The organism is Flavonifractor sp. An82 (assembly GCF_002159265.1).
Classification (GTDB): Bacteria; Bacillota; Clostridia; order Oscillospirales; family Oscillospiraceae; genus Flavonifractor.
Genome location: NZ_NFHG01000017.1, coordinates 1 through 80,988, shown reverse-complemented (window position 1 = coordinate 80,988; position 80,988 = coordinate 1). Strand labels below are relative to the sequence as shown.

The window sequence follows — 80,988 nt, the reverse complement described above, 5'->3', positions numbered from 1 at the left end:
AGCTGGGGGGGATTCTTGGGCGGGGCGGCCTCCGCTGCCTGCACGAAAAAGCCCCGCTTGGGCTGGGACTGGAGGTAGCCCTCCGCCAGCAGCTGGTTGTAAGCCCCCTCCACCGTCACCACGCTGATCTTCAGATGGGCGGCCAGGGTGCGCTTGGAGGGCAGCCGCTCCCCGGCGGCCAGCCGTCCGGCTTCGATCTCGCCCCGAATGTGGCGGTAGAGCTGCTCATACAGGGGCATGGGGGAATTGCTGTCCAGAATGGGTGTAAGCATAAAAGACCTCCCTCTGACCTGATCTTTCTTTTGATCCAGTATAGCGGAAATAAGGTCAGAGCACAAGAGGCACCGAAGTCCATCGAAAGGGGTCCCACGATAAAAAATATAGCGGCCGGGGCTTCCGTATGAAAGGGCCCGCCGGGGACATACTGAACACAGACAAAGAGAAGGAGGCACAGTCCATGCAGGGAAAGGTCGAGATCTGCGGCGTCAACACGGCGAAGCTGAAGGTACTGAAAAATGAGGAGACCATGGAGCTGCTCCGGCGGGTCAAGCAGGGGGATATGGAGGCCCGGGAGCAGCTCATCGCGGGCAACCTGCGGCTGGTGCTGTCGGTGATCCAAAAATTTTCGGGGCGGGGAGAAAATGCCGATGATCTGTTCCAGGTGGGATGTATCGGCCTCATCAAGGCCATTGACAACTTCAACACCGATCTGGACGTGCGTTTTTCCACATACGGCGTGCCGACCATATAACACCTGGGGAAAAAAGAGCATACCGGCAATTTCAGATACCGGAATCTTGATTACAATGTGCATTGGTGGTAAAATAGGAAAAAACCGCAGGGTGCGGACCGTAAGGAGGAGCGGGAAGTATGAATACCACCATGTCCAAGCTGAGCATCGCCGTGCGCAAGCCGGTGATCAAGATCGTGACCAAGCCCACGCCGGTGACCTACATTGGTCCGGGCCGGGCCAAAGAGGCGGGGCGGCTGCTGCGGATGATGGGCAGCCGGAAGGCGCTGGTGATCACCGACTCCTTCCTCCACCAGTCCGGTCAGCTGGATGGCCTGCTGGAGAGCATCCGGGCGGCCGACGTGGAATATGACGTATTCGACGGAGTGCAGCCCGATCCCACCTTTGCCATTGTGGCCAGCGCCAAGCAGGCCTGCGCTGGCTGTGACGCGGTGGTGGCAGTAGGCGGCGGCTCCGTGATGGATACCGCCAAGGCGGTGGCTGCCGCCGTGGCCAACCACACCAGTGCTGAGTCCCTGGCCGGCATGCTGAAGGTGCGCCGCCGTCCCCTGCCCTTCATCGCGGTGCCCACCACCGCCGGTACCGGCAGCGAGACCACCGTGGCTGCCATCATCTCGGACACTGCCACCCACAGCAAGAAGCAGCTGCTGGACCCCAAGCTGGTACCCATGTTCGCCATTCTGGACCCGGAGCTGACGGTGGGCCTGCCCAAGCACACCACCGCCCACACCGCCCTGGATGCTCTGACCCACGCCCTGGAGGCCTATGTGGCGGGTTACGCCGATGAGGAGACCGACCGGCAGGCCCGTATGGCGGTCCGGCTGATCTTCCAGTACCTGCCCAAGGTACAGGAAAATCCGGCGGACCTGGAGGGGCGGGAAGCGCTGCTCATGGCCTCCTTCTTTGCCGGCATGGCCTTTACCCGCACCTATGTGGGCTATGTCCACGCCTTTGCCCACACCATCGGCGGCAAGTTCGGCGTGCCTCACGGACTGGCCAACGCGGTGCTGCTGCCCCACATCATGCGCTACTACCTGCCGGTGAGCTACAAGCGGTTTGCCGAGCTGGCCAAGATGCTCAACATCGGCATGCCGGGGGACACCGACCAGGTCCGGGCCACCCGGTTCGTGAAGGTACTCTACCAGCTCAACCGCCAACTGGACATTCCCACCCGGTTTGAGAAGTTCCCCGCCTCCGCCATCGAGGAGGTCATCGACATGGCCTTCCAGGAGTGCCACGGTACCTATCCGGTACCCCGGTATTTCACCCGGGAGCATGCCCGCAAGCTGATGGAAGCGGTGTGTGCCAAGGAAGAGGCCTGAATTCAGGCAATCAAGCCCGCCCCGGCTGCGGGGCGGGCTTTTCTATGATGCATGAAGGAGGAATCCGGATGCCATACCAGATCACACAGGACTGTATCGGCTGTACCCTGTGCGCCAAAAACTGCCCAGTGGGGGCCATCTCCGGAGCGGTGAAGCAGGTACATACCATCGACCCCGTCCGCTGCACTCAGTGCGGGGTGTGCGGCCGGGTGTGCCCTCGGGGGGCCATTGAGGGTCCCCTGCCCGGCCTGCGCAGTCAGAAGGTCCCGAAGGAGCAGTGGCTCAAGCCTCATATCGACACCGGCCTGTGCACTGCCTGCTCCATGTGTGTGCTCGCCTGCGGCTTTCACTGCCTGTCTATCAGCCTTCCAAAGGAGAAGGGGGACCTGGAGGTGTTTGCCCAACTGAGTGAGCCGGACAAGTGCGTAGGCTGCGGCCTGTGCGCCAAGGCTTGCGGTATCGGGGCCATTACCATGGAAGGAGGAGATGCGGTATGATCCTGCCGGTCTATGCCCAGGTGGACCTGACCAACGGCCGATGGCGGAAGTGTACCATCTCCGCCAGACTGTTTGAGCAATATCTGGGGGGCAAGGCGCTGGGAGCCAGGCTGCTCACCGACCTGACCCCGGCGGGACTGGACCCCCTCAGCCCGGAAGCGGTGCTCATCGTCAACACCGGTCCCATGAACGACACCGGCGCTCCCAGCTCCAGCCGGTTCAATATGACCTTCAAAAACGTCCTCACCGGAGGCATTGCTTCCTCCAACTGCGGCGGGCCCTTCGGCATGCTGCTGAAGAAGGCGGGCTTTGACGGAATCATCCTGTGCGGAAAGGCGCCTGAGCTGAGCATGGTGGTGGTGGAGGACGGTAAGATCCGCATCGAAGCCTGCCCCCAGCTCCAGGGCCTGGACACCGAACGCACCCAGGAGGAACTGCCCGAGCGGTATGGCAAGCTGGTCATCGGTCCCGCCGGAGAGAACGGGGTGCGCTTTGCCTGTGCCGCCAGCGGCGAGCGGGTGGCTGGGCGCTGCGGCGCCGGGGCCGTCATGGGCAGCAAGAACCTGAAAGCCGTCATTGCTTTCGGCACCCGGGAGGTGGTGAAGGCCGACCCCGAGGGCTTCGAGGCCCACACCCGCAAGTGGGTGAAGCTGCTGAAAAAGCACCCCATGACCGGGGACAGCTTGCCCCGGTACGGCTCAGCGGGCTTGGTGAGCAAGGCCAACGCCTCCGGTGTGCTGCCCACCCGCAACTTCACTCGGGGCCGGTACGAGCACTACGAGGACGTCAGCGGCGAGACCCTGGCGGACACCAGGCTGACCCGCAACAGCGGCTGCGTCAGCTGCCCTATCCGCTGTGAGCGGCGGGTGAAGGTGGGGGGCAAGGAGGTCAAGGGCCCGGAGTACGAGACCCTGGGCCTCTTTGGACCCAATGTGGAAAACAACGACCTGGACCTCATCAACGAGCTGAATTACAAATGTGACTTGCTGGGTATGGACACCATCTCCCTGGCGGGCACTATCGCCTTCGCCATGGAGCTCCAGAAGAAGGGCATGGGAGACTTTGGTCTGAAGCCGGACCAGCCGGAAGATCTGCTGCGGGTAGTGGAGGACGTGGCCTATGGCCGCGGTCCCGCCGGAGAGCTGGGGGCGGGCAGCAAGATCCTGAGCCAGAAGTACGGCGGCGCCGACTTTGCCATCCACGCCAAGGGCCTGGAGCTGGCCTCCTACGAGCCCCGAAAGAGTGTGGGCATGGGCCTGGGCTATGCCACCGCTAACCGGGGTGGCTGCCACCTGAACGGGGGCTATCTGGCCCTTCTGGAGTCGGTGGGTGTTATCAGCATGGATGCCCAGACCCCCAAGGGCAAGCCGGAGCTGACGGTGTTTTTCCAGAATGGTATGGAGGCGGCCTCCGCCGCCGGATTCTGCCTGTTCACCATGCAGGCCATGATCCCCGGCATCCTCTTCCACTTCGGCCCGGCCAGCTTTGCCTGCCGGGCGGCGGGCAAGGGCATGCTGGCTGCCCGGCCCCTGCTGGGCCAGATCTGGAAGGTCATGCCTTGGGCCATGCCCATCAACTGCATGCTGGTGCCCCACAGCAAGTCCATCGCTCTGGCCACAGGCCTGCCCATGACCATCGGCAAATTCTTCACCGTAGGCGAGCGCAGCTACAATGTGGAGCGGCTCTACAACCTGCGGGAGGGCCTGACGGCGGCGGACGACGCCCTGCCCGGGCGGCTCACCAAGACCCCGCAGGACCCGGACCGGCCGGACACGGTGGTACCCCTGGACCAGATGCTGCCGGTATACTACAAAGTCCGGGGCTGGGACGCCAACGGCGTGCCCACCGCCAAGCGGCTGAAACACCTGGGTATCCCCCTGCCCAAGGAGGGTTAACATGGCCATGGTGCGCTATCACGGCAGGCTGGCGGAGCTGACCGGCTGCCGGGAGGAGAGCCTGGAGGGCACCAACGTGACCAGGGTGCTGGATCAGATCAAAAAGCGCCACGGGAGCGAGGCGGCCCGGCTGGCCAAGCGGAGCCACATCATTGTGGATAAACGGTCCGCCGGGGCGGAGAAGGGCTTCCGTACCCCGGTGGGGACGGACAGCATGGTGGAATTCATTCCCGTGTGCGGCGGCGGATAGGAGGGCACTGTGGAGCTGGAGCGATACAGACGGCAGATGAACATCCCGGAGATCGGAGAAGGGGGCCAGCGAAAGCTGGCCGCGTCCTCCGTGCTGGTGGTGGGAGCGGGCGGCCTGGGCGGCCCCCTGCTCTACGCCCTGGCAGGGGCCGGGGTAGGGCGGCTGGTGGTGGCCGACGGCGACATTATTTCCCTCAGTAACCTGAACCGGCAGTTCCTCTTTGCACAGGACGATCTGGGCCGCCCCAAGGCGGAAGCGGCCGCCCGGCGGCTGTCTGCCTTCAACCCGGAAATTACAGTGGAGGGGAAACAACTCCAACTGGAGGAACAAAATGCATCGGAGCTGCTGGCGGGCTGTCAGCTGGCGGTGGCGGCGGTGGACAATCTGCCTGCCCGGCTGGCCCTCAATACCGCCTGCGCCAAAGGGAAGATCCCCCTGGTCAACGGCGGGGTGGAGGGCTGGTATGGCTCGGTGCAGGCAGTGGAGTTTGGGAAAACCCCCTGCCTGGCCTGCTGCTATGCCGGGACGGCCCCCGAAGAGGGGGGACAGGCTCTGGGAGCGGTCACCGGAGCGGTGGCCTCCCTGATGGCTTCCGTTACGATCCAAATGCTGCTGGGGCACAACCCTATCCCGGGGGAGCTGCTGTTTTATGACGGCAAGGGGATGACCCTGGACAAGGTGCCGGTGGAGCGCAGTCCGGGCTGCCCTGTCTGTGGAAAAGGTGAAAAAGGACTGGGAATCGGATGAGCCGGTTCCCGGTCCTTTTTGTCTGTTTTTCCTGGAAAGTGGGCACACTGAACCGGGAGGCGATATCATGGAAGTGCGGCGCTACGTCAACGGAAAGCCGGTATCCGGCAAGGACCTGCCCCGGCAGCAGGTGGACAATCCGGTGCTGGTCCGGCTGCTGCGGCAGGCCCGATCCAGGGGACAGAGACGGTGATTCCAGGAAAAGGAATTGCGGCGGGTGGAGGTGTTCCGGTAGAATGGAGCCTATGACAGAGCATCAGGAGAAAAGAACATGACCCAACTTGCGGAAAAGCAGCCCCTGCGGGCCCTCTATATCCGGGTATCCACCGAGGCCCAGGCGGAGGAGGGCTACTCCATCCAGGCCCAGACCGAGCGGCTGGAGGCCTACTGCAAGGCCATGGGATGGGACAACTACCGCTTTTACACCGACGGCGGCTACAGCGGCAGCAATTTGGACCGGCCGGAGATGACAAGGCTCATTGCCGACGCCAAAGGCGGGCAGGTGTCCACGGTGGTGGTCTTCAAGCTGGACCGTCTGTCCAGAAGTCAGAAGGATACCCTCTACCTCATCGAGGATGTATTTCTGCCCAACGGAGTGGACTTTATATCTCTCAACGAGAGCATCGACACCTCCACCCCCTATGGCCGGGCTATGATCGGCATTTTGTCCGCCTTTGCCCAGCTGGAGCGGGAAAACATCTACCTGCGTACCCGCATGGGCATGGTGGAGCGGGTGCGGCAGGGCTACTGGATGGGGGGCGGCGGGGTGCCCTTCGGCTATGACTACGACCAGACCGCCGGTATTCTGGTGCCCAACGCCGACGCGCCCAGAGTGCGGCAGATGTATGACCTCTATCTGAAGGGGTGGTCCGCCCAGCGGATCGCCGACCGGATGGGGCTGAAGTACGACAAGCTGGTGACCCAGATCCTTACCCGCAAGAGCAACATCGGCATCATCACCTACAAGGGGGAGGAGTACAAGGGCCTCCACCAGCCCATTGTACCGGAGGAGCTGTTCTGGCTGGTTCAGGATCGGATGAAGGAACGGGCAACGAAGAACCGCACCGCCGCCGGAGGGCGGCACCTGCTCACCGGGCTGGTATACTGCGGCGCCTGCGGGGCGCGCATGCGGTATATCCGCTGGGGAAAAAACGGCTACAAGCTGCGCTGCTACGGCCGAGACCCCTCCAAGCCCCACATGAAGAAGGGGGACAACTGCCAGGCCGAGGCGGTGTGGGCGGAGGATCTGGAGGCACAGGTGCTGAAGGATCTGTTCCGGGTGTCCGCCCGGTTGGAGGAGGGGGAGGATCTGCCCCCTGATCCTCTGGTCCAACTGGAAGGTGAGATGGACAGGCTGGAGAGCAAGCTGCGGCGGCTCTACCAGCTCTTTGCCGAGGGAGAGGACCCGGTGCTGGTGGAGGAGGTGCGGGGGGTGCGGCAGCAGCTGGAGCTGCTGCGGAAGGAGCACGCCGCGGAGGAGGCCACCCGCCGCCGGGCCGCCCGGCTGGAGGATCTGCGGGAGCAGGCCGCCTCCATCCGGGAGGCCTGGCCCTGTCTGACCCAGGAGGAGCGGCAGGCAGTGATTCGGGACTGCGTGGAACGTATCGTGGTGGACGGCCCAAAGGTGGAGATCTACTACACCTTTTTGCAGCAGGGGGCGGATTGACGGCCGGTTTTCCCCAATTATATCATCATGCCGATGATCGTTGGGGAAATACGCCGCTATCTCCGGGACAATTCCTCGCTCCGGGTGTCCCGGTCCATGCGGGACACCGCTTACCGGGTGCTCCAGGCCAAGGAGAAATTCATGAACGAGCACCAGCGGGAGCCCAGCATCGAGGAGATCGCCAAGATCCTGGAGCTGAAGCGGGAGGAGGTAGTCTTTGCCTTGGACGCCATCGTGGACCCGGTATCCCTCTATGAGCCGGTGTATGAGCACGGCGGGGACACCATCTGCGTTATGGATCAGGTGAAGGACTCCAAAAATACCGACGAGAGCTGGCTGGAGCATATCGCCCTGAAGGAGGCTATGGAACGGCTCACCGACCGGGAAAAGCGGATTTTGCGGATGCGCTTTTTTGAGGGCAAGACCCAGATGGAGGTGTCCGCCGAGGTGGGGATCTCCCAGGCACAGGTCTCTAGACTGGAAAAAAGTGCAATAAATCGGATTAAAAAGGATCTCTAAAGAACGGATTGCGCATCTGAAACGGCCATGATACAATGAAGGGGACAAAACGACGGAAAGGAGTTCTGATCCCCATGAGCTTTACGCTTCCGCAGTATCATGCCCCTGATTTTGACCAGCCCCTGTTCCGGAATGCTCCTAACGTGACCTTTTCCCCCGCGCCCCGGGCCGGTGTGGCCCCGGAGGGCTACCATGCCACCAGTATCTTCCCGGAATACTTCAAGGTGGACGGCGTCTGGCTACTGGCCGAGGAGAGCCGCATGGACTGTGTGGCTGTCCTGCGGGAGGGCAAAATCGCCGTGGTGGAATTCCGCAACCTGAAGGAAGGGGAGCCGGTGGTGGTGGGCCGTACCGAGGACGCCTCCCAGGGCATCTACATCCACGCCGACGGCTTTGAGAGTGACAAGGGGGAGCAGGAGACCTTCTCCTTCCGCCAGGGGCGCTCCCGGGAGACCGCCTACTCCATGGATTACGACTCCATTTATGAGCTGCTCCGCCACGAGAAGGATCACGGCCGTATCTTGTGGGTCATGGGACCTGCCTGCGCCTTTGACCACGACGCCCGGGACGCCTTTGCCGCCCTGGTACGGGGAGGCTATGTCCACGGCCTGCTGGCGGGCAATGCCCTGGCTACTCACGATCTGGAGGCGGGGTATCTCCGCACCGCCCTGGGTCAGGATATCTACACCCAGAAGAGCATGCCCAACGGCCACTACAATCATATCGATACCATCAACGCCGTTCGGCTGGCGGGCTCCACCGCTGCCTTTGTCCACTCCGGCAAGGTGAAGGACGGCATTATCTACGAGTGCGTCAACCATGATGTGCCCTTTGTGCTGGTGGGCTCCGTCCGGGACGACGGCCCCCTGCCCGAGGTATACGGCAATGTATATGAGGGCCAGGATGCCATGCGGGCCCTGGTGAAGGACGCCACCACCGTGATCTGCATGGCCTCCACCCTCCATACGGTGGCCACCGGCAACATGACCCCCTCCTACCGGGTGGTGGACGGAGTGGTGCGCCCGGTGTATTTCTACTCGGTGGATATCTCCGAGTTTGCGGTGAACAAGCTGCGTGACCGGGGCAGCCTGTCGGTGCGCACTATTGTCACCAATGTGCAGGATTTTGTGGTCAACGTCCGCAAAGGTGTGCTGTAACAGGTAGAAAAGTGACCTCCTTCGGATTTTGTGATCCGAAGGCGGCAGAAAAATATTTTGGGGATTGACGGGCAATCCGGTCATGCTTTATCCTGTTTGATGGGACAGGGGTATTACCACCAGCCGCACAGACCGACTGCCCCATCCCACTTACCGGCGCGGCGGAACCAGGAGATAACCACATGGAGATACAGAACAGAAACCGACGGGACCCGTCTGTACCCCCTAAGAGAACGCGCAGACGGCGGAAGCAGGGCCGGCAGCTGCTGCTGGCGTACGCTATCCGCGGCCTGCTGTTGCTGGGAGTGGCGCTGTGCGTTGCTCTGGCGGTTTGGGGCATACACATTCTGACTGCTTCGTCCTCTTCCACGGAAGGGAGTGGAGCGGATACAATGGATATCGGCGGAGCAGAAACGCAGACCGGCGGGGAGCCGGCACTGGTGGAGCAATCCGTCCAGCCCCGGGGTCTTACGGTGGTGCTGGACCCGGGCCACGGCGGCGGACAGCCGGGGTGCGTGATCGGAGAACTGGAGGAGAAGGACATCGCCATGTCCATCACCAAGCAGCTGAAGGAAGAACTGGAACAGCTGGGCTTTGACGTGGTACTGACCCGCAGCACCGACGCGGATGTGGGCCTGTCGGAGCGGGCCAGGATCGCCAATGAGGCGGAAGGGGACTGCTTTGTTAGCATCCACTGCAACTCCTATGAGGACGACTCCATCTCCGGCCTGGAGTGCTACTATTTCCGGTCGGAGGAGGGAGAAAAACTGGCGGAGCTCATCTCCCAAGCCACAGCTGCCGGTGACATTGATACCCGGGAAATCAAAGAGGGCAACTTCCAGGTGCTGCGGGAGGCCGATATGCCCTCTGTGCTGATTGAAGTGGGTTATATGACCAATCCCCAGGAGCTGGCCAATCTGGCTTCTCAGCCATACCAGGAAAACCTGGCCCATGCCATTGCCAACGGGATCGTGGAGATGATGGAGGGCCAGCCTACATAAAAAGCAGAGAGCGCCTTTTCAAAGGTGCGGGGCTGTGATACAATCGGCCTGTAAAGGACCAAATAGAAACCGAAAGATAGGAAAGGGGCATGAGTCTATGATCGTGACTACCACAAACTCGGTGGAGGGGCGTACCATCCGTACCTATCAGGGGATCGTGTTCGGCGAAGTGGTCTCCGGTGTGGATTTTTTCCGGGACTTCGGTGCGGGCCTGCGCAATTTCTTTGGCGGACGGAGCGCCGGCTATGAGGAAGAGCTCCAAAAGGCCCGGGAAGAGGCGATCCAGGAGATGTGCCAGCGGGCAGCCAAGCTGGGCGCCGATGCTGTCATCGGCGTGGATGTGGACTATGAGGTGCTGGGTACCAATAACGGTATGCTGATGGTCAGCGTTTCCGGCACGGCGGTACAGCTGAACTGAAACAGACAGAGATTGTGACAGAAGGGAAGTAGGAGCACGTGGAAGCAATTTGCATACGGCCTATGGAGCCCAACCAGGCGGAGGAGGTCTCCGCCCTCATCGGACAGGTGCTGATGGAGGTCAACATCCGGGACTACCCCAGAGAGGCTCTGGAGGAATTTGCGGACTATTACAGCCCGGAGCGGGTGGCGTCTATTCCGGAGAACGGGGGCCACAGCTATGTGGCTATGCTGGGTGAAGAGCTTCTGGCCTGCGGCTCGGTGGTGCCGGTGGAGGACCACCCGGACGAGGCCATGATCCAGGCCCTTTTTGTCCGTCCCGACTGGGAGGGCAAGGGTGTGGGCAGACAGCTGGTGCAGACCCTGGAGGCCGATCCCATGTTCTGCGCTGCCCGCCGGGTCATCGTTTCCGCGTCCCTCACCTCCCATGAATTTTACCTCAAGCTGGGCTACCGGTATGAGAACAACGTCAAGGTGTGCGAGGACCACGACCACTACTGGATGGAAAAATTCAACTGATACATAAATAGCCCGCCTCCGGCATTGAGCCGGAGGCGGGCTATTAGTTTGTCAAAAGATGCTCTGGGAGGGGGCGTTGCTGCTCAGGTGCCGAAACGGATCACTTGGCTATTTGCATCAACGGTTGCCGGAACCCCGAAAGGAATGATGCACCTGGGCTGTGCGTGTCCAATGTTGACATTGCACAAGATAGGCAGTCTTGGATTATTGATCACATCTGTCAGTATTTGTTTATATTCCTGAGTGTATGTTTCATCCATCGGCTTGCCCATCAGAATCCCTGAGATCACATGAAAAATGCCGGCTTCTTTGAGCGCTTCTATGGCTTTTCTGTATTTTGACGGAGACATTTTTTCTTCGCTGGATTCCAATAGAAGTATCTTGCCAGCCCATTCCTCAGGTTTGGGGAACAGTTCATACTTTTGACACAGCAGCGGCATATCCGCATAACGGCCTGGGTTAAACATATCATACATGGAATCAATACAACCGCCAAGGATCTCACCGGTAAAGACAGGGTTGCCTTGCAGTAATTCAAAGCCATGATCGGGGTGGGATTTCAGCGGTGTACCAATTTGATCGATACCGAAGGAGTTTCTCTCTTCATACCAGACGGGGCTGGGCCGGATTTCTTTGATGGTGCCGGTGGCAATCAATTCTTCAAAGTGCTTTTTTGTATAGGGAAGCATATCCTTACCCAGCTCACAGAGATCCGCAAGAAATGACTGGCCATAAAATGTGCGGATACCAACTTTGTGAAGCATGAAGTGGTTGATCGTCGTATCGGAAAAACCAAGAAAGACTTTGTCGGAGACCCCATTTGCCAGTTCACTATGTTCAAACAGGTATGGCAGCAGTCGGTAGGTATCATCCCCGCCGATGGCGCAGAGGATCATATCGATCTCCTTGTCCTGAAAAGCTTGTATCAAATCGGCCGCTCGCTCATCAGGGTGGTTTTTGACATATTCGATTCCCTTCAGGGCGTGCGGCATAAATCGAACGGTCAGCCCAAAGTTTTTTAGCCTTTGTATACCAATCTCAACTTCGTGCCTTACAAAGTCTTCTCCGATTGTTCCGGCAGATAGACTGACGATGGCGATATTCTTTATCATAATCGTTTCCCTCTGCAAGTTTCAAAGGAATGCTTCAAATTGAGAAGCGGAGATCATAGCAATAAGCAAAGCCCGGCATCCTTCTGGATGCCGGGCTTTGCTGGAACATCGCAACACTATAGATGCCTGCTAAAAATAATGTAATAATGTATGGTCATATATTTATTCGATCAAGTCACTTTTTCCCAAATTGCATTTACTACAAAGTGTTTGCAAATTTCCTATGACCGTTTCTCCACCTTTAGACCAGGGAATAATGTGGTCAACGTGAAGTTCGACTTCTGAATCTTTTGCTGGAGATGCTCCACAGACACAGCATTTAAAATTATCACGTTTCATCACCAGGAACCGAATTCGAAGGTTAATGTCTCGTTTAGTTTTGTGCTTTATAATAGACAGAGGAGTGTCCTGAGGGACTAAATCTTTTTTGGGGATAAGCGGATCGTCCTCTACACTCTGGTCTGTTTTACTCTCCATTGCCTGAATATCATTTTGTTCATCATTAATCCATACGACAAAGGCTTCAAGTGCATTTCGCCAACCGCCGAACCGGCGACTAAAAGTATTAAGTGCATATTTTGAGTATCCGTTTTTTATATCACTTACTGTTGGCTGCCGTCCTAAAGTAATCCACATGCGTTCTATTTCTTCAAGAAGGGAAACAGTTTCAATGCGTTTTTCCGAAATTTGCTTATAAGGTTGAAGTCCCGCTTTATCTAATGCATCGTTCCATGATTTAAAGCGTTTAAAAACAGTTGAACTACTATATTTTGCAAGGTCATTATACTCCCTGCTGCTAAAAGACTCTTTGCCCAAAATCTTTGAAACACGAATAATATCATCTAATAAATCTCTATTTGAAATCGAAGTATACAAATGAGAACTACTTGCGGCAGCCAATTGGAACTGATTTGATTCCAGTTTACATAATTTGAGAACTTTGAGCCAACTGCCAAAACGTCTACAAATTGTTTCTACGCCATATTGACCGTTTTGTGTATATTCCTTTTTAGTTAAATTCGCCTTGTTTAAGGCCTTTGCTACACGAGCAACATCATTTAATAAATCTTTATCAGAGATATTATGGTGGTATTCGTTTAGTTTAAATTCCATAATATGCCTTTCTTTGCACTATAGTGTTGCAACATTTTGATTGACTTTCGTGTGGCGCTCACTTAAGATTATTTTTTATTGTAATATAAGTTTATACAAATTACAAGAAACAAGTAAACTGTAATGCTTGTTGCTTTTCGGAAAGTATCGTCTAAATCTCTGCCCAACATAAAAATATTGTTTTTGCATTTGAAGAATTTTGAAAAACAAATCAGGGGCTACAAAAAGTGGAAAGTCCCTTACTACAAGGCTTTCCACATACGATGAGCCCCGCTTTTCAATAAAACAGTTCGAAAAGCGGGGCTCATTCATTATGGTGCCGGTGACCGGACTCGAACCGGTACGCTGTCGCCAGCGGTGGATTTTGAGTCCACTACGTCTACCAATTCCATCACACCGGCAGATGCCTGAAGTCGGGCTGAAAGGTATTATACACGACTTGCGGGCGGTTGACAAGCCCTCTTGCTCCAATAAATTCGGAAAACGGCATACCATTTCCCTGAGAGATGTGTTATGATAACAATATTGAAAACTCCCATGGAGGGCGAAGCAACATGAAAAAATTCAGACTGCTCCTGGCAGTGGGGATGCTCCTGCTGCTGACGGGCTGTTTTTCACAATCGGTGGAGGAGCTGTACGCTCCGCCCAGAGCGCCGGACGACTACCTGAAGCTGGACAACAAGATCAACGAAGTGCTTAGCGCCGGGGGCGAGTACGCCGCTCCCCTTACCGGAGAGTATACTCAGAAGGTGCAGCTCCAGGATCTGGACGGCGACGGCAAACAGGAAGCAATCGCCTTTTTCCGGGTGGCATCGTCGGAGCGGCCTCTGAAGATCTATATTTACCGCCAGACCGGCGATGACTACAAGGTGGCCGCCATCATTGAAGGCGAAGGCTCGGCCATCAATTATGTGGCCTACGAGAACCTGGACAACAGCCCCAGCAAAGAGATCATTGTCAGCTGGCAGATGATGAGCGATCAGAACCACTCCCTGGCGGCCTACTCCATCCACAACGACCAGGTTCTGGAGCTGATGCGCACCAGCTATACCAGTTTCCAGGTTTGCGACCTGGATCAGGACAGCCAGGATGAGATCGTGGTGGTCCAGACCGGCGCTACCGAGGAGAGCAACCGGGTGGAGTTTTATAACTACCGAGATGGGATGATGGGACTGGATTCCAGCGCACCGTTGTCCCGCAATGTGACCGGTCTGCCCGACGGCGGTGTGAAAACGGGCTACCTGCAGGAGAATATCCCGGCGGTCTTTGTCAGCTCCACTTACGGCCACAGCGGCACATCCCAGAACTATACGGATACAGCCTACAGTGAATCGGGCCACATCACCGATATCTTTACCTGGAAGGACGGAAGACTGCAGAACATCACCCTGAACCCGGAGACGGGGGAGAGTGACAGCACCATTCGCTGGTACACCGCCGTAGCGGCCAAGGACATCAACAACGACGGGATCCTGGAACTGCCGGATCCCTACGCGCTGCCAGACCCCAGCAGCACCAGCATTGCGGTCAACTTCTGGGCTATCCGCTGGCGGCAGTATGACATCAACGGTCAGTCCCATCTGGTGTTTACCACCTACTATAACGACCGGGACGGCTGGTATTTCATTCTGCCCGATGCCTGGGACGGGAAGATCACCGTTTCCCGCAACGACGTAGCCGGCGGCGGCGAGCGGGCGGTCATCTTCTCCTATTGGGAGGGAGACGCCAGTGAGGACCCGGCGCCCTTCCTGGTCATTTACACCCTCAGCGGAGACAACCGGTATATGCGGGCCAACATGTCGGGCCGCTTCCGCCTGCTGGAGGGATACGATGACAGCGATACCATCTATGCGGCCCGCTTTATCCAGATGGACTGGGACTGCGGCTTGGACGAGAGCGGCGTCAAGTCACATTTTGCTTTGATTACCAATGATTGGTCCTGACGGACCTGAGAGAAGGAGGGAACGGGATGAAAAAGGTACTCGTGCTGGAGGACGAGGCCAACATCCGCAGTTTTGTGGTGATTAACCTGAAACGGGCCGGCTATGAGGCCATTGAAGCGGAGACCGGCGAGGAGGCCCTGGCCCAGCTCAAGCGCAACCCGGATATCAAGGTGGCCCTGCTGGACATCATGCTGCCCGATATGGACGGCTTTGAGGTCTGCCGACGGATTCGGGCCGGAGACAACAAGATCGGCATCATCATGCTCACCGCCCGCACCCAGGAGATGGACAAGGTCACCGGCCTGATGACCGGCGCGGACGACTATGTGACCAAGCCCTTCTCACCGGCGGAGCTGACGGCCCGTATCGACGCCCTCTACCGGCGTACCGGCGGAGCGGAGGCGGTGGACACCGGCGAGATCAGCCAGCCTCCCTTCCTGCTCAACACCCGCAACCGGACTTTGGAAAAGAATGGACAGCGGGTCAAGCTGACACAGGTGGAGTATTCCATCATGAAGCTGTTTATGGACAACCCGGGCAAGGCCCTGTCCCGGGAGGAGATCCTGGATTCCGTGTGGGGCCGGGATTACTTTGGCGAGCTGAAGATCGTGGACGTGAATATCCGCCGCCTGCGGATCAAAATCGAGGACGATCCGACGAACCCCACGTTTATTACCACGGTGTGGGGCTATGGCTATAAGTGGGGGTTCTAACTTTTATTCTTCCACCAGGTGGTGAATAATCGACTTATGAAAAAAATCAAAGGCATCCGCGGTATTCGAAAACGGTGGATGGTAAACTCCATCAGTGTGGTGCTGTTTATTGTGCTGCTGGCGGTGACCGCCTTTTCCGCCGCCATGGGCAGCTACTATTATTCCACCCTGAGCGAGTCCCTCTCACAGAAGGCGGAGAGCGCGGTGCGCAGCTTCAACTACTACCGGACCACCGGCGACTCCTACTATGAGTATGCCCGTACCCTGGTGGGCGGCGATCAGTCCAGTGACCAGCTGGAGGTGGAGTTTCTGGATGCCGGCGGAAAAATCCGCTACTCCAGCTCCGACCTGACCGCCTTCCGCTCCCCCGGTACGCCGGACATTGAGCGGGCCCTGAGTCTGGGACGGACCGAGGTGTGGTCGGGCTCCGATCCCAGCACCGGAGAGCACATCATGGCGGCCTCCAGTCCTCTCATCATCAACGGTGAGGTGGTGGGCGCCATGCGCTATGTGACCTCCCTGCGCAATGTGGACTGGCAGATCGTCATTGTGGTGGCTATCTCCCTGGGTGTGGGGCTGGTCATCCTGGCTTTCGTTTACTTCTCCAACCTGTATTTTGTCCGCTCCATCGTGGAGCCGGTGTCCGGTATCACCGACACCGCCAAGCGCATTGCCGCCGGTTCCTACGGCGTGCAGATCGAAAAGCAGTTTGACGATGAGATTGGTGACCTCACCGACGCCATCAACGACATGTCCCTAAAAATCAACCAGAGCGAGAAAATGAAGAACGAATTTATTTCCTCGGTGTCCCATGAGCTGCGTACTCCCCTGACCGCCATCAACGGCTGGGCTGAGACCATTATGAACGGCGAGGTGCGGGACAGCTCCGACGTGAAAAAGGGTATGGGCATCATCGTGTCCGAGGCCCGGCGGCTCACCAACATGGTGGAGGAGCTGCTGGAGTTCTCCCGGATCCAGGATGGCCGGTTTACCCTGTCGGTGGAGCCCATGGACATCAAGGCTGAGCTGGAGGACGCGGTATATACCTACCGGGAGTTCTTCCGCCGGGAGGGTATCGAGCTCAACCACTTTGACTGTGAGGAGGAATTCCCGCCCATTGCCGGCGACCCGGAGCGGCTGCGGCAGGTATTCTGCAACCTGTTGGACAACGCCGCCAAGCACGGCGGCTCCGGCAAGCGGATCGACACCGCCATCCGCCGGGAGGAGGATCAGGCGGTCATCACCATCCGGGACTATGGCCCCGGTATCCCTGAGGAGGAGCTGCCCCACGTGAAATACAAGTTCTACAAAGGCTCTTCCAAGGCCCGAGGTTCCGGCATCGGTCTTGCCGTCTGCGATGAGATCGTCAGCCGCCATGAGGGTGTGCTGGAGATCGGCAACGCCGAGGGGGGCGGTTGTATCGTCACCGTCCGCCTGCCCATCCAGCCCCAGTGATGGGAGTTTGGAAGACCAAACATTTGTTCTAAAAAAGAGACCCGCGCCCCTTGCAATCGGGGTGCGGGTCTGATACAATATATAGGCTAAATCCCATTTTAACAGCAAGGAGAACAGTGACTCAATGTCAAATGAGACAAAACGTGCCTGCGCCACGCCGTATAAGACCATGATCGGCGGCCAGGCCCTCATCGAGGGCATCATGATGCTGGGCCCCGAGAAGAAGGCGGTGGTGGTCCGTAAGCCCGACGGGGAGCTGGCCGAGCAGGTGGAAGAGCGGGTGCTCATCAAGGACAAGCACCCGCTGCTTGGGGTGCCCTTCATTCGGGGTGTGTTCAACTTCTGCTCCTCTATGGCAAACGGCGTCAAGGCCCTGATGTATTCCGCCTCCTTTATGCCTGAGGAGGAAGGAGAGCCGGAGGAGCCCTCCAAGTTCGAGCAGTGGCTGGACAAGCACCTGGGCAGCGAGAAGGCGGCCTCTGCACTGGTAACGGTGGCGGTAGCCCTGGGCATCCTCTTTTCGGTAGGGCTCTTTATCCTGTTGCCCACCGCGCTGGTGGGGGTGCTGGGACAGTTTGTCCCCCTGGCCATGTGGCTGCGCAACCTGCTGGAGGGCGTGGTGAAGGTGGTCATTTTTGTAGGCTATCTGATCCTGTGCTCCCACATGAAGGATATCCACCGGGTGTTCCAGTACCACGGCGCGGAGCACAAGACCATTTTCTGCTATGAGCACGGCCTGCCCCTGACGGTGGAGAACGTGCGCAAACAGCCCCGGCACCATCCCCGCTGCGGCACCAGTTTCCTCTTTGTGGTCATCGTGGTGAGCATCCTTCTGTCCAGCGTGGTCTTTTCCTTTGTGGAGGTGACCAACACCTTCCTGCGCATGGGCCTGCACCTGCTGATGCTGCCGGTGATCGTCAGTCTGACCTATGAATTTAACCGCCTGGTGGGCCGCTACGATAACTGGTTCACCCGACTGGTCTCCGCTCCTGGCATGTGGCTCCAGAACTGGACCACCTTTGAGCCGGACGACTCCATGATCGAGGTGGGCATCCGGGCCTTTACCCTGGTGCTGCCTCAGGAGCAGGGCAAAGATCAGTGGTAACACGCAAAGAGGCGTTTTGAGAGAGAAACAAGAGAGACGAGGAGTGGTTTCAGTATGGCGACCACCTACAACAACCTCTACCTGGACGTGCGTCATTGCCTGCGGGAAGCAGGCATTGAAGGCGCCCAGCTGGAGGCGCGGGAGCTGGTGTGCGCCGCCGCCGGCAAAAGCCGGGAGCAGTACTACCGAGACATGGCGCTCTATGCCTCCGACGCAGTGGAGGAGAAGCTGAAAAGCCTGGTGGAACGGCGCCTGGCCGGAGAACCGGTGGCCTATATCATCGGGGAATGGGAATTCTACGGCCTCACCCTGGCAGTGAATCGGGATGTGCTTATCCCCCGGATGGACACCGAGCTGTTGGCCGAGCGGGCCATCCTGCTGGCCCGGGCCGCCGGAGAGGGCGCCCGGGTGCTGGACCTGTGTGCCGGCAGCGGCTGTGTGGGTCTGGCGGTGGCCTCCAACGTACCCGACTGCCGGGTGGTGCTGGCCGACCTCAGCGAGGCGGCCCTCAAGACCTGCAAGCAAAACATCCGCCGGTGTGACCTGAATGCCCGGGTGACTTGCTTCCAGGCCGACGCCCTTCAGCCCCCTGACGGGGCCCTGTGGGACTTTGACGTGATCGCCTGCAATCCACCCTACATTCCCACCGGGGACATTGCCGGGCTGGACAAGTCCGTTCGGGACTATGAGCCCCGCTCCGCCCTGGACGGAGGCGCAGACGGACTGGACTTCTACCGGGCCATTGCCAGCCAGTGGGCTCCGGCCCTGCGGCTGGGCGGCTCCCTCCTCTTTGAGGTGGGCATGGGCCAGGCCGCCGATGTGGAGCGGCTGCTGACGGAGCACGGTTTTTCCGACGTCCATTCCAGCCAGGACACCCAGGGCATCTGGCGTGTGGTGGAAGGCGTTATGAATGGGTAAGGGCGGGACCGCTGGGCCCGCCGTGAAAGGATGAGAGATACACATGGCAGACAAGAAGAAAGCTGTGGTGGAGAGCGCCGCTCCCGCCTCTGATAAGAAAAAAGCCCTGGAGACCGCTATGGCCCAGATTGAGAAGACCTATGGCAAGGGCTCCATCATGCGTCTGGGCGACAACGCCGACATTGTGGTGGAGGCCATCCCCACCGGCTCCCTGTCCCTGGATCTGGCCCTGGGCATCGGCGGCGTTCCCAAGGGCCGTATCATTGAGATCTATGGTCCCGAGTCCTCCGGTAAGACCACCCTGGCCCTCCACATTGTGGCCGAGGCCCAGAAGCGGGGCGGCGAGGTGGCCTTCATCGACGCCGAGCACGCTCTGGACCCCTACTATGCCCGGGCTCTGGGTGTGGACATCGACTCCATGCTCATCTCCCAGCCGGATACCGGCGAGCAGGGCCTGGAGATCTGTGAGGCCCTGGTCCGCTCCGGCGCCATCGACGTGGTGGTAGTGGACTCTGTAGCTGCCCTGACCCCCCGGGCCGAGATCGAGGGCGACATGGGCGATTCCCACGTGGGCCTGCTGGCCCGCCTCATGAGCCAGGCCCTGCGGAAGCTGGCCGGCTCCATCGCAAAAACCAACTGCGTGGTCATCTTCATCAACCAGTTGCGTGAAAAGGTGGGCGTCATGTACGGCAACCCGGAGGTCACCACCGGCGGCCGTGCCCTGAAGTTCTACGCCTCCGTCCGCATGGACGTGCGCCGGGTGGAGTCCCTGAAGAACGGCTCCGAGATCATCGGCAACCGCACCCGGGTGAAGGTGGTCAAGAACAAGGTGTCCCCCCCCTTCAAGGAGGCGGAGTTCGATATCATGTACGGCGAGGGCATCTCCAAGGTGGGCGAGATCCTGGATCTGGCCACCAAGCTGGACCTGGTGCAGAAGTCGGGCTCCTGGTTCGCCATGGGGGAGACCCGTCTGGGTCAGGGCCGTGACGCCGCCAAGCAGTACCTGAAGGACAATCCGGAGGTGTGCGACCGACTGGAAGCCGACATCCGGAAAAACTCCTACAAGCTGATGAGCAGCCAGGCCCGTGCTGCCGCCCGTGCCGCCGGCCGTGCGGTGGATGTGTCCGCCGAGGATTTTGAGGATGCGGATCAGTAAGCTGGCCCCCTCCCAGCGGGTGGCAGGCCGCTGGCTGTGCCACCTGGAGGACGGGACCATCCTGCGCATTACAGAAAACGAGATTGTCTCCTTCGGCCTGTGTTCCGGTCTGGAGCTGACGCAGGAGCAGCGGGCGGCGGTGGAGCGGGCGGCCAAGGTTGCCGCCGTGCGGGATAAGGCCATGGACCTGCTCTCCGCCCGTCCCCTGTCCCGGAAGGAGCTGGTGGACAAGCTGACCGCCCGGCCCCGCAGCAAGGACAAGGAGCCCCTGACCGACCGGGAGACCGCTGAGGCGGCCGCCGACCGGCTGGAGGAGCTGGGCTATCTCAACGACGAATCCTATGCCCGTACGGTGGCCGACCACTATGCCGCCAAGGGCTGGGGCCCCTCCCGCATCCGGGAGGAGCTCTACCGCCGGGGGGTGCCCCGGGAATACTGGGACGGGGCGCTGGAGGAACTGGATGCCCCGGACGACGCCATCGATGCCTTTTTGCAGAAGAAACTCCGTGGGGCGGATCTCACCGACCCCAAGACCTACCAGCGCGCGGCCAACGCGCTGGCCCGCCGGGGCTTCCGGTGGGAGGACATTAAGGACGGCCTGCGCCGGTACGGCGGGGCCATGGAGGAGGAATTCTGATGGACACCCGCGAGGCCCTGATGACCCGCCGCAGCATCCGCCGCTACAAGGCTGACCCCATTCCAGAGAACGATCTGAAGGAGATCCTGGAGGCCGGGCTGGCCGCACCCTCCGCCATCAACCTGCAGCACTGGTACTTTGTGGCCGTCCAGAGCCCTGAAGCTCTGGAAGAGGTGCGGCAGATCATGGGCGGGGTGGTGGAGAAGTTCACCCCGGTACTGGAACAGCGCTTTGCCCGTAATCCGGAGCAGGTGGGGATCACCAATAAGTTCCTGTCTACCCTGGGTGGCGCGCCGGTGTGCGTGCTGGTGTTCCTGCTGAAGTCGGACTATCCTGATCGGGACGGCGCCATGCAGAGTGTGTCCGCCGCCATTGAAAACGTGCTGCTGGCCGCCTGGGACAAGGGCATCGGCTCATGCTGGCTGTCCGCGCCCCAGCGGATGGGCTTCGGGCCCGCCTTCCAGCAGCGCTTCGCCCCCGACAAGGGAGAGTTTGTGGCTGCGATTACCCTGGGCTATCCTGACCAGCAGCCCAAGATGCCGCCCCGCCGGGATGGCAGATATACCATCGTGTAAGGAGGCAGTCTCTTGAAGATTGCATTTGTTTCTCTTGGCTGTGCCAAGAATCTGGTGAATACCGAGCAGATGATGGCCCTGGTGAAAGCCGCCGGCCATACCGTCACCGGCGACCCGGAGGGGGCGGACGTGGCGGTGCTCAACACCTGCGGTTTTATTGACTCCGCCAAGAGCGAGGCCATTCAGAACATTCTGGAACTGGCTGCCCTGAAGGAGCAGGGCAAGCTGGGCAAGCTGCTGGTGGCAGGGTGCCTGACCCAGCGCTACCGGGATGAGATCCTGGAGGAGCTGCCTGAGATTGACGGCATTCTGGGTACCGGCAGCTATACCGATGTGGTGCCCGCCATTAACGCCATGATGGAGGGTGACACCCCCACTTATTTCGGAGACATCGATCACACTATCGAGGACGGCGAACGGATGGTGTCCACGCCTTCCTACACCGCCTTCCTGAAGATCGCTGAGGGGTGCGACAACCGGTGCGCCTACTGCGTGATCCCCTCCCTGCGGGGCCGGTATCGCAGCCGCACCATGGAGTCCCTGCTGGCTGAGGCCAAAAAGCTGGCCGACGACGGGGTGCGGGAGCTCATCGTCATCGCCCAGGACATCACCCGGTACGGCACTGACCTGTACCACAAGCGGATGCTGCCCGAGTTGCTCACCGAGCTGTGCAAGCTGCCCTTCCACTGGGTGCGGCTCCACTATCTGTACCCCGACGAACTGGATGACGCCCTCATCGACGTCATCGCCCGGGAGCACAAGATCCTCAAGTATATCGACATACCCCTTCAGCATATCAATGACCGGATCCTGAAGGCCATGAACCGCCGCTCCACCAAGGCGGAGATCATCGCTCTGCTGCAGAAGCTGCGGGACCGGCTGCCTGGCCTGGTGCTGCGCACCTCCCTGATCTGCGGCCTGCCCGGTGAGACCGAGGAGGAATTTGAGGAGCTGTGCGACTTCCTGCGGGAGAGCGGCATCGAGCGGGCGGGCATCTTCCAGTTCTCCCCCGAGGAGGGCACTCCCGCCGCTGTTATGCCTGACCAGGTGGACCCGGATACCGCCAAGCGGCGGGTGGAGCTGCTGGTGGAGCTCCAGAGCCGGGTGATGGACGCCTGGAACGAGAGCCGTCTGGGGGAAACCCTGGAGGTGCTGTGCGAGGGCTTTGACCCGGATATGGGCTGCTACGCCGGACGTTCCTACGCCGATTCTCCCGACGTGGACGGAAAGGTTTTCTTCACCGCCGCCGGCATGGTGCCTGCGGGGACTTTTGTGAATGTGCGTATTACCGGCACCAGCGATGGTGACCTGACCGGGGAAATAGAGGAGTGACGTATTTTGAATACCGCCAATAAGCTGACTTTGCTTCGGGTGCTGCTCATTCCCGTCTTTCTGGTGGTGCTCTACCTCCAGTTTCCCTTCCACATGTACTACGCGCTGGCCATCTTCATTCTGGCCAGCGTCACCGACTTTGTGGACGGCTACATTGCCCGGCACTACAATCAGATCACGGATTTTGGAAAGTTTATGGACCCCCTGGCTGACAAGATGCTGGTCATGGCCGCCCTGCTGTGGTTCGTGGAGATGAATCGCTTCCCCGCCTGGGCCCTGCTCATTGTGGTGGTGAGAGAGTTTGCCGTCACCGGCCTGCGGCTCATTGCCGTGGAGCGTGGGCGGGTCATTGCTGCCGCCTGGTCGGGCAAGATCAAGACCGCTTCCACCATGGTGTGTATCTGCTTCATGCTGGTGTTCCACAACCTGACGCTGGATGTGGTGTGCGTGGCACTCATTCTGGCTACCACCATCTACTCCGGCATTGAGTACTTTGTGAAGAACAAGGACGTTATTGACTGGAGCAAGCTGTAATGCTGGACTTTACACAGACTTTGGAGGAGGAACGTCCTCTGATCCATCCCACCTGTGTGGTGAAAAACTGCACCTTCGGCCGCTATGTGGAGCTGGGGGACCACTGTGTGGTGGAGGAGACCTATGTGGGGGATTACACCTACCTGTTCGGTTCCAACGATGTGATCTATACGGAGATCGGCAAGTTCAACTCCATCGCCACCGGTGTGCGCATCAACCCGGTGCAGCACCCGGCCAAGACCCGGGCGGCCGCCCACCACTTCACCTACCGCTGCGCTCACTATGGCCTGGGGCCGGACGACGAGGGCCTGCTCCAGTGGCGGCGGGACAACCACCATGTGGTCACCGGCAACGACGTGTGGATCGGCCACAACGCCGTGATCATGGCCGGCGTCACCCTGGGGGACGGCGCGGTAGTGGGAGCAGGCGCTGTGGTCACCCATGATGTGGCCCCCTATGAGATCGTGGGGGGCGTGCCTGCCCGCCACATTGGCTGGCGGTACGATGAGAATACCATCGCCGCGCTTATGCGCATCCAGTGGTGGGACTGGAGCCACCAGCTGCTGAAGGAGCGGCTGCGGGACTTTGACGACGTGTCTGACTTCTGCCGCAAATATGATCCCAAGGACTGAAAAAGGGCGCGCTGCACAGCAGCGCGCCCTTTTGGACTGATATGGTTATAAAATGTAAGCCAGAAGAAGGTTGAGGAAAAATGCGATGCAGTTCCAGGCAAGAAGGCCCAGAACCACCGCCCCCACCGCCCGGCCAAAGGTAAGCTGGTCGCCGGGTATGGCTACGGCCACGCCGGTGCGCTCCAGGGTAGGGCCATCGGAGATCTGGAAGCTGGCGCCGGTTTTCTTCAGCCGGTCCGCCAGATCCTGGGCTTCCTCCTGTGTAAGCCGCTGCCGGAGGGGAACTGGGGTGCGGAGGGCGGCACGGACCATGGATCTAGCGTCCTCTGGGGAATAGTTCAGCGTTTCGGTCAGGGCACGGATGGTTTTGCTCCGGATGTCTGGGTAGCTGGGGCAGTAGCTGAGAAACAGGGTGAAGCGGTCGGGCTCCGCCTGCTCCGGAGAAACGAAGGAGAGGGGATAGCCGCAGTGAATGCAGGCGGGGGCCTTGTCGGAGATCTCCTTGCCGCACTCGGGACAATGAATCAGCGCCATTATGTGCCTCCTTTCGCACCTTTCTGGGTACAGGATATCATCGGCGGCGGGAAAAAGCAAGGGTCCCGTTGCTTGACACCAAAAGGGAAACGTGGTAGTATACTATGGTAATCAAATAGCGCGAGGAACGGAAATAGTACCCAGCGAGTACCCGCCAGAGAGGGAACGTCACCGGCTGAGAGCGGTCCCAGGGAGTAACTGGAGAATGTGCGTCCGGGAGCGCGGGGGATGTGGATGCCCCCCGGCTGGCCCCGTCATAAGCCATTGAGTGAGAAATGAGAGTGGAACCGCGATTTGATCGCCTCTTGTGCAGATGCATAAGAGGCGTTTTTCTTTGGAGGTGGTTTTCCTGACCCGACTCGGCGAGACCCTGCGGGCCTATCAGGCCCGCGACCCGGCGGCACGGAGCCGTCTGGAAATCTTTTTGCTCTACCCCGGTGTGCACGCCATCATCTATCACCGGTTTGCCCACTTCCTCTACTGCCACAAACTGAAATTCCTGGCCCGGTTCGTCAGCCAGTGGAGCCGGTTCTGGACGGGCATTGAGATCCACCCCGGGGCCAAGATCGGCCGCCGGTTCGTCATCGACCACGGCATGGGTATCGTCATCGGCGAGACCGCCGAGATCGGCGACGACTGCCTCATCTACCACGGGGTCACCCTGGGCGGCACCGGCAAGGACCAGGGGAAACGCCACCCCACCCTGGGCAACAACGTGATGGTGTCCACCGGCGCCAAGGTACTGGGCCCTTTCAAGGTGGGGGACAATTCCCGCATCGCCGCCAACGCGGTGGTGCTCAGTGAGATCCCCCCCGACGCCACCGCCGTGGGCGTGCCCGCCCGGGTGGTGCGCATTGCCGGGGAGAAGGTGGATTACGCCTCCTCTGTGGATCAGATCCACGTCACCGACCCGGTACAGAAAGAATTGCAGGCCATCAGTTCCCGGCTGGAGTGGCTGGAAAAGCTGATGGATGAACAGGCAAGAAGCCAAAATCAATAAGGAGCGAATTACCATGAAACTGTATAACTCCGCAAGCCGCAAAAAAGAAGAGTTTGTTCCCCATGAGCCCGGCAAGGTGTCCATGTACACCTGCGGCCCCACCGTGTATCACTTTGCCCATATCGGCAACCTGCGCAGCTATCTGATGGAGGACGTGCTGGAAAAATTCCTCCGCTATGAGGGCTATGACGTAAAGCGCATCATGAACATCACCGACGTGGGCCACCTGGCCTCCGACGCCGACACCGGTGAGGACAAGATGTTAAAGGGCGCCAAGCGGGAGCACAAGAGCGTGATGGAGATCGCTCAGTTCTACACTGACGCTTTCTTTGCCGACTGCAAGAAGCTGAACATCAAGTACCCCGAGGTGGTGCAGCCCGCCACCGGTATGATCGACGACTATATCAAGGTCATCACCAAGCTGCTGGACACCGGCTATGCCTATGTGGCCGGCGGCAACGTGTACTTTGACACCTCCAAACTGGAGAAATACTATGTGTTCAACGACCACGACGAGGAGGACCTGGCGGTAGGCGTCCGTGAGGGCGTGGAGGAGGACCTGAACAAGCGCAATAAGAACGACTTTGTGCTGTGGTTCACCAAGTCCAAGTTTGAGGATCAGGCCCTGAAGTGGGATTCCCCCTGGGGCGTGGGCTATCCCGGCTGGCACATTGAGTGCTCCTGCATCTCCATGAAGTATGCAGGCGAGTATCTGGATATCCACTGCGGCGGCATCGACAACGCCTTCCCCCACCATACCAACGAGATTGCCCAGTCGGAGGCCTATCTGGGCCACCCCTGGTGCAAATACTGGATGCACGTCCATCACCTGAACACCAACTCCGGCAAGATGAGCAAGTCCAGCGGCGAGTTCCTCACCGTCTCCCTGCTGGAGGAGAAGGGGTACGATCCTCTGGTCTACCGCTTCTTCTGCCTCCAGTCCCACTACCGCAAGGGCCTGGTGTTCTCCTGGGAGAACCTGGACAACGCCAAGGTGGCCTACGACAAGCTGGTGGCCCGTGTGGCCGCGCTGGCCGAGGACGGCGACGTGGATCAGGCCGTGTTCGATCAGTACAAGGCGGCCTTCATTGAAGCGGTGGGCAACGATCTGAACACCTCTCTGGGTGTTACCGCCCTGTATGACGTGCTCAAGGCGGATACCAACGATGCCACCAAGCGGGCCCTCATCGCCAGCTTTGACCAGGTGCTGGGCCTGAGTCTGCTGGACAAGGCAGCTGCCCTCAAGGAGAAGGAGGCCGCTCCGGTGGAGGGGGCCGAGGAGATCGAGGCTCTCATTGCCAAGCGCCTGGAGGCCAAGAAGGCCAAGGACTGGGCCACTGCAGACGCCATTCGTGATCAGCTCAAAGAGATGGGCGTAGAGATCAAGGACAGCAAGGAAGGGACCACCTGGACCCGGGTATAATCCGAAATACGCAGAGCCCGCCGGTATGCCGGCGGGCTCTGTTTTATGGTGGCAGCTAAAATATCTTATCAAATCTGACCTTATAAAATAGATTAAAATTGGCTATTTTAAAAAGATCAGATTCGACCTATACTGGGGGCACAGATAAAAAACGGAAGGAAGGCGTTTCTGTATGGCGAACCTCAAAACCAGGCGTATGGTCATGGCGGCCCTGCTGGCGGCGCTGACCACGGCTGCCACCATGGTGATCCGGATCCCCACCCCCACCTTGGGGTATATCCATTTGGGGGATGGGATGGTGCTGATCTGCGGCATTTTGCTGGGACCCGGGCTGGGCGCGGCGGCGGCAGGAATCGGGTCCATGCTGGCCGACTTGTTCGGCGGCTACACGGCGTGGGTGCCGGGGACCTTTGTCATCAAGGCGCTGACGGCACTGGTGGGCGGGTGTCTGTATGGGCTCTGCCGGAAGAAAGCCCATATCTCTGTCCCGCTGGGTGTGCTTCTGTGCGGACTCCCCGCCGAGGCGGTCATGGTTGGCGGCTATTTCCTCTATGAGGTAGGGATGATGGTTCTGGCAGGCAGCAGCCTGGCGGCAGCAGCGGCGGCAGTGCTGGCAGGCGTGCCCTTCAACGTGGTACAGGGTCTGACCGGCGTTGTGGTGTGCGCGGTGCTGCTGCCGGTGCTCAGCCATGCGGAAGCCCGAGCGGGATTTAGCCCGGATGGACGGAAAAGTCACAACTGATGATCAAAACGGGACTGCCGCAAAACAAAATTTTGGAAAATTAGGTCAAAGAAAAAGTGAGCGGGAACCGTCTAAACAGCGGTTCCCGCTCACTTTTTAAATGCACAAATTTCTTCCCAGGTCTGAAAACTGCATTTTGCAACAGACCAAAGTTCTTATTTCTGCTTTGTATGCACAGAAAAGCCCACTTGCTTTGGACGCCGCAAAACCAAATAGACAGCGGCGGCGTTGATAATATACACCGCTATAGTAAGGTAAAGACCAAAGCCAATTTTGCCAAACATGCTGTCTTCACCGCTCATGAAGCCTATACACCAAGCAGTCAGCAAGGCTGCGCCGACTCCAGGAAGAAGTGCAATATATTTACTGCTGGAGTCATTATATTTATGTTTTGATTCCAAGAAGCGCAGGTCTACTCTGACAAGCAGGATAGCCTCCACGGCCAATAGAATCACTGCTAGAAGGATAGAGAAATTCAGGATGTCCTCATACATAGAATACCGGAACAGAAGGGAGAGGTATTCCCAGCCGCTAAATTCAAGCGTGATGATGAAAGAGACCCTGCCAAATGGCAACGCATAACAAACAAAACCGGCCAACACGAGGAGAAGCAGGACAGCTTTTCTCTTTGTGTAAACATCCATGCCATCACCTCCTACAGTTGTGCTTCCCGGGGCGGCGGCCGGTTGGTCGGTGGGGAGAACCCCATATTATCCCTGGCGTGCGTCTCATACTCAAATCTTCCCTTCTTTCTTGAATTTCACCTCAACCATCCCGGGGGCTTACGCCCCCGGGGGTTGGGCGAAAAACAAAAACGCTGTGCAGGGCAAAGCCTACACAGCGTAAGAAGGAGCATCCTTCTCAATGCAACACAGATGCATGAAAGAATAACAACAAAACCACCCCTTGCAAAGAAGGGCCGGATTGTCGTATAATGTTCCATGCGGTGCGGCCGGATGGCCGTTGTGTAGGTGGGCTAGCACCTGCGCAGGCTTGCGGGTGTTGGCGCACCCGCAAGCTGCCGCATTTTTGTTTTTCGAGACGATTATAGCAGGGAATCAAAGGAAGTTCAAGTGTTTTTGCGCATTGCGCCGGCGCCGGGCGGCCCGAACGACAGAATATCGTTTGCTTTTATAAAAAGGTGCTTTGCGGACCAACAGGTCCGCAAAGCACCTTTCTTTTATCCTTTCAGATAGGCCAGAATGTCGGCGGCGTTGGTGTCCGGCTTGACCTTGGGCATCACCTTTTCAATAACGCCGTCGGCGTCGATAACAAAGGTAGAGCGGACCACACCCATGCTGACCTTGCCGTAGTTCTTCTTCTCCTGCCAGACCCCGTAGGCCTGGATGGCGGTGAGCTCCGGGTCGGAGAGAAGAATGAAGGGCAGCTCATGCTTCTGGGCAAACTTCTGGTGGGAGGCCACGGAGTCCTTGCTGATGCCGATGACTACCGTGTCCAGGGCCTTGAACTCATCATAGGCAGCGGCGTAGCCGCAGGCCTGGCGGGTGCAGCCGGGGGTGTTGTCCCGGGGATAGAAATAGACCACCACTCGCTTGCCCAGAAAACTGGACAGGGTGACGGGGTTGCCGTCCTTGTCCGGCAGGGTAAAGTCCGGCGCACGGGCTCCGACTTCCAGCATATCAAATATCCTCCTTCAAAAAGACATAGTGTTCCGCCCGGGAGTGGGCGGGAGAGAAACGGTAGCCCAGCCGGTCAAAATGCTGAAGGGTTTCCGCCTGCTGGGCGTGATGCTCCGCCATCCAGCGCACCATCTCGCCCCGGGCCATTTTGCACATAGTGCCCTTTTCCACCACCTTGTCCCCCTTTTGCTCACCAAAGGTGCAGGTCAGCACATGGATATGGGCGGGCAGGTGAGGGAGTACCGCCTTGCTGTACTCCTTGGAGGCCAGATTGACCACCAGATCGGTTTCCTCCGCCAGAGCACGGGCCAGCTTGTCCCCCCAGAAGGCGTACAGGTCCTTTGCTCCGTCCGCAGACAGGGGAGCGGCCATCTCCAGACGGTAGGGGGTGACCCCGTCAAAGGGCCGCAGGAGGCCGTAAAAGCCGGAGAGGATGCGCAGATGTGCGGCGATATAGTCCAAAGCAGGCCGGTCAAAGACGCCGGGGGCCATGTACTGGTACTGAATGCCCTCGTAGGACAGAATGGCAGGGGTAAGCTGCCGGTGGAGGTCCATGGTCTCCAGTCGGGCCTGATTGAGGGCTGCAATGGAGTCGTTGCACTTCCACAGCTTTTGCAGCTGGGTGGGGCTCATGGTCCGCAGGGCGGCCAGCAACTTCTCCGTCTCTGGAAGAAAGGCGGGAAGGGTGGGGGCGGCAAAGCTGTCGGTGTCTACCCGCATTTTCTTGGCGGGAGAGATGAGGATGCGCATGGCGTTACCTCCGGATGAAAATTCCTCTGATATTATACCACAATCTTTCCTGCTGGCAACCCGGCAGGGGCGGATCAGAGGGGGAAAAAGGCGGTAAACTGGATGCCGCCGTCCATGCCCCGGGCGGTGAGCTTGCCCCTGTGCCGCTGGACAATGGCCCGGGCGGTGGACAGACCGATACCGCAGCCGCCGCTGTCTCGGGCCCGGGAGTTGTCCGCCCGGTAAAAACGATCAAACAGCTTGGGAATGACTGACGGGTCCAGACTGGCGCAGGGATTGGACAGGGTGAGCTGCACGCCCCGTCCCCGCCGGGACAGGGCCAGGCGGATATGGCCGCCGGGGTCACAATACTTGACGCTATTGTCCAGCAGCAGGCCGCACAGCCGGGCCAGATTTCCTCCGGAACCCCGGATCACCAGACCGGGCTGTATGGCGGCATCCAGGGTTTTGCCGGCGGCCTCCGCCAGAGGCTGGAAATCCTGAACGGCATCCTCCGCCAGCTGACTGAGATCCACCGGCTCCAGCTCTTCGTCAGGTAGGGCTTCTTCGGTGCGGGCCAGTTCGATCAGGTGATGGATCAGCCGGTCCAGACGGGTGATCTGAGCCTGTGTGCTCGCCAGCCAGCGGTTGTCGCCCAGAGTAGCCTCCAGCAGTCCGGTATTGGCAGAGATAATGGCCAGGGGGGTCTTCAGCTCATGGGAGGCGTCGGTGACAAACTGCCGCTGCTTTTCCAGGTTCTCCGCGAAGGGGCGGACCGCCCGCCGGGAGAGGAGCACCAGCAGTACAAAAACGATGGCGATACAGGCCAGGGAGGCCAGCACGGTGATGCGCAGCACACTGCCTACCGCCTGTAGCTGCAAGAAGCAGTCCAGGCCGATAATGGTAATGCCATCCTCCTCCTCAAACACACCATAACGATAATATCCCAGATAGCCGGAGGCCTTGCCGCTGTCCAGTATCTCCTCCACCCGGTCCGCCACCATGTCGGGGTCCAGGGCAGCGATGTGGTCGGCGTTTACGTCCATCTGTGTTCCGTCCGATGAGAGATGAACGGTGAAATAGCGGGTCTCAAAGGGAGTCTCCTGGGTAAGCAGAAAACCGCTGTGGGCGCCGGGGTCCGGAGGTACCTCCTCCGGGCTGGGGAAGGAGCCGGCGTTTTGATGGAGGGTGCCAATCACGGTGTCCGCCCGGTGGGTGCTGACAAGGCGGTAGCCCAGATTGATGGCCAGACAGAGCAGGAAGAGGGTCCCGGCCAGGGAGAGCATGGCGATCACCAGAAAACGGCGCCGCAGAGAGCGGATCAACGGATTGCCTCCACAGCATAACCCAGGCCGCGGCTGGCAGTGATCTTTACTTGGGCATGAAGGCGCTCCAGCTTGCGGCGGAGGAAGGAGATATTGGCCCAAACCACGCTGACGTCGGCGTCGCTGTCACAGCCCCAGATCCGCTCCATCAGCTGTTCGGTGGACAGCCGAAGACCGGGCTTACGCATGAGCAGCTCCAGCAGCTGGTACTCCTTACCGGCCAGCCGAAGGGAGGAGCCGTGGGCGGAGAGCTCAAAGGTAGTCCGGTCCAGGGTCAGGTCCCCCACCGTCAGCCGGTCGGGGGCAATATTGTTCCTCCGACGAGTCAGGGCCCGCACCCGGGCGGTGAGCTCCCCCATGGCGAAGGGCTTGGTGAGATAATCGTCGGCACCGGCATCCAGACCGCGGATACGGTCTGGGATCTCCCCCCGGGCGGTGAGCAGAAGGATGGGGGTGTCTATGCCGTGCTCCCGCAGGGTGGTGAGGACCTCCAACCCATCTATGCCGGGCATCATCAGGTCCAGCACCAGACAGTCATACAGGCCGGACAGCCCGTAGTCCAGGGCGTCCCGCCCGTTGTATACCGCCTCCACGGAATAGTGCTCCCGCCGGAGCATGGCCTCCAGTGCGTCAGCCATGTCCCGCTCGTCGTCTGCTACCAGGATCTTCATTGCTGTGTCCACCTCTGTCTGCAAAGTGACTCCAGTGTAATGGGCAGCTGTGCCAGAAATATGGCTTGTTTTTGAACAAACTGCAAATTTTTCCCCTTGCCCCAGTCTTTTTCAGATTGCTTTTAAGTAAGCACCCTATAATTGGGGGCAGCGTCCGTGTTACCGCGGTACGCGTAAGGAGGGAACGCATTTGATTGAGATCGACCATCTCACCAAGCGGTACGGCAGCCATACGGCATTGTCCGACCTGAATCTGACGGTGGAACCGGGACAGATCTACGGCTTCCTGGGGCCCAACGGTGCGGGCAAGTCCACCACCATGAACATCATGACGGGCTGCCTGGCGGCCACGGAGGGGACTGTCCGCATTGACGGCTATGATATCTTTGAGGAGCCGGCCAAGGCCAAGGCCCTCATCGGCTATCTGCCGGAGCAGCCGCCGGTCTACCCGGATATGACGCCCCGGGAATACCTGGAGTTTGTGGCTCAGGCCAAGGATGTGGACCGGAAGGCCCGGGGCGCCCAGCTGGACCGGGCCATGGAGGTGACCCAGATCGGCGGCGTCCGGGACCGGCTGATCAAAAACCTGTCCAAGGGCTACAAGCAGCGGGTGGGCATTGCCCAGGCCCTGCTGGGGGACCCCCATGTCATTATCCTGGACGAACCCACGGTGGGTCTGGACCCCATTCAGATCATTGAGATCCGGGATCTGATCCAGGAGCTGGGCAAGGAGCACACCGTCATCCTCAGCAGCCACATCCTGTCCGAGGTGCGGGCGGTGTGCGGCCAGATCATGATCCTGTCCAAGGGTAAGCTGGTGGCCAGCGATACCCCGGACAACCTGGAAAAGCTCTTCGCCGGGGCTACCACCCTGGAGCTGACCCTCAAGGGCGGAGAAGAGGCGGCCCGAGATGCGCTGGCTGCGCTGGAGGGTGTAGCCTCTCTGACCTGCCGCCCCGACGAGGAGGGAAGGATTCAGGTCTCCCTGGAGACCGAGGCCACCGACGAGGTGAGCGAGCGGGTATTCTACGCCTGCGCGGGGGCGGGGCTGCCTATCCTCCGAATGGACCGGAAGAAGGCCAGTCTGGAGGACGTATTCCTGGAGCTCACCGCCGCCGACGGGGCGGAGCAGGTGTCCCAGGAGCAAGCGGACGACGCCCAGGACCTGCCGGAGAGTGAGCCGGAAGAAGAGGGGGGTGAGGAGCCGTGACAGCCATCTATCGGCGGGAGCTGCGCTCCTACTTTCAGGGCATGACTGCCTATGTGTTTATTGCCTTTCTGCTGGTCTTTGCCGGCATCTATACCATGGTGTACAACCTGGACGCCGGCTATCCCAACTTTGAATATGTATTGCAGGCCATGACCATCATTTTCCTTATTGCCATCCCCATTTTGACCATGCGGGTGATTGCGGAGGAACGGCGGCAGAAGACCGACCAGCTGCTCTACGCCCTGCCCCTGGGTATGACCCGGGTAGTGCTGGGCAAGTACCTGGCCATGCTCACCGTGGTGGCCATCCCCTGCGTGATCATGGGGCTCTATCCCCTGCTGCTGTCCAACTTCGGCAGCGTATTTCTCCCTACCGCCTACGGGACTCTGGCAGGCTTCTTCCTGCTGTCTGCCGCCCTGGCCGCCATCGGGCTGTTTATCTCCTCCCTGACGGAGAATCAGGCGGTGGCCGCCGGTTTGTGCTTCGGCGTAATGCTGCTGCTCTACTTCATGTCTGACTTGTCCTCTATGGTACCCGACTCCACCGGAGCTTCCCTGGCCGCCCTGCTGGTAACGGTGCTGGTGGTCGCCGGACTGGTGCGGATCTTTACCCGGTCCACTCCCGCGGCGCTGGTGGTGGCCATTGCGGGGGAGGTTGCCCTGTTTGTGGCCTACCTGCTGGTACCCGATTCTTTTTCCAACCTGTTCAGCAACCTGGTGGACGGGCTGTCGGTCTTTGAGCGGTTTTATGCCTTTGCAGACGGAGTGTTTGATCTGACCGCATCGCTTTACTTCCTGTCTGTCATTGCTGTGGCGCTGTTTCTGGCGGTACAGTCCATGGAGAAACGGAGGTGGAGCTGATGAAGCGGAAGATCGACTGGAGCGGGGCCCGGAATTCCTTCCGCAGCCGGGCCTTTCGGGCGGGCGGCTACAGTCTGGCCGCCGCCGCCATTGTCATTGCCATTGCGGTGGCCCTCAATCTGATGGTGGGCGCTCTGCCCGCCTCCTGGACCAAGGTGGACCTGACCGATACCGGTCTGTACTCCCTGTCCAGCCAGACCGAGCAGCTGGTAGCCGGGCTGGAGGAGGATGTGACGGTATACTGGATCGTCCAGGACGGCAGCCAGGACTCCACCATGGAGCAGCTGCTGGAGCGGTACAAGAGTCTGTCCAAGCACCTGGACGTGGTGGAGAAGGACCCGGTGGTCTACCCCAGCTTTGCCCAGCAGTATACCGATGCCACTCTATACAACAACTCCCTCATCGTGGTGTGCGGGGACCGGAGCCGGTATATCAGCTATTATGATATCTATGTGACCGACTACTCCTCTTACTATACCAACGGCACCACCTCTACCCAGTTTGCCGGTGAGAGCGAGCTGACCTCCGCCATCGACTATGTGACCAATGAGGATCTGCCCACGGTGTACACCCTCACCGGACACGGCGAGAGCGACCTGCCCAGCGAGCTGAGCGAGGGAGCCGAGGACGAAAACTTGCTGTTGGAGGAGCTGTCCCTGGTCAACGGGGAGGACGTTCCCGAAGATGCAGACGCTATTATCCTCTACCCGCCCCAGCGGGATATCTCCTCTGACGAGAAGGACGCGCTGCTGACCTATCTCCAGGGGGGCGGCAAGCTGCTGCTGGTCACCGACTACACCGATACGGACATGCCCAATCTGGCGGAGCTGATGGAGTACTATGGAACCGCCCTGATGGACGGCATTGTACTGGAGGGTGACAGCGACCATCATATGCGGGGGTATAACTATTACCTGCTGCCCGACATCAACAGCCACGATATTACCCAGCCTCTGATGGATGGCTATTATATCCTCATGCCTGTGGCGCAGGGGATCACGGTCTCCGACGAGCTGCGGGACGGCCTGACGGTGACCCAGCTGCTCACCACCTCCGATTCGGCCTATGCCAAGGCGGATGGCTACAACATCACCACCTTCGACAAGGAGGAGGGAGACACCGACGGTCCCTTTGCCCTGGGTGTGGCCATCACTGAGGAGGTGGAAGGGGGCCAGACCGGCATCGTATGGCTCACCACCAGCTACATGTTTGACAGCGACAACAACATGCGGGTGGCGGGGGCCAACAACGACCTGTTCCTCAACGCGCTGGACTGGATGTGCCAGCGGGAGAGCGCCATCTCCATCCGTGCCAAGGACCTGTCCACGGAGTATCTGACGGTGCCTTCCTCCACCGCCTCCACCTGGAGCCTGATCCTGGTGGCTGTGGTGCCTCTGGCCTTCCTGGCGTGCGGCGCTGTGGTGACCATCCGAAGGAGGAGACGCTGATGAACCGAGGGAAAAAACTGATCATCCTGTGCTGTGCCCTGGTGGTGCTGGGCGCGGGATATGTTGTGGCCCGCACCGTTTACGCCGAACCCACCGAAGAGGAGGAAGGCGTGGCCCTGGCGGCGCCGGAGGAGGCCTCCCGGCTGGAATGGACCTATGAAGGCGCCACACTGGCGCTGGTGAAGGAGGACGACAGCTGGAGCTATGCTGACGACGATGTCTTTCCTTTGGATCAGAGCGTGCCCGAGAATATGACCAGCGTCCTGTCCGGCCTGACTGCCAGCCGGGTGCTGGATGAGCCGGGAGAGCTGGCCGACTACGGGCTGGATGAACCGGCCCTGACTGTTACCGCCACCGATGCCGACGGCACCGCCTATACCTTTGCTGTGGGGGACCAGAACGAGGTGTCTCAGGAGTACTATCTGCTGTACAATGGGGACGAGTCCAAGGTCTATATGGTGGATTCCTCCCTGGGGGACGCCTTCTCCCTGGGTCTGTACGACATGGTCCAGATGGAGAGCCTGCCCATGTTCGGTACGGTGACCGGCCTGTCCGTGACCCAGCCCGGCGGCAGCATCAGTGTGTCCTATGTGGAGGACAGTGAGAGCCTCTACTACGACAGCAGCGCACACTGGTTCCTGGAGCAGGAGGACGGCACACAGCTGGCTCTGGACACCGGCAAGGTGACCTCGCTGACGGCCAGTGTGACCGGTCTGACCTGGATCTCCTGCGTGAATTATGACGCCGACGACCAGGAGCTGGCGGCCTGGGGCCTGGAGGAAAGCTCCGCCGTCAAGGTTGTGCTCACCTATGAGCCCTCCAGCAGTGAGGACGACGAGGAGGAGAGCGACACCGAAGCCGAGCCTCAGACCTTTGTCCTCTACCTGGGCAATGATACCGATGAGGGAACCTATGCACGGCTGGCGGACTCCCGTATGGTCTATCTGATCAACAGCGACACGGCGGACAGCCTGCGCTATACCTCTTATTCCTCTCTGCGCCCGGCGGAGATCTGCAGCGTGGACTGGAATACCGTGGATCGGCTGGAAGTGACCGTTGACGGCACCACAAACACCATCTCCTTTGACGAACAGGAAGAGGAGACCACCGCCGACGGCGGGGATACGGTGACGGAGACGGTGCCCCTCTACACCTGGAACGGTACGGAAATGGATAACACCAGTGTGGAAAGTCTGCTGAATGCTATTGACGCTCTGACTGCCACCGGCGATGCCGGCGGCGAAAATCAGGGGGAGCTGCTGGCCAGCTTTACCATTTACCGGGACAGCACCTACTTTACCGAGCTGACCCTGGAACTGTACGCCTACGATACCAGTTCCTGTCTGGCCGTCTTTAACGGCGGTACGCCCAGACTGGTGGACCGCAGCGCGGTCACCACCCTGACGGACGCGCTGGACAGCCTCTTTACAGAGGAGTAAAAACGCTTTCTTCCATCTTTCCTTTCTCCAGAGACCGGCGTACCGCATAAATACGGTGCGCCGGTCTCCGCGTTTACATGAAAATGAAATAGCCGGGCATACTGAGAGGGTGGCCGCATCTTTCACAGAAAATGTAATATAATATTTAAAATTATATTATCTTTTTATATTGACAACATAATACGGTTGAGACTATACTATAGAAGAAGATGAGAAACGAGAAACCACTGTTTTGAATCGTCAGGTGATATCATGAATCAGGAAAACATTTTAAGAGGCAATCCTTCCGCCCTTTACTATCATCCCAAGGCCCGCCCGGCCAAAAAGGTCAAACAGAAGCGGGACCCCTATGACGGTCTGCGGCCCTGGTCAGCCATTACCCACGGTGTGGGTGCAGCGCTGGCTGCGGTGGGCACGGTGCTTCTGGTGGCCCGCTGCCTGCTGGAGGGGCTGAGCGTGTGGCATCTGGCCTCCTTCCTGATCTACGGGGTCAGCATGGTGTGCCTGTATACTGCCAGCACCCTGTACCACTGCATCAACACCAGCGTGGCCGGGCGCATTGCGCTGCGCAAGTATGACCACGCTTCCATCTACTTCCTCATCGCCGGCAGCTACACCCCTGTGTGCCTGGTGGCGCTGCGGGAAGTGGGCGCCTGGGGCTGGGGCCTCTTCGGGGTGATCTGGGGTCTGGCAGTGGCCGGCCTGGTACTCACCCTGGTGTGGCTCTCCGCTCCCCGCTGGCTCACCGCCGGTATTTATATCGCCATGGGCTGGCTGGCCGTTACCGCTCTGGTGCCCCTGATGCAGGTGCTCCCCGCCGCGGGTATGTTCTGGGTGCTGGGCGGCGGCATCCTCTACACCATCGGCGGCGTACTCTACGCCGTCAAGTGGCCCGGCCGCAACAACGCCAAGTTCGGCTGCCATGAGATTTTCCATGTGTTCATCCTGGCAGGCTCCCTGTTCCATTTCATGCTGATGTATCAGGTGATCGCCACACTGTAAAAGAAGAAAGAAAAGCCCCCCGGCAAGGAAGCCGGGGGGCTTTTCTTATAGATTGGTGTATCCCATCAGGTACTGGTCCACCTCGCGGGCGGCCTCACGGCCCTCCCGGATGGCCCACACCACCAGGGACTGGCCACGGCGCATATCGCCGGCGGCAAAGACGCCGGGCACGCCGGTGGCGTAACCGCCTTCCGCTGTCTTGACGCAGGAGCGGGGGGTGCGTTCCAGACCGAACACCTGGGGCACGTAGTCCTGGGGGCCCAGAAAGCCGGCGGCAATGAGGAGCAGTTCACAGTCCAGCACCTCTTCCGTGCCGGGGATGGGCTGGTGGTCCGGGCCCAGCCGGACGGTCTTGACCGCCTTCAGCTTGCCCTGCTCATCTCCCAATAGCTCGGCCACGGTGGTCTCATAGACCCGGGGATCGTGGCCGAAGCAGGCAATGGCCTCCTCCTGGCCGTAATCGGTCTTACAGACCCTTGGCCACTCCGGCCAGGGGTTGTTTTCGGTCCGCTGGTCAGGGGCCTTGGGCATCATCTCCAGCTGGGTCACGCTGGCGCAGCCGTGGCGGATGCAGGTGCCCACGCAGTCGTTGCCGGTGTCGCCGCCGCCCACGATGACCACGTGCTTGCCCTTGGCGGAGGGATAGGTGCCCTCGGCCAGACCGGAGTCCAGCAGGGAACGGGTAGTCTCCTTCAGAAAGTCCACGGCGAACCACACCCCGTCCAGCTCCCGCCCGGGGACCGCCAGGTCCCGGGGCTGGGCGGCGCCGCAGCACAGCACCACTGCGTCAAAGTCCCGCCGTAGCTGCTCCGGGGTGAGCTCCTTGCCTACATCGGCGCCGGTGCGGAACTCCACGCCCTCGGCGGTCATCTTGTCCACCCGGCGCTGGACCACGGACTTCTCCAGCTTCATGTTGGGAATGCCGTACATCAGCAGGCCGCCGGGGCGATCCTCCCGCTCGAAGACGGTAACGGAGTGGCCCCGGTGGTTGAGCTGGTCGGCGCAGGCCAGGCCGGAGGGGCCGGAGCCCACCACCGCCACCTTCTTGCCGGTGCGGGCCTTGGGGGGACAGGGGCCCATGAGCCCCCGCTCCCAGGCGTCCTCAATGATGCCCAGTTCATTATCCTTGACAGTGACTGGGTCCCCGTGGAGGCCGCAGGTACAGGCCGCCTCGCACAGGGCGGGACATACCCGACCGGTGAACTCGGGGAAGTTGTTGGTCTTAAGCAGCCGCTCCAGGGCATGGGTGAAGTTGCCGGTGTACACCAGGTCGTTCCACTCGGGGATCAGATTGTGGAGAGGACAGCCGGACACCATGCCGTTCAATACCGCGCCCGACTGGCAGAAGGGGACACCGCACTCCATGCAGCGAGCCCCCTGCCGGCGGCGGTCATCCCGGCTGAGTCGGGGGTGAAACTCGTTATAATGCTTGATGCGCTCCAGAGGGGATTCACAGGGATTCCCCTTGCGCTGATATTCCAAAAATCCAGTGGGCTTTCCCATGGTTATTCCCCCTTCTGGTGGGTGTTGACGTAGAAGGCCTCCACCTGGGCCTCCTCCCGGCTCATGCCCTTTTCCTCGTACTGGGCGATGGTGCGCAGCATCCGGTCATAGTCGTGGGGCAGGATCTTCTTGAACAGAGGCAGATAGTCCTCAAAGTGCTCCAGGATGTGCTTGGCTCTGGCCGAGCCGGTGGCGTCGGCGTGGGCCTGGATCATGTCCTTCAGCTCGGCGGCGTCGTGCTTCTCGGTGATCGGCTCCATGGACACCAGGGCCTTGTTCAGCCGCAGGTACAGATCCCGGTCCTCATCCAGCACATAGGCCACGCCGCCGCTCATGCCGGCGGCAAAGTTCTTGCCGGTGGGGCCCAGGACCACCACCCGGCCGCCGGTCATATATTCGCAGCCGTGGTCGCCCACGCCCTCTACCACGGCGGTGGCGCCCGAGTTGCGGACGCAGAACCGCTCGCCGGCCACGCCGCTCAGGAAGGCCTGGCCGCTGGTGGCGCCGTACAGAGCCACGTTACCCACCAGAATGTTTTCCGCCGGGTCGAAGGTACTGTCCTTGGGGGGATAGACCACCAGACGGCCGCCGGAGAGGCCCTTGCCCAGGTAGTCGTTGGCGTCGCCCTCCAGCTCCAGGGTCAGGCCCTTGGGCAGGAAAGCGCCGAAGGACTGGCCGCCGCCGCCGGTACACTTGACGGTAAAGGTGCCGCCGGGCAGGCTGTCACCGTGGAGCCGGGTAATATCGGAGCCCAGAATGGTGCCCACGGCACGGTCGGTGGAGGAAACTGCCACCTCCAGCCGTTTGGGCACGCCCTGGGTCAGGGCGCTGCCCAGCTTGCGCTCCAGCACCTTCAGGTCCACGGTGCTCTCCAGATGGAAGTCGTACACGTCCGCCGGGTCAAAGTGGGTCTTGGCATCGGTACCCACATAGGGGTTGTCCAGGATGGCGGACAGGTCCACGGTGGCGGCCCGATGGTTGACCGCCGGGGTGCGGACGGCCAGCAGGTCAGTGCGGCCCACCAGCTCCTCCACGGTGCGCACGCCCAGCTTGGCCATGTGCTCCCGCAGTTCCTGGGCGATAAAGCGCATGAAGTTAACCACGTATTCCGGCTTGCCGGTAAACCGCTTGCGCAGCTCCGGATTCTGGGTGGCCACGCCCACGGGGCAGGTGTCCAGGTTGCACACCCGCATCATGACGCAGCCCATGGTCACCAGAGGAGCGGTGGCAAAGCCGAACTCCTCGGCGCCCAGCATACAGGCGATGGTCACGTCCCGGCCGCTCATCAGCTTGCCGTCGGTCTCCACCACCACACGGGAGCGCAGGCCGTTCTGGATCAGGGTCTGATGGGTCTCGGCCAGGCCCAGCTCCCAGGGCAGGCCGGCATTGTGGATGGAGGTGCGGGGGGCGGCGCCGGTGCCGCCGTCATAGCCGGACACCAGCACCACCTGAGCGCCCGCCTTGGCTACGCCGGCGGCGATGGTGCCCACGCCCGCCTCGCTGACCAACTTCACCGAGATGCGGGCCTGACGGTTGGCGCACTTCAGGTCGTAGATCAGCTGGGCCAGGTCCTCGATGGAGTAGATGTCGTGATGAGGCGGGGGAGAGATGAGGGTGACGCCGGGGGTGGAGTGGCGGCACCGGGCGATCCAGGGGTAGACCTTCCCGGCGGGCAGATGGCCGCCCTCGCCGGGCTTGGCGCCCTGGGCCATTTTGATCTGGATCTCCTTGGCGGATACCAGGTATTCGCTGGTGACGCCGAAGCGGCCGGAGGCCACCTGCTTGATGGCGGAGTTGCGGGCGGGGTCCTTGAGACGGTCGGGCTCCTCGCCGCCCTCACCGGAGTTGGACTTGCCTCCCAGCAGGTTCATGGCCTGGGCCAGACACTCGTGAGCCTCCCGGGAGATGGAGCCGTAGCTCATGGCGCCGGTCTTGAAGCGGTGCACGATGGAGTCCACGCTCTCCACCTCGTCCAGAGGCAGGGGAGTGTCGGCGTACTTCATATCCAGCAGGCCCCGGAGGGTATGGGGACGGGTTTCGTCGTCTACCAGGGCGGTATACTGCTTGAAGAGCTCGTAGTCGCCCCGGCGGGTAGATTGCTGGAGCAGATGGAGGGTCTGGGGGTTGTACATATGGTCCTCGCCGCCCGACCGAGCCTTGTGGGAGCCCAGGGAGTCCAGGGTGGGATCGCACCCCAGGCCCAGAGGATCGTAGGCCCTGGAGTGGTTGTGGTCCACCATGTCGGCGATCTCCTGCAGGCCGATGCCGCCCACCCGGGAGACGGTGTTGGTGAAGTATTTGTCGATGACTTCCCGCTGGATGCCGATGGCCTCGAAAATCTGGGCGGACTGATAGGACTGGAGGGTGGAGATGCCCATTTTGGAGGCAATCTTCACGATGCCGTGGAGGATGGCGGAATTGTAGTCGGCCACGGCGGTGTGGTAGTCCTTGTCCAGCAGGCCCTCCTCGATAAGTTCCACAATGGTATCCTCGGCCAGATAGGGGTTGATGGCCCGGGCGCCGTAGCCCAGCAGGGCGGCGAAATGGTGCACCTCCCGTGGCTCGGCGGACTCCAGCAGAATGGAGACGGCGGTGCGCTTTTTGGTGCGGATCAGGTGCTGCTCCATGGCGGACACCGCCAGCAGAGAGGGGATGGCCACGTGGTTTTCGTCCACGCCCCGGTCGGAGAGGATGATGATGTTGGCGCCCTTCCGCCAGGCCCGGTCTACCGCCAGGGCCAGGTGATCCAGAGCACGCTCCAGGGGGGTGTTCTTGTAATAGAGAATGGACACGGTCTCCACCTGGAAGCCGGGCTGCTTCATGGCCTTGATTTTCATCATATCGGTGGAGGTGAGGATGGGGTTGTGGATCTGGAGCACCCGGCAGTTGTCCGGCCCCTCCTCCAGCAGATTGCCGTCGTCGCCCACATAGACGGTGGTATCGGTGACAATCTCCTCCCGGATGGCGTCGATGGGCGGATTGGTGACCTGAGCAAAGAGCTGCTTGAAGTAGCTGAACAGGGGCTGATCCCGGTCGTCCAGTACCGCCAGAGGAATATCGGTGCCCATGGCGGCGGTGGGTTCTGCACCGGTCCGGGCCATGGGGAGAATGGTGTTGCGCACGTCCTCATAGGTGTAGCCGAAGGCCTTCTGCAGCCGGTGGAGACGGTCTCTGGTGTTGCGCTCCACCCGGTGGTTGGGGATGGGCAGGTCCTTCAGGTGGAGCAGATTGCGGTCCAGCCACTCGCCGTAGGGCTGGCGGGCGGCGTAGGACTCCTTCAGCTCGTCATCCCCGATGATGCGGCCCTGGGTGGTGTCCACCAGCAGCATCCGGCCGGGCTGGAGGCGGGATTTCTCCACAATATCCCCGGCGGGGATGTCCAGAACACCTACCTCAGAGGACAGGATGAGCCGGCTGTCCCGGGTGACATAATACCGAGAGGGACGCAGACCGTTGCGGTCCAGCACGGCACCCACCACGTCGCCGTCGGAGAAGAGGATGGAGGCCGGGCCGTCCCAGGGCTCCATCAGGGTGGCATAGTACTGGTACAGGTCACGCTTGGACCGGGAGATGGCCTTGTCCTCCATCCAGGGCTCGGGGATGCAGGCCATGACGGCCAGGGGCAGGTCCATACCTGCCATCATGAGAAACTCCAGGGTGTTGTCCAGCATGGCGGAGTCGGAGCCGGAGACACTGACCACCGGCAGAACCTTGTCCATCTGGTCATCCAGCAGGGGGGAGGACATGGTCTCCTCACGGGCCAGCATACGGTCCACGTTGCCCCGGATGGTGTTGATCTCACCGTTGTGGGCCATAAGACGGTTGGGATGGGCCCGCTCCCAGGAGGGATTGGTGTTGGTGGAGAACCGGGAGTGGACCAGGGCGATGGCGGACTGATAATCTTTGCTTTGCAGGTCGGGATAGAACTTGCGCAGCTGGCCCACCAGGAACATGCCCTTGTAGACGATGGTACGGCTGGACAGGGAGGGCACATAGGTGTTGTCGTTGGACTGCTCGAACACCCGGCGGACGATATAGAGTCTGCGGTCGAAGGGGAGACCCCGGTCGGTATCCTCCGGACGGGCCACAAAGGCTTGCTCGATGACGGGCATTTTGTCCCGGGCCTTCTGGCCCAGGATGTCAGGGCACACCGGTACGGTACGCCAGCCCAGGAAGGCCAGGCCCTCCTTCTCCGCGATGACTTCAAACATCTTCTTGGCCTGGCTGCGCTTCAGGGTGTCCTGAGGGAAGAAGAACATGCCCACGCCGTAGTCACGGGGGCCGGGCAGGTCGATGCCGGCCGCCTGGGCGGCCTTGGCAAAGAAGCGGTGAGAGATCTGGACCAGGATGCCCACGCCGTCGCCGGTCTTACCCTCTGCGTCCTTGCCGGCCCGGTGCTCCAGCTTTTCCACGATCTTCAATGCGTCGTCCACCGTCCGGTGGCTGGGCTTGCCCTGAATATCCACCACAGCGCCGATGCCGCAGCTGTCGTGCTCAAAGGCGGGATGATAGAGCCCGCGGGGCGGGTAGCCTTCTGTTTTCATGGTTCATTCCCCTTTCCGGGTGAGTTTGGGCAGTGGGGCGTTAGTAAAAAACGGCGGCAGTACGTCCCCGACTGCCGCCGTGAGACTGCGTTGTCTCGATGCTGTTTAGTTTGCCCTATTCTGCGCTGTCCAGTACCATTTGAGCGGTCTGGAGCAATTTTGTGCCGTTGTCCATACTGGTCTTCTGCAGGAAGCGGTGGGCCTGCTCCTCTGTCATACCGTTGCGGTCCATCAGCAGGGCCTTGGCCTGCTGGATGAGGGCCTGCTCCTCGGGCGAGCGGCGGGGCCGCAGGGCCCGCTCCAGCCGCCGCCCCATCTGGAGGAGCATCCGCACGGAGGCGGTCAGATCGCCCTTGGAGACCGGGGCGGGCAGCCGGAAGAGGTCGTCGTCCTGCAGCAGATCCAGCAGATTCTGGGAGGCCAGGACCAGTACGGCGCAGGAGGGGGGAAGATCGCCTGCCAGGGCCTCGGCGCTCTGATCGGCCAGTTTGAAGCTGCAGATAAGTGCGGTGATGTGGAGCTTATTGACAGTGCGCCGGACCTGATCGGCGGTCTTGCAGAGGATGCAGGAGGCAGTACCTGAGGTTTCCAGGATATCCTTAATACGGCCGGCGTTTTTGGTGTTTTCAAAGGCAACGATCACCTGTTCCATGGATGTTCACTCCCAACTGTGAGGAGGCTGTTGCTTGGGGATCAATAGTTGATAATATACTTCTCCCGCTCCCAGGAGGATACGCGGGTGCGGTACTCGTCCCACTCCTTCTCCTTGCCGGCGATGTAGTTGCCGGCAATGTGCTCGCCCAGGGTATCCAGGATCAGCTGGTCGGCCTTCATGGCCTCAATGGCCTCCTCCAGGGAGCCGGGCAGGGAGTCGATGCCGTTGGCCTCCCGGGTGGCCTGATCCATCACGAAAATGTTTTCGGTGACCTCAGCGGGGGGGACCATACCCTTCTCAATGCCGTCCAGACCGGCGGCCAGGCAGACGGCCAGCTCCAGGTAGGGGTTGCAGGCCGGGTCGGGGGAGCGGAGCTCCACACGGGTGGACTGGCCACGGGAGGCGGGAATGCGGATCAGCGCGGAGCGGTTGGAGGCCGACCAGGCCAGATAGCAGGGGGCCTCATAGCCGGGCACCAGACGCTTGTAGGAGTTGACCAGGGGGTTGGTGACGGCGGCCATGCCCTTTACATGAGCCAGGATGCCGGCGATAAAGCTGTAGGCCTCCTTGGACAGGCCTTTCTCGCCGTTGGGATCGTAGAAGACGTTCTTGCCGTCCCGGAACAGGGACATGTTGGTGTGCATGCCGGAGCCGTTGATGCCGAAGATGGGCTTGGGCATGAAGGTGGCATGGAGACCGTTCTTCTGGGCCAGGGTTTTGACCGCCAGCTTGAAGGTCATGATGTTGTCGGCGGCGTGGAGGGCCTCTTCATACTTGAAGTCGATCTCGTGCTGGCCCTCGGCTACCTCATGGTGGCTGGCCTCAATCTCAAAGCCCATCTGCTCCAGGGCCAGGCAGATCTCCCGGCGGGTGCCCTCGCCGTGGTCCAGGGGGCCCAGGTCGAAGTAACCGGCCTCATCGTTGGTCTTGGTGGTGGGACGGCCCTCGTCGTCGGTCTGGAACAGGAAGAACTCGGCCTCGGGGCCCACGTTGAAGGCGTCATACCCCATGTCCTTGGCCTTCTGCAGCACCCGCTTCAGGGTACCTCTGGGATCGCCCACAAAGGGAGTGCCGTCGGGGTTGTAGACGTCGCAGATCAGCCGGGCTACCTTGCCGTGGCTGGGCCGCCAGGGGAAGACCACAAAGGAGTTGAGGTCGGGATAGAGATACTGGTCGGACTCGTCGATCCGCACGAAGCCCTCGATGGAGGAGCCGTCGAACATGATCTGGTTATTGACCGCCTTCTCGATCTGGGAGGCGGTGATGGCGACGTTTTTCAGCTGACCAAAGATGTCGGTAAATTGGAGGCGGATAAACTCAATATCCTCCTCATGGACGATGCGAATGATATCTTCCTTGGTGTACGACATTGCAGGTATCTCCTTTCCTTCTTTCATATTGAAAGAAAAAGAAGAAGGCGCTCCCACCCTGGCCGGGTTGGAACGCCTTCGTTCTCAACTGATGGTGCAAGTATAGACATATCAGAACTATTTGTCAATAGGAAATTAGAAATCAGCAGGATTTTGGAAGGATGACCGGAAATCGGAATCCTGGACAGTCAGAAATTTATGCAACTAGTGAAATATAAACTTGCATAAATGACAGGTCAGCAGGTATGATACCGGGCGGCGGTCTCAACGAAGCCGCGGAAGAGAGGATGGGGCCGGTTGGGACGGCTCTTGAACTCCGGATGGTACTGTACCCCAACGTAGAAGGGAGAGTCGGGCAGCTCCACCGCCTCCACGAGACGCCCGTCCGGGGACAGACCGCCAAGGACCAGACCGGCCCCGGTCAGGGTATCCCGGAATTGATTGTTGAATTCATAGCGGTGGCGGTGCCGCTCGTGGATCAGCGGAGCGCCGTAGCAGCGCTCCAGCGTGGTGCCGGGCTGGATGGCGCAGGGGTAGGCCCCCAGCCGCAGGGTGCCGCCTTTGTCGATCTCATCGCTCTGGCCAGGCATGAAGTCGATGACCTTGTGGGGGCACTCCGGCTCAAACTCGCCGGAATGGGCATCGTTCAGTCCCGCCACGTGGCGGGCAAACTCAATGACCGCCACCTGCATGCCCAGGCAGATACCCAGGTAGGGGACCTGGTGCTCCCGGGCGTATCGGGCGGCCAGGATCATGCCCTCGATGCCCCGGGCGCCGAAGCCGCCGGGTACCAGGATGCCGTCCAGACCGGCCAGCAGCTGGGTGTAATTCTCGGCGGTCACGGTTTCTGAGTCGATCCAGCGGATGTCGATGCTGGCATTCAGAGGATAACCGGCGTGGCGAAGAGCCTCCGCCACCGACAGATAGGCGTCGTGAAGCTGGACATATTTACCCACCAGGCCGATGGTCACTGTGGAGCGGGGGGCCTTGATCTGGGACACCAGAGCCTCCCATTCAGCTAGGTCGGGGGCGGGGGCGTCCAGCCCCAGCTCCCGGCACACCACGGCGGAGAGACCGGCGGCTTCCAGCATCAGCGGAGCCTCATAAAGAGTGGGGAGGGTGACGTTCTGAATGACACAGTCGGGCTTCACGTTGCAGAAGCCGGCGATCTTTTCAAAGATACCCCGGTCGGTGATGGGCTCGTCACACCGCAGCACGATGATATCCGGGGAGATACCCATGCCCTGTAATTCCTTGACTGAGTGCTGGGTGGGTTTGGACTTGTGCTCTCCGGAGGCCTTCAGGTAGGGGACCAGAGTCACATGGATATAGAGGGCGTTGCCCTGCCCCACCTCCCGGCCCACCTGGCGGATGGCCTCCAGGAAAGGCTGGCTCTCTATGTCGCCGGTGGTGCCGCCGATCTCGGTGATGACTACATCTGCCCCCGTCTTTTTACCCACGGCGTAGATGAAGCGCTTGATCTCATCGGTGATATGGGGAATGACCTGTACCGTCTTGCCCAGATACTCCCCCCGGCGTTCCTTGGCGATGACATTGGAGTAGACCCGTCCGGTGGTCAGGTTGGAGAACTGGTTCAGATCCTCGTCGATGAAGCGCTCATAGTGGCCCAGGTCCAGGTCGGTCTCCGCTCCGTCCTCCGTGACGAAGACCTCGCCGTGCTGATAGGGGCTCATGGTGCCCGGGTCCACATTGATATAGGGGTCCAGCTTCTGAGCGGCCACCTTCAGGCCCCGGGCTTTCAGCAGCCGGCCCAGGGAGGCGGCGGTAATGCCTTTGCCCAGACCGGAGACCACGCCGCCGGTTACAAAAATATACTTTGTCATCCTTACCCCTCCTGATTCAATCAAAAAAAGAGGGTGTTCCAGGAAGGGGAGACGCTGCCGCCTCCCTTCGTGGAACACCCTCGTTCACGGCGGATACTTTACCACCAGCCGGGCCGATTGTCAATGGAAAAGGGTGAATTTTTCAGGATTTGGGGCGGGATTTGAAGAGCAACGCGCCCAGCAGGCCGAAGAGGACCGCCGCAGTGATACCGCCTGCCGCCGCGGTGATCCCGCCGGTCAGGATGCCCAGCGCCCCCTTTTCCGCCACCGCCTGGGCCACGCCCTTGGCCAGCAGATACCCGAAGCCGGTGAGGGGTACGGTGGCACCCGCGCCTCCCCACTCCACCAGCCAGGGGTAGATCCCCAGGCCGCCCAGGATCACTCCGGCCACCACATAGGAGACCAGGATACGGGCGGGGGTGAGGGAGGTCTTGTCAATGAGGATCTGCCCGATGAGACAGAGGACGCCTCCGCATACAAAGGCCCGCAGATAGGGCAAAATCACATCCATAGGTCAGTCCTCACTTTCCAATGTCCAGCGCCACCGCGTGGCAGATGCTGGGAATGCTCTCCCCCTGCTGGGAGGAGGTGGGGGAGAGGAGAGCGCCGGTACCGCAGAACAGGATGCGCCGCCAGCGGCCACCGGCCATGCCGTTGAGGAGCAGCCCGGCCAGCACCACCGCCGAGCAGCCGCAGCCCGAGCCGCCGCAGTGGACGTCCTGGCCCTCCAGGTCATAGATCAGGGTGCCGCAGTCGCTCAGGTTTTTCAGGTCCATGCCGTCCCGGTGGAACCAGTCGGCCACGATGTCCCTGCCCAGCTTGCCCAGGTCGCCGGTGATGATCAGGTCGTAGTCGGAGGGCCTGCGGCCGGTGTCCTGAAAATGGGCAGAGATGGTGGAATAGGCGGCGGGGGCCATGGCCGCCCCCATGTTGGCAGCGTCCTTGATGCCCTTGTCCACGATCTTGCCGGTGGTGATGTGGGTAATATAGGGGCCAGGACCCTGGCTGGCCAGAATGACACACCCTGAGCCGGTCACCGTCCATTGGGCGGTGGGGGTCCGCTGCCCGCCGTATTCCAGGGGGGAGCGGTATTGCCGCTCGGCGGAGCAGAAGTGGGAGGAGGTCATGGCCGCCGCCCGCACACCGAAGCCGCCGTCCAGCAGCATGGCCGCCAGGGACAGACTCTCCGCCATGGTGGAGCAGGCTCCGTACAGCCCCCAAAAGGGCACGTCCTGCCCCCGTACGGCAAAGCCGGAGCCGATACACTGATTGAGCAGGTCCCCTGCCAGCAGATAGTCCAGGGCGGACACGCTGATGCCGGCCTTGTCCAGGGCAGCGGCCAGAGCCAGCTTCTGCATGGCGCTCTCCGCCTTCTCCCAGCTCCGCTCTCCAAAGGAGTCGTCCTGGCTGATGTGGTCAAAGGTAGCGGCCAGGGGACCCTGCCCCTCCTTCTTACCAACCACGCTGGCGCTGCCGATCACCGAGGGCGGATGTTCCAGGACCGCGGTATGGCGGCCCAGCTTTTTGTTTGTCATAAGCTCACCTCTTCCTCAGCGGGGCGGAATGGATACCGTCCGCCTGTCAGATACTATTTTGAACGAAAAGCAGGCAAAATATGAGGACGTATTTTGTATGCGGTCCGGCTGGTCAACCTGCTTTATTTGCGTTATAATGTATCATATACACAAAAGACGCCCCGGGACTGTCCGGTCCCGCGGGCAAATGGGAGGTCCTCCATGGAAGAACAACCCAAGCGTACCCTGGCGTACCTGTGCCCGGCCTGCCATCAGAGTGTGGTGGTGGAGCGCACTGTGTTCCAGCTGGCGGCCTCGGCCAATGATCTGCCCTGCCCCTGCGGCAAGTCCTCCCTCCATGTGGAGATGATGGGGGACCGGGTGCGGCTGACCGTGCCCTGCCTCTCCTGTGGGCGGGACCACACCGTCACCTGCTCCACCAACGCATTTCTTCATCAGAAGGTACTGGCCTTTTCCTGTGCCCAGTCCGGTCTGGACTGCTGCTACGTGGGAGAGGAGGGGCCGGTATTTGCCGCCCTCCGGCGCCTGGAAGAGGCGGCGGACAAGATGGAGCGGCCTGAGGGCCAGGAGAAGGGCGCATTCCTGGATGAGCTGGTGATGCACGAGGTGCTCTCCGAGCTCAAGGAGATTGCCCAGCGGGACGGCATCTCCTGTACCTGTGGGTCCCACCGCTGGAAGCTCCAGGTCAACTACAGCTCCATCGACCTCTTCTGTGCCGACTGCGGCGCCGCCATGCGGATCCCGGCGGCAACCTCCAGCGACATCGACGACATCTGCTGCAAAACCAAGCTGCTGATTCACGGCAGAAAGGAGGAATGAGGGATGTATTTTGAGGGCAGCTATTCCATCGACTCCCGGGATGTGGACCCCTGGAATCACTGCCGCTCCTCCGGACTGATGGGGATCCTGCAGGAGGCGGCGGTGGCTGCCGCCTGTGAGCTCCATGCCTCCCGGGAGGAAATGATGAGCAAGTACAACCTCTTCTGGATGCTGGCCCGGATGTGGTACCGGCTGGACCGGCCGCTGTGCTGGAATGAGCGGCTGGATATCCGCACCTGGCACCGGGGCGGAAAGGGAGCCTCCAGTTACCGGGATTTTGACCTGTTCGTGGACGGGAAAACGGTGGGAGAGGCGGTATCCGTATGGGTGCTGGCTGATGCCGACACCCACCGGCTGGGCCGGATGAGCAAGATCGAGGAGTTCCAGAACAGCGACGGCGGTTCCCTGTGTAAGGATAAAATGCTCTCCCGCTTCAAGCTGCCGGAGGAAATGGTGCCGGTGGATCACCGGGCCATGCACTACAGTGACACCGATATCAACGGCCATGTGAACAACGTCCGCTATGCCGATTTCATTTGCGACGCCATTCGGATGGACCAGCTGGGAAACAGCTGCTATGTATCCGCACTCCAGGTGGACTATCTGGCCGAGTGCATGGCGGGGGAGACCATCACCCTTTTTACCGGTGAGCTGGATGGCAAGCACTATGTCCGCGGTGCCGATCAGACGGGAAAAAGCCGGTTTGAAGGCGCGGTTACTTTGACGACACTTGACAGCAAAGCGGCAATCAAGTAGAATGGATAAAATTATTTTAAAATAGAGAAAAAGGAGATGCACTATGGTCAACACTGACGAGCACCAGAAGTTCCTCAAGCAGGGTCTTACCTTTGATGACGTGCTGCTCATCCCGGCGGAGAGCGACGTCCTGCCCGCGGACATCGACCTGCACACCAGACTCACCCGCAAGATCCGTCTGAACGTGCCCCTGATGAGCGCAGCCATGGATACGGTTACCGAGTACCGCATGGCCATCGCCATTGCCCGTGAGGGCGGCATCGGCATCATCCACAAGAATATGTCCATCGGCGCTCAGGCCGAGCAGGTGGACATGGTCAAGCGCAGCGAGAACGGCGTTATCACCAACCCCTTTTGGCTGGCCCCCGGCCACACCCTGGCTGAGGCCGACGCCCTGATGGCCAAGTACCGGATCTCCGGTGTGCCCATCTGCAAGGACGGCAAGCTCATCGGCATCATCACCAACCGCGACATGAAGTTCGAGACCGACATGAGCCAGCTGGTGGACAACGTGATGACCAAGGACAACCTGGTCACCGCCAAGGAGGGCGTCACTCTGGAGGAGGCCAAGGAGCTGCTCCGCAAGCACAAGATCGAGAAGCTGCCCATTGTGGACGACGAGTACCGCCTGAAGGGCCTCATCACTATCAAGGACATCGAGAAGGCCACTGTGTATCCCAACTCCGCCCGCGACGAGAAGGGCCGCCTGCTGGTGGGCGCCGCCATCGGCGTTACCTCCGACGTGCTGGACCGGGTGCGTGCACTGGTGGAGGCGGGCGCCGACGTGCTCTGCCTGGACTCCGCCCACGGCCACTCCCATAACATCCTGGACTGCGTCCGCCGCATCAAGGCCGTCTATCCCGACGTACAGCTGATCGCCGGCAACGTGGCCACCGCCGAGGGTACCCGCGCCCTCATCGAGGCGGGCGCCGACTGCGTGAAGATCGGTATCGGTCCCGGCTCCATCTGTACTACCCGCGTGGTGGCCGGTATCGGCGTGCCCCAGATCACCGCTGTCTATGACGCCGCCCGTGTGGCTGCCGAGTATGACATTCCCATCATTGCCGACGGCGGCGTGAAGTATTCCGGCGACATTGCCAAGGCTCTGGCTGCCGGCGCCAACGTGGTCATGCTGGGCTCCCTGCTGGCCGGCTGTGAGGAGTCCCCCGGGGACACCGAGGTCTACCAGGGCCGTCAGTTCAAGGTCTACCGTGGCATGGGCTCTCTGGGCGCCATGGCCTGCGGCTCCAAGGACCGCTACTTCCAGCAGAACAACAAGAAGCTGGTTCCCGAAGGCGTGGAGGGCCGCGTGCCCTACAAGGGACTGACCGGCGACACCATCTATCAGCTCACCGGCGGCCTGCGGGCCGGCATGGGCTACACCGGCTGCCACAACATTGACGAGCTGCACACCAAGGCCCAGTTCATGCAGATCACCGCCGCCGGTCTGAAGGAGTCCCATCCCCACGACATCTATATCACCAAGGAAGCTCCCAACTACACCGTCAATCCTCAGTAAGACATGGAGCGGATCACAAAAAAGGATTCCGCCGGCAGCTGGGTCATTCCGGCTGAGGAGATGGAAGCCGCAGCGGCCCGGCTGGCAGCCTTTGAGGACGCCTATGAGCGCCTGATGGCCCGCCAGCAGGAGATCGTGACCCGAATGGAGGCCTTGAAGTCCCAGGGGAAGCAGAAGACCGCCCAGTTCCGGGAACTTTTTGGGGAAAAACTGATGAATCAGAATACCCTGACGCTGTGGGAGACCTACGGCGTTCGATAAGAGAACAGGAAAAGCCTGCCGCAAATGCGGCAGGCTTTTTCTATTGGTCAAAAAATCCCGGAATGGGACGCCATAAGTGCGTCCCATTCCGGGAAAAGAAAGCGGTGTTCAGCTTCTGACAAACTGGTTCAGTTCCGGATCGTACTGGCAGTGGATGGCGGACAGGGAGCGGATGATATCGTCCTTGTCAACCTGAAGATCATCACACAGTGCGTCCAGAGTGGAATAGAAATCACGCAGTTTGGTGTTCAGATAGCTGAGCAGGATAATAGGATCTTGGGGAAGCATGAAGAAAATGCCTACTTTCTGTGTCTAGGGTATTTGTGAAGAGGAGCGGTTACAGCCCCAGCTTATCGGCCACAAAATTGTCCACCTTGGCGAGGGCGTCGTCCAGCTTGAGGACATCGGAGCCGCCGCCCATGGCGCTGTCGGGCTTGCCGCCGATCCCCATGGAATGAGTCATTCCATGGGGACCCCTCCGATTTAATCTGCTCGGGGCGAATGAATCGCCCCGGCATCAAGGTTTTGGCCCGGCCATGCCGGGCCAAAACGCTTGAAAGGGCGTCATCTGCGCCCTAAGCGCCGGGCGGCTTAGAGACCCAGCTTATCGGCAACGAAGTTATCCACCTTAGCGAGGGCGTCATCCAGCTTGAGGACATCGGAGCCGCCGCCCATGGCGCTGTCGGGTTTGCCGCCGCCCTTGCCGCCGCAGCAGCAGCAAACCTGCTTCACCAGATCGCCGGCCTTGATGCCCTTGGTGACGGCATCCTTGCCGCACACGGCCAGGAAGGTGATCTTGTCGTCCTTCACGCTGGACAGGACGGCCACCACGCTGGAGTCCTTGTCCCGCAGGAAGTCGCCCATCTTGCGCAGACGGTCGGCATCGGCGTCGTTGAGGGTGGCGGTGAGTACCTTCAGGCCGCCCACGTCCTTGGCGCCCATCAGGAAGTTGCCCGCCTGGTTGACAGCCTCTCTGGCCTTGAAGCCCTCCACCAGATGGCGCAGCTCACGCAGCTCGCAGATGGTCTGCTCGGCCTTTTCCCGCAGCTCACCGGGCTTGGTCTTGAGGACGGCCGCGGCCTCAAACAGCTTCTGCTGGTTCTGGTTCATGATCTTCAGGGACTGAGCGCCGGTGGTGGCCTCGATGCGGCGGACGCCGGAGGCCACGGAGAACTCGTTCTCGATGTGGAACACGCCTACCTTGGCGGTGTTGTCCAGGTGAGTGCCGCCGCAGAACTCCACGGAGTAGCCCTGGCCCATATCCACCACGCGGACGGTATCACCGTACTTCTCGCCGAAGAGGGCAATGGCGCCCCGCTTCTTGGCCTCCTCGATGGGCAGAACGTCGGTGTGGACGTCGTAGCCCTCCAATACGGCCTCGTTGACCATGGCGGACACCTGGGCCAGCTCCTCGGCGGTCATGGCGGAGAAGTGGGTGAAGTCGAAGCGCAGGCGGTCGGGCTCCACCAGGGAGCCGGACTGGTGCACGTGGTCGCCCAGCACGGTGCGCAGGGCCTTGTCCAGCAGGTGGGTGGCGGAGTGGGCGCGCATGATGGCCTTGCGGCGGGACACGTCGATGGAGGCGGTGACGGTGTCGCCCAGCTTGAGGGAGCCCTCCACCAGCTTGCCGTAGTGCATATACTTGCCGCCCTTGTTCTTCTGCACATCGGTGACCTGGAACTTGGTGCCGCCGGCAGTGGTGATCACGCCGTGGTCGGCCACCTGGCCGCCCATCTCAGCGTAGAAGGGGGTCTTGTCCAGCACCACGATGGCCTCCACGCCGGGCATCAGCTCCTCGGCCTGCTCGTTCTCCACTACCAGGGCCACCACCTTGGCGTCCTCGATGGCGTGGTGCTCATAGCCCACGAACTGGGTCTCGGGTACGTCCTTGCCGAACTCTACGCCGGCCCAGCCCAGATCGCCCAGAGCCTCACGGGCCTTGCGGGCCCGCTCCTTCTGCTCCTGCATCAGATCCTTGAAGCTCTTCTCGTCCACGGTCATGCCCTGCTCCTGCACCATCTCAATGGTCAGGTCGATGGGGAAGCCGTAGGTGTCGTACAGCTTGAAAGCGTCGGCACCGGAGAAGACGGTCTCACCCTTGGACTTGTGCTCCTCCAGCAGCTCATTGAAGATCTTCATGCCGCCGTCGATGGTGCGGGCGAAGTTCTCCTCCTCGGTGCGGATGACCTTGGTGATATAGTCCTGGCGCTCCCGCAGCTCGGGGTAGTGGCCTTCGTTCTCATGGATGACGGTATCGCACACCTCATACAGGAAGGGATCGTTGACCCCCAGCAGCTTGCCGTGGCGGGCAGCCCGGCGGAGCAGGCGGCGGAGCACGTAGCCGCGGCCCTCGTTGGAGGGGAGCACGCCGTCGCAGATCATAAAGGTGGCGGAACGGATGTGGTCGGTGATGACCCGCAGGGACACATCTTTGGCGGCGGTCTCGCCGTAGTGGGCGTGGGTGATCTCGCTGACCTTGTTGGTGATGTTCATGACGGTATCCACGTCGAACAGAGAAGCCACGTCCTGGCACACGCAGGCCAGGCGCTCCAGACCCATGCCGGTGTCGATGTTCTTCTGCTTGAGCTCGGTGTAGTGGTTCTCGCCGTCGTTGTCGAACTGGGAGAACACCACGTTCCACACCTCGATATAGCGGTCGCAGTCGCAGCCCACGGTGCAGCCGGGCTTGCCGCAGCCCCACTTCTCGCCGCGGTCATAGTAGATCTCGGAGCAGGGGCCGCAGGGACCGGAGCCGTGCTCCCAGAAGTTGTCCTCCTTGCCGAACTTGAAGATGCGCTCGGCAGGGATGCCGATCTCCTCGTTCCAGATGCGGAAGGCCTCGTCATCAGCGGGAGTGGTCTCATTGCCGGCGAACACGGAGGGATAGAGGCGGTTGGGGTCCAGGCCCACCCACTCGGGGGAGGTCAGGAATTCCCAGGCCCAGTGAATGGCCTCCTTCTTGAAGTAATCGCCGAAGGAGAAGTTGCCCAGCATCTCGAAGTAGGTGCCGTGGCGGGCGGTGTGGCCGATGTTCTCAATGTCGCCGGTGCGGATGCACTTCTGACAGGTGGTCACACGGTGGCGGGGGGGCTCCTGCTCACCGGTGAAGAAGGGCTTCATGGGTGCCATGCCGCTGTTGATGAGCAGCAGGGAGGCATCGTTCTGGGGAATGAGGGAAAAGCTGGGCAGGCGCAGATGGCCCTTGGTCTCAAAGAAAGACAGGAACATCTCGCGCAGCTCGTTCAGGCCGTACTTCTTAGGCATGTGATTCAATCTCCTCTGTCAAAAAATAAAGCTCCGCCCCCGACACTGTCAGGGGCGGAGCAAGTTTACTCCACGGTACCACCCTGATCTACGCCCAAAGGGCGCATCTCATTGCATCCGGTAACGGGGATGAATCGTCCCGGTCCTCCCGGGCGGCTCGGAAGTGGCTTGCGGACCCGTGTCGCGGAGGGCTCTCACCGTCCCCTCTCGCTTGTCGCGGCGTGGCCTGCTTGGCTTCGTCATCGCGCTTCAACTGCCTTATTCTATCACATTTTCCGTCTTTGTCAACCGCCTTTTGGGGAGGGGCGGCATTGAGCGGTCAGAGAATGGATTCCAGAATGTAGAGCCGGTTCAGATCCGCATTCCAGAAGATGAGGATTTCGCTGTTGTCATCCTTGGCGCGGTACCAGTTGGAACAGTTCTCATAGTCGGGGCGGTATTCGGCCGGGACTTCGATCTCATCCAGCCAGGTCTCGGCGGCCTGGGTAAAGCTATCATAATAGATGGTCTCCCGGTCCACGCTGCCCCAGGCAAACATCTGGTCGATGAAGTCCTCGTACTGATAGGAAAACACATGGTAGCGGATGCCGTCCCCCAGAAAACTGGGGCCGGAATCCTTTTCATAGCATTGGGCGGGACGGGCCCAAAAAGGAATGGAGATCCCCCAATTCAAGCGCAGTGGCAGCATGTAGCTGGACAGCAGCCGCCAGCCCATGAACCCAGCCAGAAGGAGAAGACAGGCAAGAACGGTCAAAAGAATGTGTTTTCTTTTCATGGAGAACCTCCTATTTGGGAAACAGCCGTGCTTAAAACCACGCTTTGTAGGAAAACCAGTGCTCCGAGATCCGCCGGGTGGAGCCACCATTGTCTGTGCCGTCGGTCCAGGCCCACTCCGTGTCGGAGACGGGAACCAGTTCCAGATCCACATTCTGATAGGCGGCAGGCCGGCCGCTCTCGGAATAATAGAAGCCCTGGTAGGTGCCGGAGGGGACCAGTCCCCAGCCACCGGAGGAGAACTGGACGATGGGAGCTTCCCCGGGAAATACCCCTTCCACCCGGACCCCTCTGTACCGGTCAGGTGCCCCGCTCTGTGTCAGGCAGTCCGCCGCGATCTGTTCCAGATCCCTCTGATGGAGGGTCACAAACAGGCTTATCCCGGTCTGGCTGGACCGGCTCCATACAGACAGGGCCATCGGGCAGAGGATCAGCAGAATCGCTGGGAGCCAGATCCGTTTTCTTTTCATGACGTATCCTCCTTACGGGGTGGGGCAGCAGAGACCCCAGACAGAAGAGCAGCGGCGGCAGCAGGCCCGCTAGAAAAATAAGACCGTACCACTGCAGAGAAAAGGTCAGAGTGGTAAAGGCCAGATCGCTTTGGAGACCGGTCAGCATCAGCAGGAAGGAGGGAGCGGCCAGAAAGTAGGTGGACAGAAGCATCAGGCTGCCGACGGACCCTGCGAGGGACCAGGACAGGCCGGCCACAAACAGCAGCCAGCCCCCCAAAGCCCAGGCCCAGGCCACCAGAGCGGGATAGAGGACGGCCTTCATTCCCTCCCGGGGCGTGGGTCGTGCCCAACGGCGGAGACAAGATACTGTCCAGCCGGCCGGGACATAGAGAAACATCATAAAGACGGCGGGCCAGGGATCTGGAAGAGATAATATCCCTGGCGCCTGAAAGAACAGCAGACAAGCACAAAGGGTAGTGACCACAAAGTGCCCCGATGCAAAGCCGCCGAACCGGGAGGCGGGAGAGGGAGTCATAGCAATCGCTCCTTTCGGGGCTATCCTACCATGGGTAAGTTTGAAAGTCAATATAAATTTATTGAAAAACAATAAAATAAAGGGGTAATAAAGCCGGGCGTGCCCTGGAGACACGCCCGGCGGAGATATTTTATTCACCCTCATAGGCCCGGCGGTAGATCTCAATGATCTGCTCCTTGGTGGCCTTGCGGGGATTGGTGAGACAGCAGACATCCTTCATAGCGTTTTCCGCCATGACGCCAAAGTCTTCCGGTTTGACGCCCAGCATCTTTAGGTTGGCGGGAATACCCACCTGGCGGCTGATGGTGCGGATGGCCTGAATGGCCTTGGCGGCGGCGTCTCCGGTGGACAGGCCGTCGATCTGCTCCCCCATGGCCTGGGCCAGATCTCGGAAGCGGTTCAGGTTGCCGATGAGGTTGAACTCCTCCACATAAGGCAGCAGGATGGCATTGCACACGCCATGGGGCAGGTTGTAGTAGCCGCCCAGCTGGTGTGCCATGGCATGGACATAGCCCAGGGAGGCGTTGTTGAAGGCGATGCCCGCCAGATACTGGGCGTAAGCCATCTTGTCCCGGGCCTTCATGTAATCGCCGTTGGCCACTGCCTTGGGCAGGTACTGGTAGATCATCTTCACTGCCATCAGAGCGGCGGAGTCGGTGAGCACGTTGGCAGCGGTGGAGACATAGGCCTCGATGGCGTGGGTCATAGCGTCCATGCCGGTGGCGGCGGTGAGGGAGGCGGGCATACCCTTCATCAGCACCGGGTCATTGACGGCGATCTTGGGGGTGACCCGCCAGTCCACAATGGCCATCTTGACCTTGCGGGTAGTGTCGGTGATGATGCAGAAACGGGTGATCTCAGAGGCGGTACCGGCAGTGGTGTTGATAGCCATGAGGGGTACCACGTCCTTGGAGGCCTTGTCCACGCCCTCGTAGTCATGGATGGTGCCGCCGTTGCTGGCTACCAGGCCGATGCCCTTGGCACAGTCGTGGGAGGAGCCGCCGCCCAGAGAGATGATGGAATCGCAGCCGTTTTCCTGGAAAAAGGCCACGCCCGCCTCCACGTTCTTGTCGGTGGGGTTGGGCTCCGCGCCGTCAAACACTACGGAGCGGATGCCGGAGTCCGCCAGGATCTGGCTGACTAAGGCCGCCATACCGGACTGGGCCAGAAATTTATCGGTGACGATCATGGCGTGGCTGACGTTCAGGCTGCCCATGAGCGCGCCGACCTCGTTGACGGCTCCCTCGCCGAACACATTGCGGGTGGGCAGAAAGTAATAGGTGGACATTGCCGGTTTCCTCCTTATGACGGGCTGTTGCGCCCCAGTGATTGACGCAAGTATAATTTAACGCAATAAAGAAGTCAATAAGTTTTAAAAAGTTTATTTTTTAACATAATTTTGTTATTTTTGAGACAAATAAGTTAAAAATATAACTATAACATTTTGGGCAGAAACAGGCGGATGTACCAGCCGGGCAAGGGAGATTCTGGAACTGGTTTTGGCTTGTCGTGAACATAACAACAATCTGTTTCCAAGGCGAAAGAATGTAAAAAAAGACGGCCCGGGCCAGTCATGGCCCGGGCCGTCCTGCCGGTCAGAAGCGGTAGAGGTAGAGATAGGTCTGGTGGAAATTGTGCGTTTCATGGGCGGTGATGGCTACCCGGTCCTCATCGAACCAGCTCAGGGAGCCCTCGTGCAGGGCGTCGTAATTTTCCCGATCCAGCAGGGTGAACACGCCGCGCTCCAGGTCCATGACTCCAAGGCTGGATATCCCAAGCCCGTCGGCCTGGTCGTCGTAGCTGGCAAACAGAACCTTGGTGCCGGAAGTATTGGCGATCAAGGTGGCGTTCTCCTGTTGGGACAATAAGAAATCCTCCACAATGGTGGTCCCACCGGTAACCAGGTCCAGCACCGATACCGTGCCGTCCTCCGCCACATAGATGCCCCGTCTGCCGCCAAAGAAGAACTGGAAGCCGTGGGGGTTCTCCTCCCGGGACTGGTAGACCGGCAGCTGGGAGAAGGTGCGCTTCAGCTGGCCGTTCTCCGGCTGCCAGGTCCAGACATCGTAGCAGTCCCCTTCCGACCCGGAGAGGGTCAGCAGGATCAGGGCGCCGTCCTGATCAAACCAGGCGCTGAATACCTCCAGGCCGGTGAGCTCGTCCAGGGCGGTGGTGGTTTGGGCCGTGCGGTCACAGTAGAACCAGCCCGTGCGGTCGCTGGACAGAATGGCGGCGGACAAATCGTCTGACCACCGTATGTCAGTCAGAGGCGCGGCCTTTTCCCAGCCGGTGCCATCCAGCAGGTCGGTGACTGCTCCGGTTTCCAGGTCCAGCAGCACCGGGTACTGCCGGTAGTCCGTTTGGCTGCCCTGGCTGAGACGGAGGATGACGCTGTCGGTGGAGCCGGGGATGGCGATGGCATTACAGTCGTAGTCCAGGGCATAGCCGGCGGTGCCGTCACAATGGCAGGAGATTGCCCCCTCATACTCGCACCAGTAGACGGTGTCGGTATAGGTCACGCCCTCCCAGGTGGTGGAAAACCGGGTGGTGTGGGTCTCCAGGGGGACCAGCTGATCCCCCTCCGCCGCCCAGTAGTGGCGGGCTAGGAGGGTGCCGTCGTCAGCCCGCTCTGCCTGAAACAGGGTGCCGACACCGTAGTCATAGCCTGCCCCGGCGTTGGGGAGACGGATATACTGGGCCTCCACCAGACCGTCAATGGTGGTCTGGGTCATTTCCGGTTCCTCCGGCGCCTCGCCCACAGGGCCGGGCACCTGCTCGGTTTCCTCCAGGTGGAAGAAGGTGAGCACCGCCGCCCGCAGCTGGGGGCTCACTGCCATAGCCACCATAAAGGTGCAGGCAATGGCGATGGCCGCCGCAAGAACCTTGCCTGCCAGCCTGCGGGGGTGCGCCTGCCGCATGGAGGGCAGATTCAGCTGCTCTTTGATACGCCCCTCCAGATCGGGGGCGGGGTTCAGCTGGTCCATTGCGTTGCGATAATCCCGGGTGTTCATACGCTTCCCTCCCATCCGGTGTCCAGTTCCAGTTTCAGCAGCTCCCGGCCCCGTTTCAGCCGCATTTTTACCGCTGACTGGCTCAGCTTCAGGATCTCTGCCACCTCCGCCACCGAGTAGCCCTCGTAGTAGTGAAGGTGGATGGGGCCTTTGTAGGTCTCGGGCAGAGCCAGAATGGTCTCCAGCACCGCCCGGTCCGGGCCTTCCGGCACAGGGCAGCTCTCATCCAGGGCCACCGTCTGCCGCCTCCAGAAGTTTTTCAGTTGATCCCGACACAGATTGGCGGTCACCCGCAGCAGCCAGCGCTTCTCGTGCTCCCTGTCGGCAAAAGCGGGGGCCTTGTACAGCAGCTTGAGAAAGACCTCCTGAGTGATATCCTCGGCGTCCGCCGGGCAGCCCAGATAGACCATGGCCAGCCGGTAGACCGATGTGCCATAGGCAGCATAGGCTGATTCAAACCGCCTGGTCAACGAGTCTTGTTCCTTCATCGTACCGCCTCCTTTCACCCATATAACGACTGGGCAGACTTCCAGGTCACAAAAAAGTCCAGGCGAATTTCGCCTGGACTTTTGCATATCAGGAATTTTCCCGGCAGGCCCTGATCAGGGATAGGGGGGGCACCGGGCGGGGCAGCTTCATACGGAAGACCATCTGAGGGGTGCGGGGCTCGGTGATAGGCCAGCCGTTTTCATCCTCCATAGCAGGGGCCACGAAGGGAGTGGCCGCCACATCGGGGCCCACCAGCTCCAGCGTATCCCCCGCGGCAAACTTGTTGCGCAGGGAGAGGGTGGCGTTGCCGTCGGCGTCGCAGGCGGTGACCACCGCCACCACCTGCCACTCCCGGATATACCGGGCGTCGCCGGTGTATTGACCGGGCTGGCCGAAGTAGAAGCCGGTGGAGTAGGGCCGGTGGCTCACTTTGTCCACCTCTTCCCGCCACACCGGGTCCATGGGCTGGCCCGCGGCAGCCGCGTCAATGGCGTGACGGTAGGCGGCGGTGACCACAGCGGCGTAGTAGGCGCTCTTGGCCCGGCCCTCCACCTTGAGGGAATTGAGACCGGCGTCCATCAGCTCCGGGATGTGGTCAATCATGCACATATCCCGGGAGTTCATGATGAAGGCACCCCCCTCATCCTCGCCGATGGGGAAATACTCCCCGGGGCGCTTCTCCTCCATGAGAGCATACTTGTAGCGGCAGGGCTGGGCGCAGGCACCCCGGTTGGCGTCCCGGCCGGTCATATAGTCGCTCAGCAGGCAGCGGCCGGAGTAGCTGACACACATGGCGCCGTGAACAAAGGCCTCGATCTCCAGCTCTTTGGGGGCCTTGGCCCGGATCTCCCGGATCTCGTCCAGGGAGAGCTCACGGGCCAGGATCACCCGGCTTGCGCCCAGGTCATACCAGGCCTGGGCGGCCTGATAGTTGGAGATGCTGGCCTGGGTGGAGATGTGGGCCTTCACCCCGGGGGCGTGCTTTTTCAGCAGGGAGAGCACCCCCACATCGGCCACGATGGCGGCGTCCACACCCAGGTCCTGGAGGTATTCCAGCCACTGGGGCAGCCGGGCCACCTCGTCATTGCGGGGCATGGTGTTGCAGGTGACGTGGATGGACACTCCCTTGCTGTGGCACAGCTCCACCGCCTGGCGCATCTCGTCGGGGGTGAAGTTGCCTGCAAAGGCCCGCATACCGAAATCGTTGCCCGCCAGATAGACCGCGTCCGCCCCATAGGCCAGGGACATTTTCAGCCGTTCCATGTCCCCGGCGGGGGAGAGCAGTTCGATTTGTTTAGTCATTCTTGTACAGCTCCTGGCTCCTGAGGAAGGATTGATGCTCGCTGCTGGTTCGGAAGAAGTGATGGACTCCATCATCGCCCAGCGCATAGAAATAGTAATTGGTGGAGTCTGGATTCACTGCCGCCTTCAGGGCGTCCACACCGGGACAAGAGATGGCGGTGGGAGGAAGCCCCTTGTGGGTATAGGTGTTATAGGGCGTATCGGCGTTGATGTCCACCGTGGTGCCGCCGGTGGCGTACAGAATGGTGGCGTCGATGTTCAGATAGCCCGCTGTCTCGCTGGTGGGGTTATTGAGACGGTTGTAGATGACCGAGGAGATCTTGCCCTGGTCGGTGCCGTCGGTCTCCTTCTCGATCATGGAGGCGATAATGACAGCGTCATTCACCGTCATGCCCTTGTCCGTCATGGCCTTGCGCATGTCGTCGGTGAAGATCTCGTCAAAGCGGAGGATCATCTTGTTGAGCACGCTCACCGGGTCCTCACCCATATAGAACTCATAGGTGTCGGGGAAGAGGTAGCCCTCCAGCCGCTTGGCGTCGCCCAGGGGCAGCACGCCCTGGAGGAAGGAGAACTTGAAGGCATAGTTGGCCGCTGTCTCGGTCAGATCCTCCACTGTGGCCACGCCCGCCTTCTCCAGCATCTCAAAGATCTGGGCCTCGGTGGTGCCTTCGGGGATGGTCACTGTGGTGGTGAGCCGGTTGGCGGAGCTGGAGCCCATGCTGCTGATCAGGGCCCGGTAATCCATATCGGTATTCAGCTCATAGCTGCCCGGGGTGATCTTGGCGTCCTCCTCGCCGGCCTTGCCGGAGACATGGGTAAAGGTGCAGAAAAGCTTAAAGACAGACTTGTATTCGATCAGCCCCTGCTCCTTCAGCTTGTCAGCCACCTGGGATACCGTGTCGCCCTCATGGATCTCCACAACGGCGGTATGGTAGTCCTTGTTCAGCGCCAGAACGTCATTGGCCCACAGCCAGCCCACGCCGGCCAGCAGGAGGGAGACGCCCAGCACACAGATCACATAGATGAGGATCCCCCAGGAGCCCAGACGTTTGCGCTTTTTGCGGGGACGTGAGGGACGGGGGTCCCCCTCCGGCGTGGTGCGATGGGCCGCGCGGCTGGAGGAGCGGCTGGAAGGAGCCAGACGCTTCTCGCTGTGGCTTGCCCGGGAGTGGGTCTCCCGACGGCCCTCGCTGCGATAATCTTCCTGAGACATAGGTTCAACTCCTAACCGAATCAAAAAAACAGTGGATCGCCGGAACCAGTGCCCACCGGACCGCATAGAATAGGTCAGCTAAAGCAAGTGAGGTGAGACGATATGTGTTTCGGCAATAACGGTTTTGGCGGCAACAGCTGCCTGTGGATCATCCTGATCATCATCCTGCTGTGCTGCTGCTGCGGCGGTGGGAACAGCTGCGGCAACAGCTGCGGCTGCAACAACAACTGCGGTTGCAACGACGGCTGCTGCTAAGCCGTACGTACCGCGGGGAGGCGGGGCTCAGGCCCCGCTTTTCCCCGGCCCGGAAGCGGACGGGCCGTACAGGCCGGTTTCGGTGACCACCAGCTCCACCCCCACATCATGGGGCAGGCGGGGAACAGAATCCAGAAGCAGTCCGTCCCGGCACAGCGCGACGGTGTAGCCGGAAAACCGGGTCAGCCACCGGTCATAGTAGCCGCCGCCCCGGCCCAATCGGCCTCCGGAGCGGTCAAAGGCCAGACCGGGCACCAGGGCCAGGTCGACGTCCTCCGGCGGGACAAGGGGGCAGCGGAGATCAGGCTCCAGCATGCCGTAGGGATGGCGGATCAGGCTGCTGTCCTGTTGGACGAGCCGAACCTCCATTTGGTTCCCGGGCAGGCACCGGGGCAGGCAAACTGCCTTACCGGCGGCAAACAGAGGCGGCAGCAGCCGGAGGGTGTCCGGCTCGGTACCCATGCCGCAGTAGAGCAGGATGGTATGGACCGACTGCACCTGGGGCAGGGAGAGAAAGCGGCGGAACAGTGCGTCATCGCCCCTTTCCCTGTCCTGAGGAGACAGGCCGGCCAGCCAGGTCAGCGCCTGACGGCGCAGAGCTTCTTTTTCAGCCGTGATAGTGGACGCTCTCTTTCACCTGGGCGGCCGCAGCGGAGCCCTTGAGGATCTCCACCAGCTTGAGACCGAAGGCAAAGGCGGAGCCGGCGGCCTCGCCGGTGACGATGTGGCCGTCCACCACCACAGGGGTGCCCTTCTGGACCACGGCGGAGCCCATCAGCTCCTCCATGCCGGGATAGCATACCGCGTTGCGGCGGTCCAGCATCCCCAGGTTGGCCAGAATGGTGGGAGCGGCGCAGATGGCGGCCAGCCAGCAGCCGTGGTCATAGCAGCGCTGGATGAGGGCCTGGGCCCGCATATCGCCGCTGATGACCTCCACACCGCCCAGTCCGCCGGGGAGCATGAGCATCCGCAGAGAGTCGGCCTCCAGCTGATCCAGGGTAGTGTCCGCCGTGACGGTGATGCCGTGTCCGCCGGTGACCTGGAGACCGTCCACACCCACCAGGACCACCTTTACGCCGGCCCGGCGGAGCAGATCGGCGGGGACCAGGGCTTCGCTCTCTTCAAAACCGTTACCCAGTAAAATCGCTACCATTCAAACAGCACCTCATTTTATTATTTGAGTCAGCATGGCCCAGATATCCTGATGGATGGCCTCAGTGGAGCGCAGGCTGCCTGCCTGGTCCACACAGGGGACCTTGTTCCAGCCCAGGCATTGGGCTGCCCGCAGGGCGGTGCGGCGGCACAGGGCCAGATAATCAGTGTCTACCTCGTGAATATCACCCTTGGTGTGGGTGGCGGCTTCCCGGCTGCGCAGCAGCTCCACCGCCCGCTGGGTGGGCATGTCCAGGTAAATGACCTGGTCGGGGAAGGGAAGCCCCAGCTTGGAGCACTCAAAGTCAAAGAGCCACTGGAAAAATCCCTCCCACTGGTCCTCCGGCAGCTTGCAGGCCTGATGGACCGCGTTGGAGGTGGTGTACCGGTCGGCCAGCACCAGGCCGCCGGACTGATAGTAGTCTCCCCACACCTTCTTCCAGGATGCATACCGGTCCACCGCGTAGAAGGTGGAGGCGGCATAGGGATTCACGTCGGAGGGATGGGAGCCGAACTCGCCGCCCAGATACATCCGCAGCAGGGCGGAAGAGGGTTCCTGATACTGGGGAAACACCAGACGGCGGAAGCCAATCCCCTCCTGCTCCAGCCGCCGGCACAGCAGCTGGAACTGGGTGGATTTGCCGGAGCCGTCGGTGCCCTCAAATACGATCAGTCTTCCTGCCATATCAGCGCCCCCTGATCCGCTGGCCCATGGAGTACCAAAGCACCAGGGGCAGCTTGGCCATGCGGCCGATACGCTTGGGCTCCTTCATGAGCCGGTGGAGCCACTCCAGCCCCAGCTTCTGAAAGGCCTTTGGCGCCCGATCCACCACGCCGGCGAATACATCCAGGGAGCCGCCCAGACCGATCATCAGGTGGGCGCCGGTGGCTGGCCCGTTCTGCACCATCCAGAACTCCTGCTTGGGTGCGCCCAGGCAGACGAAGACCACATCGGCGGAAGCGGCGCGGATCTCCTCCACCACGGGGCCGTCTTCCTTAAAATAGCCATCGTGGGTGCCGCAGATGATGAGACCGGGGTAGGTGCTCTTCAGATTGGCGGCGGCCAGCTCGGCCACGCCGGGCTTGGCGCCCAGCAGGAAGAGCCGCTTGCCGTGATGGGCCATCCAGGCCAGCAGCCGCTGGGCAAATTCGATACCGGGTACCCTGCCCTTCAGGGGGCGGCCCAGGATCTTGGCGGAATAGACTACGCCGATACCGTCTGGCAGCACCAGGTCAGCCCCCAGCAACGCCTGCCTGAATTCCGGATTTTTCCGGGCGGCCAGGAGAAACTCCGGGTTAGGGGTCACTGCGTAGTGGAAGCCATCGGCCTCCACCAGACCGGCACCTGTCTCCGCGGCCTCCGCTAACGTCAGGTCGTCGAAACCGACGCCCAAAACATCTGTCCTCAAAACAAATTGCCTCCGATTGGATCAAGTCCATAATTTCACATCATTCTACCATAGCCGCGTGGAAAAGTCCATGCGGAAACAGGGAGAAAGGGGGGCGGAAAAGATAAAGTTTCTGTGAAGAAAGCCGGAAACGCGCCCTCCGCGGAGCGAAGGACGCGTTTTTTTCAGAGCAGAGAGGGCAGCAGATTCAGACGGCACAGAAGGGTACAGGTGAGGGCGGCGGCCTCCTCCCGGGTGGTAGCGGCGGTGGGATCGATGTCCGCCGGAGAAGCCCACAGCAGGCCCTCCTCATCCTGAGCCAGCAGCCAGACCGAATCCCAGGCCCAAGAGGAGTAACCGGAATATTCGGCGCTGGCCGTGTCGGGGCGGTCCTGCCAGGTCTGGATCAGACCCAGGTCCAGCCGCCGGCCCAGCCGGGCCAGAATGGTGATGAACTGCTCGTGGCTCACCGGCGCGTCGGGGTCGAAGCGTCCGCCGCCCACGCCGGTCACCAGACCCATGGAGGCCAGGGCATTGACCGCAAGGCCGTACCAGTCGTCCATGGATACGTCGGAGAACTGGCTCTCCCCGGTGGGGACCCTGCAGTTGATGGCCTGAGCCAGCAGGGCGCACAGCTGGGCACGGGTGAGCGTCTGGGTGGGATAGAAGGTGCCGTCCCCGGCGCCCAGCAGCACGCCGTAGGTGGCCAGCAGGTCGATCTCCTCGGAATAGGGGGACTGGGCGGTGTCGGTAAAGCCCCGGGGGGCGTAGTCAGTCAGTGAGCAGGCGGCGGCCAGGGCGTCGGCAGAGGTGGCCTCCCAGCCGCTGCCGGTCCCTTGCCGGAGGAGAACGCCGTCGGGCAGGGCTTCCAGCAGGGCGGTAAAAGCGGCCTGATAATCGGGGGAGCAGGCCTGCTCCAGATCGATGTACCAGGCGCCGTTCCAGTCCATGCGGACCATTCCGCTGGTACTGCCCTGGGGCTCAGATGCCGACAGCAGGACAGCCGCCTCATCTGCCAGGGACTGGTCCAGCAGCAGGTGGGGCATCACCCCAACGGTGTCGTTGCTGGTACCGGCAGGGCTGAAGAAGCGGTAGGTGGTGACCTTCAGGGCGTCGCCGTCGGGGAAAAACTGGGGCAGATTGTGCTCATCCAGCAGGACCTGAGCCACTCCCTTGCCATAGGTGCGCTCTCCCACCAGCAGTCCGGAGCCGGTGTCCCGGAGGGCGGCGGAAACGAGCTCGGAGGCGCTGGCGGACTGGCCGTTGGTCAGCACGATGAGGGGGGCGTCGGTCAGCTGGGTCATCTTGCTCCCCTGGGCGGAAAGAGAGTTGTCCCGCTGCATTAAGTAAACCAGACGGCTGGCGGGACCGGTAAAGCAGCTGATGGTATCCAGGGCGGCAGTCAGGTTGCCGCCGCCGTTGCCCCGCAGGTCCATGATCCAGCGGTTGGCCTGGCTGGCGTAAGTACCCAGCGACTCTGCCACATGGTCGGCGGTCTCGTCCCCGAAGACATCGCAGGTGAGATAGCCGATGTGGCCGTCCATCAATTCGCCATAGGCGGTGGGTACCACGAAAGCCTTGCGGGTGAGGGTAACGGTATGGGACTGTCCCTCCCGCAGGTAGGTCAGCCGAAAGGTGGTACCCTCCTGACCGGTGAGCAGGGCGCTGGCTTCGTTCAGATCCATACCGGCCAGAGAGGTGCCGTCCACAGCGGTGACGATGTCACCGGCCAGGAGCCCTCCCGCCTCGGCGGCGGAGTCGGGAATGACCCGGTTCACCAGCAGCCCCCCGTCGGTCAGAGAGAGGGACAGGCCTGCCCCCACCTGCTGGACGTCGGAGAGGGAGGCATTGAAGGCGGCCAGTTCTTCGGCGGTGAAATATTCGGTGTAGGGGTCGCCCAGGGCCTCCAGTATACCGGATATGGTGGTCTGTTCCCTTACCGACTGGGGCAGGGGATCAATATAAAAGGTATCCAACAGCCCGATGGCCTGATCGGGGGTCAGGGCTTGGGCCATGGGGGTGAGTAAAAGGGTGAGAGCCAGCCCGGCGGCGGGCAGACGGAAGCGAAGTTTCATGGGGAACCTCCATTCCATATTATGTAACCCCCATTGTAAAGCAAAACGGAGGCGGGCGCAAGGCCCGTCCCCGTTTTGTAGCAATTTGTCATCAATCGGAAAGCTGATGGAACAGCCGCTCCCCCTGGCGCAGGAGCAGCAGGTGGAAAAGCAGGGCGAAGGCTGCCAGCACAATGGTGTAGATCAGCAGCAGGCCCAGACTGCCCAGAAGGTCCTGGGCGAAAACCCACAGCAGGAAAAATATAAGCACCAGCACCATGGGCAGGAAGGTGGACAGCATGGCGGCGGCCGACTGCTTGACCACAATGACGTCATTGACGGCGTCCAGCTTGGGAAAATGGAGGTTGATCCACAGGCCGAAGGGGGCGCACGTCAGGGCAAAGAGCAGACTGTCCGCCAGCAGCAGCACCCACTCCAATGGGGAGAAGGCAAAGGCCAGGGAGAGCATGAACCAGCTGGCTACCAAAAAGGGCAAGATCACCAGCAACTGGAAAACTACCTTTATCCTCAGAATGGTGGTGACCGGGACGGGGGCGCATTGGAGCAGCCAGAGCTGCTTCCCCTCCAGGCTGATGGAGGAGCCGGTGATGGCCACGGTGGACAGGCAGAAGGCGATGCCCACCAGGACCAGGGGAGCCAGAGACATGCCGCCCGTAAGCATCTGGAACTGGGCGATGGAGTCCCGGTAGATCAGGGCGGCCACCCCGGCGCCTGGAAGAAGCAGAAGCCCGATGCCGGTGTTGAACACATAGCTGGGCGTGCCAAACCACCGGCGGGCCTCCTTACGCAGCAGAGCGCCCCGCTGGCTGCCGGTAGACAGTCTGCCCAGCTTGTAGTCCGAGCGGGTGCGGTGGGTAGACAGCCGGGTAATGATGGACTTATACTGCCAGGCAAACAGCCACACCACCGCCAGGAAGGGGATCAGGCACAGGGCCCACAGGGCCAGCAGCTGGAGCAGGTCCCCGCCGCTGACACCGTTGGCCAGCATGAGGAAGGGGCGGCCCCAGCCCTGGAAAAAGGTCAGGATGGCGGGCGCGGCGGTCCCTACATTGCCCATGGAGCTGCTCAGCCAGAAGGAGCCCGCCAGAAGCAGCCCCAGCAGGAGCAGCTGGAAGAGGGTGGAGGCCAGCGCCTTTCGGGGGAAGCGCCCCGACAGCCAGGCCAGCACAAAGCCCACGATCAGGGTGAGCAGGGTGGGCAGCAGATTGAGAAACAGAGCGGAGACCAGCAGCAGCGGCAGCACCGTCCAGCCGCCGGGACCGCCGTGCCACAGATAGATCACCCCGGCGGGCAGAAGCACAAAGACGGTGGACACCAGATTCTCCAGGTAGAGGGCCAGCGTGCGGGAGAGCATGAGAACAAAGGGGGAGATGGGCAAAGAGAGCATCAGGTCGTTGTCCTTGGCCCCGAACACCACTCCCTGAGCCGCAAAGAGGGAAAAGAAAAAGCCCAGGATCACCGCCACCAGTGACATAAGTATCAGCAGAAGAGGGAGGGCTCCCACTGCGGCAAGCTGTCCGGCCAGCATCGAGCTGTACACCCCTGAGATGTAGACAGACAGACCGGCCAGCAGGGCCAGCGCCCCGATGCCGGAGAAGGAACGCTTTTTGCGGCCCACCCGCATGGTGGACAGCAGTGCCCGGAAATTGAGCCACAGCAGGGCGGGGAAGTTAGCCATGGACATCCCCCTCCAGCTCCAGGAATACGTCCTCCAGGGTGGAGTCCCCCACCAGCTCGGAGGTGACCCCCATGCGGATCAGTTTGCCGCCCTTGATGATGGCCACCCGATGACACAGCTTCTCCGCCACCTCCAGCACATGGGTGGAGAAAAACACAGAACTGCCGGCGGCGCACAGCTCCGCCCAGAACTGCTTGAGCAGGTGGGCCGCCGACGGGTCCAGGCCTACGAAGGGCTCGTCCAGGATGAGCAGCTTGGGCTGCCGGATCAGAGCGGAGATGAGGGCCAGCTTCTGCTTCATACCGTGAGAGTAGCTGCCGATGGGGCTGCCCAGGCTGCCGGTGAGCTGGAAGGCGTCGGCATATTTGCCGATCAGCGTGTGTCGGGCGTCGCCGGAGATCTCATAGAGGTCAGCGATGAAATTGAGAAACTGGATGCCGGTGAGGAAGTCATACAGGTCCGGGTTGTCCGGCAGGAAGGCGGTGACCTTTTTGGCGGCCAGGGCGTCGGTGCGCACGTTGTGGCCGTCGATGGTGATGGTGCCCTCCGTGAAGTCCATCACACCGGAGACCGCCCGCAGCGTGGTGGTCTTGCCCGCGCCGTTATGGCCGATGAATCCAAAGATTTCACCTGGTGCAACGTGAAGGGACAGGTCGTCCACCGCACGGTTTCCGCCGGGATAGGTTTTGGAAAAGTGCTCGATCTTCAGCATGTTTTACTCCTCCAGGATCTGGACAGCCGTGCCGTAGGCGGTGATCTCCGCAGCTCCCTGCATGACGGAGGCGGAGGCGTAGCGCACGCCGATGACGGCGTCGGCACCCATGGCCTCCGCGTCGTCCACCATGCGTTTGGTGGCGATCTGGCGGGCCTCGGTCAGCATTTGGGTGTAGCTCTCGATCTCGCCGCCTACCAGGGTCTTCATACCGGCCATAAAATCCTTGCCGAAGTTTTTGGACTGGACCACACTGCCCTTGGCGATCCCTAGGGCCCGGATCTTCTTGTCAGGAATGTATTCAATATTTAGAAGCAGCATCTTCTTCTCCTCCTTGAATTTGTTTGATGCGCTGCCACAGGGCCAGCAGCACACCCAGAATGACCACCACAGGGATGGCGATGAGAAAGATGGAAAGGCCGATGGGCGGCGCCTCTTCCGGATCTACCGTCAGTCCCCAGATCATCAGCACCATCAGCCCGGCCATCAGGGCAATGAATACCAGGGCCGCAATGACCGGTCCGGCATAGCGGGTGATGGTGTCGTGCTTGCGGATATTCACAAATCGGGTCCCCTCCTCCTCCATCCGGTCCATTTCCTCCAGCCAGCGTCCGGCGTCCAGATTGGCCAGCTGTTCACCGGCGTCGGCCAGCGTCTGACACAGGGAGCGGATGGTGGCCAGGTTGGCCTGCTCCCGCTCCAGCTGAATGATATGCCGGCGCAGACCGTCGTCCAGGGTCAGTACGCCCTGCTGCATCTTTCGGATCTCCTCCATGGGTACGTCCAGCTTCCGCAGCAGCTTGATCCTGCGCAGACATTCCACGTCAGCGTCGGCGTAATCCCGGTAGCCGTTGTCCGCGTTGCGGCTGGGATTCAGCAGCCCCTCTTTTTCATAGAAGCGGATGTTGCGCTTGGTGATGCCCACCAGCTGCTCCACCTCGTTGATCTTCACAGAACTCACCTCCGTGCTAACAGGGTATACCTTCTACAAGGTGGAAAGTCAAGAGAAAAATCAAGACTTGCACATATTCCCTTACGGGACGGACATACTGGAGGAAAAGGAGGCGTGCACCATGGACATGACCAACGAAGAATACGGCCGATATGTGGCGGGAATGGCCAAGCCATCCCCCCTGTGGAAGGATCTGATTTGGGCCTTTCTGGTGGGCGGACTGATCTGTACACTGGGCCAGGGACTGGGAGACCTCTACAAGAGCTGGGGGCTGGACCAGACCGACGCGGGCACGGCCACCTCCGTGACCCTGATCTTCCTTTCCGCGTTCTTTACCGCCCTGGGCTGGTTCGACAAGCTGGCCCAGCACGCAGGCGCCGGTACCCTGGTGCCCATCACCGGGTTTGCCAACGCGGTGGCCTCTCCCGCTCTGGAGTTCAAAAGCGAGGGCCTGGTACTGGGTGTGGGCGCCCGGATGTTTGCCATCGCCGGGCCGGTGCTGGTCTATGGCATCAGTGCCTCGGTGGTGTACGGTGTGATTCTGGTCTTCCTGGGGTATGGCTAATATGCCACAAGGGATCGGCGGCATATTTTGAAAAATAGTATAAAACAGACAAAAACTGCTTGACAAACAGTGGACCGAGGAGTATACTAAAGCCAGAAAAAGAAAGAGGTGAACCCAATGGGCTGATAAAAGCTCAGCTGATCAAAGCCTTTCCGCAGACAGAATAAAAAAGATCAGAGGTTTCGGAAAAATTCAAGCGATCAGGCAGCGCACAGAGCCAAAGTTCGGAACAATCAGCAGATTCCAAAAGGACAAAGAATTCGGAAAAATGGAACGATTCCAGTGAGTTTAGAAATTCCGGGGAGTCAAGTGAATCGTGAAATCGAAGGATGGAAGCGACACAGAGACCTGAGGAAAGAAAAATTCTTGTGGATCAGGAGATTTGGAAGAAGGAAAGGTACTACAGGAATCCAAGGATTGGAAGGATCAAAGGATTCATAAGGATGTGTTTTTCCAAGGGGATCATTGATCAAAGCAGATCTGACGGTTTCGGGAATCAAAAGATTGCATGGATCGAAAGATTTGGGAGGACTGGAATACTCTGAGCACTGTAAGGTCAGGAGAATTTGGAAGAGCAAATTCTGGCAACACGTGTTCCCAACAGACTCATTGAAGAGAGAAAACCCGGAAACCTCAGATGCGAAGTTCGCTGAAGACGGAAATCAGGGTAGTGCGTTGCAGGAGACAGTGAGCAGATAAAACCTCAAGATCTGATTTTTCTGGATGCGTGGCAAATCTGTAGAAAGTCGAGGTAAGCCTAGTGATTGAACCCCAGGTCGAAAAGTAGCCCCCCGGTCACGTTGGATGGCCGGGGGGTTGTGCTGTTCCCGGGGAATCTTTTGGAGGACATAGGAAAAGTAGAGCGGGATGACATGCAGGCGAAGGCCTGCTTTTTTTATGCCCATTTTTACAAAATAACCGGCAAAAAATTTTTTCCGGACTTGGGTGTACAAAAACGTACAACTCTGACCGGTGGGAATCCCATAAGTGAAGAGACATGCGGTCTCTTTACAGCAGCAGGTGGAAGGAGAAGCCGTGGGACGCCCGAATGGAAGGAGGTGAGCCATATGGCTCGATTGTCAGAATTGTCGCCGCAGTATCGGGAGGCCGCAGTGCGGCTGAGGTTAGCTATTGAGGACCGGCAGGGCTTGGCGGCGCGAGGAGATCCCGACGCCGTCTGGGAGGTGGCGCTCCTGCGCCAGATGTTGGCGGAGATGCGGGATCTGCGGCGGCTGACGGAGAGTTATTATTCCAGACCCAGGAACGGCCTTTATACCACCGCCGGACTGATAGCGTCCCGCAGGGATGGAGAAAAGCAATGAATGAGGCCAAGCAGGTAAAAGCCAGGGCCAAAGCCCTGCGGGCGGAAAAGGCGGACCTTCAGGCCAAGCTGGCGGAGGCCCGGGGCCGGGAGGTTGCGGACATCCGGTTGAAGCTGGCTGCCGTGGAGGAGGACCTGGTGGACTGTGCCCGGCTTTTGCGGGAGCTGATGCCCCGACACAAGATCAGCCGGGGCAGAACCTGGTCCGGCCTGGAGGGCTGGCAGTGGGACAAGCTCCAGTATCAGACCTGGGCGGAACTGGAGGGGGCCGAGTCCCCGGAGGGCCCCACGGAACAGGACAAAATGCGCCTGGCAGTGCGGGCGGCCCGGACAGGACTTACCCCCGCCCAGGAGGCCTATCTGGCCCAGACCGACGTGGGTAAGCGCCCTGCCCAGGTGGCCCGGGAGGCAGGGAAGCACCGCTCCACCGTCTGCCGCACCCTTCGGCGGGGAAAGGACAGGATCGCGGAGGACGCCAAAGTGCTCTATGATCTGCTGGGCCGCCGGGAGGGCGGGCCCCTGGTGATAGATCTGGGAGAGCCTGAGGTGCTGAAAGCGGTGCTGGACCGGCTGACCCAGCGCCAGCAGACCTATCTGTACCTCTACTATGGCGAATGGCTCAGTCTGAGGGAGATCGGCACCCTGCTGGGGGTGGATCACGCCTCAGTGCTCCGGTCTATCCGGTGCGGTCTGCGGCGGATGGAGAGTCTGGCCCTGGGGGAGCAGGTGGAGGTGCGGGGGCTGGACAGCCTGGAGGAGCGGCTCATGGCTCACTTCAACGATCTGCCTTTGGAGGAGGAGCCACGGGAGAAACGGACCTATCAGAAACGGGGCAAAACTACCCCGAAGCCTGCACCTGTCTACCTGAAGGACTTGCTGCTGCGCTTTGTGCGGGACGGCCGGATACGGACAGCGGGGGCGATTGGGCCTGAGCTGGAGGTACAGCCGGGCGGCTGGAGCTCCGGGAAGCTGCTGGTCTGGCTGGAGGAGCGGGTGTCCGGGCGGCAGGACAGGAAATCTCTGCTGCGCCGGCTGCTGTATCGCTTATTTACATGGATCAGGAGGGATTTGGATGTTGACCATCATTGAGATCGCGGCCAGAGAGGACGGCGGCCATGGCCTGCAGAGCCAGAGCCACCGGACAGAGTGCTGGCTGGAGGGGTGGATCGCGGTGCCGCCCCAGCTGGAGAAGGCGGCCTGGGACTGCTGCGGCTACTGCACGCTGGACATTCAGGACGGAGTGCTGGTGGGCCTGACGCCGGGAGAGGTTCCCACGCCGCCGGAGCAGGCGCCTACCGAGGTGGAGCAGCTGCGGGCGGATGTAGACTATCTTGCCATTATGACGGGGGTGGAACTGTGAACGTATATGAGCTAGCTAAGAAATACTATCCCAAGCTGTGGGACAGAGAGCGGATTCAGGCCCTGGCGGCCGCCGGAAAGCTGACCGAGGAGGAGGCTGCCGCCATCCTGAGTGCGGAGGACGGTCAGGAGGGGTGAGATGATACAGTTTCAGGACTGGACCATCCAGGCGCAGGGACAGGTGCTGGCCCGGCAATATGACAACCTGACCCGGGAGCTGCGGATCGAGGGGGATATGCCCCAGGGCTGGGACTGGGACCTGCTGGTGCAGGCGGGAGAGCTGCTGGACGTGATCCGCCTGACACCGGGCGGGAACAGCCTGTCGGTCACCCTGACGGCGGAGATGCTGGCCCTGTCCGGCTTCTACCTGCTCCAGCTGCGGGGCACCCAGGGGGAGAAGGTGCGACACACCAATGCCATCCGGGTCTTTGTACCGGAGAGCCTGTCCGGCGACGCCCAGTGGCCGGAACTGCCCACCGAGTTCTCTCAGGCGGAGGCGAATATCCGCTCCCTCAACGCCCATCCTCCCGTCCCCGGCGAGGACGGCTTCTGGCTGCTCTGGGATCTGGAGGCAAAGGGGTATCAGCCGTCGGAGCTGCCGCTGCCCTCCGGTGGGGCGGGCGACATATCCTCCCGGGAGATCCATACCATCAAGGTGCTGAGCCGGGAAGCGTATGACGCGCTGCCCGAGAAACCGGACAGCACCCTCTACCTGATTGTGGGGGGAGGACATGCTGAATGTGGGTCAGCAGAGCCTGGAGGGGCTCTTTGTGGGGGAGATGGGGATCAAAACAGCCTGTGCAGGTGAAAAGATCCTCTATGAGCGGCCGGGAGGATATGTATATCTGGAACTGGAAAGCGAGAAGGAGATGGATGAATGGCAAGCTACTTTAACCTGACCCTGGACACTCTGGCGCCCAGCGGTCTTACCCTCAGCATCAACGACGGCGCACTGTACGCCACCAAAACTGCGGTCAAGCTGACCATCGGACTGTCGGACGAGCAGACCGGCGGCTATCAGATGAAGATCTGGGGCATCAACGGTGTGACAGACGAGGGGTCTGCCAGTTGGGAGACGTTCACCACGGAAAAGACGGTGGAATTGACCGCGGGGGACGGCCTGAAGACAGTCCACATCAAGGTGCGGGACGACGTGGGCAACGAGTCCGCGGAGGTGTCCGACGACATCACCCTCAATACCGCGGTGCCTGTGGTCACCATCACCGGCCCCGACAAGGCCAAGATTTCCAAGATCAGCGGCTTTGATAAGGCCAAGATCTCTTTCACCTGCGATGTGGATTTCGAGCAGTACAAGGTGTGTGTGGTGCCCCAGAACTCCAGCACCCAGGACGCCGGTACCCAGATCCCCACAGAGGGCGGCTCCCTCAACACCTCCGGCAGCCAGGGCAGTTATCCCAAGACTACGCCCATCGAGGTCACCATCACCGGTACCGATCTGGCGGCTGCCTCTGCCGGCGACGGTGTGAAGATCGTCAAGGTCTTCGTGTGCAACGCCGCCGGCACCTGGAGTGTGGCCTGATGGGAGCGCCTGGTCTGACCTTTTCCGTCAGCCGGGACAAGCTGTCTGCCCAGCCTGGCTTTGATACCATCACGGTGGCCTTTACGGCGGATCAGACCTGCGCGGCCTTTGAGTGCCGGGCCACCAGGGAGGGGGAGGACTACGGCGTGGGCAAGGGAGTCCTGGTGGCCTCCTTCTCTGCCACCCCGGCGGGCATCCAGCGTACCTTTGAGATCTACGACGACTTTCTGGTGCGGGGAGACGGAGCATACCGGATCTCACTCTATGCACAGGGAGAGGACGGAAGCTGGAATGACAATCACCGCTATCTTCCGGTAGGGAGCGAGTTCTATCTGACAGCGGATGGAACGCCCTATCTCTGCATGAGGGGGTGAACGAGACGGGAGAGGGTTATAACGGCGCTTTTACCGGTCCCCAGATCGACGAGGCCATCGGAAAGGCTCTGGGCAGCGGAGCCAGGACGGTGAGCTTTACCAGCAGTCAGTGGTCCGGCGGCGCGCTCCGGATCCAGGCGGCCAACCACGGGATGCAAAGCGACACGTTTGGATTTGTGCTGCGGCATCTGGTGTCCGGTGTTTTGAAGAGCGGTACCTGGGCGGCGATGGGTACCGGCGTGTCCTATGAAGCCTCGTCAGGGGACGTGGTGCTCACCAGCGACGCACCCTATGACGGATCCATTACCTTTATTTCTTAAACCAAAAATGATCGGCGCATCAGCTGTGAAATGAAAGGAGAAAAATTATGTCTATCAACTACAACAAGCTGGTCCCTGTCTGCTATGCTATTGCCAACGCCAACGGTGTGGACCTGGGCGTGGGCGACTCCATGATGCAGAACAACATCCGGCTGGGCAGGGATGAGCACAAGGGCGCCATGGTGCTGCCTCGAGCTTTCCGCCCCGACTGGGCCAAACTCCACGAGGAGAATCCCGACCTGGCTGCCGTGAACGGCAAGTTCAACGCCTACATCCGCAAGCGCATGGCGCTGATGGTCCAGCTCAAGCCCCTGTGGAACGAGGGCGACTATCAGGGCATGATCGATCTGATGGAGGCCACCGCCGATCCCGGCCCCATCTCTCAGACTGCTCGGGAGGAGTGGGAGAAGGAGCAGAACGGCGGCGAAGACAGCGAGGGCGAAGAGGATGGCGGCGAGGCCGATGCCTAACAGCTCGCTGGTGACTTACACCAGGCTGTCCCCCAACCGGACCAGCCCCCGGAACCATGCCATTGATACCGTTACCATCCACTGTACTGCCGGGCAGGGAACTGCCCGGCAGATCTTAAACATGTCACATTTCACATCCTATGACCCGGACAACGGCGCGTCCTGTAACTACGCCGTGGGCAAGGACGGCAGCATCGGCTTGTGCGTGGACGAGGGGGACCGGTCCTGGTGCAGCTCCAACGGAGCCAACGATCACCGGGCCATTACCATCGAGGTGTCCAGCGAGGCGGTGAGTCCCTACAAGGTCACGGAAAAGGCGCTGGCGGCCCTCATTGACCTGCTGACGGATATCTGCGGTCGGAACGGTATCAAGAGCCTGGTGTGGTCCAACAGCAAGGCTGACCGGGTGAACCACCGGGGCGGGTGCAACATGACCTGCCACCGGGACTTTGCCGCCAAGGCATGTCCAGGGGATTACTTGTATGCCATGGAGGGGGACATCGCGGCAGCGGTCAACAAGCGACTGGAGGAGGGGGAAGAAGTGACACAGGAGCAGTTCAACGCCATGATGGAGGTCTACCTGACACAGCAGAGGGAGAAGGAGACCAGCAGCTGGTCCAAGGAGGCCTGGGAGAAGGCTGCGAGCAGCGGAGTGTTTGACGGCACCGCGCCACAGGCCCCTCTATCCCGGGAACAGGCCTCCCTGGTGCTGGACCGGCTGGGCCTGCTGCCGGAAGGAGAAAGTTGACATGGAGCACATCAATACTTTCAAGGCGGCGGTAGCTGCTGTATGCGCGGCTCTCACCGCCCTATGGGGCTGGTTCGGCTGGGTTGTGGTGGCCTGGATCGGCTGCATGATCATCGACTACGCCACCGGCTCCGCCGCGGCTCTGCGGGCGGGGGAGTGGTCCAGCAAGTCTGCCCGGGACGGGATCTGGCACAAGCTGGGCAGCGTGGTGGCCGTCATCGTGGCGGCTATCCTGGATACGGTCATCGGCCATCTGCTGGGCAACGTGCCGGGGGTGGAGCTGCCCTTCACTTACACGGTGCTTCTCTGCCCTCTGGTGGTCATCTGGTACATTCTCACAGAGGCGGGCAGCATCATTGAGAACGCCGGTGCCCTGGGCGCGCCCATCCCGGCGTGGCTTGCCAGGACCATTGCTGCTTTGCAGAGTAAGGTAAATGAGAACGTCGATGTATAAAATTATAAATAGGAAGGAGCCCTCCACCGGAGGGCTCCTTCCTATTTTTATAAAGTGGATAGAGCTTATTCGAGCTGGCCGAGATCGTAAGGTGTGGTCTGATACACATAATAATTGAGCCAGTTGGTATACAGAAGCTGTCCGGCGCTGCGCCAGCGGACTACGGGGACCCGGTTGGGATCATCATCGGGAAAGTAGTGGGCGGGCACGGCGATATCCAGCCCCTTGTTGACATCCCGCCAATATTCCCTGGCCAGGGTATCCGGATCATACTCCGGATGACCAAGCACGAAAAACTGACGGCTGTTCTCTGTCTTGACCGCATAAACACCGGCCTCGGATGAGGTGGCGATAAGCTCCAGATCAGGAGCGTTGCGGATGTCCTGCTCCCATACTTCGGTGTAACGGGAGTGAGGCGCATAGAAGACATCGTCGAAGCCTCGGAAGAGGGGAGAACTGGGCTTCAGCACCCGGTGCTCATAAACACCAAACAGCTTTTTGGGGAGGGAACGCTTTTCGATACCGTGGTGATAGTACAGACCGGCCTGAGCGCCCCAGCAGATGTGCAGGGTGGAATGAACGTGGGTTTTGCTCCACTCCATGATCTCACACAGCTCTGGCCAGTAATCCACCTGGTCGAACTCCAGGTTCTCCACCGGAGCGCCGGTGATGATCATGCCGTCGAACTTGCGCTCCCGGATTTGATCAAAGGTGGTATAAAAAGAGGATAGGTGATCCTCGTCGGTGTGCTGGGATTGATAGCTAGCAGTTCGCAGCAGTTCCACTTCGATCTGTACCGGCGTGTTGGAGAGCTTACGCAGAATCTGGGTCTCGGTGACGATCTTAGTGGGCATCAGATTGAGAATCAGAACATTCAGGGGGCGGATATCCTGATGAATGGCGCGATGCTCTGTCATCACAAAGATGTTCTCGCTTTCCAGAACTGCGGTAGCGGGAAGCGAGTCGGGGATTTTGATGGGCATAGGAGGGCTCCCTTCTTATATAAGGATCAACTATTATATAGAGTAGCATAATTCCCCAGCGGTCGCAACCAGAGAATGACAAACGGGGGTTGGGAAAGAAAATGCAGAAAAATGAAAAAAGGTGTTGACAAATAGGGCTGTGGGTGGTATTCTATCTGAGCGCCTTGCGAGAGGGCATGAAAATCTGACCAAAACCGGAAGAAACCGAGGGGAACCCGGACGGCCTTCTGAAAAAGATCAGAAAAAAGTGCTTGACAAACGCGAGTGTGCGTGATAAAATGAGCGAGTTCGAGTCGAGAGACAAGAACGAGTTTGAAAAGGGCTGAAATCAAGGGATTGGAGCTAAAAAGCTCCGAAAAAACTTGAAAAAAGTTCTTGACAAATGAATCCGGAAGTGCTAAAATAAATAGCACGTCAGCCGATCGGCTGACCGGAGCGTGTACCTTGTAAATTAAACAACGTGAAAGAAACACGAAGCACCAGAAAGGACGAGAAGTCCTTCTGACAAGCAAAGCTTGAAAGAAGGCTCTTGATTTAATTTCTTTGAAGCTATGAATTAAGCTTCGATAAGATGATTTGAAGAACTTCGGTTCTTTAGATACCATTTTATTGAGAGTTTGATCCTGGCTCAGGATGAACGCTGGCGGCGTGCTTAACACATGCAAGTCGAACGGAGTGCTCATGACGGAGGATTCGTCCAACGGATTGAGTTACTTAGTGGCGGACGGGTGAGTAACGCGTGAGGAACCTGCCTTGGAGTGGGGAATAACAGCCCGAAAGGGTTGCTAATACCGCATGATGCAGTTG

The 80,988-nt window shown here is 60.4% G+C and carries 85 protein-coding genes, 1 tRNA gene, 1 rRNA gene and 2 pseudogenes; 51 read left to right on the top strand and 38 right to left on the bottom strand.

What is annotated here, in order from left to right; genetic code table 11:
• Nucleotides 1-272, bottom strand: a 272-nt coding sequence (locus B5G34_RS14665) for a winged helix-turn-helix domain-containing protein (RefSeq protein WP_140397264.1), incomplete at its 3' end; no start/stop codon positions are given.
• Between the two features lie 185 nt (nt 273-457).
• Here B5G34_RS14665 and B5G34_RS14660 point away from each other — a divergent pair.
• The 13 genes and pseudogenes from B5G34_RS14660 to B5G34_RS14605 form a co-directional block, all read left to right on the top strand.
• Nucleotides 458-742 (top strand): annotated as a pseudogene (locus B5G34_RS14660) (sigma-70 family RNA polymerase sigma factor); the annotation flags it as partial.
• A 128-nt stretch (nt 743-870) separates the two neighbouring features.
• Nucleotides 871-2,073, top strand: a complete 1,203-nt coding sequence (locus B5G34_RS14655) for an iron-containing alcohol dehydrogenase (protein WP_087339150.1) — start codon at nt 871-873, stop codon at nt 2,071-2,073.
• A gap of 68 nt (nt 2,074-2,141) precedes the next feature.
• The gene (locus B5G34_RS14650) at nt 2,142-2,570 is read left to right on the top strand and encodes a 4Fe-4S binding protein (RefSeq protein WP_087339147.1); all 429 of its coding nucleotides are present in this window, start codon (nt 2,142-2,144) and stop codon (nt 2,568-2,570) included.
• Nucleotides 2,567-4,465, top strand: a complete 1,899-nt coding sequence (locus B5G34_RS14645; RefSeq protein ID WP_087339144.1) for an aldehyde ferredoxin oxidoreductase family protein — start codon at nt 2,567-2,569, stop codon at nt 4,463-4,465. Before B5G34_RS14650 ends, B5G34_RS14645 begins: the two co-directional genes overlap by 4 nt.
• A 1-nt stretch (nt 4,466) precedes the next feature.
• A complete protein-coding gene (locus tag B5G34_RS14640; protein ID WP_087339142.1) occupies nt 4,467-4,715 on the top strand; it encodes a MoaD/ThiS family protein in 249 nt (82 codons plus the stop codon).
• A 9-nt stretch (nt 4,716-4,724) separates the two neighbouring features.
• Nucleotides 4,725-5,462: a HesA/MoeB/ThiF family protein gene (locus tag B5G34_RS14635; protein WP_140397263.1), complete on the top strand. Its 738-nt coding sequence runs from the start codon at nt 4,725-4,727 to the stop codon at nt 5,460-5,462.
• Between the two features lie 67 nt (nt 5,463-5,529).
• Nucleotides 5,530-5,655, top strand: coding sequence for a hypothetical protein (locus B5G34_RS19435; protein ID WP_275532302.1), 126 nt, complete (start codon nt 5,530-5,532; stop codon nt 5,653-5,655).
• 78 nt (nt 5,656-5,733) lie between these two features.
• A complete protein-coding gene (locus B5G34_RS14630; RefSeq protein ID WP_087339137.1) occupies nt 5,734-7,128 on the top strand; it encodes a recombinase family protein in 1,395 nt (464 codons plus the stop codon).
• A gap of 18 nt (nt 7,129-7,146) precedes the next feature.
• A pseudogene (locus tag B5G34_RS14625) lies at nt 7,147-7,647 on the top strand (sigma-70 family RNA polymerase sigma factor); the annotation flags it as partial.
• Between the two features lie 74 nt (nt 7,648-7,721).
• The gene (locus B5G34_RS14620; RefSeq protein WP_087339134.1) at nt 7,722-8,804 is read left to right on the top strand and encodes a hypothetical protein; all 1,083 of its coding nucleotides are present in this window, start codon (nt 7,722-7,724) and stop codon (nt 8,802-8,804) included.
• A gap of 182 nt (nt 8,805-8,986) precedes the next feature.
• A complete protein-coding gene (locus B5G34_RS14615; protein WP_087339131.1) occupies nt 8,987-9,805 on the top strand; it encodes an N-acetylmuramoyl-L-alanine amidase in 819 nt (272 codons plus the stop codon).
• 97 nt (nt 9,806-9,902) lie between these two features.
• Nucleotides 9,903-10,223, top strand: a complete 321-nt coding sequence (locus B5G34_RS14610; RefSeq protein ID WP_087339128.1) for a putative heavy metal-binding protein — start codon at nt 9,903-9,905, stop codon at nt 10,221-10,223.
• Nucleotides 10,224-10,261: 38 nt separating this feature from the next.
• Complete coding sequence (locus B5G34_RS14605) at nt 10,262-10,741, top strand: GNAT family N-acetyltransferase (RefSeq protein WP_162609492.1); 480 nt, start codon at nt 10,262-10,264, stop codon at nt 10,739-10,741.
• An 83-nt stretch (nt 10,742-10,824) separates the two neighbouring features.
• Here B5G34_RS14605 and B5G34_RS14600 read toward each other — a convergent pair whose 3' ends face one another.
• The 3 genes from B5G34_RS14600 to B5G34_RS14590 all read right to left on the bottom strand — a co-directional run bounded on the left by B5G34_RS14600 (nt 10,825) and on the right by B5G34_RS14590 (nt 13,367).
• Nucleotides 10,825-11,853 (bottom strand): S66 peptidase family protein, encoded by a 1,029-nt coding sequence (locus B5G34_RS14600; RefSeq protein ID WP_087339122.1) that lies wholly within the window; start codon nt 11,851-11,853, stop codon nt 10,825-10,827.
• 162 nt (nt 11,854-12,015) lie between these two features.
• The gene (locus tag B5G34_RS14595; protein WP_087339119.1) at nt 12,016-12,966 is read right to left on the bottom strand and encodes an HNH endonuclease; all 951 of its coding nucleotides are present in this window, start codon (nt 12,964-12,966) and stop codon (nt 12,016-12,018) included.
• Nucleotides 12,967-13,280: 314 nt separating this feature from the next.
• Nucleotides 13,281-13,367 (bottom strand) — tRNA-Leu (locus B5G34_RS14590).
• A gap of 153 nt (nt 13,368-13,520) precedes the next feature.
• Here B5G34_RS14590 and B5G34_RS14585 point away from each other — a divergent pair.
• From B5G34_RS14585 to B5G34_RS14535, 11 genes are all read left to right on the top strand, one after another.
• Complete coding sequence (locus B5G34_RS14585; protein WP_087339116.1) at nt 13,521-14,909, top strand: hypothetical protein; 1,389 nt, start codon at nt 13,521-13,523, stop codon at nt 14,907-14,909.
• 26 nt (nt 14,910-14,935) lie between these two features.
• Nucleotides 14,936-15,622 (top strand): response regulator transcription factor, encoded by a 687-nt coding sequence (locus tag B5G34_RS14580; RefSeq protein ID WP_087339113.1) that lies wholly within the window; start codon nt 14,936-14,938, stop codon nt 15,620-15,622.
• A gap of 36 nt (nt 15,623-15,658) precedes the next feature.
• Nucleotides 15,659-17,077, top strand: a complete 1,419-nt coding sequence (locus tag B5G34_RS14575; RefSeq protein ID WP_242957070.1) for a HAMP domain-containing sensor histidine kinase — start codon at nt 15,659-15,661, stop codon at nt 17,075-17,077.
• Nucleotides 17,078-17,201: 124 nt separating this feature from the next.
• On the top strand, nt 17,202-18,182 hold the full coding sequence (locus tag B5G34_RS14570) for a DUF1385 domain-containing protein (RefSeq protein WP_087339110.1): 981 nt from the start codon (nt 17,202-17,204) through the stop codon (nt 18,180-18,182).
• A 54-nt stretch (nt 18,183-18,236) separates the two neighbouring features.
• A complete protein-coding gene (prmC, locus tag B5G34_RS14565) occupies nt 18,237-19,100 on the top strand; it encodes a peptide chain release factor N(5)-glutamine methyltransferase (protein WP_087339106.1) in 864 nt (287 codons plus the stop codon).
• Nucleotides 19,101-19,143: 43 nt separating this feature from the next.
• A complete protein-coding gene (recA, locus tag B5G34_RS14560) occupies nt 19,144-20,256 on the top strand; it encodes a recombinase RecA (RefSeq protein WP_087339103.1) in 1,113 nt (370 codons plus the stop codon).
• Nucleotides 20,243-20,893: a regulatory protein RecX gene (locus tag B5G34_RS14555; protein WP_087339100.1), complete on the top strand. Its 651-nt coding sequence runs from the start codon at nt 20,243-20,245 to the stop codon at nt 20,891-20,893. Before recA ends, B5G34_RS14555 begins: the two co-directional genes overlap by 14 nt.
• The gene (locus B5G34_RS14550) at nt 20,893-21,468 is read left to right on the top strand and encodes a nitroreductase family protein (protein WP_087339098.1); all 576 of its coding nucleotides are present in this window, start codon (nt 20,893-20,895) and stop codon (nt 21,466-21,468) included. Before B5G34_RS14555 ends, B5G34_RS14550 begins: the two co-directional genes overlap by 1 nt.
• A gap of 12 nt (nt 21,469-21,480) precedes the next feature.
• On the top strand, nt 21,481-22,800 hold the full coding sequence (gene rimO / locus B5G34_RS14545) for a 30S ribosomal protein S12 methylthiotransferase RimO (protein WP_087339094.1): 1,320 nt from the start codon (nt 21,481-21,483) through the stop codon (nt 22,798-22,800).
• Between the two features lie 6 nt (nt 22,801-22,806).
• Nucleotides 22,807-23,334 carry a CDP-diacylglycerol--glycerol-3-phosphate 3-phosphatidyltransferase gene (gene pgsA / locus B5G34_RS14540; protein WP_087339091.1) on the top strand — a complete coding sequence of 176 codons (528 nt, stop codon included), beginning with the start codon at nt 22,807-22,809 and terminating at the stop codon, nt 23,332-23,334.
• Nucleotides 23,334-23,966, top strand: coding sequence for a DapH/DapD/GlmU-related protein (locus tag B5G34_RS14535; RefSeq protein ID WP_087339088.1), 633 nt, complete (start codon nt 23,334-23,336; stop codon nt 23,964-23,966). Before pgsA ends, B5G34_RS14535 begins: the two co-directional genes overlap by 1 nt.
• A gap of 45 nt (nt 23,967-24,011) precedes the next feature.
• Here the strand turns inward: B5G34_RS14535 and B5G34_RS14530 are convergent, their stop codons facing one another.
• Nucleotides 24,012-24,500, bottom strand: coding sequence for a zinc-ribbon domain-containing protein (locus B5G34_RS14530; protein WP_087339085.1), 489 nt, complete (start codon nt 24,498-24,500; stop codon nt 24,012-24,014).
• Nucleotides 24,501-24,834: 334 nt separating this feature from the next.
• On the opposite strand from B5G34_RS14530, the gene cysE reads away from it, so the two are divergent.
• The 3 genes from cysE (at nt 24,835) to B5G34_RS14515 (ending at nt 27,665) form a co-directional block, all read left to right on the top strand.
• A complete protein-coding gene (cysE, locus tag B5G34_RS14525; RefSeq protein ID WP_242957069.1) occupies nt 24,835-25,500 on the top strand; it encodes a serine O-acetyltransferase in 666 nt (221 codons plus the stop codon).
• 13 nt (nt 25,501-25,513) lie between these two features.
• On the top strand, nt 25,514-26,923 hold the full coding sequence (cysS, locus tag B5G34_RS14520) for a cysteine--tRNA ligase (protein ID WP_087339080.1): 1,410 nt from the start codon (nt 25,514-25,516) through the stop codon (nt 26,921-26,923).
• A gap of 172 nt (nt 26,924-27,095) precedes the next feature.
• Nucleotides 27,096-27,665, top strand: coding sequence for an ECF transporter S component (locus tag B5G34_RS14515; protein WP_087339077.1), 570 nt, complete (start codon nt 27,096-27,098; stop codon nt 27,663-27,665).
• A gap of 155 nt (nt 27,666-27,820) precedes the next feature.
• On the opposite strand, the gene B5G34_RS14510 is transcribed toward B5G34_RS14515, so the two are convergent.
• The 5 genes from B5G34_RS14510 to B5G34_RS14490 all read right to left on the bottom strand — a co-directional run bounded on the left by B5G34_RS14510 (nt 27,821) and on the right by B5G34_RS14490 (nt 32,030).
• On the bottom strand, nt 27,821-28,309 hold the full coding sequence (locus B5G34_RS14510) for a hypothetical protein (protein ID WP_087339074.1): 489 nt from the start codon (nt 28,307-28,309) through the stop codon (nt 27,821-27,823).
• Nucleotides 28,310-28,845: 536 nt separating this feature from the next.
• On the bottom strand, nt 28,846-29,304 hold the full coding sequence (gene bcp, locus B5G34_RS14505; RefSeq protein ID WP_087339073.1) for a thioredoxin-dependent thiol peroxidase: 459 nt from the start codon (nt 29,302-29,304) through the stop codon (nt 28,846-28,848).
• Between the two features lies 1 nt (nt 29,305).
• Nucleotides 29,306-30,055: a peroxide stress protein YaaA gene (gene yaaA / locus B5G34_RS14500; protein ID WP_087339071.1), complete on the bottom strand. Its 750-nt coding sequence runs from the start codon at nt 30,053-30,055 to the stop codon at nt 29,306-29,308.
• A gap of 74 nt (nt 30,056-30,129) precedes the next feature.
• A complete protein-coding gene (locus B5G34_RS14495; protein WP_087339068.1) occupies nt 30,130-31,359 on the bottom strand; it encodes a HAMP domain-containing sensor histidine kinase in 1,230 nt (409 codons plus the stop codon).
• The gene (locus B5G34_RS14490) at nt 31,356-32,030 is read right to left on the bottom strand and encodes a response regulator transcription factor (RefSeq protein ID WP_087339065.1); all 675 of its coding nucleotides are present in this window, start codon (nt 32,028-32,030) and stop codon (nt 31,356-31,358) included. The genes B5G34_RS14495 and B5G34_RS14490 overlap by 4 nt, the downstream gene beginning before the upstream one ends.
• Before the next feature lie 190 nt (nt 32,031-32,220).
• On the opposite strand from B5G34_RS14490, the gene B5G34_RS14485 reads away from it, so the two are divergent.
• The 5 genes from B5G34_RS14485 to B5G34_RS14465 all read left to right on the top strand — a co-directional run bounded on the left by B5G34_RS14485 (nt 32,221) and on the right by B5G34_RS14465 (nt 37,989).
• Complete coding sequence (locus B5G34_RS14485; protein ID WP_087339062.1) at nt 32,221-33,240, top strand: ABC transporter ATP-binding protein; 1,020 nt, start codon at nt 32,221-32,223, stop codon at nt 33,238-33,240.
• The gene (locus tag B5G34_RS14480; RefSeq protein ID WP_087339059.1) at nt 33,237-34,100 is read left to right on the top strand and encodes an ABC transporter permease subunit; all 864 of its coding nucleotides are present in this window, start codon (nt 33,237-33,239) and stop codon (nt 34,098-34,100) included. The genes B5G34_RS14485 and B5G34_RS14480 overlap by 4 nt, the downstream gene beginning before the upstream one ends.
• Nucleotides 34,100-35,548, top strand: coding sequence for a GldG family protein (locus B5G34_RS14475; RefSeq protein WP_140397262.1), 1,449 nt, complete (start codon nt 34,100-34,102; stop codon nt 35,546-35,548). Before B5G34_RS14480 ends, B5G34_RS14475 begins: the two co-directional genes overlap by 1 nt.
• Nucleotides 35,548-36,987: a DUF4340 domain-containing protein gene (locus tag B5G34_RS14470; RefSeq protein WP_087339053.1), complete on the top strand. Its 1,440-nt coding sequence runs from the start codon at nt 35,548-35,550 to the stop codon at nt 36,985-36,987. The genes B5G34_RS14475 and B5G34_RS14470 overlap by 1 nt, the downstream gene beginning before the upstream one ends.
• 252 nt (nt 36,988-37,239) lie before the next feature.
• Nucleotides 37,240-37,989, top strand: a complete 750-nt coding sequence (locus tag B5G34_RS14465; protein WP_087339050.1) for a hemolysin III family protein — start codon at nt 37,240-37,242, stop codon at nt 37,987-37,989.
• A 45-nt stretch (nt 37,990-38,034) separates the two neighbouring features.
• On the opposite strand, the gene B5G34_RS14460 is transcribed toward B5G34_RS14465, so the two are convergent.
• The 7 genes from B5G34_RS14460 to spoVAD all read right to left on the bottom strand — a co-directional run bounded on the left by B5G34_RS14460 (nt 38,035) and on the right by spoVAD (nt 49,440).
• Complete coding sequence (locus B5G34_RS14460) at nt 38,035-39,492, bottom strand: glutamate synthase subunit beta (RefSeq protein ID WP_087339047.1); 1,458 nt, start codon at nt 39,490-39,492, stop codon at nt 38,035-38,037.
• A 2-nt stretch (nt 39,493-39,494) separates the two neighbouring features.
• Entirely contained in the window at nt 39,495-44,036 is a 4,542-nt protein-coding gene (gene gltB, locus B5G34_RS14455; protein ID WP_087339042.1) for a glutamate synthase large subunit, read from the bottom strand.
• Between the two features lie 115 nt (nt 44,037-44,151).
• Complete coding sequence (locus tag B5G34_RS14450) at nt 44,152-44,688, bottom strand: ANTAR domain-containing protein (protein ID WP_087339039.1); 537 nt, start codon at nt 44,686-44,688, stop codon at nt 44,152-44,154.
• Between the two features lie 41 nt (nt 44,689-44,729).
• On the bottom strand, nt 44,730-46,061 hold the full coding sequence (gene glnA, locus B5G34_RS14445) for a type I glutamate--ammonia ligase (RefSeq protein ID WP_087339037.1): 1,332 nt from the start codon (nt 46,059-46,061) through the stop codon (nt 44,730-44,732).
• Between the two features lie 236 nt (nt 46,062-46,297).
• Complete coding sequence (locus B5G34_RS14440) at nt 46,298-47,905, bottom strand: CTP synthase (protein WP_087339034.1); 1,608 nt, start codon at nt 47,903-47,905, stop codon at nt 46,298-46,300.
• A 142-nt stretch (nt 47,906-48,047) separates the two neighbouring features.
• On the bottom strand, nt 48,048-48,416 hold the full coding sequence (gene spoVAE / locus B5G34_RS14435) for a stage V sporulation protein AE (protein WP_087339032.1): 369 nt from the start codon (nt 48,414-48,416) through the stop codon (nt 48,048-48,050).
• A 10-nt stretch (nt 48,417-48,426) separates the two neighbouring features.
• Nucleotides 48,427-49,440 (bottom strand): stage V sporulation protein AD, encoded by a 1,014-nt coding sequence (gene spoVAD / locus B5G34_RS14430; RefSeq protein WP_087339030.1) that lies wholly within the window; start codon nt 49,438-49,440, stop codon nt 48,427-48,429.
• Nucleotides 49,441-49,641: 201 nt separating this feature from the next.
• Here spoVAD and B5G34_RS14425 point away from each other — a divergent pair, with 201 nt between their 5' ends.
• Genes B5G34_RS14425 through B5G34_RS14410 form a run of 4 tightly spaced genes read left to right on the top strand, consistent with a single transcriptional unit; the run spans nt 49,642 to nt 52,795 of the window.
• Nucleotides 49,642-50,259: a hypothetical protein gene (locus B5G34_RS14425; protein ID WP_087339027.1), complete on the top strand. Its 618-nt coding sequence runs from the start codon at nt 49,642-49,644 to the stop codon at nt 50,257-50,259.
• Between the two features lie 3 nt (nt 50,260-50,262).
• Nucleotides 50,263-51,015: an acyl-ACP thioesterase domain-containing protein gene (locus tag B5G34_RS14420; protein WP_087339024.1), complete on the top strand. Its 753-nt coding sequence runs from the start codon at nt 50,263-50,265 to the stop codon at nt 51,013-51,015.
• A 43-nt stretch (nt 51,016-51,058) separates the two neighbouring features.
• Nucleotides 51,059-52,534 carry an IMP dehydrogenase gene (gene guaB / locus B5G34_RS14415; RefSeq protein WP_087339021.1) on the top strand — a complete coding sequence of 492 codons (1,476 nt, stop codon included), beginning with the start codon at nt 51,059-51,061 and terminating at the stop codon, nt 52,532-52,534.
• 3 nt (nt 52,535-52,537) lie between these two features.
• Nucleotides 52,538-52,795: a hypothetical protein gene (locus B5G34_RS14410; protein WP_087339018.1), complete on the top strand. Its 258-nt coding sequence runs from the start codon at nt 52,538-52,540 to the stop codon at nt 52,793-52,795.
• Nucleotides 52,796-52,903: 108 nt separating this feature from the next.
• Here B5G34_RS14410 and B5G34_RS14405 read toward each other — a convergent pair whose 3' ends face one another.
• The 11 genes from B5G34_RS14405 to mltG form a co-directional block, all read right to left on the bottom strand.
• Nucleotides 52,904-53,083, bottom strand: coding sequence for a DUF4250 domain-containing protein (locus B5G34_RS14405; RefSeq protein ID WP_087339015.1), 180 nt, complete (start codon nt 53,081-53,083; stop codon nt 52,904-52,906).
• A 49-nt stretch (nt 53,084-53,132) separates the two neighbouring features.
• On the bottom strand, nt 53,133-53,258 hold the full coding sequence (locus B5G34_RS19430) for a hypothetical protein (protein ID WP_275532301.1): 126 nt from the start codon (nt 53,256-53,258) through the stop codon (nt 53,133-53,135).
• Nucleotides 53,259-53,386: 128 nt separating this feature from the next.
• On the bottom strand, nt 53,387-56,059 hold the full coding sequence (gene alaS / locus B5G34_RS14400; RefSeq protein WP_087339012.1) for an alanine--tRNA ligase: 2,673 nt from the start codon (nt 56,057-56,059) through the stop codon (nt 53,387-53,389).
• Between the two features lie 319 nt (nt 56,060-56,378).
• A complete protein-coding gene (locus tag B5G34_RS14395; protein ID WP_087339009.1) occupies nt 56,379-56,834 on the bottom strand; it encodes a hypothetical protein in 456 nt (151 codons plus the stop codon).
• A 31-nt stretch (nt 56,835-56,865) separates the two neighbouring features.
• A complete protein-coding gene (locus tag B5G34_RS14390) occupies nt 56,866-57,114 on the bottom strand; it encodes a hypothetical protein (RefSeq protein WP_087339006.1) in 249 nt (82 codons plus the stop codon).
• A gap of 19 nt (nt 57,115-57,133) precedes the next feature.
• On the bottom strand, nt 57,134-57,607 hold the full coding sequence (locus B5G34_RS14385; protein ID WP_087339003.1) for a hypothetical protein: 474 nt from the start codon (nt 57,605-57,607) through the stop codon (nt 57,134-57,136).
• A gap of 343 nt (nt 57,608-57,950) precedes the next feature.
• Nucleotides 57,951-59,108, bottom strand: a complete 1,158-nt coding sequence (locus tag B5G34_RS14380) for an iron-containing alcohol dehydrogenase (RefSeq protein ID WP_087339001.1) — start codon at nt 59,106-59,108, stop codon at nt 57,951-57,953.
• A gap of 307 nt (nt 59,109-59,415) precedes the next feature.
• Nucleotides 59,416-60,831 carry a hypothetical protein gene (locus B5G34_RS14375; protein ID WP_087338998.1) on the bottom strand — a complete coding sequence of 472 codons (1,416 nt, stop codon included), beginning with the start codon at nt 60,829-60,831 and terminating at the stop codon, nt 59,416-59,418.
• Nucleotides 60,828-61,319, bottom strand: a complete 492-nt coding sequence (locus B5G34_RS14370) for an RNA polymerase sigma factor (RefSeq protein WP_087338995.1) — start codon at nt 61,317-61,319, stop codon at nt 60,828-60,830. Before B5G34_RS14370 ends, B5G34_RS14375 begins: the two co-directional genes overlap by 4 nt.
• A gap of 88 nt (nt 61,320-61,407) precedes the next feature.
• A complete protein-coding gene (locus B5G34_RS14365) occupies nt 61,408-62,622 on the bottom strand; it encodes a U32 family peptidase (protein ID WP_087338991.1) in 1,215 nt (404 codons plus the stop codon).
• Complete coding sequence (mltG, locus tag B5G34_RS14360; RefSeq protein WP_087338988.1) at nt 62,615-63,835, bottom strand: endolytic transglycosylase MltG; 1,221 nt, start codon at nt 63,833-63,835, stop codon at nt 62,615-62,617. The genes B5G34_RS14365 and mltG overlap by 8 nt, the downstream gene beginning before the upstream one ends.
• Before the next feature lie 102 nt (nt 63,836-63,937).
• Between mltG and B5G34_RS18950 the strand changes: the two genes are divergently transcribed.
• On the top strand, nt 63,938-64,090 hold the full coding sequence (locus B5G34_RS18950; protein WP_164475038.1) for a hypothetical protein: 153 nt from the start codon (nt 63,938-63,940) through the stop codon (nt 64,088-64,090).
• Nucleotides 64,091-64,117: 27 nt separating this feature from the next.
• Here the strand turns inward: B5G34_RS18950 and B5G34_RS14355 are convergent, their stop codons facing one another.
• The 9 genes from B5G34_RS14355 to B5G34_RS14315 all read right to left on the bottom strand — a co-directional run bounded on the left by B5G34_RS14355 (nt 64,118) and on the right by B5G34_RS14315 (nt 72,047).
• A complete protein-coding gene (locus B5G34_RS14355; protein ID WP_275532303.1) occupies nt 64,118-64,687 on the bottom strand; it encodes a 5-formyltetrahydrofolate cyclo-ligase in 570 nt (189 codons plus the stop codon).
• 10 nt (nt 64,688-64,697) lie between these two features.
• The gene (locus B5G34_RS14350) at nt 64,698-65,243 is read right to left on the bottom strand and encodes a DJ-1 family glyoxalase III (RefSeq protein ID WP_087338981.1); all 546 of its coding nucleotides are present in this window, start codon (nt 65,241-65,243) and stop codon (nt 64,698-64,700) included.
• Between the two features lie 12 nt (nt 65,244-65,255).
• Nucleotides 65,256-65,927 (bottom strand): thymidylate kinase, encoded by a 672-nt coding sequence (locus B5G34_RS14345; protein ID WP_087338978.1) that lies wholly within the window; start codon nt 65,925-65,927, stop codon nt 65,256-65,258.
• A gap of 1 nt (nt 65,928) precedes the next feature.
• Entirely contained in the window at nt 65,929-66,651 is a 723-nt protein-coding gene (locus tag B5G34_RS14340; protein WP_087338976.1) for a WecB/TagA/CpsF family glycosyltransferase, read from the bottom strand.
• A gap of 164 nt (nt 66,652-66,815) precedes the next feature.
• On the bottom strand, nt 66,816-68,705 hold the full coding sequence (locus B5G34_RS14335; RefSeq protein WP_087338974.1) for a S41 family peptidase: 1,890 nt from the start codon (nt 68,703-68,705) through the stop codon (nt 66,816-66,818).
• A 91-nt stretch (nt 68,706-68,796) separates the two neighbouring features.
• Nucleotides 68,797-70,383 (bottom strand): hypothetical protein, encoded by a 1,587-nt coding sequence (locus B5G34_RS14330; protein WP_087338971.1) that lies wholly within the window; start codon nt 70,381-70,383, stop codon nt 68,797-68,799.
• Entirely contained in the window at nt 70,376-71,095 is a 720-nt protein-coding gene (locus tag B5G34_RS14325) for an ABC transporter ATP-binding protein (RefSeq protein WP_087338969.1), read from the bottom strand. Before B5G34_RS14325 ends, B5G34_RS14330 begins: the two co-directional genes overlap by 8 nt.
• Before the next feature lie 3 nt (nt 71,096-71,098).
• The gene (locus B5G34_RS14320) at nt 71,099-71,416 is read right to left on the bottom strand and encodes a YbjQ family protein (RefSeq protein WP_087338966.1); all 318 of its coding nucleotides are present in this window, start codon (nt 71,414-71,416) and stop codon (nt 71,099-71,101) included.
• On the bottom strand, nt 71,397-72,047 hold the full coding sequence (locus B5G34_RS14315; RefSeq protein WP_087338963.1) for a MerR family transcriptional regulator: 651 nt from the start codon (nt 72,045-72,047) through the stop codon (nt 71,397-71,399). The genes B5G34_RS14320 and B5G34_RS14315 overlap by 20 nt, the downstream gene beginning before the upstream one ends.
• Before the next feature lie 121 nt (nt 72,048-72,168).
• Here B5G34_RS14315 and spoVAC point away from each other — a divergent pair, with 121 nt between their 5' ends.
• The 13 genes from spoVAC to B5G34_RS14255 all read left to right on the top strand — a co-directional run bounded on the left by spoVAC (nt 72,169) and on the right by B5G34_RS14255 (nt 79,198).
• Entirely contained in the window at nt 72,169-72,612 is a 444-nt protein-coding gene (gene spoVAC / locus B5G34_RS14310; RefSeq protein WP_087338960.1) for a stage V sporulation protein AC, read from the top strand.
• Nucleotides 72,613-72,941: 329 nt separating this feature from the next.
• Nucleotides 72,942-73,157, top strand: coding sequence for a hypothetical protein (locus tag B5G34_RS14305; protein WP_087338957.1), 216 nt, complete (start codon nt 72,942-72,944; stop codon nt 73,155-73,157).
• Nucleotides 73,158-73,679: 522 nt separating this feature from the next.
• A complete protein-coding gene (locus B5G34_RS14300; RefSeq protein WP_087338955.1) occupies nt 73,680-73,934 on the top strand; it encodes a hypothetical protein in 255 nt (84 codons plus the stop codon).
• Nucleotides 73,931-75,022 (top strand): sigma factor-like helix-turn-helix DNA-binding protein, encoded by a 1,092-nt coding sequence (locus B5G34_RS14295; protein ID WP_087338952.1) that lies wholly within the window; start codon nt 73,931-73,933, stop codon nt 75,020-75,022. Before B5G34_RS14300 ends, B5G34_RS14295 begins: the two co-directional genes overlap by 4 nt.
• Nucleotides 75,006-75,293: a toxin-antitoxin system toxin subunit gene (locus tag B5G34_RS14290; RefSeq protein ID WP_242957068.1), complete on the top strand. Its 288-nt coding sequence runs from the start codon at nt 75,006-75,008 to the stop codon at nt 75,291-75,293. The genes B5G34_RS14295 and B5G34_RS14290 overlap by 17 nt, the downstream gene beginning before the upstream one ends.
• Complete coding sequence (locus B5G34_RS18525) at nt 75,290-75,430, top strand: XkdX family protein (RefSeq protein ID WP_140397261.1); 141 nt, start codon at nt 75,290-75,292, stop codon at nt 75,428-75,430. The genes B5G34_RS14290 and B5G34_RS18525 overlap by 4 nt, the downstream gene beginning before the upstream one ends.
• Nucleotide 75,431: 1 nt before the next feature.
• Nucleotides 75,432-76,100: a hypothetical protein gene (locus tag B5G34_RS14285; protein ID WP_087338949.1), complete on the top strand. Its 669-nt coding sequence runs from the start codon at nt 75,432-75,434 to the stop codon at nt 76,098-76,100.
• Between the two features lie 69 nt (nt 76,101-76,169).
• Complete coding sequence (locus B5G34_RS14280) at nt 76,170-76,832, top strand: hypothetical protein (protein WP_087338945.1); 663 nt, start codon at nt 76,170-76,172, stop codon at nt 76,830-76,832.
• A complete protein-coding gene (locus B5G34_RS14275) occupies nt 76,832-77,206 on the top strand; it encodes a hypothetical protein (protein ID WP_087338942.1) in 375 nt (124 codons plus the stop codon). Before B5G34_RS14280 ends, B5G34_RS14275 begins: the two co-directional genes overlap by 1 nt.
• Nucleotides 77,203-77,526 carry a hypothetical protein gene (locus tag B5G34_RS14270; RefSeq protein WP_087338940.1) on the top strand — a complete coding sequence of 108 codons (324 nt, stop codon included), beginning with the start codon at nt 77,203-77,205 and terminating at the stop codon, nt 77,524-77,526. The genes B5G34_RS14275 and B5G34_RS14270 overlap by 4 nt, the downstream gene beginning before the upstream one ends.
• A gap of 47 nt (nt 77,527-77,573) precedes the next feature.
• Nucleotides 77,574-77,996: a hypothetical protein gene (locus tag B5G34_RS14265; RefSeq protein WP_204245957.1), complete on the top strand. Its 423-nt coding sequence runs from the start codon at nt 77,574-77,576 to the stop codon at nt 77,994-77,996.
• Nucleotides 77,989-78,744: a peptidoglycan recognition family protein gene (locus B5G34_RS14260; RefSeq protein ID WP_162609491.1), complete on the top strand. Its 756-nt coding sequence runs from the start codon at nt 77,989-77,991 to the stop codon at nt 78,742-78,744. The genes B5G34_RS14265 and B5G34_RS14260 overlap by 8 nt, the downstream gene beginning before the upstream one ends.
• Nucleotide 78,745: 1 nt before the next feature.
• On the top strand, nt 78,746-79,198 hold the full coding sequence (locus B5G34_RS14255) for a phage holin family protein (protein WP_087338934.1): 453 nt from the start codon (nt 78,746-78,748) through the stop codon (nt 79,196-79,198).
• A gap of 65 nt (nt 79,199-79,263) precedes the next feature.
• Here B5G34_RS14255 and metA read toward each other — a convergent pair whose 3' ends face one another.
• Complete coding sequence (metA, locus tag B5G34_RS14250; protein WP_087338931.1) at nt 79,264-80,181, bottom strand: homoserine O-succinyltransferase; 918 nt, start codon at nt 80,179-80,181, stop codon at nt 79,264-79,266.
• Nucleotides 80,182-80,786: 605 nt separating this feature from the next.
• On the opposite strand from metA, the gene B5G34_RS14245 reads away from it, so the two are divergent.
• Nucleotides 80,787-80,988 (top strand): 16S ribosomal RNA (locus B5G34_RS14245); the annotation flags it as partial.

Coding starts and splice junctions, on each gene's coding strand:
- recA (WP_087339103.1), top strand. CDS start 19,144: ATGGCAGACAAGAAGAAAGCTGTGGTGGAGAGCGCCGCTCCCGCCTCT.
- B5G34_RS14630 (WP_087339137.1), top strand. CDS start 5,734: ATGACCCAACTTGCGGAAAAGCAGCCCCTGCGGGCCCTCTATATCCGG.
- B5G34_RS14345 (WP_087338978.1), bottom strand. CDS start 65,927: ATGGCAGGAAGACTGATCGTATTTGAGGGCACCGACGGCTCCGGCAAA.
- B5G34_RS14440 (WP_087339034.1), bottom strand. CDS start 47,905: ATGACAAAGTATATTTTTGTAACCGGCGGCGTGGTCTCCGGTCTGGGC.
- B5G34_RS14260 (WP_162609491.1), top strand. CDS start 77,989: ATGCCTAACAGCTCGCTGGTGACTTACACCAGGCTGTCCCCCAACCGG.
- B5G34_RS14405 (WP_087339015.1), bottom strand. CDS start 53,083: ATGCTTCCCCAAGATCCTATTATCCTGCTCAGCTATCTGAACACCAAA.
- B5G34_RS14550 (WP_087339098.1), top strand. CDS start 20,893: ATGGACACCCGCGAGGCCCTGATGACCCGCCGCAGCATCCGCCGCTAC.
- B5G34_RS14615 (WP_087339131.1), top strand. CDS start 8,987: ATGGAGATACAGAACAGAAACCGACGGGACCCGTCTGTACCCCCTAAG.
- B5G34_RS14280 (WP_087338945.1), top strand. CDS start 76,170: ATGGCAAGCTACTTTAACCTGACCCTGGACACTCTGGCGCCCAGCGGT.
- guaB (WP_087339021.1), top strand. CDS start 51,059: ATGGTCAACACTGACGAGCACCAGAAGTTCCTCAAGCAGGGTCTTACC.
- B5G34_RS14575 (WP_242957070.1), top strand. CDS start 15,659: ATGAAAAAAATCAAAGGCATCCGCGGTATTCGAAAACGGTGGATGGTA.
- B5G34_RS14555 (WP_087339100.1), top strand. CDS start 20,243: ATGCGGATCAGTAAGCTGGCCCCCTCCCAGCGGGTGGCAGGCCGCTGG.
- B5G34_RS14295 (WP_087338952.1), top strand. CDS start 73,931: ATGAATGAGGCCAAGCAGGTAAAAGCCAGGGCCAAAGCCCTGCGGGCG.
- B5G34_RS14610 (WP_087339128.1), top strand. CDS start 9,903: ATGATCGTGACTACCACAAACTCGGTGGAGGGGCGTACCATCCGTACC.
- cysS (WP_087339080.1), top strand. CDS start 25,514: ATGAAACTGTATAACTCCGCAAGCCGCAAAAAAGAAGAGTTTGTTCCC.
- alaS (WP_087339012.1), bottom strand. CDS start 56,059: ATGCCTAAGAAGTACGGCCTGAACGAGCTGCGCGAGATGTTCCTGTCT.
- B5G34_RS14490 (WP_087339065.1), bottom strand. CDS start 32,030: ATGAAGATCCTGGTAGCAGACGACGAGCGGGACATGGCTGACGCACTG.
- B5G34_RS14570 (WP_087339110.1), top strand. CDS start 17,202: ATGTCAAATGAGACAAAACGTGCCTGCGCCACGCCGTATAAGACCATG.
- B5G34_RS14530 (WP_087339085.1), bottom strand. CDS start 24,500: ATGGCGCTGATTCATTGTCCCGAGTGCGGCAAGGAGATCTCCGACAAG.
- B5G34_RS14450 (WP_087339039.1), bottom strand. CDS start 44,688: ATGGAACAGGTGATCGTTGCCTTTGAAAACACCAAAAACGCCGGCCGT.
- B5G34_RS14645 (WP_087339144.1), top strand. CDS start 2,567: ATGATCCTGCCGGTCTATGCCCAGGTGGACCTGACCAACGGCCGATGG.
- B5G34_RS14380 (WP_087339001.1), bottom strand. CDS start 59,108: ATGTCCACCTATTACTTTCTGCCCACCCGCAATGTGTTCGGCGAGGGA.
- B5G34_RS14470 (WP_087339053.1), top strand. CDS start 35,548: ATGAACCGAGGGAAAAAACTGATCATCCTGTGCTGTGCCCTGGTGGTG.
- B5G34_RS14365 (WP_087338991.1), bottom strand. CDS start 62,622: ATGACTAAACAAATCGAACTGCTCTCCCCCGCCGGGGACATGGAACGG.
- B5G34_RS14385 (WP_087339003.1), bottom strand. CDS start 57,607: ATGAAGGCCGTCCTCTATCCCGCTCTGGTGGCCTGGGCCTGGGCTTTG.
- B5G34_RS14475 (WP_140397262.1), top strand. CDS start 34,100: ATGAAGCGGAAGATCGACTGGAGCGGGGCCCGGAATTCCTTCCGCAGC.
- spoVAC (WP_087338960.1), top strand. CDS start 72,169: ATGGACATGACCAACGAAGAATACGGCCGATATGTGGCGGGAATGGCC.
- B5G34_RS14255 (WP_087338934.1), top strand. CDS start 78,746: ATGGAGCACATCAATACTTTCAAGGCGGCGGTAGCTGCTGTATGCGCG.
- spoVAD (WP_087339030.1), bottom strand. CDS start 49,440: ATGACAAACAAAAAGCTGGGCCGCCATACCGCGGTCCTGGAACATCCG.
- B5G34_RS14305 (WP_087338957.1), top strand. CDS start 72,942: ATGGAAGCGACACAGAGACCTGAGGAAAGAAAAATTCTTGTGGATCAG.
- B5G34_RS14395 (WP_087339009.1), bottom strand. CDS start 56,834: ATGAAAAGAAAACACATTCTTTTGACCGTTCTTGCCTGTCTTCTCCTT.
- B5G34_RS14265 (WP_204245957.1), top strand. CDS start 77,574: ATGTCTATCAACTACAACAAGCTGGTCCCTGTCTGCTATGCTATTGCC.
- B5G34_RS14510 (WP_087339074.1), bottom strand. CDS start 28,309: ATGGATGTTTACACAAAGAGAAAAGCTGTCCTGCTTCTCCTCGTGTTG.
- B5G34_RS14585 (WP_087339116.1), top strand. CDS start 13,521: ATGAAAAAATTCAGACTGCTCCTGGCAGTGGGGATGCTCCTGCTGCTG.
- B5G34_RS14460 (WP_087339047.1), bottom strand. CDS start 39,492: ATGGGAAAGCCCACTGGATTTTTGGAATATCAGCGCAAGGGGAATCCC.
- B5G34_RS14420 (WP_087339024.1), top strand. CDS start 50,263: ATGTATTTTGAGGGCAGCTATTCCATCGACTCCCGGGATGTGGACCCC.
- B5G34_RS14320 (WP_087338966.1), bottom strand. CDS start 71,416: ATGCTGCTTCTAAATATTGAATACATTCCTGACAAGAAGATCCGGGCC.
- B5G34_RS14275 (WP_087338942.1), top strand. CDS start 76,832: ATGGGAGCGCCTGGTCTGACCTTTTCCGTCAGCCGGGACAAGCTGTCT.
- B5G34_RS14290 (WP_242957068.1), top strand. CDS start 75,006: ATGTTGACCATCATTGAGATCGCGGCCAGAGAGGACGGCGGCCATGGC.
- B5G34_RS14375 (WP_087338998.1), bottom strand. CDS start 60,831: ATGAACACCCGGGATTATCGCAACGCAATGGACCAGCTGAACCCCGCC.
- B5G34_RS14620 (WP_087339134.1), top strand. CDS start 7,722: ATGAGCTTTACGCTTCCGCAGTATCATGCCCCTGATTTTGACCAGCCC.
- metA (WP_087338931.1), bottom strand. CDS start 80,181: ATGCCCATCAAAATCCCCGACTCGCTTCCCGCTACCGCAGTTCTGGAA.
- glnA (WP_087339037.1), bottom strand. CDS start 46,061: ATGTCGTACACCAAGGAAGATATCATTCGCATCGTCCATGAGGAGGAT.
- B5G34_RS14655 (WP_087339150.1), top strand. CDS start 871: ATGAATACCACCATGTCCAAGCTGAGCATCGCCGTGCGCAAGCCGGTG.
- B5G34_RS14350 (WP_087338981.1), bottom strand. CDS start 65,243: ATGGTAGCGATTTTACTGGGTAACGGTTTTGAAGAGAGCGAAGCCCTG.
- B5G34_RS19435 (WP_275532302.1), top strand. CDS start 5,530: ATGGAAGTGCGGCGCTACGTCAACGGAAAGCCGGTATCCGGCAAGGAC.
- B5G34_RS19430 (WP_275532301.1), bottom strand. CDS start 53,258: ATGACTCATTCCATGGGGATCGGCGGCAAGCCCGACAGCGCCATGGGC.
- B5G34_RS14580 (WP_087339113.1), top strand. CDS start 14,936: ATGAAAAAGGTACTCGTGCTGGAGGACGAGGCCAACATCCGCAGTTTT.
- bcp (WP_087339073.1), bottom strand. CDS start 29,304: ATGCTGGAAGTCGGAGCCCGTGCGCCGGACTTTACCCTGCCGGACAAG.
- B5G34_RS14370 (WP_087338995.1), bottom strand. CDS start 61,319: ATGAAGGAACAAGACTCGTTGACCAGGCGGTTTGAATCAGCCTATGCT.
- gltB (WP_087339042.1), bottom strand. CDS start 44,036: ATGAAAACAGAAGGCTACCCGCCCCGCGGGCTCTATCATCCCGCCTTT.
- B5G34_RS14595 (WP_087339119.1), bottom strand. CDS start 12,966: ATGGAATTTAAACTAAACGAATACCACCATAATATCTCTGATAAAGAT.
- spoVAE (WP_087339032.1), bottom strand. CDS start 48,416: ATGGATGTGATTTTGCCCTATCTGCGGGCCTTTGTATGCGGAGGCGTC.
- B5G34_RS14640 (WP_087339142.1), top strand. CDS start 4,467: ATGGCCATGGTGCGCTATCACGGCAGGCTGGCGGAGCTGACCGGCTGC.
- B5G34_RS14650 (WP_087339147.1), top strand. CDS start 2,142: ATGCCATACCAGATCACACAGGACTGTATCGGCTGTACCCTGTGCGCC.
- B5G34_RS14300 (WP_087338955.1), top strand. CDS start 73,680: ATGGCTCGATTGTCAGAATTGTCGCCGCAGTATCGGGAGGCCGCAGTG.
- B5G34_RS14535 (WP_087339088.1), top strand. CDS start 23,334: ATGCTGGACTTTACACAGACTTTGGAGGAGGAACGTCCTCTGATCCAT.
- B5G34_RS14465 (WP_087339050.1), top strand. CDS start 37,240: ATGAATCAGGAAAACATTTTAAGAGGCAATCCTTCCGCCCTTTACTAT.
- B5G34_RS14285 (WP_087338949.1), top strand. CDS start 75,432: ATGATACAGTTTCAGGACTGGACCATCCAGGCGCAGGGACAGGTGCTG.
- B5G34_RS14425 (WP_087339027.1), top strand. CDS start 49,642: ATGGAAGAACAACCCAAGCGTACCCTGGCGTACCTGTGCCCGGCCTGC.
- B5G34_RS14410 (WP_087339018.1), top strand. CDS start 52,538: ATGGAGCGGATCACAAAAAAGGATTCCGCCGGCAGCTGGGTCATTCCG.
- B5G34_RS14330 (WP_087338971.1), bottom strand. CDS start 70,383: ATGGCTAACTTCCCCGCCCTGCTGTGGCTCAATTTCCGGGCACTGCTG.
- B5G34_RS18950 (WP_164475038.1), top strand. CDS start 63,938: ATGTGTTTCGGCAATAACGGTTTTGGCGGCAACAGCTGCCTGTGGATC.
- prmC (WP_087339106.1), top strand. CDS start 18,237: ATGGCGACCACCTACAACAACCTCTACCTGGACGTGCGTCATTGCCTG.
- B5G34_RS14325 (WP_087338969.1), bottom strand. CDS start 71,095: ATGCTGAAGATCGAGCACTTTTCCAAAACCTATCCCGGCGGAAACCGT.
- yaaA (WP_087339071.1), bottom strand. CDS start 30,055: ATGCGCATCCTCATCTCTCCCGCCAAGAAAATGCGGGTAGACACCGAC.
- mltG (WP_087338988.1), bottom strand. CDS start 63,835: ATGTCTCAGGAAGATTATCGCAGCGAGGGCCGTCGGGAGACCCACTCC.
- B5G34_RS14335 (WP_087338974.1), bottom strand. CDS start 68,705: ATGAAACTTCGCTTCCGTCTGCCCGCCGCCGGGCTGGCTCTCACCCTT.
- B5G34_RS14600 (WP_087339122.1), bottom strand. CDS start 11,853: ATGATAAAGAATATCGCCATCGTCAGTCTATCTGCCGGAACAATCGGA.
- B5G34_RS14515 (WP_087339077.1), top strand. CDS start 27,096: ATGGCGAACCTCAAAACCAGGCGTATGGTCATGGCGGCCCTGCTGGCG.